This is a genomic window from Robbsia andropogonis (genome assembly GCF_000970345.1).
GTDB lineage: Bacteria > Pseudomonadota > Gammaproteobacteria > Burkholderiales > Burkholderiaceae > Robbsia > Robbsia andropogonis.
Genome location: NZ_LAQU01000017.1, coordinates 1 through 109,973, shown reverse-complemented (window position 1 = coordinate 109,973; position 109,973 = coordinate 1). Strand labels below are relative to the sequence as shown.

The following is a 109,973-nucleotide window of genomic DNA, read 5'->3' as shown; positions in this document are numbered from 1 at the left end:
CCTTGAGCACCCATGGTGGGCGCGCGCGCAGCACGGGTCAACCGGTACGCGTCACCGCGATCGTCTACACCGAACATGCCAAGCGCTTCAACGCGATGCTGGAAAAGGCCGATCCACGCTTTACCGCGCAACTGGTACAGGTAGACGATTTCGGGCCGCAGACGGCGATCATGATGCAGCAGCGCATCGATGCCGGAGAATGGTTGGTCATCGTTGGCGACCGGGTGCCGGCCCGCGAAGGCGGCAGAACCGTGACGGTGCCGTTCCTCGACGGCGGGGCGCCGTTCGCACAAGGCCCATGGGTCCTGGCGCATGCGCTGGCCTGTCCGGTCTATCTGTTTTTCAGTGTCAAGTCGCGTGGGCGATACCATCTGCACTTCGAATCGTTTGCCGAACGCATCGTGTTGCCGCGTACCGCTCGGCAAACCCATATCGCGACCTGGGCCGGGCGTTTCGCGGACCGTCTGGCAAACCACTGCCACGCGGCGCCGTATCAGTGGTTCAATTTCTACGATTTCTGGGCTGGTGCCCGCTCACCTGGAGACAACTCGTCTGATGGCCGTTCATGACACCGCCAGTCGGAGTGTTCTGCTGAGTGCCAGCACGACGCTCGAAGTGCCGTTCCACGATGTCGACGCAATGTGCGTCTGCTGGCATGGACACTATGTGAAGTACCTGGAACTGGCGCGCGCGCTACTGTTGCGTCGCTTCGACTATGACTATCCGCAGATGCAGGCGTCAGGCTATCTCTGGCCCGTCATCGACTTGCATCTGCGCTATGTAAAGCCGGCGGTCTATGGCCAGCGTATCGTTGTTCGCGCGGATCTGCTGGAATATGAAAACCGGCTACGTATTGCCTATGAAATCCGGGATGTCGAAAGCGGTAAGCGGCTGACGAAAGGGCAGACGATTCAGGTTGCCGTGGAAGCGGCAACGCAAGCGCTGCAATTCGTCTCGCCGCCGATCGTTGGTGACAAGCTGGCACGTGCAAGAGGCGCGGCATGAAGACGTTTTTTCAACACGTCACCGCCGCCTCGCGGCCGATAGCGGTATCGGCCGCGGTGTCGATCGTGCTGTTTTCGTGGGGTGCGTCGGTTCATGCGCAGCGCGTGCCGGACACGTCGCGCGCGCCTGGTCTGCCATCGTCCACGCAACCTGCCGGGCAATCGGCGTCCCAACAGCCCGATGCCATGCTGGTTGGTCACATCACGGCGCAACTGGGGCAGTATCCCGTGGTCCAGGCGCGCTACACCCAAACGCAGACGCGCGCGGCGCTGCGCCGTCCGCTGACGAGCGGCGGTGTCCTGCTGTTCGCCCGAGACAGTGGCGTGGTGTGGACGATCGATCGTCCGATGCATGCTGTATATACGATCACGGACCGTGGCGTGCGCCAGGTCGACGATGCCGGCGCCGATGCGTCGCCCGCACAAACGCCGCCCGCCGCCGCGGCGCAGGTATCGCGCATGTTGCGCGCGGTGCTTGGCGGCGACCTGTCCGCGCTATATAGTCAATTCGATGTCAGCGCGCAGGGCACTGCCACGCGTTGGCGCATGCGACTGGTGCCGAACCAGCCGCAGATTGCCCAGGTCCTGCGTCAGGTCGATCTGGAAGGGGGGGACTTCGTGACGTCATTGGACATCGTCCAGGCGAATGGCGATACGTTGCAGTGGTCGTTCGCGGATCAGCACGCGCTTCCCGCCATCCCGGGACGTGAACGTGCCTGGCTGTCCGCAAGATGATGCGGGATCGGAGGCGTCGGGCGGCCTGGCGCATCAGGGTGGTCTGGATCGCGCTTGCGGCCTGCGCCATCGGTTTCGCGGGTTGGCGGTTCTGGGTCGTGACCGATCCTGCGCCATTGCAGACCGATCTGCTCGCCTTGCTGCCTGGAAGCGCGACCGATCCCGCTGTCGATCACGCGATAGATCGTTTGACCGATGCCGTCGGCCAGCGTGTCGTATTTCTGGTCGAAGCCGATGATCCCGCACAGGCCCGCGCGGCGGCGCAAACGTTCGCCGATGTCTTGACGCAAGCAGGTGGGGCGGCGCCGGGGCGTCACTCCGCGACAACGTCGCCGCTTTTCACCAGCGTCATCGCAAAATTGCCCGCGTTCGATCTGTCGCGGGTCGGGGCCACGTATCTGCCGTTCCGGTTTGGTTTGTTGACTGCTGCGGATCGCGCCACGTTGCAACGCCTGGATGGCGCGGTGGCGCCGGTCCGACAGGCGGCAATACGGCAATGGCTTGACGCGCGCCTGTATGCGCCGGAAGCGTCGGCGGGGGGCGGGGCATTGCAGGCATCGCTGGCCGACGATCCGTTCGGATGGTTGACCCACTGGTTATCCGCGCTGCCGCTCGCACAAACGCGCCTGCAGCTCGATCACGGTTTCCTCGTGACGCATCCGGGCACCGCCGCGGCGGGAGCCGATGTCGCGGACACACGCATTGGTGTCCTGTTGTTTGCGACGCTGGCGGGATCCCCTTATGCCACGCAAACGCAGCAGGCGCTGATCGAAGCCGTCGCTTCCGGTGAAGCGGCGCTGCGGCGGCAGCACGTGCCGGGCCTCTCGCTGGCACGATTCGGCGCCGTGTTTTACGCCGAGGCGGCGCGCGCGTCGGCGCAGCGGGAAGTACATCTGATCGGCCTTGCATCGCTGGCCGGTATCGCGTTGTTGATGGTATGGGTGTTCCGGTCGCCGCGCTTGTTGCTCCTGGGGTTTCTATCCACGGCATTAGGCGTGCTGTTCGCCATCGACATCACGCTTGCCATCTTTGGCCAACTCCATCTGTTGACGCTGGTCTTTGGCGCCAGCCTGATCGGTGAAGCGGTGGATTATTCGATTCAGTACTTTGTCGCGTACTTCGAGCAAGGCGCGGCGGCAAGCGGGATACACGATGACAGTGCGGGCGGTTCGGCCCGCGAGAACACCCCGGCACGTCGCGCGGCGCGGGTGGTGCGGCCGGCGTTGACGGTGGCGCTGGCGACAAGCCTGCTTGGCTATGCGGTGTTGGCGGCGGTCCCGTTTCCGGCGCTGCGCCAGATCGCGTGTTTCGCGTTTGCCGGCATTGCCACGGCATTCCTGTGCGTGCTGACGCTGCTTCCCACGCTGATGCCGCGATTGCAGGCGCCGCGCGCCGCATCGCGAACCGCGCTCTTTGCACGCGCGGGACGCGGGCTGACGTGGGCGTATCGCATGCTGCAAGCGGGGCGCGTCTGGCCGGTGGTCGTTATCCTGATGGTGCTTGCCGCCCCCGGTTGGTGCTTGCTTCACAGTGACGACGATATCCATCTGCTGGTGCAGCGCGATCCGCGTCTGCTTGCACAGGAAACCCGGATTCGCAACGCATTGGGGAGCGACGACAGCACGCAGTTCTTCCTCGTGCGGGGTCGCGATGACGAGGCCGTGTTGCAAGGCATGGCGCGTCTCGATGCGCTGTTGCACGAGAAAAAAACACTCCCTTCATGGCAAAGCCTCACCGCGTTCGTGCCGCCAGCAGGCACGCAGCGTGCCGACGCGGCACTACTCGATCGCGTGGTTTTCGACGATCCCGCCGTGTTGCGGCATATCCTGATCGACGCCGGATTACGAGACGATGTGATCGATCGCTGGCTGGCGGCGCATGCCGCGTCCGAGGCACCCGCATCGGACGGTGCATTGGTACGTGCGTCCGAGATGGCGCATGGCGCGCGCCCGGTTCTGCAGGTGCGGGATTGGCTTGCCGCACCGTGGTCGCAACCGTATGCCCATCTATGGTTGGGCGCCTTGGGCGGCAAACCGGGCGAGCCTGCCACGCCGGCCGCCGTGATGCCGTTGCAAGGGGTGAGCGAGGACAATGTCGCGGCACTACGGGAGATCGCCGCGCAAGCTGGTACCGCGGACATCCGCGTCGTCTTCGTGGACAAGGCGCGCAGCGTGTCCGCGCTGTTCGGCGCCTATCGGGTGCGCGGCGCATTTTGGCTGCTCGGCGTATCGGTGTTGATTCTGGGCTTGTTATCATGGCGGTATGGCGTGGGCGGCGCGGGACGGGTGTTGCTGCCCACCGCGCTGTCCGTTGGTGTCGTCCTGGCGGCGTTCGGCTATCTCCATCAACTGCTGACGTTGTTCAATGTGCTGGCGTTGATGCTGGTCTTCGGCGTTGGCGTCAATTACGCTGTCTTCCTGCGCGAGGGATGCATGCGGCTGGCGCGCGACGCCATCGGCGCGACGGCGCGCTGCATGTCGCGAACGTCAGCGGAAGCCGATGTCGCGGCCGACAGTGCGTTGGGCGCGGTGTGGGTGGGCGTGTTGTTGTCCGCGGCCACGACGTTTCTGTCGTTCGGTCTGCTGGCATGCAGCGCGATGCCGGCTTTACGCAGCTTTGGCCTGACGCTGTCGATAGGCATCGGGGTGGCGGTGGTGTTGTCGCCCCTGGGGATGCCATTCGACCCTGCCCGGCGTTCGTTGTTGAGTAAAGCAGCGCGCGGGGTTGCCGGTGCGCGCGACGGTGCACGGAATGTCTAAGCTATGAGCGCTATTTTTTCGCCACCGGTATATTTGCGCGCGCTGGGCCTGACCAATGCGCTGGGCTGCGGGGCGGACGCTGTGGTGGCCTCGGTGCGGGGCAACGTGGCGCCCGGCATGGGGTTGGCGGATACGCTGACCGGCCCCGCCTATGTCGGCAGGGTGCTGAGGTTGCCGTCCTGGGAGGCGGCATTGCACGCGCTCGATGCCGGCTTGCCTGACTGCACCGCGAGGCCGTCTTTCGCGCAATGGCAGGCGGCGTTGTCCCGTTACGACTGCCGGCATAATCGGATGCTGCTAGCCGCGTTGCTGCAGATTCTCCCCGATACGGCCGCCGCGATCGAACGCTTCGGCGCGTCGCGCGTGGGTGTGGTCCTCGGCACCAGCACCTCCGGCATCGAGGCGGCCGAGCGCGCGTTCCAGGCGCAATCGCCGGCGGGCACGCTGCCGGCAAGCTTCGATTACCGGCAGATGGAAATCGGCTCGGCGGGTCCATTGACCGCAAGCGTGCTGGGGGTGCGGGGGCCGTCCTATACGCTGTCGACAGCCTGCACGTCCAGTGGCAAGGCCATTGCCGCGTCGCGTCGCTTGTTGCAACTGGGACTCTGCGATGCAGTGATCACCGGCGGTGTCGACTCGCTATGTGAATTGACGTTGCAGGGTTTTGGCTCGTTGGCCTCCACCAGCCTGACGCGGTCCAATCCGTTGAGCGTCAACCGCAACGGCATCAATATCGGTGAAGGGGCGGCACTGTTCCTGATGTCGCGTGATGCGGGCGGGGTGTGGCTGGCCGGCGTCGGCGAGTCGAGTGACGCGCACCATATCTCGTCGCCGGACCCGGCCGGTGTGGGCGGCGAACTGGCATTGCGCGCGGCGCTCGACGATGCGGGCATCCCCCCCCGGCGCGATTGGCTATGTGAACCTGCACGCCACCGCCACGCCGAAAAACGACGAGATGGAAGCGGCGATGATGGCGCGGGTCTTTCCTGGGGGTGTACTCACCAGCGGCACGAAGCCCTTTACCGGCCATACGCTGGGTGCCGCATCGGCGACCGAACTGGGTTTGCTTTACCTGATGCTGTCGCGCGACGACATGCCGATGCCGCCCCACTGCTGGGATGGTCAGGCCGATCCGGCGCTGCCATTACTGAACGTCGTGCGGCCCGGTCAATTTCTTGCCCGTCCCGATCCGTCGGCACCGCATGGCGGGCGGCGCTTCCTGATGAGCAACTCGTTTGCCTTCGGTGGTAATAACGTCAGCTTGATCGTGGGGGACCGATGACGTCGTTTCCACCGATCATCGATTGCTTGCCGCATCGGGGACCGATGCTGCTTGTCGAGCGGATACTCGCCAGCGATGACGACACGATCCAGGTGGTAGCGCAGGTTGACGCAATGGCCTGGTATGCCAACGCGGACGGCGCGATGCCGGCGTGGATCGGCGTCGAGCTGATGGCGCAGTCGATCGGCGCGCACATCGGGCTGCGTGCGCTGTCAGGCAGGTCCGCGGCGCGGCCCGGTGTCTTGCTGGGTACCCGACGCTATAGCATGGCCGTGCCTTGCTTCGCCGCCGCTAGCCGGCTTGTCATCGAGGCCGAACGGGTGCTCTGGACCGAGGACGGGCAGGGTGCCTATGCCTGTACGATTCGTCCCTTTTCTGAGGGTCCGGCGCGACCGGTCGCGTTGGCGGAAGGGGTGGTCAAGGTATTTCAGCCCACCGATTTTGCGGCATTCAGCAACAGGAGTGAAAGGCAATGAGCCGACGCGTTTTGGTGACCGGCGCGAGTCGCGGTATCGGCCGCGCGATAGCGTATCGATTAGCGGAAGACGGTTTCTCCCTGGGTGTACATAGTCGTGTTGGCACCGCGGGCGGTGAAGCCGTCGCGCAAGGCATCATTGCTCAGGGCGGCAGCGCGCGCGTGGTGCAGTTTGATGTACGCGATCGCGCCGCCAGCCGTACCGCACTGGAAGCGGATGTCGCGGCGCATGGTCCGTATTACGGCATCGTCTGCTGTGCCGGCATCACGCGTGATGCGGCATTTCCCGCGCTGAGCGGCGATGACTGGGACACCGTCATCGAGACCAGCCTCGATGGTTTTTACAACGTCGTGCATCCCTTGACGATGCCGATGGTGCGGGCGCGTGGTGGCGGGCGCATCGTGACCATCGCGTCCGTATCGGGTGTGATGGGCAATCGCGGCCAGGTGAATTACAGTGCCGCAAAGGCGGGGTTGATCGGGGCGACGAAGGCCTTGGCCGTCGAGCTTGCCTCGCGCAACATCACCGTCAATTGTGTCGCCCCTGGTCTTGTCGATACGGGGATGCTGGATGGCATCGCGGTCGAGCATGCGCTGAAACAGGTGCCGATGAATCGTATCGGTGATCCGGCCGAGGTGGCGGCGGTAGTTGGTTTCCTGATGTCCGATTCGGCCTCGTACGTGACGCGCCAGGTGATTGGCGTCAACGGTGGAATGATCTGATGAACGGTTTGCGTACCGCGACCCTGTCGCCCACGGCCAGCAACGGGCGCCGGCGGGTGGTCATCACCGGTTTCGGCGGCGTCACGCCTTTTGGAGACAATTGGGAGGTCATTGCACAAAGGCTGGCCGAGGGACGCAATGCCGTATGCCGCTACGATGCCTGGGACGCGTTCGACGCGTTGCATACACGGCTGGCCTGCCCGCTGCCGGATTTCACCGTGCCGGCCCATTACCCGCGCAAGAAAACACGTGCGATGGGACCGGTGTCGTTGTACGCGGTGCGCGCCAGTGAGTTGGCGCTCGCCGACGCCGGGCTCGGCGATGGCGGCCCGCATGACGTGCCGATCGCCGATGGGCGGATGGGCGTGGCGTACGGTTCGTCGTCGGGGTCGGTCGAGCCAATCCGCGCCTTTGGCACGATGCTGCAGAGCGGGTCGATGCGCGACGTCACATCGAATACCTATGTGCAGATGATGCCGCACACCGCGGCGGTCAATGTCGGCCTGTTCTGGGCGCTGAAGGGGCGCATCATCCCCACGTCGTGTGCGTGTGCATCGGGCTCCCAAGCCATCGGCTACGCGTACGAAGCCATTGCGCATGGGCTGCAGGACATGATGATCGCGGGTGGGGCCGAGGAATTGTCCGGACCCGCGGTGGCGGTATTCGATACGCTGTACGCCACCAGCACGCGTAACGATGCGCCGGCCCTGACGCCACGCCCGTTCGATCGCGACCGCGATGGCCTGGTCGTCGGCGAGGGTGCCGTGTCGCTGGTGCTGGAAGCGTATGAACACGCGGTGGCGCGGGGTGCGCGCATTCATGCGGAGATCGTGGGGTTCGGTTCGAATTCGGATGGTGGCCATATGACGCAGCCGGCCAGCCCGACCATGGCGGTCGCCATGCGTATCGCGTTGCGCGATGCGGGCCTGCCACCGTCGGCGATCGGTTATTTGAATGCGCACGGTACGTCGACCGATCGGGGTGACCAGGCGGAAAGCGAGGCGTCGCATGCCGTATTCGGCGAAAGGATTCCAGTGAGTTCGCTCAAGAGCTATGTCGGCCATACCTTGGGTGCGTGTGGTGCGCTGGAAGCCTGGTGGACGATCGAGATGATGAATCGGGACTGGTTCGTGCCGACTTTGAATCTCGATCACGTCGATCCCGCTTGCGCGCCGTTGGATCACATCATTGGCGCGCCGCGAACGATGCGGATCGACTACGCGATGAGCAATAACTTTGCATTCGGGGGGATCAACACGTCGCTGATTTTCGCGCGGGTCGACGGCGGCGCCCAGGATGGGCGTGCCGTCGTGGGACCGGGCGCCGCGACGACTTCCGGTCGTGACCACGATGCCGCAGGTCCAGGCCCGGAGGGTGTGCGGTGACGTCGAACGCACGGCGTGTCGCCGTTACCGGCATCGGCATTCTGTCCTGTCTTGGGAATACATGCGAGACGGTATCCTCGGCACTCCGAACCGGTTATTGCGGCATCGAGGCGATGCCGCAATGGCATGCGCGTGGCATGGGTTCGCAGATCGCGGCCCGCGTGCGGCTGGACGGCATGACGCCGTTCGCGCGCCGCTACGAACGGTTCATGGGTGATACGGCGCGCTTCGCCTGCCACGCCGCCCGCCTCGCATTGATCGATGCGGGCCTCGATGCGCAAGCGCTGTGTTCGCCGCGTGCCGGTGCCGTCATCGGGTCCGGCAGTGGCGCGCTGCAGGCCTATGACGATGCGATGGCGCTGGTGGGCACGCGCGGCGTCGAGCGCGCGTCGCCGTTCATCGTGCCGCAGGTCATGGGCAATACGGCGTGCGCCAGCGTGGCGCAGGTTTTCGGCATCGAAGGCATCACCTATGCGGTCTCGGCCGCCTGCACGACCTCGGCGATCGCGCTCGGCCAGGCTGCGGAATTGATCGCATGCGGTGCGCAGGACGTCATGCTGGCAGGCGGCAGCGAGGCCTTGCATGACAACACGGCCCTGATGTTCGACGCGATGGGCGTGTTGTCACGAGGATTCAATGCCGCGCCCCACACGGCATCACGCCCCTACGACAGCGCGCGGGACGGGTTCGTGATTGGCGAGGGGGCGGGCGTCTTGGTGCTCGAGTCACTGACCCATGCGCAAGCGCGGGGCGCCAGGGTGCTCGCGTTGCTCGATGGTTATGGTCACAGCACGGACCCCGGCGGTTTCGTGTCGCCCGGCGCGGCGGGTATCGCCCGCGCCATCGGGACGGCGTGGGCGGCCACGGATCACGCGCTGCTCGATTACATCAATACCCACGCGCCGTCGACGCCGCAGGGCGATTTGGCGGAAGCCGAGGCGTTACGCCGGGTCTTCGGTAGCGCTGGCGGGATACCGGCTTTTTCATCGACGAAGGCGTTCAGCGGTCATACGCTGGGAGCCTGCGGTGTACACGAGGCGATCTATACGTTGCTGATGATGCGCGACGGTTTTATCGCCGGCAGCATGGGGCCACGGACGTCCGGCGTGGTCCCGCCGTGCGATCCGGTGTTCGCCGATCTGCCACTGGTCACGCAGACCCGCGCCGCACACATCGCGCGGGCCATGTCGGTATCGTTCGGTTTTGGCGGCAGTTGTGCCGCCCTGTGTTTTACGCGAGAAGAGACTGACGAATGAGTAGCGCGATACAAACCGTGGTGGACAGTAGCGGCGGCGTCGGGCAGGCACCCCGTGCCGGGGTCGATGTCGATGTAGCGATCATCGGCGCCGGCCCCGCGGGTGCCGTGGCGGCCGCGTTGCTGCGGCGCGCCGGGCATGGCGTGCGCGTCATCGAGCGCCAGCATTTCCCGCGATTCTCCATTGGGGAAAGCCTGTTGCCGCAGAGCATGGCGTATCTCGAGGCTGCCGGCATGTTGCGCGCCGTGGTCGAGGCGGGCTTCCAATACAAGAACGGCGCGGCGTTTTTCCGGGGCGACCAGTATGCTGCCTACGATTTCCGGGATAAGCATTCCGAAGGATGGGGCACGACCTATCAGGTAGTGCGCGCCGATTTCGACCATATCCTGGCGCGATGCGCGGCACGGCAGGGGGCCGATGTGCGCTATGGCGAGACGGTCACCGCATTCCATGGTGGCCTGACCCCGATGCTAGAACTAGTCGATGCCAACGGCCGTGCCGATACGGTACGCGCGCGTTTCGTTCTTGATGCAAGCGGTTTTGGTCGCGTGCTACCGCGCCTGCTCGATCTTGAAACGCCCACCCGTATGCCGGAGCGTGCGGCGCTGTTCGGCCATTTTGTCGAAGGGCGGGCGGCACGGGAAAGCGATCGGACGAAGATCGGGGTCCATGTTCACCCTGTGCATCGCGATGTCTGGTTCTGGCGCATTCCGCTGTCCGACGGCCGATCGTCGATTGGCTGCGTCGCGGCCCGCGCGTTTTTGGTGCCCGCCGACGGGGTGCCGTTGGCGGATCGCTCCGAAGCGGAACAGGACGCGTGGCGCGAAAGCCGCTTGCGTGCACTGATCGGCGAGGAACCGATGCTGGCACGACTGTTCGATGGTGCGACGTTACGGATGCCTGTGCGCACCTTGGTGGGCTATTCCGCGAACGTGGCGCGGCTGCATGGTGATGGCTATGCGCTGCTCGGCAATGCGGGGGAGTTCCTGGACCCGGTATTTTCTTCGGGCGTGACGATAGCGCTGCGCTCCGCGTATCAGGCCTCCGTGGTATTGGATCGACAACTGCGTGGGGATACGGTGGACTGGCACGCAGACTACGATGTGCCCTTGCGAAAAGGCATCGATACTTTCAGGGCCTTCGTGGAACGGTGGTACACCGGCGAATTGCAGGACATGATTTTCTACAAGGCGCAGACGCCGGCGATCCGGCGAATGATCAGTGCCGTGCTGGCCGGTTACGCATGGGATGAAAGCAATCCGTACGTGCGTGATCCGGTGCGTCGGTTGAACGCATTGCATCAGATCTGCACGATGTCGGAGTAGGTCAGGCGAGGGGGGCAAACGCCTCACGCAATGTCACACAGCGCCATTGCCGCGCGGCAATCGCCTGCAACACGCGCGGCAGTACGGCGAGCGCGACCGAGGTCCCGTCAGTCGGCAATCGCGCCGCGCCGCGGTCGTGCAGCAACAGGATGTCTCGGGGCGCCACGCCCTCGAGCAGGCGGCGCGTCACGACATCGGCCGAGGTTTCGCGGGTATCAAATCCGCGGCGCGTCCAGCTCGCCAGTCGCAGATCGGCACCTTGCAGGATCGGGTCCAGGAAAAGGTTGCGCAAGCCGGCGGGGGCGCGGAAAAACACCGGTGCCTGGCCGGTCAACGCCTGTAGTGTGCGCTGGCCTTCCCACACTTCGCGGCGAATCAGCGATGGTGGACTGACCGAGAAGGTATGGCGGTGGCGCTGGGAATGATTTTCCACGCCATGCCCTCGCGCAACGATATCGCGGACGATACCGGGATGGCGCAATGCGTGTTCGCCGATGCAGAAAACGTCGCCTTGGCGCCGGCAGCATCGAGGAGGTCGAGAATCCGCGGTGTGTCGTCCGGGTCCGGACCATCGTCGAACGTCAACGCGATCGCATCGCGATTCGCCGGAGTATCAGGGAGTTGGCGCAGATTGGGGCCGAGCAACGTGGTACGGGGTAACAGGCCGGCGGTCGTGACGGTTGCGTGATTCAGCAATGTTCCGGCCAGCCACCAAGGCCAGGTGCCGGGAGCGATGGCCAGACCGAGAAGGGCCGCGGCGTGCCAAGTATAGGTAGCATCCACTACGAAGGCACGCCGGGTGACGGGCCAGAAACGCCGGTCCTGCGGGGTAACGAACGTCTCGGGGAATTCGGGCGAACTGCTCATGGGAGAGGCCGCATGAAAAAAAGGCCTGCATTTGCAGACCTTTTTCAAAATTTTGGTGCCCAGGAGAGGACTCGAACCTCCACACCTTGCGGCACATGGACCTGAACCATGCGCGTCTACCAATTCCGCCACCTGGGCCAAAAACCGCGAACCAGGAAAGTGTTGGTGCCCAGAAGAGGACTCGAACCTCCACACCTTGCGGCACATGGACCTGAACCATGCGCGTCTACCAATTCCGCCATCTGGGCCAACTAAACCTGCCGCGCTTCCAGCTTTACCGCTTTTCGGTGCCTCGTGCCCCGTCTTGCGGAAGGAGGTGATTTACCGAGCCTCGCGCACTGCAACCCGTTGATTTGGTGCCGCGTTCGCTGAGAGAAGCGTATTATATAGATCGAACTTTTGGTGTCAACATTTTCTTTGCGATGACGCGGTATTTCGGCAATAGGCTCTTGCCAGTCGTCGTATCTGCCGTCCGTCCGCGCGGTGCAATCAGGCGGATACCCGAAAGCACGGGGCAATTCGGACCCTGATGGTAGAATGTGCCGATATAGTTCGTGCCGGGGCACGGGGTACGCGCAGCGCGTGCCGCCACCGTGAGCCATAACCGGCACGCCGACAGCCGATTCAGATTAGGTACGACACATCCGCGTGAAAAGCCGACAAGCCCGGGAAAAGATCACCGATAAGCCCGCCGACCAGACGGCTCGGGAGCAGGCCCCAAGACATGGCGCCAGACCAGCCCCCAAGCAAGCCTCGACGCAGTCGCATCAGCCGACGCATCATTCAGCGAGCAAACCGAGCATGAAATCAGGTCCCAAGCCGGGCCGTTCCTTCGGGGACAAGTTCGCCCCGCGTCCCCCCGTGAAATTCGCCTATACGGTGCCGAGCCGCGAGGAAATCCTCGCGGTGCTGCGCGCATCCAGCACGATATTGACGGCCGAAGGCGCGGCCGACGCGATGTCCATCAAGCTCGAGGAGCGTGATGGTTTCTTCAAGCGCCTTAACGCGATGGAGCGTGACGCGCAGGTTCACATCGACGCCAAGGGTCTCGTCCATCCCGCAGCCGCATCCAGCTTCACCGCGGGGCGTGTGCAAGCGCACCGGGATGGGTTCGGCTTCCTCGTGCCCGACGACGGCAGCGACGATTTGTTCCTGTCGCATCAAGAGATGTCGAAAATCATGCATGGCGACCGCGTGTTGGCGCGGGTGACGGGGCAGGACCGTCGCGGTCGCCCGGAAGGGCATGTCGTCGAAATCACCGAGCGTGCGATCAAGCGCGTGATCGGTCGCGTGATCAACGAGAACGGTACCTATGTCGTGGCGCCCGAGGACAAGCGCATCGGTCGGGATGTGATGATCGCCCCGGGCGGCCTGAATGGCGCCAAGGCGGGGCAGATTGTCAGTCTGGAGATCACCGACTATCCGAGCCGCCATTCGCAAGCCAGCGGGAAGATTGTCGAAGTGCTTGGCGAAGTGGATGATCCGGGCATGGAAATCGAGATCGCGGTGCGCAAGTATGGCGTACCCCATCTGTTCTCCGATGCGGCCCTGGCACAGTCGTCCAGGCTGCCGGACGACGTGCAGGGGCATGATCTGCACGACCGTGTGGACTTGCGTGACGTGCCCCTGGTGACGATCGACGGCGAGGACGCGCGCGACTTCGATGATGCGGTCTACTGTGAACCGATCAAGATTGGTCGCGTCAACGGTTTCCGTCTGCTGGTCGCGATCGCCGATGTCTCGCATTACGTGAGACCGGGCGCCGCGCTGGATGCGGATGCGATCGAACGCAGCACGTCGGTGTACTTCCCGCGACGCGTGATTCCGATGCTGCCGGAGAAGTTGTCGAACGGGCTGTGCTCGTTGAATCCGGACGTCGACCGCTGCGTGTTGACCTGCGACATGATCATCACGGCGAAGGGTGAGGTCAAGGCGTACCAGTTCTATCCGGCGGTCATTCACTCCGCGGCGCGTCTCACGTATAACGAAGTGGCGGCGGCGCTGTCCAATACAAAGGGTCCGGAAGCGGCGAAGCGGGCCGCCGTGCTGCCGCAACTGCAGAATCTCTATGCGGTCTACCGTGCCTTGCTGGAAGCGCGGCAGCAGCGTGGCGCGATCGATTTCGAGACGACCGAAACGTACATCGTATGCAATCCGCAGGGCAAGATCGAGCAGATCATCCCGCGCACGCGTAACGATGCGCACAAGTTGATCGAGGAGTGCATGCTGTCGGCGAACGTCTGCGCGGCGGACTTCCTGAAGCGCAACAAGCACCCGGGCCTGTACCGTGTCCACGGTGGCCCGAACGCCGAGAAGCTCGAGAACCTGCGCACGTTCCTGCGCGGGGTCGGTCTGACGTTGAACGGTGGCGATACGCCGCACGCCAGCGATTTCGCTTCGTTGATCCTGCAGATCAAGCAGCGGCCGGACGCGCCGATGCTGCAGACGATGCTGCTGCGCTCGATGCAGCAAGCGGTCTACAGCCCGGAAAACGTCGGCCATTTCGGCCTGGCCTACGAGGCGTACGCGCACTTCACCAGCCCGATTCGCCGGTACCCTGATTTGCTGACGCACCGCGCGATCAAGGCGATCCTGGAGGGCAGGAAGTATGTGCCGGACGCCGGCGATGTCGCCTTGAATACGGCGATGTCGATGAAGGTACGCAAGCAGAAGCCGGGTGCGAAGGCGAGCGAGGCGAACGATGCCGCGAAAAAGCCCAAGGGGGCGAATGTCGCGATTTGGGAATCCTTGGGACTGCACTGTTCGTCGAACGAGCGGCGCGCCGACGAAGCCTCACGCGACGTGGAGGCTTGGCTCAAGTGCTATTTCATGCGCGATAAGCTGGGTGAGGAATTTGGCGGGTCGATCAGCGGCGTGGCACCGTTCGGGGTATTCGTCACACTGGATTCCTTGTTTGTTGAAGGCCTCGTGCACGTGTCCGAACTAGGGAGTGACTATTTCGAATACGACGAGGTTCGCAACGAACTGCGCGGTGAGCGCACCGGTATCCGTTACGGTCTGACGGACCGGGTCCGGGTGCAGGTCGGCCGGGTCGACCTCGATGCACGCAAGATGGATTTCCGTCTGATTCGCGATACGCCGGACGCTGGTGGCCCCGCCGGCAAGATGGGCGGGCGTAACAAGACGGGCAAGGCCGGGAAGGGCGGCAAGGGGGGCGGCAACGGTCATGCCGGTAACGGCGGTGCACGGATCGACAGCGCTGTCGTGGCCACCGGCAACGTTCAGGTTTTGACCAGTCCGGTCACCTCGCCGATCGCGTCGTCACCCGTCGCGACGGCTACACTGCCCACACCTGCCATGCGTTCCCAGCGCGTCGAACAGGTTGAACAAGTCGCACCGATAACGGCGGCGGCGCCTGCACCTGTCGTGGCAGTGGCGCGGCCGGTTGTCGCATCGGCGCCCGACGTCGCACCCGCCAAGAAGGCCTCGGTGAAAAAAACGGCCGCGAAGAAAGCGGCAGTGGTGGAGAAAGCCGTGGCGAAGAAGGCGCCGGCGGAAAAGGTTGCCGCAAAGAAAGCGGCTGTCGTGGAGAAGGCGTCGGCAAAGAAGGTGGCGGCCAAGGCAGTGGACCAGGTGTCCGCAAAGAAGGCGGCGAAGAAGGTCGTCGCCGCCGATAAGGTGCCGGCCAAGAAAGCCGCGAAGACCGGAGAAAAGCGTGCCGCTAAGGGTGCTGTTGAAGCGCCCGTGCCAACGGCAAAGGGTGCGAAAGCACCGGCCGCCGCGAAGAAGGCAACGCGTGGTCGTGCCAGGCAGGGCAGTGCGGACGGGGATCTGTTCGCCGACCTCGACGCGCCAGCCTCCGGCTCGACGTCGGCGCGTGGCGGCGCCGCGCTGGGTGCCGGGGATGGTTTGGCGGTGCATCCGAAGTCGGCGCCAGCCAAGCGTTCACGCGCCAAGCGGACCGTATAAAGCGCGTTGCCCGAGGGCACGCGGTATCACTGACCCACGCCGGCATCCCGTCGGACGTGGGTTCATTTCTTTTTGACAGCAGCAGGTATCGAGCATGGCGAAGTCCAGGGTCCTTTATGGTTTTCACGCGGTCACGGCCCGGTTGCGGCATGATGCGGCCAGTGTCGAAGAGATTTATTACGAATCGTCGCGGCGTGACAGGCGCATGCTCGACTTCCTGAAGAGCGCGAAGGAAACGGGTGTGCGCCTCATCGCCGCGGACGGCGTACGTCTGACGAAGATGACGGGCGGTCGTGATCACCAGGGCGTGGTGGCATTGGCCGCCGAGGCGCCGCTGGCGCAGTCGTTGACGGAACTGCTCGATGTCGTCGAAGGGCCGCCGCTGCTGTTGGTACTCGATGGCGTGACCGATCCGCACAACTTGGGCGCTTGCCTGCGCGTGGCGAATGCGGCCGGCGCGCACGCGGTGGTCGCGCCGCGCGACAAGGCGGTCGGCATCAACGCGACGGTGGCGAAAGTTGCCAGCGGCGCCGCGGAAACCACTCCGTATATCATGGTCACGAATCTCGCCCGTGCACTGCGCGAGTTGAAAGATGCCGGTGTGTGGATCATTGGCACGTCCGACGACGCCGTGCCGAGCGTGTTCCAGACCAAGCTCGAAGGTCCGGTCGCTATCGTCATGGGTGCCGAAGGCGAGGGCATGCGACGCCTGACCCGGGAGACGTGTGACGAGTTGATGCACATTCCGATGCGGGGAAGCGTCGAGAGCCTGAATGTCTCGGTGGCAAGCGGCATCTGCTTGTTCGAGTCGGTGCGGCAACGGATGGTGGCAACGCCAAAGGCCTGAGCGCGCGTGGCATGCGGTGTGGAAACACGCTGGACACAAGGGCAGCGAATGCGCGACGCGGCACGATGCGACGCAAACGAACAATCAGCAGGGGCGACAATAATGGATAAAGCCAAGCAGGATGAGTTGAAGCGCTGGGTGGGTCAGGCTGCCGCGGACTATGTACTGAAATCGGTACCCGAAGGCGCCGTGGTGGGGGTGGGTACCGGCTCGACCGTGAATTGCTTCATTGACGCCCTGGCGCCACACCGTGCGCGTTATCGCGGAGCCGTATCAAGCTCGGTTGTGACCACACAACGGCTGAAGGACCATGGTTTCCTGGTGATCGATGCCAACGACGTCGATTCGCTGCCTATCTACGTCGACGGCGCCGATGAGATCGATGCTGCTGGCAACATGATCAAGGGCGGCGGTGGGGCGCTGACGCGGGAAAAAATCGTGGCGGCCATGTCGCCGACTTTTCTCTGCATCGCCGATGAATCCAAGCGCGTACCGGTACTGGGTGGTTTTCCGTTGCCGGTGGAAGTCGTGCCGATCGCGCGTGAGGCCATCGCGCGCCGTTTCATCGCGATGGGCGGCACGCCCGTGTTGCGTACGCAAGCCGACGGTAGCCCGTTCACGACCGACAATGGTCAGCAGATTCTCGATATCACGGGATTGCGCATTGACGCGCCATTGGCGTTCGAGCGGCAGGTAGTGGAATGGCCCGGGGTGGTGACGGTGGGGGTGTTCGCGCTGCATCGCGCACGTATCGGCATGTTTGCCACGGCGCAGGGCGTGGAAACGGTCGACTATGCCTGATACGGACGGGTGACGGTAAGCACCGGCAGCGTTGCCGGCACTGCCACCGGTTATTCGGCGCTGGGCGGCGGAACGAAACCGGTAGCGGTATCCGCGCCTTCTCCGAAGAAGTATTTTTCGGTCTGCTTCATCAGATACTGACGCGCGCGGGCATCGGCCATGTTCAGGCGGTTCTCGTTAATCAGCATCGTCTGCTGTTTCAGCCATTCCTGCCAGGCCTCTTTCGAGACGCTTTCATAGACTCGCTGACCCAGTGGCCCCGGCACTGGAGGGAAGTCGAAACCTTCCGCGTCCTTGTTCAGTTTCACGCAGTGGACGATTCGCGCCATGATGTTGCTCCTTCTTTGATGGTTCCAGCTATTCTCACAGCTGCTTGATGAGCACCAGCGAGCGGCGCTGCCAGTTGTACAGGCGCCGCCGGTCTTCCGGCAGATCGTCGACCGAAGCCTTGACAAACCCACGTTTCAGGAACCAGTGCTCGGTACGGGTGGTCAATACAAAAATACGGTTCAGGCCGCGTGCCCGTGCCCGTTGCTCGATACGTTTCATCAGTCGCTCGCCGTCACCGGAGCCTTGCGCTTCCGGTGACACGGTTAGGCAAGCCATCTCGCCAATCTTCTCCTGCGGATAGGCATACAATGCGACGCAGCCAAACAAGACGCCATCGTGTTCTATCACGGAGAAGTGATCGATGTCGCGTTCGAGCTGGTGCCGATCGCGACGTACCAACGTGCCATCGTTCTCCAGGGGTTCGATCAACTGGATGATGTTGGCGACATCGTCCGGCGTCGCTTCCCGCAGGCTTTCCAGATTGTCATAAGCGACCATCGTGCCCACGCCGTCGTGTGAGAACAGTTCAAGCAGAATCGAGCCATCCAGCGTGTACGGAATCAAATGCGCGCGCGGCACGCCGCTGCGGCAGGCTTTCACGACATGCTTCAGGCAAAAGCCGACGTCATCGTCCAGTGTGGCGCTGCCGTCGTGATGCGCGTCCCGCAGCCGCTGGGCATCGTCCAGTGACAGTTCATGCACCAGCGTGCCGTCCGGGCTCAGGACGCCCGGTTGCTCGGTGATGAAAATCAGCTTGTCCGCACGCAGTGCGATGGCCGTCGTGGTGGCAACATCTTCCATCGCCAGATTGAACGCTTCGCCCGTGGGTGAGAAGCCCAGTGGCGACAGCAGTACAAGCTTGCGGTTCGCCAATGCCTGGCGAATCGAGTCGGCATCCACCTTGCGGACAATGCCGGTGTGCTGAAAATCCACGCCATCGACGATGCCGACCGGACGCGCCGTCACGAAATTGCCGGAGACGATCCCTAGGCGTGCGTGCGCCATCGGTGTGTTCGGCAAGCCCTGGCTGATGGCGGCCTCGATGTCCAGGCGGACTTCACCCGCTGCTTCCTTCGCGGATTCCAACGCCGGCGGATCGGTGATCCGCATGCCGCCAGCAAATTGCGACTCGAGGTTGCGCAAGCGCATCGAGTCCTCGACTTGCGGCCGGCAGCCATGAACGAGCACGATCTGCATACCCATCGCATGCAGCAGCGCCACGTCCTGGATCAGCGCGTTCAACGCGCCATCGCGGACCAGCTCGCCGCCGAATGCGACGACGAAGGTCTTATTGCGAAACGCATGGATATACGGTGCGACCGCGCGCAGCCAATCGACGAATTGCGCCTGCGTCGCCGCCTCGGCTTCCGCGGAGGGGCGATATGCACCGCCGGACGCGGCGGGAGATGTCGCCGCGATCGACGCGGGTGTTACGGCAACAGGGCGTGCGGGCATGGTGGACACGGTGTCGTGTTCCGGTGTGGGCACTGATTGCGGCGACGTTGGCGCTTGCGCTGCGCGGGGCGTGCTGGGGAGAGGGCGAAGCGGATCGGTCACAGCGGCGGTATCAGTGGCGATGGAATTACGGTAAATGGCGTGGCATCGCTCGCGCGGACGCCGGTGAATGAGCCGATGGGCGTTTGCGGCGCACGGGCAGCGGCGGTGTGGGCCGCATGGCGCGATTATAATGCGCTGCTATGTCGAATGCTGCCAAACCTGATCGCCCGGCGCGCGCCACTGCGCCCACCGCCCCCGAAACCGCATCGGCGCATGCCGTGCGGCCGCCCATGCCTGACGCGCCCGCCGATCGCCCTGCCGACGCCGGGGGTATCGCGCGCCGGGCACGTGGCGCTGCCGACTTACCCGCTGGCGCGCCTGGCCAAGGCGCACGGCGTGATCCAGACCGTCGTGGCGCGCGGACCGATCCTGCAGCGTCCCCGGCCCGGAGCGCCCCGCCCGCCAACCCGGTAGGCGTCATCACTTTTCCCGAGGCGCTGCCGGTCTCTTCGCGCCGGGAAGAGATCGCACGTGCCATTGCCGCGCATCAGGTGGTCATCGTCAGTGGCGAAACCGGCTCCGGCAAAACCACCCAGTTGCCAAAGATCTGCCTGGCGCTCGGCCGAGGTCGCGGCGCCGGGGGCACGGGTCTTATCGGGCATACGCAGCCGCGTCGTATTGCCGCATCGGCAACCGCGCGACGCATCGCGGACGAATTGCAGTCGCCGCCTGGCGAGATCGTCGGCTACAAGGTGCGGTTCAACGACACATTGTCGCCCGGCGCATCGGTCAAATTGATGACGGACGGTATCCTGCTCGCAGAAACGCAGTCGGACCCCATGTTGCGTGCGTACGACACATTGATCATTGATGAGGCGCACGAGCGTAGCCTCAATATCGATTTCTTGCTGGGCTACCTGAAGCAGTTGCTGCCCAAGCGGCCCGACCTGAAAGTGATTGTCACCTCCGCGACAATCGACGCGGCGCGTTTCGCGCGGCACTTTGGTCGTCCGCGGCGTCCCGGCGAGTCCTCGCCACAGCCGATGACGAACGTATCCGCGGAGGGTGCGCCAACGCGATCCGTCAAGTCGGCCCAGGATCGCGACGGCCGGCCCGTCGCGCCCGAGGACGATATTATTCCGGCGCCTGCGATCGAGGTCAGCGGGCGTCTGTATCCCGTCGAAATCCGTTATCGTCCGGTTCAGCCAGACGGTATGGGGCCGGCCGGTGTCGCGGCGAAAGGCGATACAAAGGCGCAACCCGGTGAGGGGCGCCGCACGCCGACGAACGCGCAGCGCGAGGCGGCGGGGGATAGCGCGCGTGGCACCCGCCGCGCCGAGCGTGATTTGATCGATGCCATCGTCGACGCGGTGGACGAACTCGCGCGCGTGGGCTCCGGTGACGTGCTCGTATTCCTGCCCGGTGAACGCGAAATTCGCGAGGCCGCGGAGGCGCTGCGCAAGCATCATCCGCCGCATACGGAGATCCTGCCGCTGTTCGCGCGGCTGTCCGCGGCGGAGCAGGAGCGCGTCTTCAAACCGTCGAACGCGCGACGCATCGTACTGGCGACAAACGTTGCCGAGACCTCCCTTACCGTGCCGGGCATTCGCTATGTCGTCGATACCGGTCTGGCGCGCGTCAAACGCTATTCGTATCGCAACAAGGTCGAGCAACTGCAGGTCGAGCCGGCATCGCAGGCTGCGGCGAACCAGCGCGCCGGCCGTTGCGGACGGGTAGCCGATGGTGTTTGCATCCGTCTCTACGACGAAGCCGATTTTCAGTCACGGCCCCGTTTCACCGATCCTGAAATCCTGCGCTCATCGCTGGCGTCGGTCATCTTGCGGATGAAGTCGCTGCACCTGACCGATATCGAGACCTTTCCGTTTCTGGAGGCGCCTACCGGCCGCGCGATCGCCGACGGCTATCAGCTGTTGGCGGAACTGGGTGCGGTCGACGATGACAACCGCCTGACGAAGCTGGGGCGAGAGTTGGCACGGCTGCCATTGGACCCGCGGGTCGGCCGGATGATCCTGGCGGGACGGGACAGCGGTGCGTTGCGTGAGATGCTGATCATCGCATCGGCACTTTCGGTGCAAGATCCGCGCGACCGGCCGCTCGAAGCGCAAGAAGCGGCGGACCAGGCGCATAGGCAGTTTGCCGACGAGCGCTCGGAATTCCTGGTCTGGCTGAACATCTGGAAATGGTTCACCGAAGCGGTTGAACACAAGAAAACGAACCGGCAACTGATCGATCAATGCCGTGCGCGATTCCTGTCGCATCTTCGCTTACGCGAATGGCGCGATGTGCACACGCAGTTATTGACGGTGGCGCGTGAGCAGGGCTGGCGTCTGGGCGAAGCCGCGGCGACCTACGAGCAGGTGCATCTGGCGCTGTTGGCCGGACTGCTCGGCAATATCGGCATGCGCGCCGAGGACGAGCCCCACTATCTCGGCGCGCGCAGTATCAAGTTTCATCTGTGGCCCGGTTCGACGCTCGGCAAGAAAGCGGGAAAATGGGTCATTGCCGCTGAAATGATCGAGACCACGCGCTTGTATGCGCGGTGTGTCGCCCGGGTGGAACCGGAATGGATCGAGAAGGTCGGGTCCCATTTACTGCGCACGTCGCTCTCCGAGCCGCATTGGGAAAAGAAGGCGGCCCAGGTCGTGGCGTTCGAGCGCGCGACGCTATACGGCTTGCCGATCTATCAGCGCCGACGGGTTGATTTCGGCAAGCGCGACCCGGCCCGGGCGCGCGAGCTGTTCATCCGCGGCGCGCTGGTCGAAGGGGAGTTCGACACGCGGCTGCCGTTTTTCGCGCATAACCGCCGGCTGCTGGCGGACATTGCGCAACTCGAACACAAGTCACGACGACAGGATGTGCTGGTCGACGACGAGCTGATTTTTGCATTCTACGATCAGCAGATTCCGGCCGATGTCTGCACCGCGGTGGATTTCGAGAAATGGTATCGCCACGCGGGGAGTGCCGTGGGCAAAAACGGGTCGGGCGGGAAGACCGACACCGAGGGTCATGCCGGTACTTCCGCAGAGCCGGGCCAGCCGGCGACAAAACGGTTGTATCTGTCGCGTGACGACCTGATGCGGCACGAGGCGGCCGGGATCACCACCGACCTGTTCCCGAAACGGGTGGCCATTGCCGGTCAGGACATGGGGTTGTCGTATCACTTCGAGCCGGGTTCGCCGCGTGACGGTGTCACGCTGACAATCCCCCTCTTTGCGTTGAATCAGGTGGGCGAGCGACGTTGCGAATGGCTGGTGGCGGGGATGCTGAAGGAGAAGGTGCAGGCCTTGCTCAAGTCATTGCCGCAAAAGCTGCGACGCCATTGCGTGCCGTTGCCCGACTATGCGGCCGGGTTCCTGGACCGGCATGCGCCGCGCGTGTATGGCAGTGGCAGCACGATGGTGGCGGAGGGTCTCGTGGACGCGTTGTGCGCCGATATCCGCGCGCTGACACAACAATCGATACGACCATCGGATTTCAAGCTGGAGACGCTCGCGGCGCACTTGTTCATGAATTTCAAGCTCGTGGACGAGCACGGCCGTCAGTTGGCCATGGCGCGTAGCCTGTCCACGCTGCGCGTGGAATACGGCGGTCAGGCGCAACAGCAATTTGCGCAGATCGCATTGGCCAGCACGGTGGCCGAGTCGGCCGACGACGATGGCGACAACATGCGCGATGCCCGCGATGGCGCGGGCAAGCGTGGCTTACTACGGGGTAACTCAGGGAACGTCACGCCGCGGTTGGGCACCGGCACGTCGGCTGCAACCGCCATTGTGGGAAATGGCGCGCGTGTTTCCGCTGACGCCGGTGCCTCAGCGGCTTCCGGCACCGCGCTGTACGATAACCTGACGAACTGGACATTCGGCAAGTTGCCCGAACTGCTGGAAATTCGTCGAGGTGGCAATACCCTGTATGGCTATCCGGCGCTAGTGGATCGCGGGACGCATGTCGAAGTGCAGGTATTTGACTCGCCGGAAGAGGCGGGTACGACCCACCGCATCGGCCTGCGGCGTTTGTTTGCGCTGCAACTGCGAGAGCCGTTGAAGTACCTCGAAAAGAATTTGCCGGGACTGCAGCAGATGGCGATGCAGTACATGTCGCTCGGCACACAGGACGAACTTCGATCGCAATTGCTGGATTGCGCGATTGAACGCGCCTGTTTGGTCGAGCCGCTTCCGGACGACGATGCCGCGTTTGCGGTCCGTCGCGACGAAGGGCGGGCGCGGTTGTCCTTGCTGGCGCAGGAGGTGTCGCGGTTAGTCGCAACGATCCTGACGGAGTACACCGATGTCAGCAAAAAACTGGCGCAGGCGAAAAGTTTCGGTGCGCCGCACGACGACATGTTGCAGCAATTGCGCGCCTTGGTTGGCAAGCGCTTCATCGCCGAGACGCCCTACGCGCAGTTGTCGCATTTCCCACGCTATTTGCAAGGCATTGGCGTGCGCTTGACAAAACTGAAGGCCGATCCTCAGCGCGACGCGCGGGCGAGTCTTGATATGGCGCCATTGCGCACGCAATATCAACGCATGGCGTCGCAATGGCGGGCGGGTTCCGATCCGCGGCTGGAGCAGTTCCGCTGGTTGCTGGAAGAACTGCGCATCTCCTTATTTGCGCAGGAATTGAAGACACCCATGCCGGTGTCCGTTAAACGTCTGCATAAGGTGTGGGATGCGCTCCAACGGTGAGTTTCGACAAAATACGGAAGTCATCGCGTCGCTGGCGCGTGCGATTTCCGGCTTCTTTAATCCACGTGTCTGGTGGTTGACGGTGGCCCCATTCGTCATGTCCGCGGCTATCTGGGGGCTGTTGTTATACGCCGGTTGGGAACGCGCCACCGGCTGGGTGCGCGCTTTTCTCGCGCAGTGGCCGGTACTGGACGGGGTCGAACGGGCGATCGCGTTTATCGGATTAGGTGGGTTGCATTTGGTGTTCGCGCCGTTCCTGGTTGTTGCCGTCGCCATTCCATTGATTGTCGTCACGATTCTGCTCTTGATCGGCGTGACATCGATGCCCGCGGTGATCGCGCATCTAAGCCGGCGCCGCTTCGCCCATCTGGATGCACTGCACGGCGGCAGCCTGCTGGGCAGTATCGGCTACGGAACGTGGTCGACCCTGATCTTTGTCGTCCTGATGATCGTGACGTTGCCGTTGTGGTTCGTCCCCCCATTCATGGCGATCGTGCCCCCGGCGCTGTGGGGCTGGCTCACCTACCGGATGATGAGTTACGACGCACTGGCGTTGCACGCTAGCGCCGACGAGCGTCGCAGTCTGTTGCGGCGTCATCGCACGCCGTTGCTCGCGATCGGTATTGTTTGTGGTTTGCTGGGCGCGGTGCCGGCACTGCTGTTCGCGACGTCGGCGATCACAATCGTATTGTTCCCGGTCATCGCCTTGATTTCCGTATGGCTCTACGTCGTGATCTTCGTATTCTCCGCGCTGTGGTTCGGGCATTACTGCTTGCGCGCGCTGGAAGCGCTGCGTGAGGAAACACCGCCCCCGGTCAGGCAAGTCCGGGATGCGTGAGGTATGCTGGAAAGTCTGGCAGAACGCGCTGTCCTTATCCTTGGGTTTCCGGCATGGCATTCGGCATCATCATCATCGGCGACGAGATTCTTTCCGGCCGTCGCACGGACAAACACCTGTCGCAGGTGATCGGTTTGTTGGCCGCCCGCGGCCTGTCATTGGATTGGGCTGAATACGTTGGCGACGATCCCGCGCGGATCACAGCAACGTTGAGGCGGACGCTCTCGGGCGGCGATGTGGTGTTCAGCACTGGCGGCATTGGCGCGACGCCGGATGACCACACGCGGCAATGCGCCGCCGAGGCGCTTGGCGTGCCGCTCGCGCTGCATGACGCCGCGAAGGCGTTGATCGTGGAGCGGATGCGAGACATGACGGGCCACGCGCAGCCCGATCTGGCGCTGCCGGAGAACCAGCAGCGGCTGAAAATGGGTGAATTTCCCGTGGGTGCCGCGATCATCCCGAATCCGTACAACAAGATTCCTGGTTTCAGCGTTGCTGATCACCACTTCGTGCCGGGCTTTCCAGTCATGGCCTGGCCAATGATCGAATGGGTGCTGGACACGCATTACGCGCATTTGCATCATGTGGACACGCGTGTAGAACGATCGATCCTGGTGTTTGGATTGGCCGAATCGACCATCGCGCCGTTGATGCGCCAGATCGAGACGACGTTTCCGACCGTAAAGGCGTTCAGCTTGCCCAGCGTCGGAGATGCCCAGCGTGGTGCGCTGTATGCGCGACACCATATCGACCTCGGCGTAAAGGGCGATGCGGTATCGGTAGAAGCGGCCTTTGCCGTTCTCCGCGATGGCATCACTACGCTAGGGGGGGAAATGGTCGAGGCCCCCTCGGCCGGCAAAGGCGGCTGACACGCGCCCAGATTCGCGCGGCGACTTGCGGTCGCCGATTTTCGGCACGGCACACGGCACGCCCCGGCGTAGCGTCTGTCGTTCAGCCGTGCCCGTTGCGCGCGCCTTCTTGGGGGCGGACTCGGCGGTAAAAGCCGTCGTCGCGATCACGCTCCGCGCCAGGGCAGGCCACGCCAGCACCAGCCGCCCACTGATTTGCGGTGACCGGCGGTGTCCTTGTCCCCCTCGAACCCTTCCAATACGTCGAACACGTGGGAGAATCCGTGTGCGGCGGCTAATTGCCCTGCTGCCTTGGAGCGTACGGCGCTACGGCAAAGCATTAACACCGGCCGATCAGCACCAAGCGCACCGCATGCCCCGCGAAGCATCTCGATAAACGCGTCGTTGCGCGCGCCGCCCGGCCAGCCGTTCCACTCGATATGCGCATACTGGTCCCGCGGAATGTCCGGTTGGCCGACCCAGGTTAATTCCGCCAGCGTCCGGACGTCCACCAGCAAGGCTTCGGGCGTGAGCTGAAGGAGGCCAAATGCCTCGTCGGGTGTCAATGCGCCGGCGTACGACAAGCCAGCCTCCTTGCCGCGATTTGTACCCCGCGCCAGGATTGCTGCGGCGGTATCGGCCTGGGGAGATGAAGCGGACGCGGGGGCGGCAGGGGACGAGCTGGAAGCGGTCATCGTGTCATGTCCTGGGGCAAGCCGCGTTGCATCGAGTCGTCATCGATCCGTCATGCCGCGCGGTCAGTATGGTTGAGCGTATTCTAGCAACGGCTCCGTGGCGCCGAAAGCAGGCTAAGTGGCTAATGCGCGCCCAAAATTGGTGCAATATCCATTTTGGTGCGCGAATATGCTCTATATAGGTGCGTAACGGGTTTATCATGGGGCGTGCGATGTGCGGAATGTCGATGCACGCGGCGATGGACAAAAAAAACGTAGTGGCCGCGCCGGGATAGCGCGCCCACGCCTCGTTGCGGTGCATCGGGCACGCTTCATGCATTATGGGTTCTATCCGCCCGGCGTGTTGCCGGACGGCACGTGTGCGCCGCACTCGGGCGTGGCACGAATGCGGCAGGCGCGCGGCATCCGTCGGGCAACACAACGCAGAACTGGCAACAACAACCTGCAGTACCTCACGTGCACACACGTGGCGGCGACGTATCGCCGCTGCAATGGTCTATCTGGAGATATGTAATGAGCAAAACCGTGGCCGACGTCATCAAGCTCGTCAAGGACGAGGACGTCAAGTTTGTCGATTTCCGCTTCACCGACACGAAAGGCAAGGAACAGCACGTGTCGGTGCCGGTGTCGGCATTCGACGAAGACAAGTTCGAGAGCGGCCACGCTTTCGACGGTTCCTCGATCGCCGGCTGGAAAGGTATCGAGGCGTCGGACATGTTGTTGATCCCCGACGCATCGACTGCCTTCATCGACCCGTTCTATGAAGAGTCGACACTGGTGTTGTCGTGCGACGTCATCGAGCCGTCGGATGGCAAGGGCTATGAGCGCGATCCGCGCTCGCTGGCAAAGCGCGCGGAAGCCTACCTGAAGAGCTCGGGCCTGGGCGATACGGCGTACTTCGGTCCGGAGCCGGAATTCTTCATTTTCGACTCGGTCCGCTGGAATGTCGATATGCAGGGCTCGTTCGTGTCCATCGGTTCGGAAGAAGCGCCGTGGTCGTCGAAGGCCAAGATCGAAGGCGGCAACACCGGCCATCGTCCAGGCGTCAAGGGCGGGTACTTCCCGGTGGCGCCGGTCGACACGTTCCAGGACATGCGCTCGGAAATGTGCTTGCTGCTGGAAGCCGCTGGCGTGCCGGTCGAAGTGCATCACCATGAAGTGGCGGGTCAAGGTCAAAACGAATTGGGCACGAAGTTCTCGACGCTGGTGCAACGCGCGGACTGGACGATGCTGACGAAGTACATCGTACACAACGTCGCGCACACATACGGCAAGACGGCAACGTTCATGCCGAAGCCGGTCGTCGGCGACAACGGCTCGGGCATGCACGTGCACCAATCGATCTGGAAGGATGGCAAGAACCTGTTCGCAGGCGACGGTTATGCAGGCCTGTCCGAATTCGCGCTGTTCTACATCGGCGGCATCATCAAGCATGCCCGTGCGCTGAATGCCATCACGAACCCGACGACGAATTCGTACAAGCGTCTGGTTCCGGGCTTCGAAGCGCCGGTGAAGCTGGCGTACTCGGCACGTAACCGCTCGGCATCGATCCGTATTCCGCACGTCTCGAATCCGAAGGGTCGCCGTATCGAAACGCGCTTCCCGGACCCGATGGCGAATCCGTACCTGGCATTCTCCGCGCTGATGATGGCCGGTCTGGACGGCGTGCAGAACAAGATCCATCCGGGCGAGGCTGCCGACAAGAACCTGTACGATCTGCCGCCGGAAGAAGATGCGAAGATCCCGACCGTGTGCGCGAGCCTGGACCAGGCACTCGAGGCTCTCGACAAGGACCGCGAGTTCCTGACCCGTGGCGGTGTCTTTACGGACGGCATGATTGACGCGTATATCGGCTTGAAGATGGATGAAGTCACGCGTTTCCGCATGACGACCCATCCGGTCGAATTCGACATGTACTACTCGCTCTGATCGAAGGTCGGGCACGGGGGCGCGGTTTTCTAGGCCTGCCACCGCCCTTCCGTCCGAGATCCGGTACCGCGAGGCGCCGGGGTCCGATGTCAGTTGAATCGGCATCCGACCCACGGGCGCCACGCAACGAAAAAGGGGACGGTGGTGTGCCGTCCCCTTTTTCGTTGCGCGATGGCGCGTGCGTGCCACTGATACCACCCGGAAACCAAGGCTTCGATTCTCCGATGGTACTGAAGACTCTTATGCGAGGACGCAAGTCCCAGACTGAAACGGCGGCGACGTCCGTCGCCCCTGCCAATGCCAGTGGCGTTGCTGCGCCGCAGGCCTTGTGCGATGCTGGATTGTTGCCAGGCCTGGAGGCGTTGCCGTCGGTCGTGCTGGTCCTTGAGCGCAGTAGCTGGCGCATCGTTTTCGCCAATCTCGCTGCGGAAGCATTGCTTGAATTGTCTCGCCGGCAATTGACGCAGATGGCCTGGGGGGATCTGTTCACAAGCGACCTCGGTCCGCTTGAATCGATCACCGCATTGAGTCAGGATTATTTCCAGGCAACGCATCTGGACGCCGTGATCGAGCGGCATGGTCACGAGCCATTGCGCGTGTTGGCCGTGCTGGGCGTATTGGAATCGGTCCCCGATTACTTGCTGGTGGAAGTTTTCGAGAACGAACAGAAGTTGCGCAATGACCGAGAGGAACGCATCGCGGACCTCTCCGCCGCCAACAAGCAGTTGATCCGCAACCTGGCGCACGAGATCAAGAATCCGTTGGGCGGCATACGGGGCGCCGCGCAGTTGCTCGAATTCGAACTGAATGGCAATGCGCGTGAACTGAAGGAATACACGCAGGTCATCATCAAGGAGTCGGATCGGCTGCAGACCTTGGTGGATCGTTTGCTGGAGCCGCATCGACATCCGCATATCGTTCGCGACGTAAATATTCACGAAGTCTTCGAGCGCGTGCGGGCGGTCATTCTCGCCGAATTCCCCCGCGGCTTGACGATCGAACGGGACTTCGACGTGTCGGTGCCGGATCTGCGCGGTGACATGGAACAATTGATCCAGGCCGTATTGAATATCGTACGGAACGCGGCCGAAGCGTTGCGTGTGCAGATTACGGAGGGCACGGCGGTGATTGAATTCCGGACGCGAATCGCGCGGCGGGTGGTCATCGCGAAGCGCCAGTGCAAACTGGCATTGGATTTGCGTATCACCGATAACGGGCCGGGCATTCCTGACGAGATCCGGGATCGCATTTTCTACCCACTCGTATCAGGTCGCGAAGATGGTAGTGGTCTTGGATTGACGCTGGCACAAACCTTTGTTCAGCAGCACGACGGGTTGATCGAGTGCGAAAGCCGGCCCGGCAAGACCGAATTCCAGATCCTGTTGCCATTGAACTACTGAAGATTATGAAACCGATCTGGATAGTAGACGACGATCAATCGATCCGATGGGTTCTCGAGAAAGCCCTCGCGCGGGAGAACTTCGCCACGCGTAGCTTCAGCAATGTGCGCGATGCGATGATCGCGCTGGAGACCGATCGTCCCCAGGTCCTCGTGTCCGATATCCGGATGCCGGGTGGCTCGGGATTGGACCTGTTGCAACGGGTGCGCGAGCGGGTACCGGGTTTGCCGGTCATCATCATGACCGCTTTCTCCGACCTCGATAGCGCCGTGGCGGCGTTTCAAGGCGGTGCGTTCGAGTACCTGGCGAAACCGTTCGATATCGACCGCGCCGTGGAATTGATCCGGCGCGCCGTGGAGGAAAGTCAGCGTGGTGAACATCACGACGACGAACGGCCGACAGAAGCGCCAGAAATGCTGGGCCAGGCCAGCGCGATGCAGGACATGTTCCGGGCAATCGGGCGTCTGTCCAATTCAAGTGCGACGGTTTTGATCACGGGCGAATCCGGGACCGGCAAGGAACTGGTCGCCCGCGCCTTGCATCGCCATAGTCCGCGCGCAAATGGTCCTTTCATCGCCTTGAACACCGCGGCCATTCCCAAGGACCTGCTGGAATCCGAACTCTTCGGCCATGAGCGTGGCGCTTTCACCGGCGCGCAGGCAATGCGGCAGGGGCGCTTCGAGCAAGCGGAAAACGGCACGCTGTTTCTCGACGAAATCGGCGATATGCCGTTCGATTTGCAGACCCGCTTGCTGCGGGTGTTATCCGACGGACAGTTCTACCGGGTTGGCGGACACAACCCGCTTCGGGCGAATGTACGGGTGATCGCGGCAACGCACCAGAACCTGGAGACGCGTGTACGCCAGGGCATGTTCCGGGAGGACTTGTACCATCGACTCAACGTGATTCGCCTGCGGCTGCCGCCCTTGCGGGAGCGGAGCGATGACATCCCGTTGCTGACAAAACATTTCCTGCTGAAAAGCGCCCGTGACCTCGGGGTCGAACCAAAGCGCGTCACCGACGATGCGCTGGGGTATCTGTCGACGTTGCCTTTCCCGGGCAATGTCCGGCAATTGGAAAACCTGTGCAATTGGTTGACGGTGATGGCGCCGGCGCAGACGATCGAGGTCAAGGACCTGCCTGCCGAAATGCGTTCCAGCGGTACGCAGGGTACGGTAAGCGCGAGCCTGGGCGAGGGCGGGAATGCCCTGAGCAGCGGCTCGGGCGCGCCCGTCTTGCCGGCTGAGCCCGGTAGTGATGCGGGCGCGTTCGACAGTCTGTCGCCTAACGTCGGCAGCGGCCTGGCACCGGCTAGCGCGAGCACGGCAAGCGACGGCGGAGTGATGACCGGTGGTGGGGTGGGTGATCGCGCGGAGAGTTGGGAGAGCAGCCTGCGCAGCGAGGTTGCACGGCTGTTGCGCAGCAGCGCACCCGATGTGATGGATCAGATGACACGCCGTTTCGAAGCCGCCGTGATCAAGGAGGCATTGGATTTCACTCGTGGCCGAAAGGTCGAAGCGGCCGAGCGGCTGGGCATCGGTCGTAATACGATTACCCGTAAAATCCAGGAACTGGATCTGGAGGCATAAGGCCTTGCACTTGCCAGAGGGTCTGATGGGTATCAGATGGCGATTGTTGCTATAACGGGCGTGTGGTCGGAAGGCTGTTCCAAGGCACGGGGAGTCTTATCGATTTCACATCCGGTGCATGCCTTGGCCAGCGGCTCGCTCAACAGCACATGATCAATTCGCAAGCCGGCGTTGCGTCGGAATGCAAACATTCGATAATCCCACCAGCTAAATAATTTTCCTTCCTGTTGGAACAGGCGGAAGCTGTCGACCAGGCCCATCCCCAGCAATCGCGCGAATGCGGCCCGTTCTTCGGGTGACACGAGATTCTGCCCTTGCCATTTCGCCGGATCGTGCACATCACGGTCCTCCGGTGCGATATTGAAATCACCGGTCAATGCCAGCCGTGGGTGGCGCACCAGTTCCTGTTCGAGCCATGTCTCGAGCGCCGCGAGCCATTGCAGCTTGTAGGCAAACTTTTCGGTGCCGAGGGCCTGGCCATTCGGAAAATACGCTGAAATCACGCGTACGCCTGACACTGTCACGGCGATCAGCCGTTGTTGATGATCATCGAAACCAGGAATATTCCGGATCAGATCGACTTCATCGATTTCCAGTCCCTCGCGCACAAGGATCGCCACGCCGTTGTACGTCTTTTGACCAATGAAAAAGCTGCGATAGCCAGCCGCGGCAATCTCGGCGACGGGGAATTTATCGTCGGTCAGCTTCAGTTCCTGCAGGCACAAGGCATCAACCGGATTGGCTGCCAGCCAATCTAAAACATGCGTCAGACGGACTTTGAGCGAGTTGACGTTCCAGGTAGCTATTTTCACCGATGTTTCTATCTAAATAATATCGTTGCGGACACCTTACGCCGAGCCTCAAGGCGTCGCGAAAACCCTTGCCGCGACCAGGCAGCCGGAAAGGCCCATGTCACGGGTCGTCCGTGACAGATTTCCGGCATTTTACGCGCTATTGCCCTGTCGTACCGTTTGTGATGCATGACCGATCACGGCAAACACGCGAGACGGCAATAAAACGTCGTGCGGTAAATCGACGGCCAGGCACTACGGCACATGGGCTTGCCCTGGCCCCTCCTTGAAAACGCTATGGAACAGGTTTTGCTTAATAGTTGAAAGGTTACATCGCCCGGAGACGTGGTTTTTGATTGCGTTGTCACCTGTTCGCTGTTCTTCGGGCACATCGCCTGCAACCCGCATGCTATTCGGGGAATTCGATTTTGGTCACAGCAGACGCTCCTTCTTCAGACGCCGCATTACCGCAGAATGATCAAGGCGAAAGTTTCTTTCGTCCTGGTCAAAATTGCTGGCGAGTGGAGCACGCGCGTCGCTTCCGCATGCTGATTGACGGCGAGGAATATTTTACGGCGTTGCGCGAAGCTATCTGCAATGCCCGGCAGACCGTTTTCATTTTGGGGTGGGACCTCGACAGCCGGATGAAGCTGGTGCCGGGTGGCGCACACGATGGTTTTCCGGATCAGCTCGCCGATTTCTTGCACGCCATCGTGGCCGCGCGGCCGCACCTGCGAGTCTACGTGCTGAGCTGGGATTTCGCGATGCTGTACGCGTTCGAGCGTGAATGGTTGCCTGTGTTCAAGATGGGGTGGCGGGCGCATCGCCGCTTCGCCTTCTTGCAAGATGGGCGACATCCGCTGGGCGGCTCGCACCATCAGAAAATCGCGCTGATCGATGACCGCGTCGCGTTCGTAGGTGGCCTGGACCTGACACGATCGCGTTGGGACACACAGGCACATGCGGCGAACGAACCGCGACGCCGCGATCCGAACGGGGACCCGTACGGCCCGTTTCACGATGTGCAGGTCATGTTCGACGGCGCCGCGGCGGCAGCCATTGGCGATCTGGTGCGCGAGCGCTGGCTTCGCGCAAACGGCCGGCGCGTCGCGGTACTGAGCGCCCAGATGCGTAACGCCGCGCACGATCCCTGGCCGGTATCGGTGACGCCTGACGTGGAGGACGTGTCACTGGCGATCTGCCGGACCGAGCCGGAGTACGCCGGGCGCCAGCCCGTGCAGGAAATCCGTCAGATGTATCTTGATGCCATCCATCGCGCGAAGCGATACGTGCTATGCGAAAACCAATATTTCACATCGGGCATCATCGGTGAAGCGTTGCGTGATCGCTTGCAGGAGAAGGACGGTCCGGAAGTGGTCATCGTTTCCCGTCGGGTGGAGGGTGGCTGGCTGCAGGAAGCAACGATGGGCGTGCTGCGTGCCCGTCTGCACCGAGACCTGCGGGCAACTGCCGACGAGCACCGCTACCGGATGTTCTGTCCTCACGTGCCGGGCCTCGGGGAAGGGTGCGTGAATGTGCATAGCAAGGTGATGTTCGTCGATGACGACTTCCTGTTCGTCGGTTCCGCGAATCTGAACAACCGATCGATGGTGCTGGATACCGAATGCAATATCGCGCTCGATGGCGCGACAAGGCATCCCGTTCCAACGCATGCCACCACCACGGCGGGCGGTGAGGCAGTGCGCACCGCCGGTGTCCAAGGCAGTTCACCGTCTCATACGCTGATGGAAGGCTCGGACCATCGCGTGCGCGATGCGATTGCGGCAATGCGTAACCGCTTGCTTGCCGAGCATCTGGGACAGGAGCCGATGCGCGTAGGCGAGGAGATAGCGCGAACCGGCTCCATTCTCCAGGCCATTGATCGTCTCGGAGGAGGGGAGCGCTCATTGGTGCGTCACGATCCCGTGGTCACGCCGGACCTCGACAATTTGGTGCCGGGGGAGGCGATCATCGATCCTGAAACGCCCATTGCGCCCGAGGCACTGGTAGCGCAGTTTGTCCCCGAGGAGAAGCGTCGACGGCTGTCCGGGCGCTATGCGCGTCTTGGTTTGCTCGCATTGCTGCTGGCGATCCTGGCGGTGCTATGGCAATGGACACCATTGCGGCACTACATGAATATCGGGATGTTGACGCAGGTGACGCAGATGCTGGCGCGCATGCCATTCAGTCCGCTGGTGATCCTGGCGGCCTATGTCATCGGGGGGCTTGTGTCCGTGCCCATCACCTTGATGATTGCCGCCACGGGTCTGGTGTTCGGTGCCGTCGAGGGGGGCGCATATGCATTCGTCGGGACCGCGGCGAGTGCGACCGTCACCTATATGCTGGGGCGCCGGTTAGGCCGGGAAACGGTCCGGCGTCTGGCGGGTCCACGCATCAATGGACTTTCCGAGCGATTGGCGGAACGGGGGCTTGTGGCGATGGTGATCTTGCGCATCCTACCTGTTGCGCCATTCACCGTGGTGAATGTGATAGCCGGCGCGTCACAGATCAGCCTGCGAGACTACTTGTTGGGAACCTTGATCGGCATGGGGCCCGGCATCATCGTAACAGTCTCATTTGCCCATCAATTGGTGCAGACATTACGTCACCCGACCGCCGGTTCGTTCGCGGCGCTATTGGCCATTGGCGTTACCCTTGTCGGATTGTCGATTGCGTTGCAGCGATTTTTCCGTAAGCGGGAAGCGAATCGAAACCAGCAGCGGAGGCAACAGGGCAAGGACGTTACGGATGCTGTCGCTGCTCCGCGGCGCGGTCCACTGTCCACGCGCACGGCAAAACCTTCGGCTTCATCCACCTCCTGATCGCCGTCATCGGCATCGTTTTTTTTGGGAAATACATCATCGATCGTGGAGAAAAGCTGTTGGCCGATCTGGATGTCACGCTCGACGCCAACGTCCTGTTGCAGGGCGACGCGCAGGAACGTGCGCACGCGCGCGTGGAACATGCCGTGCCCTGGCCATTGCGCATCGCGTCGTACAACATTCACGGCGCGGTAGGCAGGGACGGTGAACGCCGCCCCGATCGCATCGCCGGCGTGCTCGCGGAGATCGACGCGGACGTCATCGCATTGCAGGAGGTACCGCTCGGTGGGGACCTGATGCCGGATGTGCTGAGCCATCTCGTGCGGATGACGGGTTTCCACCATGCGGAAGGCGTGACGATCGATACTCCGGAACGCCGTTACGGCAATGCGGTGTTGAGCCGCTATCCAATCATCACCAGCCGGACAATCGACCTATCGTTCGGCGCGCGGGAGCCGCGTGGCGCGCTGGATGCCGACATCGATTGCCATGGTCATCGCATTCGCTTCATTGCCACGCACCTGGGGCTTCGCGCGGCGGAGCGACGCGCGCAAGTCCGGGCCTTGCTCAAGACGTTCGATACGCGGGACATGCCCGTGATCCTCACGGGTGACTTGAACGAATGGTTCCTGTGGGGAAGGACATTACGCTGGTTGACGACGCATTTTCAGCGTACGCACGCGCCGCGAACGTTCCCATCACGATTCCCTGTCTTTGCGCTCGACCGGGTCTGGGTGCGTCCGCGAGAGCGCTTGGTGCGTGTTGCCGTGCATCGCACGGCGCTTGCCCGCCAGGCGTCCGATCATTTGCCGCTGGTCGCGCAGATCGATCGGTGACGTGGATTCGGGCAGGTCGTTCAGTTGACGCGCTTGGCCGCGGTTCGTTTCGCGCGCGGCGGCGCGTCCGGCCGCGTGGTCAGCACGAGCTTGCCGTGCACGGTTCCTGCCTGCAACCGTTGATGCGCATCGCCAGCCTGCATGAAGCCATAAGTGTCCTCGACGATAACGCGGACCTGACCGCGCTCGATCAACTGTGCGATATCGCGCAATTGCGCGGCGCTGGGGTGTGCCACGAAGTGACGCGCGCGGACACGGCGCAGCGCGGCCTCGTATTCGCACGGCTCCATGACTGTCGATATCAATGCACCGCCATCGCGTAGCACGTCCCATGCGCGATGCTGTATCTCGGAGCCTATCAGATCGAACACCACATCGACGCCGGCCGGCGAGGTTTGTTGCGGTAGGGCGAAGGAGGTACCCGCCGTACGATGCGCAAGTGCGGCGAGGACGGCGGGTTCGAAGGTTTCGTGTGACATGTCGATGGAGACATCCGCTCCCATTGACCGGGCAAAATCGGCGCCTTCCTCCGTTTGTTCGAGCGCAATCACATAGGCGCCATGGGCACGCGCGAACTGCACTGCAAAGTGACCCACGCCGCCTGCCGCGCCCAGGATCAGGACGCTCTGACCCGCCTGCAGCCGGCCCTGATCAAATAAACCCTGCCATGCGGTCAACGCCGCGACCGGGACGGCAGCGGCTTCCGTCGCCCCGAGTTGCGCGGGCCGGATGCACGCTTCGCCAGGCTTGACGACAACATGCTCGGCATAGGCGCCGCGGTCGATGCCCAACATCCCAAAGACACGGTCACCAACATGCAGCCCGGTGCCCTCGCCGCTGACGCATTCAACGACCCCTGCGAAGTCACGCCCCAATGCATAAGGCAGTTGGCCGGCATCAACGAGGACCGAGCGTCCTTCGCGGATTTTGAAATCCAGGGGGTTGACGCCTGCCGCCTCGACGCGAACCAGTGATTCACCCGCGCGCAGCGACGGCAACGCAATGGTATCGATGCGCAACGTTTCCGGGCCACCGAAGGCGTGGATGCGCACCGAGCGCGTGTTCCCTTCAAGGACGGTTTCGGTGCGAATACTTCCGGCGGTAGGCGTGATAGCGCCACCGTTTTTGCCGGGCCGCGTGACACGTGGCCCGGCATGCATGTCGCCGCTCGCGATACCCGCTCGTTTGGCGGTCTGTTTGATGTTTGTCCGCGGTGTGGACGAGGGAGAGGCCGATCCGGTCGATGATGGCGTCATGATGCGCTCCGCAAGGCTGCGCCGCTGGCACGGCGCCTCAAGCGTCACGTGCAAGACACGTGCCTAATACCGGGTTTTCCGCGCACATTCAGCAAGACTTCCGCCAGTGGCGCGATGCCACGGGTGGATGCTCCGGAAGGCGACGCCGCACAAACGTTTGGACGTTGCGCTCGCAATACCGAAATGCACCCCGGGAATCGTTCGCGGTTGCAATTGTTACGTGCTGTAACGGTAACCTTCCGCGTATGGTCCTCTCCGATTCCGTGGCGCCTCCTTCCGCGACATCGCTGTATCGTGCAACGTCAGAGCGATTTTTGCTTCGAGGAGGCGTTCAGCGCGGGACTGGCGGCCGCGTGGCCGTATCAGTCGACGCGGTGCTTGCCGTCGGCGAGACGGGGCAGTTTCCACGGATTGGCGGCTTGCAGCGCAGCCGGTAACAGCGCATCCGGCAACGACTGATACGACACGGGACGCAGGAAGCGTTCGATGGCCGCGGTGCCGACCGATGTCGAACGGCCGTCGGATGTGGACGGGAAGGGGCCGCCGTGGACCATGGCATCTGATACCTCGACGCCGGTCGGCCAGCCGTTGGCGAGAATACGTCCAACCTTGCGTTCCAATGCGGGCAGCAGGCTGCGCGCGATGTCGTGGTCGCCTTCGTCCATTTGCAGCGTTGCGGTGAGTTGACCTTCCAGGCGTTCCGTCAACGCATGCAGTTCCGCGAGATCCTTGCACTCGACCAGCAGGGATGCCGGGCCGAATACTTCTTCCGCCAATGCTTCGTCACCCAGCAATTCGGCGGCTGTCGTGCGGAACAATTGCGGCTGGGCACGGCAGCCGCTTCCTGCCTGGCCTTGCGCCACGGCGCGTGCGTCCTTGCGCGACTGCAATCGCGAGACGCTATTTTGATACGCGGACTGAATACCTTGCGTCAGCATCACGCCGGCCGGTTTCGCCGCCAGCGCTTCTGCGGCAGCGCTGACAAATGCCTCGAAATCCTGACCTGCCAAAGCCAGCACAACGCCCGGATTCGTGCAGAACTGGCCGGTGCCAAGGACGAGCGAATCAACGAACCCCCGGGCCAGTTTCTGGCCACGCGCAGCCAGCGCGGCGGGCAACAGGTAAACCGGATTGATGCTGCTCATTTCGGCGTACACGGGAATGGGGACCGGGCGTTCCTGCGCGATTTTCATCAGTGCGAGACCTCCGCGGCGTGAGCCGGTGAAGCCCACGGCTGCCACTGCCGGATGCGCCACCAGCGCGGACCCGACTTCAAAGCCGCTGTCGAACAACATCGAGAAGACGCCCTCGGGCAAGCCCGCACCTTTGACGGCTGCCTGAATCGCCTGGCCCACCAGTTCGGAGGTGCCTGGGTGCGCCGGATGTGCCTTGACGATCACCGGGGCACCCGCAGCGAGCGCGGAGGCCGTGTCACCACCGGCGACAGAGAAAGCAAGAGGGAAATTGCTGGCGCCGAAGACGGCAACCGGCCCGATCGGAATACGGCGCAGTCGCAGATCCGGGCGCGGCAACGGCTGACGATCCGGCAGGGCGACGTCGATACGAGCATCGATCCAATCACCCCGGCGCAGCAATTGGGCGAACATTTTCAACTGGCCCACGGTCCGGGCACGCTCGCCTTGCAACCGCACGGTGGGCAGGCCGCTCTCCGCGGTAGCCCGTTCGATCAGTGCGTCGCCGAGCTTTACGATCTCGTCGCCGATGCGCTCTAGAAATGCCGCCCGCACTTCGGGTGACGTCTCGCGGTAGATATCAAGCGCCGCACTTGCCAATGCCGCGGCACGATCGACATCGGCCGCCGTGTTGGAAGCGAATGCCGGTTCCATCGTTTCGCCGGTCGTCGGGTTGAACGCCTTGAAAGATGCGCCGGTGCCACGCTGGGCATTTGCGCCAATCAGTGCTTCGCCTTTGATCGTCATGTCATCTCCTGTTAGTGTTCGAATGGCATTCCGTTGATGAAAAAGCGGACGTCAAGATGTGATGTCAGACAATTACGTCTTCGTTAATCGGATGATAAAAGATTGCCACCGGCTACCAGCAAGGGCCACGGCTACATACCCGTATCGTCCGAGGGATGCATGGACTAGCATCGGACAATGTGGTTCGCCGTACCGGACACGATCGCGGAAGGCCAATGCCCGTCACGTCAGGTCGCAACGTTGCCTTTCATGCCGCCCGCCATTTATCGAACCAATTTGTTAACGTCCCCTATATCCCGCACATGCTCGCATGAAATGGCCGAGAAACCAAGGCTGCTGGCCCAGATTATGGTGGTAAATGACATGGCATGGTAGCGATACCATGGGAATTGACGCCGCTGCCAGCGATAGTTATCCGGCCGTATAGGGGAAACCCTGGGCGTGCGAGGTATATGAAACGAAAGACGCGTCGAGTGGAACGTGGCCCGGTAACGCCGGATACAGCCAGCGAGGCAGCCGTCATGCGTGGGCTTGGCCTGGCATGAGGAATGATGTCGTACAACGTGATCGAGAGTGGGATGTTAGCGTGTCCGAAACACGACGAAACGACTTGCGTACCTTCGCCGTTTCGTGCGCTTCCGTGTCAGGCGCCGTATTGTTGCCGGCGACTTGCAAGCTTGTCGTCGTGTTGCCTTGCGTGTTGTTTGCGCGGTGCCGTACGCGGTGCCGCGCCGGGCTACCGCGGAAATTTTCCCCGCGGCGCGGACGATCCGGCTTAAGCGGCCGCGGTGGGGATACCGCCAGAGACCGTGCTGAAACCGCTATCGACGTGGGTAATTTCGCCAGTCACACCTGCTGCCAGATCAGACAGCAGGAAGGCGGCAACGTTGCCGACTTGTTCGGTTGTCACATTGCGGCGCAACGGTGCATTTTTCTCGACAAATTCGAGAATGCCGCCGAATCCCTTGATGCCGCTGGCAGCCAGCGTCTTGATCGGGCCGGCCGAAATGCCGTTTACACGAATGCCGCGCGGACCCAACGACGATGCCAGATAGCGCACACTGGCTTCCAGCGATGCCTTGGCGAGCCCCATCGTATTGTAGTTCGGTACGACTCGCTCGGCCCCCAGGTAGGTAAGCGTCAACAGTGCGCCATTCTCGCGCAGCATCGGGCTAGCCGCGCGCGCCAACGCACCGAAGCTATAAGCGGAGATGTCGTGCGCGATGCGGAAGTTCTCGCGCGTGAAGCCGTCCAGAAAATCGCCTGCGATCGCCTCACGGGGCGCGAAGCCGATCGAATGCACGATGCCGTCGAATTCTGGCCAGTGTGGCTTCAACGAGGTAAACAGCGCATCGATCTGTTCGTCTTCGGCGACATCGCAGGGGAAGACCAGTTCGCTGTCGAACTCCTTCGCGAACTCCGTGATGCGATCCTTGAAGCGGTCGCCTACATAGGTGAAGGCAAGTTCGGCGCCTTCGCGGTGCGCGGCTTGCGCGATGCCGTAGGCGATCGACCGGTTCGACAGGAGCCCGGTCAGCAGGATGCGTTTGCCGGCGAGAAAGCCCATGAGATCTCCGTATTGCGTAACTGTTGCATGTCAAAAAAAGTACCGATGTTCATCTGCCCGCGTGCGGCAGCGTCTGGCACGGCTGGCGCAATTCTCTCATACTGTGGCCGCACGTCCCTAACGGTGCTTGCGCATCGATTGGCCGATGCAGGCAATCGCGACGATGGCGTATGCGGCGGATGTGTTGACGCGGTGAGAGGGAATGCCGGCGCAAATATTTTTAAGGTGGGATACGGCAATATGGCGTGGAGCAGTGGAACCTTCCTGGAGACCTGGCTGTCAATTGTGTCCCAAGGATGTCGGCGGTTTTCGTGGGGATTGCGCCGATGGACGCGGGGCTTTCCAGTCGTCGTCGCATTCGCGACATGGGCAATAGCGGCCACGAGCCATGCAGCCCCGGCCATCGCGCAATACGGTGAGCCGCGGTACGCGCCCGGCTTCACGCATTTCGCCTATGTGAACGCGGATGCGCCCAAAGGCGGCACGCTGACGTTGTCGAATTCCTCCCGGATCACGCATTTCGATACCTTTAATCCGTTCACGCTGCGAGGTAATATCGCGCCGGGCATCGGCTTGTTGTTCGATACCTTGACCGTGGGCGCGAGCGATGAGGCATCCAGTGCGTACGGTCTGCTGGCGGATGACATCGAGATTGCGCCGGATCGTCGTTCGGTGCGTTTCCATCTGAACCCGGCCGCGCGATTCTCAAACGGTGATCCGGTGCGCGCCACCGACGTCAAGTATTCGTTCGATACCTTGATGAGCAAGGCGGCGGCGCCGAATTACCGGACCATCTGGCAGGCCGTTACCCATGCCACGGTCATTGATCCGCAAACGATCGAATTCACGTTTTCGGAAACCAATCCGGAATTGCCGCTGCTGATTGGCTCCCTTCCGGTATTTTCGCCCAAGTGGGGTGAGCGTCCGGGGGGCGGGCGGATTCCCTTCGATCAATTGGCTTTTCAGCAACCGATTGGCAGCGGCCCCTACGTGATCGACCGCTACAGCGGCGGTACGCTGATCGTATTGAAGCGCAATCCGCGCTACTGGGCCGCCAACCTGCCGGAACGGCGCGGCATGTATAACTTCGATCGCATTGTCTACAAGCTGTATGGCGATAGCACGGCGAGGCTGGAGGCATTCAAGGCCGGTGAGTACGATGTCAGTGTCGAATACCGGGCGCGAAACTGGGTGCGGGACTATGTCGGTCAACGCTTCCGCGATGGCGAGATCAAGAAGACGATCTTCACCCATGGTAATAACGCGGGTATGCAAGGCTTTTTTTTGAATACGCGACGCACGCTCTTTAAAGATCAGCGAGTGCGCAAGGCGCTGGATCTGGCCTTGGATTTTCAATACCTGAACCGGCAGCTGTTCTACAACCAGTACAAGCGCAGCGACAGTTTCTTCACAAACAGTGAATTGGCCGCGCATGGCATGCCCGACGCGGCGGAACGCGCGTTGTTGGAGCCTTTGGCGCGGCGCTATCCAAATGATTTCGACCCGGCCGTTCTCGGCCCCATGGTGCTGCAGCCGGATACGTCACCGCCACATTCATTGCGACAGAACCTGCTGGAAGCGCGCCAATTGCTGGCGGAGGCAGGGTGGACCTACAGCGACGGGGCCCTGCGCAACAAGTCGGGGCAGCCGTTCGAGTTTGAAATCCTCGATGACTCCGGAAGCGCCTTTGGGGCGGTGGTGGCATCTTATACGCGTAATCTTGAAAAACTCGGCATCACCGCGCATTTCCGTTCAACGGATTTTGCGCTGTATCAGGAACGGTTGCAGCGTTTCGATTTCGATGTGACCACGCTCGCCATGCCGGCCGGACAGAGCCCTGGAAGCGAATTGCGTGACGAGTTCGGCAGTGCCGCCGCATCGGTCAACGGTTCGAGTAATATGGCCGGCATCCACTCGCCTGTGGTGGATGCGTTGATTCAAGATGTATTGGCCGCGCGTTCACGACCCGATCTAATCGATGCGACGCGTGCGCTAGATCGCGTATTGATGCATGGCTATTACGTGATCCCGCAGTGGTATGCCGATGGACATCGTGTCGCCTATCGGACCACGCTCGCGTTTCCCTCCACGTTGCCGCTGTATTATGCTGCGGAGGACTGGATTGTCGCCACCTGGTGGCATCGATGAAGCCGGGCTGGTCGGTCACGCGCTTTAGAGGTGGATGTTGATGGTCTGGAACTATATTTTTAGACGGCTGTTGCTGATGATTCCCACGCTGCTGGGTGTCGTTACGATCACGTTCGTCGTGATCCAGTTCGTCCCGGGTGGTCCGGTCGAGCAAATGATGTTCCGGCTGCACGGCATCGGGCATGGTGAAGCCTCCGGTGGCGCGGCGGCGACGGCGGGTGGTGTGAGCGGGTACAACGCCAATCGCGGCATCAATCCGCAGCAGGTCGCGGAGTTAAAGGCCTTGTATGGCTTCGACAAGCCGCCGGTGGCACGTTACGTCACCATGCTCGGACGTTTCGCGCGTTTCGATCTCGGTCAGAGCTACTACTATCATCAAAGCGTCGCATCATTGATCGTGTCGCGCTTGCCGGTGTCGATCAGCATTGGCTTCTGGACTTTTCTGATCAGTTATTTGATCTCGATTCCACTCGGCATAGCAAAAGCGGTACGGGACGGATCGCGTTTCGACACGGTCACCAGCTTGATCGTCCTGATCGGTTATGCGATCCCGGGTTTCGTCCTGGGCGTGCTGTTACTCGTGCTGTTCGGGGGCGGGACGTTCTTGCAATGGTTCCCCTTGCGCGGCTTGTACTCCGACGATTGGGCCCAGCTTAGCCTGGGCGGCAAGATCGTCGATTACGCTTGGCATATCGCGATGCCGATCATTGCATCGGTGGCAGGCAGTTTCGCGGTGTTGACCATTCTGACCAAGAATGCGTTTGTCGAGGAGCTGGGCAAGCAATACGTGCTGACCGCGCGGGCGAAAGGATTGCCGCGGCGTCGCGTGTTGTTCAAGCACGTTTTCCGCAACGCGATGCTGCCATTGGTCACAGGCTTTCCCGCCGCCTTCATCGGTGCCTTCTTCACCGGCAGTTTGTTGATCGAGACCTTGTTCTCCCTCGATGGTCTTGGATTGCTGTCATACAACGCGGTGATACAACGCGATTATCCAGTGGTGCTCGGCACGCTGTATCTGTTTACCTTGATTGGCCTGGCGACAAAACTGATTTCCGACCTTTGTTATATGTGGGTAGACCCGCGAATCCGTTTTGACACGGTGGGGCGCTGATGACCGTAACGGCAGAGAACAACGTGACGGGACGAGGCCCGGAGAAGGATGTCACCAAGCCAGGTGACCCCACGACCGACGGCCCTACCGGCGATGGCGGCAAACCGGCGGGGCCGGGCGTCAATGACGTGGCCGCGCCAGGGCGGCACGGACTATGGCAACGTTTCAAGCGGCAACGGCTTGGCTATTGGAGCCTGATGCTCTTCGTGACGTTGTTCGCGATCAGCCTGTGCGGCAACCTGTTGTCGAACGATCGTCCCTTGGTGGTGCGTTACCAGGGACACTGGTATTTCCCGATGTTCCAAACCTATGCCGAGACCACGTTCGGCGGTGATTTTCCAACGCCTGCCGATTACCTCGACCCCTATATTCGCGACAAGCTTCAAGCCCAAGGCAACCTGGTCGTCTTCGCGCCGAATCATTACACGGCCAATGCGCTGAACTACTTCTCGAAGCAGCCCGATCCCGCGCCACCGTCGCGCGACAACTGGCTGGGGACCGATGATCGGGGGCGCGATGTGTTCGCCCGGCTGTTGTTCGGCTTCCGTGTGTCTGTCATTTTTGGCCTCGTGTTAACGGTGATCGGCGCGATACTGGGTATTGCCGCTGGTGCCATTCAGGGCTATTTCGGCGGTCGCACCGATTTAATCGGTCAGCGCTTGATCGAGATATGGGGATCGATGCCTGAGCTGTACCTGCTGATTATTTTTGCCTCGATCTTCGCGCCGTCGCTAGGGCTGCTGATCGTGTTGTTATCCGCATTCGGCTGGATGGGAATGTCGGACTATGTCCGTGCCGAATTTTTACGTAATCGCGCGCAGGACTATGTCCGCGCGGCGCGCGCCATGGGCTTGTCGCATTTCCAGATCGTCTGGCGCCATCTGCTGCCGAACAGCTTGACGCCCGTCATCACGTTGCTGCCCTTTCAGATCAGCGGCGCAATCCTGTCATTGACCAGTCTCGATTTCCTTGGTCTTGGCGTGCCGTCGACGGTACCGAGCCTGGGCGAGTTGCTGGCCCAGGGTAAAGCGAATCTCGATGCATGGTGGATTTCGGCGTCGACATTCGGCGTCCTGGCGCTGACATTGCTACTGTTGACCTTTATTGGGGATGGTTTGCGTCGCGCGTTGGATACGCGCCGCGCCGACGTCATGCGTGCGGGAGGCCAGGTATGAGCATGCCGCCGGATGCCCGCGCCAATATGTCGAGCTTGGCCCCACGGCCGGACCCGTTGTTGTCGGTCCGCGATCTCCGGGTGGCCTTCGGTGACGGTGCGACCGCCGCCGTCGATGGCATCTCGTTCGATATCATGGAGGGCGAGCGGTTTGCGTTGGTCGGTGAGTCAGGCTCGGGCAAAAGCGTCACGGCCCTGGCGATTCTGCGTTTGTTGCGGGATGCCCGCATCGACGGCGAAATCGATTTTGCCGGTCGTGATTTAGCTGGACTGAGCGAGCGGGCGATGCGCGGTGTGCGGGGCGCCGACGTCGCCATGGTGTTCCAGGAGCCCATGACGGCCCTTAATGCGCTCTTTACGGTAGGCGATCAGATCGGCGAGACGCTACGTCTTCACGAGCACTGCGATGGTCCGGAAGCCATGCGTCGGACGGTGGCTTTGCTGGCGCGTTGCGGCATCGCCGATCCAACGCGAAAAGCAGGGCATTATCCGCATCAATTATCCGGTGGTGAGCGGCAGCGCGCCGTGATCGCGATGGCGCTCGCGTGCCGCCCACGGCTGCTCATCGCGGACGAACCGACCACTGCGCTCGACATGACACTGCGCACGCAGATCATCGACCTGCTGTTGGATCTGCAACGCGAGGCCGCCGGAGCAGCCGTGGAAGACGGCTTGCCGCCCTCGGGCTTGCCGGCATCACGACGGCCCATGGCGGTGTTGCTGATCACGCACGACCTGCCGCTGGTACGCCGCTTTGCACAGCGCGTGGCCGTGATGTCGCAAGGTCATATTGTCGAGCAGGGCCCCGTCGACCGGGTCTTCAACGCGCCCTCGCATGCCTATACCCGTCGCTTGCTCGACAGCGCGCCACGCCGTCTGGTGCAGTCCATACCGGAGGAGGCGGCCACGATTCTGCGCGGTGATGCACTGTCTGTCGCCTTCCTGGAATCCCGGCGCTTGCCGGTCTGGCTTGGCGGCCGGCGCGCGTTGGCGCATCGGGTGGTACGTGATGTGTCATTGACGGTGCGTGAAGGGGAAACGCTAGGGATCGTCGGGGAATCGGGATCGGGGAAATCGACCCTGGCGATGGCCTTGCTCGGTCTGCAACGGCTGTCGAGCGGTCAGGTCTGGTTCGATGGCGCGCCGTTCTCCGGACCGCAATCGCCGCGGGGCGCGGCGGCGCGGGCCGTGCGAGCGCAGTTTCAAGTCGTGTTCCAGGATCCGTACAGCGCGTTGTCCCCGCGTCAAACGGTGGCGCAGATCATTGAAGAGGGATTGGCGCTGCACCTGCCGCAGTGGGATGCGGCGAAGCGCCGGGCACGTGCCATGGAGGCGTTGCGAGAGGTGGGTATGGATGCCTCGGCGCTCCATCGCTATCCGCATGCCTTCTCGGGTGGCCAGCGTCAACGCATCGCGATTGCGCGGGCGCTGGTATTGGCGCCACGGTTGCTGGTGTTGGACGAACCGACCAGTGCACTTGATGTATCCGTGCAACGTCAGGTCCTCGATCTCCTTGCAGCGTTGCAGCGACGACACCGTATTGCTTACCTGTTCATCAGTCACGACCTGGACGTGATTGCCGCGATGTCACATCGTATCGCGGTCATGCGGCAGGGTGAAATCGTTGAGGTCGGAGACGCGGAAGCGCTGCTTCGCACGCCCTCCCATCCCTATGCCCGGCAACTTTTACTGGGGGTGCGAAGCCCCGAAGTGACACGAAAAGAGGCACTTTTCGAATCTGACACACGTTCGTAACATATTATTTTTGCGGCGTTTTTACTTGTGAAAATTTACCCGGTGGTGATTTTTCCTTGCAATTTCTGCCAAACGGTTTGACGTCGGGATTTGATCTGTTAGTATCGGTCAAAGCGCTTCTGTCAGCCCACCGCCCAGGCAAAAATTACCGTCCGATGCAGCTACGCACCGCGAATCATCCACTTCTAAGATTGACCGTAGGCCTCGCGGCTGGCGTGTCGGTCGCCGCTTCCCACGTTGCTTTGGCGGATGACGCCACGACGTTCCCGAATTTGACGCAATCGACGCTGACCCAGTCGAACGTATCGGTGCCTGCCACGACCGGTTACACGAGCGTGGATCGTTCGGGTGTCCGGATGACGGTGCAGTCACCGGTAACGCAGAACACGGTGGCCGCGCCGGCGCTGCAGCAGGCATCGTTGCCGCCGTCGGACCTGAGCACGGTGGCCCCGAAAGCCGCGGCAGGTGTCACACAGGGCGCGATTCGCGGTCCTTCGAGCGCTGATCTGGCCTCGGCTGCAAAGGATGCACCAAAGACCTCCTTCCTCGCGGGCGTGGCGAGCAAGGCGGGCGATGTGGTGGACGGAGCGTTGAACCTGATTGGCGTGCATTATCGCTGGGGTGGGGATTCACCCGATTCGGGCCTGGACTGCAGTGGTTTCGTGCGCTATGTGTTCCAGGATGCGATGGGCTTTACGTTGCCGCGCCGCGCCGAGGAAATGAGCCGCGTGGGCGAGAAAGTGGCAGTGAGCGATTTGAAGCCGGGCGACCTTGTGTTCTTCAACACGATGCGCCGGACGATCTCGCACGTGGGCATCTATATCGGTAACAATCAGTTCGTGCATTCGCCGTCGACGGGTAGTTCTATTCGCGTCGACAATATGGAAGATAAGTATTGGTTCACGCGGTATCGTGGTGCACGTCGGGTCGACCTGCCGGGTGATGGCGAGGGCAATACCGATATCGCTACCCGCTTGCAGCAGGCGAGCCGCGTCGCGTATTGATCCATTACCTGCAGACGGGCGACTGAAGTCCTGGTGTGCTGCTTTGCTCGATCGGATCCGGGTGGGCATTTGCCAGTAGAATTACGCTGCCGTGCCGTGCGAGAAACGCCGCCGTTCCCGAAAGGGACGGCGGCGTTTTGCATGTTGGCCAGCATCCGGTCCTGCCGTGGCCGATCAGCGCGGGCCATTTCGCTGGTCACGGCCCGGTTGCATGATCGACATGCCTGTCGTGACTCACACGTTCCGCGCCGCCGCCAACTTCGCCTTCAACTGGGGCAACATGCGTGCGACGGCCTCCTCTCCGGACAGGATCGCCAGATTGCGCTGCTGGAAGTCGCTGCCGCCCATGGCTGGCAGAACGGGGTGAATCACGACATCGGCGTATTTGTCCAACTCATAGGCCTTGATGGATTGCCCCATGATCGTGAAGGTCTGCATCAACACATCGAATGAACTGGACGTCGCTTGATCGGATGGGCGCGCGGAGATGTCCACGGCAATCACGAAATCCGCCCCCATTTTATGGGCGAAGGCCGCGGGAACCGGGCTGACGAGCCCACCGTCGACATAGTCTCGACCGCCGATGCGTACCGGCTCGAACACGGACGGCACGCTGCATGACGCCCGCACCGCAATGCCGGTATTGCCGCGTTGGAACAGAATGGGTTCGCCGCTGCCGAGATCGGTCGCGACGATGCCCAATGGACGATTCATCTTCTCGATCGGTCGGCCACCGACGGCTTTCTCGACGAACTGCTGCAACGCGACGCCCTTCAGGAAGCCGCGGCCAAAGAATGGCAAGGCCCAATCGCTGAGGGATGCGGCGTCGAGGTCCAGGGCCAGACGGTTCAGTTGCAGTCCGGTCATGCCAGTCGCATAAAGGCTGCCGACAACGGCCCCGGCGCTGGTGCCCGCGATCAGGTCGGCCTTGATCCCCTGTGCCTCGAGGGCCTTGATCACCCCGATGTGGGCAAAGCCCCGTGCTGCACCGCCGCCCAACGCCAGTCCGATTCGCAACGGACGATTGCTGGGAGTGGCGGGGGGCGGTGGAGGCGTGGTGCTGGTCTGATTGCCACGACCACCGCCGATGCCCATTGTGCCGCAAGCGGCGAGGGCGCCGGACAATCCGACGGAGAGCACGGCGGCGCCGGTCCGCAGTGCCTTGCGCCTGCCGGGATGGGCGCATGGGTGATGGGCATTCTCGAGGTTTGTCGCGGGAAGTTTGTCTTTGTCGTGCATGTCTTGCGAGATCAGATGCCGCATTGCGAGGGCGCGCACGAGAAATGTACGCCGCCTATTGTAGCGCCCCTCCCATGCCGACGATCCCGGTCTAACGATCAGTAACAACTGGCCGGGCCGGCTGTCCTTGCGCGGTATAATTTTGTTTTCCTCAAGCCGTTCCAGACCGTTCATGACTGAATCTTCCGCGTCGACTCCGTCGGCCTCCTTCCCCTCGGTTGCGGCCAGCCCGGCAGTGGTCCGGACCCGTTTCGCACCGAGCCCGACCGGTTTCATTCACCTGGGCAATATCCGCTCTGCGTTGTATCCCTGGGCCTTTGCCCGCAGTAAGGGCGGCGTCTTCATCCTGCGCATCGAGGACACCGACGTCGAACGCTCCAGCGACGCGTCGGTCGAGGTGATCCTGGAAGGCATGGCCTGGCTTGATCTCGATATCGATGAGGGTCCGTTCTATCAGATGCAGCGAATGAACCGCTATCGTGAAGTGGTCGCGTCGATGCTTGAGCAGGGCTTGGCCTACCCCTGCTATATGTCCAGTGATGAACTGGATGCGCTCCGCGAGCAGCAGCGCGCCGCCGGGTTGAAGCCGCGGTATGACGGCCGCTGGCGCCCGGAACCGGGGAAGGTGCTACCTCCGCCACCGGAAGGGGTCAAGCCGGTCGTGCGCTTCCGTAATCCGCTGGATGGCGTGGTGGCGTGGGATGACGCCGTGAAGGGGCGCATCGAGATTGCCAACGAGGAGTTGGATGACCTCGTGATTGCACGGCCGGATGGCACGCCGACCTATAATTTCTGTGTCGTCGTCGACGACGCCGACATGGGAATCACGCACGTGATCCGCGGTGATGATCACGTCAACAATACGCCTCGCCAGATCAATATCCTGCAGGCGCTGGGCTACACGCCACCGGTCTATGCGCACTTGCCAACGGTGCTGAACGAGGAGGGCGAGAAGATGTCGAAGCGTGCCGGCGCGATGGCCGTCACGCAGTATCGCGACGAAGGCTATCTGCCCGAAGCCATCGTCAACTACCTCGCGCGACTGGGTTGGGCGCATGGCGACGCCGAGATCTTTTCCCGCGAGCAATTCGTTTCGTGGTTCGACCTCGATCACTTGGGCAAATCGCCGGCCCAGTACGATCCGGAAAAGCTGAAATGGTTGAACGGCCATTACATCAAGACCGGCGACGCGGCGCGGCTGGCTTCGCTGACGACGCCTTTCATGACGGCACTGGGCGTGGACGTGAACGCTGCCGGTGCGCCAGACTGGGTCGGTGTGGTGGCGTTGATGAAGGACCGCGCCGTTACGTTGAAGGACCTCGCGGACAGTGCATTGATGTTCTATCGCGAACTGGAGCCGGCACCGGACGCGTTGGCGCAGCATCTCACCGATGCCGTGAAACCAGCGGTGGCCGCATTGCGTGATGCGCTGGCGACAGTCGAATGGGAGCGCGCTGCGATCGGCGCCGCGTTGAAGCAGGTGTTGTCCGCGCATAGCCTGAAGATGCCGGCCTTGGCAATGCCTGTCCGGTTGCTGGTTGCAGGAACGACACACACGCCATCGATCGACGCCGTGCTTGAACTTTTCGGAAAGGACCGTGTATTATCACGCCTCGCTCACGGCGTTGCGTGAAGTGGCACTGGAGCGAAGCGGTAAATCGCAGTACTAAGGGCGGCAAGCCTGTACGTAGGGCGGCATCGGATATCCCAAACGATGCCGCGGTGCGCGATGTATCGGTCGATGTCGAGAGCAGAAATTGTTCGCGAGATTGATTGACGAAGTGGCTAAACCTACATATAATCTTGTTTCTCTGTCGGGGGTATAGCTCAGCTGGGAGAGCGCTTGCATGGCATGCAAGAGGTCAGCGGTTCGATCCCGCTTACCTCCACCAGAACGAAGGTTTCGTCCCCTTCGTCTAGAGGCCTAGGACATCACCCTTTCACGGTGAGTACAGGGGTTCGAATCCCCTAGGGGACGCCAGAACGTCGGGAAGAGCGCGGGAGCACCGTGTATATTCCAGTAGTGCCAGAGCGCGGTAGTGTGCGCTTGCACTACGATGATGTGAAGTTTGGAGTGGTAGTTCAGTTGGTTAGAATACCGGCCTGTCACGCCGGGGGTCGCGGGTTCGAGTCCCGTCCACTCCGCCAATCAGAAAGCCCGTTCAAGCAAAACTTGTACGGGCTTTTTCTTTCCCTTAAGTATGATGCGCAAAAGGGAAAGGATATGCAGAAATCCCGCATATCCAAGCTATTTGATGCATAGATGCTGAGAAATAGCTTGACGAAGTAAAAGACCTTACCTATAATATGGGTCTTTCGCGGTAAGTGAAGTTGAAAAACATCACGGACGTCAGAGCGGCGGTAAGCGGTTGCCGTGATGATCGCGTGCAATGCGAATGTGTAATAAGCGAAGGTTTCGTCCCCTTCGTCTAGAGGCCTAGGACATCACCCTTTCACGGTGAGTACAGGGGTTCGAATCCCCTAGGGGACGCCAGAACGTTGGGAAGATCGCGGGAGCGCCGTGTATATTCCAGTAGCCAGAGCGCGATAGTGTGCGCTTGCACTACGATGATGTGAAGTTTGGAGTGGTAGTTCAGTTGGTTAGAATACCGGCCTGTCACGCCGGGGGTCGCGGGTTCGAGTCCCGTCCACTCCGCCAGCATGTGTTGTATCGAAACCCCTGCCTGTCAAAAGACACGCAGGGGTTTTCGTTTTGAACGGTCGACATGCGTCGTTTATGGACGCCCGTCCTGCGCATCACATAAGGCTTGTGCAGACCGCCGCGTCAGTCCGAGGGTGGAGTGCCCGATGTGGCATTGCCGTTGAACCGTCGGACCACATAGCGACGATAGATTCCCAAGCCGATCGCCGCCACGCCCAGACTCAGCGTGTTTGCAATCCAGAAACCCTTCGCCCCGGTCCACGCCTCGGGCAGGTAGCCAGCAATATCAAAGCCCATCCAATAGCCGCCACCCAGCCCCACGCCCCATAACGCTATCGCGTAGATGGCCGTCGGAATCACCGTCACCTGATAGCTACGCAGCACGAAAGCGGTGCTCACCTGAAGCGCGTCGAAGACGTGATACGCCGCAACGATCACCAGCAGGCTGGCGGCGGTGGCTGCAACGCGCGTATCCGACGTATAAGCGGAAGCAATCGGACTGCGCAGCAGTAGTACGATACCGGCGTATCCGAGTCCGACGACGCTGGCGAACAGAATGCCGCTGCTCGATATCCGTCGGGCGTCCGAGAGCGCATTTGCGCCAATCCGCTGCGCCACCAACGTGGCGGTGCCGATACCGATCGACATCGGTGTCATATACAGGACGGCGCCCAGGTTGCCGGCGATCTGATGCGCCGCCAATGTGGCGGTACCGAAGCGTGCGATAAACAACGCCATGAAGGTATAGGACGTGACTTCGATCAGATAGGACACGCCCATCGGCACGCCGAGTTTCAGCAACGCCCGTTGGTGCCGCCATTGGGGCCAGGAAAAGCGTGCAATGATGCCGAGTGGCTTGAAAGCATTGCCGCGTGACATGATCCATAGCGCGGCACACGCATCGATCAGGTTGATGGCCGTACTGGCCAGTGCGCAGCCGATGCCGCCCATAGGCGCAATGCCCACTAAGCCGAAGATCAAGGCATAGTTCGCCGGGATCTTGACCGCCAGCGAGATAACCTGCAAGGTCATGACAATGCGCGGCCTGCCGATTGCGGTCGAGAGCGAGTTGAAAATGCGAAACAATAGCGCGCCAGGTAATCCGACAGCGAGAATGCGAAGATAGCGGGTGGCGTTGGCCCGCAGCTCGGCATTGGCGTGCGCCACGTCGAGCAGGGGAGCTGGAAAGGCCAGCAATACGGCGCCGATGATGCTGAGCGCCAACGCCAACCACAGCGCTTGGCGTGTTTGCTCCCCGATCTCCGCAACGCGTCCGGCTCCGTACAGGTTTCCAGCGATCGGCGAGAGGGCGACAAGAATGCCGGTCAAGGCAACATAGATACTGATATAGATCGAAGCGCCCAACCCCAGCGACGCAAGGCTTTCTGCCGAATATCGGCCGACCATGGCAGTATCGATGACGCCAAACGCGATGACGGCCAGTTGCCCGACGAGCACCGGCCAGGCCAGCTGTACAATCCCGCGGATATCGGCGCGGCGGCGGGCGAATGACGGCGTGAGAAGCAGTGATTCAGAAGATGGCGGTAAGGCTGGCACGGACTCGCTCGCGAAACAACAAAAGGGTGTCGGGCCCGCCCCGGCGGGGCCGCGATCCAGCGTGCGGGCCTGCTAGGGCGTGTTCCGGAAGGCAGGCGCCGCGGCGTGGCGCCGTGCGTGCTCCGCGTCGACGACACGCACATACAGCCGGAACCGTTCGTCACGGTCGGCGGCACGGCGGCCTTCCCAGACTTTTTGCCAACGATATGGTTTCAGGTCGGTCGGATCAGAAAAGTCATCGGTGTCCTGCCGCAGCAGTACATCGCAGTCATCGCGACCAAAACCAAAACGCATATCCTGAAAATACCCGAACGATGCGATTTGCGCGTCGCCGAGTCGAACCGGCGCAATACAGTGATAGTCCACCGGCAAGTGCGCGGCAATCTGGGCCGCAACGCCGCGATAGGTCCGGCTGTAATTGATGATAGGCAACCACAGCGTCATCAATAGCACCCACATCAACGTCGTGCCGAAGCTGGATAATACGACGCTGCGCCACAACACTTCCGGCCGCCTTGCCAGTCGCCAGCGCACCAGCGCGAACCAGCAGCCGGTGATCACGATCGCACCCAGTAGCGCGATCCATTTGAACGATGGATGGAAGCCCGGTACCAGGCGGCCCAGATTACGCGCCATAGGCGCCGGGAATCCCGTCAGGCTTGCAATCCATACCAGCCAGACAGCACCGCTCAGGATCGTGAAACTGAGCACCGCAAACCAGTCGATGGCATTGATCGCGCCACGCTTCAACGTCGGCAACGAAAATGCCGCCATCATTGAAAGGCAGGGCAGCAACAGAATGAACATCCGATTCGTCTGATGGCTTTGCAGGATGACCAGCACCAGCAGCGGCAAGATCAGCGACAACGGCGCGATGATATGCGGCGCACGGCGCCAGCCGCGCCAGCTATACCAAGCCCAGGCCGCCAACGGCCACGCTGGCCATGTGAACAGCGGCAGGTTCTTCGCCGCATAGAACAAGACGCTGTTCAGCGGTCCGCTGTAGAAATCGAAATTGCCATGCACCCAGGCGCGCAGGTAGTCCCGTGCCGCCGCCGCATCGACATACCAGGCCAGTGCAGGCCATGAAACAGCGAGCAACCCTGCCAATGGCACGCCGATCAGCAGCATCGTCCGGCTGCGGAAATGCTGGCTCAGGTAAGCAGCGAGACCGCTGCAGATACCAAGGACGACGGGTAGCAAGGGATTGGCTGCCAGCGTCAAGAGCCCCAAGCCGACCCCCCAATAGGCGCCGCCCTGAAACGGTTTGTCGGATGCGCGGACCAGGCCGTACAGGATCATCGCGATCGACAGGAACTGCATCAATTGAGGCGTGGTTTCATGACCCCGTTCGGCAAGCCCGAAACAGGCCAGCAGGATCAGTACCGCGCCATCGGCGATGGTGCGACCGTAATCGGCGGGCAAGGGCTCACCGCCGAACACATATTTGAAAGGCTGGACTTCAGGTCGTCGCCCCATCAAATAGGTGCCGTACCAGACCATGCCGCAACATAGCGAAAAGAGCAGCGCCGTCACCACGCGCGCCGCGCTGCCGGGATCGATCATCGGCAGCAGTCGGATGGCCGAGGCGCCAAGCCAGTAGGCAAGGGGGCCGTCCGCCGGCATCGGCTTGCCGAAGAGGTTCGGAAACAGCCAGTCGTGGAGGTTGCCTTTGGCGAGCGTCCACATCACCCCAAAGCCTGCGGCATCCTCGTTTTTCCACGGGTCGCGGCCAAACAGGCCGAATGCCGCATAGACGACGCAGATCGCAAGCAACACTGCCCGCGGCAAAGGCCGGGTAGCGGAGGCTGTCAGGCGAACGACGGATTTGAAACCGGTGGTCATGGCAAGGCAGGAGACGGCAGCAGACGTGGAGTCGAGGAGGGACAGACAAAAAAGGGCAGCCACGGCTGCCCCTTTTTCGTCGCGAACAATGCCGATGTGTAGGACATTGGCATTGACGGATTCCGCTTACTCGGCCTTCGCGGCGCCTGGGCGGTTGAACTTGGCGAACTTCGCCTTGAACTTCTCGATACGGCCGCCCGTATCCAGAATCTTTTGCGTACCCGTGTAGAAGGGGTGCGTTTCCGATGACGTTTCGACCTTCAGCAACGGGTATTCCTTGCCTTCGATCGTGATCTTTTCGCGCGTCGATACCGTCGAGCGGGTAATGAAGATAAAGCCGTCCGAGGACAGATCTTGCACCGCCACTTCACGGTAATTCGGGTGAATGTCTTTTTTCATGGTGACTTCCTAGGTCTGGCGGTAGCCAGCTCGCCGGGGTCGCAAACCGCCACGATATCGTGCGGGTGCCGGTGTTCGTACCGGCAAGCGGACGCCGCGCTGGGCGAACTGCTGCCGTGAGACCAGCTCGGACCTTGCCGCGAGCCACTTGCCTGGGTATAAAAGCGAAGCTGCAGATTATGCCAGAAATTGCCGACGCCGCGTAGCGTTGTTTCTGGCGCTACGCGTCAGCGACGCATCATGTCGAAGAACTCGGCATTCGATCGCGTTTCCTTGATCTTGCCGAGGATCATCTCCATCGCCGCCACATCGTCCATTTCCGACATCACCTTGCGCAGCGGCCACAACTTCTTGTGCAGCACGTCCGAATCGATCAGCAAGTCCTCGCGACGCGTACCCGAGCGGTTCAGATTGATCGCCGGATAGATGCGCTTTTCGGCCAGACGACGTTCCAGGTGCACTTCCATATTGCCGGTGCCCTTGAATTCTTCGAAGATCACGTCGTCCATCCGGCTGCCGGTTTCGATCAGCGCGGTGCCGATGATGGTCAGTGAACCGCCTTCCTCGATATTCCGTGCCGCGCCGAAGAAGCGCTTCGGACGTTGCAGCGCGTTTGCATCGACACCGCCGGTCAACACCTTGCCGGAAGCCGGCACGACGGTATTGTAGGCGCGGGCGAGGCGGGTGATCGAGTCCAGCAGGATGACCACGTCGCGCTTCATCTCCACCAGACGTTTCGCTTTCTCGATGACCATTTCAGCCACTTGAACGTGCCGCGATGCCGGTTCATCGAACGTCGAGGCGATCACTTCGCCCTTGACCGAGCGCTGCATTTCAGTGACTTCTTCCGGCCGTTCGTCGATCAGCAAGACGAACAGTTGCACGTCCGGATAGTTCGTCGCGATCGAGTGCGCGATGTGCTGGAGCATGACCGTCTTGCCCGACTTTGGCGATGCAACGAGGAGACCCCGCTGACCCCGACCGATCGGCGCGATCATGTCAATGACGCGACATGTCGCATTTTCGGTGCGGCTCGACAGCGCGCCGCGCGCGTTTTGGTCAGTGATTTCGGACTCGAGTTTCAGCGGCCGGTTCGGATGTAGCGGCGTGAGGTTCTCGAACATGATTTTATGTTTCGAGGCCTCAGGCGGCATCATGTTGACCTTGTCCACCTTGACCAATGCAAAGTAGCGTTCGCCATCCTTCGGCACGCGCACTTCGCCTTCGATCGTGTCGCCGGTGTGCAGGTTGAAGCGGCGGATCTGCGACGGACTGATATAGATGTCGTCGGTACTGGCCAGATAAGACGTTTCAGGCGAACGGAGAAAGCCGAAACCGTCCGGCAGCACTTCCAGCGTGCCGTCGCCGTAAATGGTCTCCCCGGTTTTCGCTTTCTTTTTAAGGATCGCGAACATCAGTTCCTGCTTGCGCAGGCGATTCGCGTTTTCGATATCAAGGCCGCCGGCCATCTCGATCAATTCAGAGACGTGCTTGGATTTGAGCTCGGATAGATGCATACAGGGTGACCGCCTACGGAGGGAAGACGACGAATAAAGTGAGAGGTGAGCGGACGCTCGGGAGAATAAACAGCGTGATGTTTTAATTTTGCCGGCGCTGGCGTACAACACCGTCGTGCCACCGCTGCCCGACACACATTACGATGCGCTGATATGGAGGGCTGCGGAAGGATCAAGAATGCGAAAAGAACATGCGCTAAAGCCGTATTCGCGGGGCGATGCCTGGCAGTTGCTGGCTGATCCAGGCACATTCCCTGTGCGGGCTTTGTCGTACGTCATGCGGGTATGAACGTCGCATGAGTACAACGGGCGCTTGCATTCATCACGCTAGTGTAACAGATGTCAGCGCAGGCGCAATAGCGGATGTTGAAAATGCAACACGAGCGCGCCGCCGCCAAACGGAAGTGACCAGCGCGGCGGGAGCGCGCTATTTATAGATGGCTGTCTAGGAAAGCTGTCAATTGGGACTTCGACAGCGCCCCTACTTTTTGCGCCGCAACCGAGCCGTTCTTGAACAGGATCAGCGTTGGGATGCCGCGTACGCCGAACTTCGCCGGGGTCGATTGGTTCTCGTCCACGTTCAGCTTGGCAACCTGGACCTTTTCGCCATATTGTTGCGCGACCTCGTCAAGGATCGGCGCAATCATCTTGCACGGTCCGCACCATTCCGCCCAGAAATCCAGCAAAACCGGCTTGTCCGCTTTGATCACGTCGCCTTCGAACGAGGCGTCGCTGATATGTTTGATGTGTTCGCTCATGGATGAAATAACCTTGTTGCGTTCGCGCTCGTCCCAGGGGCGCAGGCTTGCCCGGTTGCGGCCGTTCAGACCACGGAAGGGCTTCAAAGAGCCACGTCCCCGCCCCGCAGGCCTGCCTTGGTACGAGCGAACTAGGATGTCAAGATACACTAATTCGGCGAGTGTGTCCGGCGTCGGCGTGCCGAGGATTGCCTTGCTTGGCAAGGATATGGCGACGTCTTTGCACATTACAAGAGGGCTCGGGCCTCATCATTAAGGGTTGGTCGGCCCATCCGGCGCGCCGCAGGCTTGCCGGCACGGATGGATTCGCGCTATAATCGCGAGTTCTCCCTTGCCACACCGTCGAGGCGAGCATGTTTTCGTAGGGCTAGGGTGCGGGAGGGTGTACTTCCTGCGGCCGTGCTCTGTCCGCGCCATGCATCGCTTCTGTCGGGTGGCTGTTAACCCAGAAGGAGCGCGTATGTCGCGTCACTACGAAATCGTATTTATCGTACACCCGGATCAGAGTGAGCAGGTGCCCGCGATGATCGAACGGTACAAGTCCACGATTACCGCCCAAGGCGGCAGCATTCACCGCGTGGAAGATTGGGGTCGCCGTCAACTGGCATACCTGATCGAGAAGCTGGCGAAGGCCCACTATGTCTGCATGAACATCGAATGCAGCCAGGAAACGCTGGAAGAGCTGGAACACGCATTCAAGTTCAACGATGCGGTGCTGCGTCACCTGATCGTCAAGACGAAGAAGGCGGAGACCGCCCCGTCGCCGATGATGAAGGAAGTGCAGCGTGAAGAAGCGCGGAAGTCGGCTGCGGCAGCACGCCCTGCTGACGCGGCTCAGGCTCCGGCCTGAGTGCGGCTGTCCGGGAAGTCGAATGTAGGGCGGACCTGGCAATGAACAGGCTGCAGCTGGATGGGACGGTGCTTGAGCGCGGCACGTTGCGCTATACCCCGGCCGGGGTGCCCGTCCTGGACCTGAAGCTGCACTGTGTGTCGGAGGTTGAGGAAGCCGGTTTTAGCCGGCGCGTCGAAGTGGTCGTGCCGGCACGGGTTGCCGGCGGTCTGACCGATGCGCTACAGCGGCTGGCACTCGATCGGAGCATGCGGTTCGCCGGGTTTCTCGCCCCGCTGAAACAACAGTCCCGGACGCTGATTTTTCATATCACCGATTTGCAAGACATCGTTTAGCAAGATATTAGGATAAGGACACCATCATGCCGCGTCCCACCGGAAAGAAGTTCGAAAAGCGTCGCCCGCAACAAAACCCGCTGTTCAAGCGCAAGAAGTTCTGCCGTTTCACCGCGGCGGGCGTCGAGTCCATCGATTACAAGGACATCGACACGCTGAAGGATTTCATCAGCGAAAACGGCAAGATCACGCCGGCCCGTTTGACGGGTACGAAGGCCCGCTACCAGCGTCAGCTGGGTACGGCAATCAAGCGCGCACGGTATTTGTCGCTGCTGCCGTACTCCGACCAGCACCACGGTTAAGCCTTCGCGCATAAGGAGCATTGGAAATGGAAGTTATTTTGCTGGAAAAGACCCAGAACCTGGGCAACCTGGGTGACATCGTGCGTGTGAAGGACGGCTATGCCCGTAACTTCCTGCTGCCGCGCAAGATCGCGCGTCGGGCCACGGCATCGGCCGTGAAGGAATTCGAAGCACGTCGCGCCGAGCTGGAAAAGCTGGCGACCGAGAAGTTGGCTGCCGCACAAGCCGCTGCTGAAAAGCTGACGTCGCTAAAGGTGACCCTGTCGCAAAAGGCGGGTGTTGACGGTCGTCTGTTTGGTTCGGTGACGAATCACGACGTGTCGGCTGAGCTGAACAAGCTGGGCATCGACGTATCCAAGCAACAAGTGCGTCTGCCGGAAGGCATCATGAAGACGATCGGCGAACACCCGGCGCAGGTGCTCCTGCACACGGATGTTGTTGTCGATATCACCGTGACCGTGGTTGGCGAAACGGTCTGACCGACCGCCCGCGTGCTGACCTGTCGAGTTGCAATGCAGTTGCAAAAATCGCTGGGTGCGTGACGCGGCGTCGTGGCGCAGTCTACGAAGGCAAAGGCCGGATCTCCGGCCTTTGCCTTTTTTGTTTGCGGGGGATGTCGCCCTGGGGCGGAGTGCCCCTTTATAATTGGTTCCCATGAACGCTTCGAATAAAGATCCGCAGCTTGAGTCGCTGAAAGTTCCGCCTCATTCCATCGAGGCGGAACAATCGGTGCTGGGTGGCCTATTGCTCGACAACGCCGCATGGGACCGTATCGCGGATTTCGTCGCGGAAGGGGACTTCTACCGCTACGACCACCGAATGATCTTCCAGCATATCGGTCGGCTGATCTCGACGGCCAGACCGGCTGACGTGATCACGGTGTTCGAGTCGCTGACCCTGGCGGGCAAGGCCGATGACGTCGGCGGCTTGACGTATTTGAATTCGCTCGCGCAAAACACGCCGAGCGCGGCAAATATCCGCCGCTATGCCGAGATCGTCCGCGATCGCGGCGTGTTACGCAAACTTGTTACCATTGCTGACGATATCTCCGGTGGCGCCTTCAATCCACAGGGCCGTGAAGTGCGGCAACTGCTGGACGAAGCCGAATCCAAGATCTTCGCAATTGCGGAGGAGGGGGCACGGTCGCAGCAGGGTTTCCTGGAGATCAAGCCGCTGTTGTCGCAGGTCGTGGAGCGTATCGACACGCTGTATCACCAGGACAACAGCAGCGATGTGACCGGGACGCCAACGGGATTCGTCGATCTTGATCGCATGACCTCCGGGATGCATGGCGGCGAATTGATCATCATCGCCGGTCGTCCGTCAATGGGCAAGACGTCGTTGGCAATGAATATCGGCGAATACGTTGCAATCGAATACGGTCTGCCGATCGCGGTGTTTTCGATGGAAATGCCGGGTACCCAACTGGCAATGCGGATGTTGGGCTCGACCGGACGTCTTGATGCGCACCGACTGCGGACGGGCAAGCTGACCGATGATGACTGGCCGAAGCTGACGCACGCCGTGCAGAAGATGGGTGAGGCCCAGATTTTCATCGACGAACAGGGCGGCTTGAATCCGATGGAGTTACGTGCCCGCGCGCGGCGCTTGTCGCGCCAGTGCGGCCAACTCGGTCTGATCGTCATCGATTACCTCCAACTGATGTCCGGTTCGAGTACCGGGGAGAACCGGGCGACTGAAATTTCTGAAATATCGCGATCCCTCAAGAGCCTCGCGAAGGAACTGAATGTGCCGGTGATCGCGCTGTCGCAGTTGAACCGAAGCTTGGAACAACGGCCAAACAAGCGTCCGGTAATGTCCGACCTGCGGGAATCGGGCGCCATCGAGCAGGATGCCGATGTGATCTTGTTTATCTATCGCGATGAGGTCTATAACCCGGATACGCCGGACAAGGGAACGGCCGAGCTGATCATCGGCAAACAGCGTAACGGCCCGATCGGGACGGTGCGATTGACGTTCCTTGGTCAATATACGAAGTTCGATAATTTCGCCGGTGGAAGCGGCTTTTACGCCGCGGAATAAGACACGGTGGCATCTTCAGGCGTCGCCATGCGGCGCGATGCCGCACTACACCCCGAAGCCGCGCCCGAATCCCAGGCGCAACAATGTGCCGACGCGGTTACAATACGACATTTTTGTGACAGTGAAGCCCGGCGTCTGCCGGGTCGTCTCGGGGTACCCCTATGTTTGGTCGGTTCATGCCTACCGAAGGCAAGTTTTTCGAAATCTTCAACGCACATGCGCGCTGCATTGTGGAAGCCAGTCTTCAATTGAAGTTGTTGATTGATCACATCGACGACGTGGAAGTCTATAAGCGCCAGGTGCAGGGGTTCGAAAAGCAGGCGGACAAACTGACGCGTGATACCACGGACCTCCTGCACAAGACCTTCATCACGCCGCTGGACCGTGACGAGATCCACAAACTGATCACGACGATGGACGACATCATCGATTTGATCGAGGACGTGGCAACGGCCGTATCGTTGTACGACGTGACAAGCGTCCCGTCCGATGCCGGCGAACTGGCCGAGATTTGCGTGAAGTGCTGCAAGGAAGTGGAAAACGTCGTTCAACGGCTCCATGATCTGCGCGATCCGGCTGCCATTCTAAAAGGCTGCGAAGTCATTGACCGGCTCGAATCCGATGCCGACAAGATCTTGCGCGCCGCCATTTCGCGTCTGTTCCGCGAGGAGTCGGACGTCAAGAATCTGATCAAGCTAAAGGCCATCTACGAGTTGCTCGAAGAGGTCACCGACAAATGCGAGGATGTGGCGAACATCATCGAAGGCATCGTGCTCGAGAATGCTTAACGGATAGCTGATGGCTTCGATACATATGGCTTTATGGGCGATCGTCGTGTTGGTCGCGGTCGCATTGGTGTTCGACTTCTTGAACGGCTTCCACGATGCGGCAAACTCGATTGCCACCGTGGTGTCCACGGGCGTGCTCAAGCCGCAGCAAGCGGTGGCGTTCGCGGCATTCGCCAATGTCCTCGCGTATTTCATCTTCCACCTGAAAGTCGCGGCAACGGTGGGGCGAGGCACGATCGATCCGGAGATCATCGACCAGTATGTGATTTTCGGCGCGCTACTGGGGGCGATCGGGTGGAACATCATTACGTGGGTGTTCGGTATTCCATCGAGTTCATCCCATGCCTTGATCGGCGGACTGGTCGGCGCGGCGGTGGCGAAGACGGGGGGCTTTGCGGCCTTGAATTACGATGGCCTGATGAAAACCGTCGCCTTTATTTTTATCTCGCCGTTGCTCGGCTTCGTATTGGGGTCGGCGTTCATGGTGGCGGTCTCGTGGCTGTTTTTTCGTACGCCGCCGTCCCGTGTTGATCGCCATTTCCGGCGGTTGCAGTTGCTGTCCGCCGGGTTGTATTCGCTTGGCCATGGCGGCAATGATGCGCAGAAGACCATTGGCGTGATCTGGATGTTGCTCATCGCAAGTGGTTACGTGACCGCGCAGGCAGAGGCACCGCCGGCGTGGGTGATCGCCGCGTGTTATTTCGCGATTGGACTTGGGACCTTGTTCGGTGGATGGCGCGTGGTTCGCACCATGGGCCAGAAAATCACGAAGTTGAAACCTGTTGGCGGCTTCTGTGCCGAGTCGGGGGGGCGGTTACGTTGTTCACCGCATCCTGGCTGGGCATTCCGGTGTCGACCACGCATACGATCACGGGTGCCATCGTCGGGGTGGGCGCGACGCAAAAGCTATCGGCAGTGCGATGGGGCGTGGCGGGACGCATCGTCTGGGCCTGGATACTGACGATTCCGGCGTCGGCAGTGCTCGCGGCTGCAGGTTGGTGGTGCGGTCGCTGGTTGTTCTAAGCCGTATCAGCGCGCTTGTGCGGCGATGCGGGCGATCGGATCGTCGCTCGCCGTGCCTTGCCGATCCGCATGTGCAATCACGGCACCGATAGGATCATCGCCCACACCTTGTGATGATCGTGGTGGCGTATTGATCGGCGCGGCTGGCGCGGTGGACAGATTTGTCGTATTGCCTGCTGGCATACCCGCCTGTGCGTAGGCGTTTTCCGGTGCAACCATCGGCTGCCCATCCTGCGGCGTCAATGGTGCACGCGGGTCCAGCGGCACGGGCGCCGTCGCGCGGCGACCCGCGATACGACGGATGCCGTCGAAGTGGCGCGCCCAATACGGATTGGAAATGTAGTCGATACGTACGGTGCCGCCGGTCGACGGGGCGTTCACGAACCGGTAGTTTCCGACATAGACGCCCACATGAGAGTACGGCCGTCCATCGGTGTTGAAAAACACCAAGTCTCCCGGTGCGATCTCATCGGGCTCGACGCTCGTGCCGGCGTAGCGCATCTGTGACGTAGTGCGAGGCAGTTGTACATCAGCCGCGTTATCGACCACGTAGCGGACTAATCCGCTGCAATCGAAACCAGACGCCGGCGTATTGCCGCCCCAGCGATACGGAATGCCCACAAGCCCCATCGCCTGCATCGAAATCTCTTCTTGCCCAACGCTGTGGTCGACGAACTTCGGCAATCCTGGCGGCGGCGTTTTCGGTCCCCAGCCATTCAGTTTGGTGCGCACGCCGCTCGCATCGGCGGACGTGTTACCTTGGTCACGCGGCGTCGTGCCGCAGGCACCCAAGATCAGCAGGCACGCCAGCGCCGTACTCGATGCGGCAAGCCGAAATGCCGCGCCCCCCGTCGTGCCCGCCGTTGCCATCGCATTTGAGACCGTCTCGCCGAACGACATGCGCGCCGGTACCGCGTTCAGCGACGCAGGCGGTGATACGGTGGGACGAGGCGAATGCGAAACGGAGCGCATACGGAGAAAATCGCGCGCTGAGCGCTGCCAAAATACCACCCTGAACCGGGAAAAATGCGTTCGGGAACGGACGGCAGGTGGGCTATCGGCGCCAGCACGCAAATAGACGAGGTGCTTTTATCTTAACTGCGGCTACGCTGGTCGGCAACCGCTGTTGACTCGATACATCAGGAAAAGACGGTAAATAATTGAAATTCGACGCGTTTCCACGCCTGTCTTACGTTGTCATCATCGCAAAACAACGGCCCGGCGTGCTTGCGCAGCGCCGGGCCGAAGGGGACGGAAGCGGCATGCCGCTTCGCTATCAGAAGCAGGATCGTTGTGCGATGCACCGAACGCGCGATGCGCCGGTGTTTAACAGACGAGATCCCACGCGAACTTACAACATATCGGAGGCATAATCCGCCAGTCGCGAGCGCTCACCGCGCGCCAGCGTCACGTGCCCGCCGTGCGGCCAGCCCTTCAGGCGGTCGACCACATACGTCAGGCCCGAACTGCCTTCGGTCAGGTATGGTGTGTCGATCTGCGCAATATTCCCGAGACAGATGATTTTCGTGCCAGGACCTGCACGTGTCACCAACGTCTTCATTTGCTTGGGTGTCAGATTTTGCGCCTCGTCGATGATCACATATTTGTCGACAAAGGTTCGGCCACGCATGAAGTTCATGCTCTTGACCTTCAGGCGCGAACGAATCAGGTCTTGCGTGGCGGCGCGTCCCCATTCCCCAGCGGAATCGTCACTCTTCTGCAGCACTTCGAGGTTGTCGTCGAATGCCCCCATCCACGGCTGCATTTTCTCTTCCTCGGTGCCCGGCAGGAAGCCGATATCCTCGCCCACCGGGACCGTCGCGCGGGTGACGATGATTTCGTTATAACGCTTCTCGTCAAGTACTTGCGCCAAGCCGGCGGCCAGGGCGAGCAAGGTTTTGCCGGTACCGGCCTGACCCAACAGGCTGACAAAGTCGACGTCCGGATTCATCAGCAGGTTCAGCGCAAAATTCTGCTCACGGTTGCGTGCGGTGACGCCCCACACGTTGTTCTTGTGGTGCCCGTAATCGCGCAATGTCTGCAGCAGGGCGGTGCGACCGTTTATCTCGCGCACGACCGCATGGAATGCCGGTTCGCCGTTGTTCGGTTCCAGATACACAAACTGGTTCACCAGCATCGCGGGCACCGACGGACCGGTCAGGCGATAGAACGTCGTACCCGTTTTCACGTCCTGCCAGCTTTCCATCCCCTTGCCATGCCGGGTCCAGAAATCCTTCTGCAGCGCATGCACGCCGGTGTACAGCAGATCCTTGTCTTCGAGGACCTGATCGTTGTAGTAATCCTCGGCGGCCAATTGCAGCGCGTGGGCCTTGATCCGCATATTGATGTCTTTCGACACCAGGACCACGTCCCGTTCCGGCTGTGCGCGTTCCAGTGCGCGTACCACGCCAAGAATCTGATTGTCGGCCTTGCCTGCTGGCAGGCCCGCCACCGGAGGCACTTCCTGCAACGAGGTCTGGAAGAACAGACGGCCGCGGGCTTCGCGATTTCCCAGGCGGGACAACTGCAGGCCCGTCTGGATGTCGACGTCACCGGCCACCAGGCCGTCGAGGATGCGACTGACCTGACGCGCGTTACGCGCGACTTCCGACATGCCTTTCTTGTTGTTGTCCAGTTCCTCCAACGTCATCATCGGCAGATAGACGTCATGCTCCTCGAAACGGAACAGGGAACTCGGATCGTGCAGCAGCACGTTCGTGTCCAGGACGAACAACTTCGTCCGGACGGCGGCTGCCGCAGCGCGTGCGCCGCCTTTGGCCTGACGCGATTGCGCGCCGGCATGAGCACCGCCCGCCGTGTGATGGCGCAGGTTTTCCGGGATTTTCTGGTGGTCGCGGGCTTGCAAGGGCACATCGTCGCCGGCTTCGATACGCTCGGCACGCGGCGTGGCGGTGGGGGTGCCTGCCGCGGGGCGCGCACCTGCCGTCTGTGTTGCTGGCGCGTCATGGGTGCGTGCGACACCTTTGGCAGGGTGTTTCGCCTCGCTGACAGGTTCCGGATCTCGCAATGCCGCAGGCATTGCGGCCGGGATCGCGGTACCACTTAACTCAGCTGCCGCGGTGGGCAGGTATTCGACTTCATCGACCACCGCCACGTCGGCATCTTCCACGTGCGCGGATTTCTTTTTCGACGCCGGGGACGGGCGCAAACGCGCCTTGTATTGGTCCGCCGGTAGCAGGTCGCCAAGCTTTGAAGGCAAGGAGGGCAAAGGCATCAAGAGCTCCTATCGGACACAAGCGAACGATGCGGCAAGGTTGCCGCATCATGTAGAGCGAAACTAGGGGTGCCGCTGGCTTGCCAAAGGGTTGAGGTTGAGAGAAAACAGAAGCGAAAAAGCCGCCTCGCCTGAAAGTGGCGACGGCGGCTTTCTTCGCGCCGGGCCCGAGGTGCGGCAGCGCGGGCGGCGCGGTAAGCAAAGCAGGCAGTGAGGGCCTCGTCAAGGAGGCATGCGGAACCAGTCCGTGCGAATGCGTGCGTCATTGACCTCACTATATCCCGGCTTAGCGCGATGATTCAAGTGTTTGCGCGGCAAGCAGCACGTCGTCCGCATGCGCGTCCACCTTGAGTCCACGCCAGGCATTTCGGATCGTGCCCTTGGCGTCGATCAGAAAGGTCGATCGTTCGATGCCACGCACGGTCTTGCCGTACATTTTCTTCTCTTTCATGACGCCGTACAGGTTGCATACGGACTCGTCCTTATCGGAAACAAGGCCGAAAGGCAGTTCCAGCTTGCTTTTGAAGCGCTCATGGGACGGCAGGCTGTCGCGCGAGACGCCGACAATGACGGTATTCGCGGCGGCGAACGCCGGGGCATGATCGCGAAACGCCATGCTCTCCTTCGTGCAGCCAGGGGTGCCGTCCTTCGGGTAAAAATACAACACGACATGCTTGCCGCGTAGCGCGCTGAGCGTCAACACGTGCTTTACTGCATCTGTTTCATCCCCTTGCGTCACCGGCGCGGAGAAGTCCGGCGCCGTCTGTCCCACTGCAACCGGCGCGCCAGTCGCGGCTGTGTCCGATGCGGGAGCGTTGGCGAGGGAAGCGATCGACATTGCGCTATTCCTTTTTTTATCGATGCCGGCACAACTCGTCCGGCGGGTGAAACTGGCAAGCGGCTGCTCTCGCGCACAACAAAGCAAAGCGCCTGTCGGTGGACCGCATACGTCGCACGCCCATCAGGCGGCGTCGGGTTGAATCATCAACTCACCGGATCGTCCCGGGATACTTCCCCACGCGAACGGTCGCACCGGCAACGTTGCCGGATCGAGCGTCGCATGGTAATCGGCCATCGAGACAAGCTGATGGCCTTGCGCTTGCCAACCGCGCAATAATGCATTGAACACCGGTGCAAGCTTCTGCCCCTCCAGTTCCGCGTGCAGCGTGAAAACGTGATCACGTTCGGCGAGGACGCGGCCATTGCTGTCCGTGTCGCGGGCCGTGTACGTCAGCAATCGTTCTGCGACATTGTCGACGGTAATGTCGTCGATACCTATCAACTCATCCAGCGTTGGCAACGTGGTGGGCATTTGGATGTGGGACAGCACGCGCGTACCAATCGCGGGCCGATAGGGTCCATCGCCGCGGCCATCGGATGCGTAGGTCATGCCCCATTTATCGATCAAGGCCAGCCCGTGCTCGTTCATTTGCCAGCCGGCCGCGCCATGTGTCGTCGGCGCACGTCCGAAGATCGACACAAAGCGATCATGGGCACGTTGCATCTGCGCGCAGGTCCAGCGCGCGTCGTTGCCGCGGTCGCGCACATTGTCCTGCCAGTAGACGTGATCCCAGCAATGGATTCCCACCTCGAAGCCCGCGTCCCGGACGGCGCGCATCTCGGTCGCCGCACGTACGCCAATATCAGGGCCGGGTAATAGCGTGCCGTACATCAGCGTCTTGACGCCGTAGTGTTCGACCACCGAGGTGCGGGATACTTTTTTGAGAAAACCTGGGCGGAAGACCCGGCGTAGCGCCCAGCCGGTGTGGTCCGGACCGAGGCTGAAGAGGAAGGTGGCGCCGGCTTGCGCGGCCTCCAACATGTCGACGAGCGCCGGCACGCCCTCGCGGGTACCCCGCAGCGTGTCGACGTCGATCTTGAGAACGATGCGTGCCAAATGTATCAGTCCATCAAGGCGCGGGCTTCTACGACTTGCGAGCGATAGGCCTCGAATAACTGGCGCAGCGCATCGTCCATCGCGACTTCAGGCTTCCAGCCCAGCTCATGCATCGTGTTATCGATCTTCGGCACACGGTGCTGGACGTCCTGATAGCCCGTGCCATAGTACGCACCGGACGAGGTTTCCACGACCTGGACCGATTTCGCGCCATCCCGGTATTCCGGGAATTCGGCCGCGAGGGCCAGCATCTTTGTCGCCAGTTCGCGTACGGAGACGTTGTTGGTCGGATTGCCGATGTTATAGATCTTGCCGCTGGCAATGCCGTTCGGGTTATCGATGATTTTCATCAACGCCGCAATGCCGTCGCCGATCCAGGTAAAGGCACGCTTTTGTGCGCCGCCGTCAACCAGATTGATGTTTTCGCCCCGGACGATATGACCGAGGAATTGCGTTACCACCCGCGAACTGCCTTCCTTCGGCGTGTGGATCGAATCCAGGCCGGGTCCCATCCAGTTGAACGGGCGGAACAAGGTGAAATTCAGGCCGTCCTGCATTCCGTAGCCCCAGATCACGCGGTCAAGCAATTGCTTCGAGCACGCATAGATCCAGCGCGGCTTGTTGATCGGACCATACACGAGCGGCGAGCTTTCAGGATCGAATTCCCCATCCTCGCACATGCCGTAGACTTCGGATGTCGATGGGAAGACCAGGTGCTTGCGATACTTGACCGCCGATCGAATGATCGGCATGTTCGCCTCGAAGTCGAGCTCGAACACCCTCAGCGGTTGCTGCACGTAAGTGGCCGGTGTCGCGATGGCCACCAACGGCAGTATCACGTCGCACTTGCGCACGTGATACTCGACCCACTCCTTGTTGATCGTAATATCGCCCTCGAAGAAATGCATACGCTCATGTTTCGCGAGATCGCCCAGGCGATCGCTTTGCATATCCATGCCGTACACGTCCCAGTCCGTCGTTTCCAGAATGCGCTTCGACAGGTGGTGGCCGATAAAGCCGTTGACGCCAAAAATCAGAACCTTTTTCTTCATGAGTCGCGAGAAGGGAGTGAAAGTCGCAACCAGTCGCTGGCCGTGATCGGCACATCGTCCAGTCGCAGTTCGCGGATCGCGAGGGCGCGCCCATCGCCGCATACGCCAACGATTGCATTATCCACCACATGAAAGCCGGGGGGCAAATCCGCATGCAAGGCGGCGTCGCCGGGGAGCATTCGTGCGGCGGCAAGGATAAAGCGCCGACCTGCCGCATCGTCCCAGAACGCGCCGGGATAGGGTGGCGCCACTGCTCGTATCAGGTTATACACCTGCTGCGCGGGTTGCGACCAGTCGATGCGGCCATCTTCCGGCTTGCGACCGCCAAAATACGACCCGGCAGCGAGGTCGTTCGGCAAACGTAAAGCGGTGCCGTCCAGCAAGGCGGGCAGCACGCCCCATAGTGTCTGTTCCGCCGCCACGGTCACTTTTTCGAACACCTGATGCGCGGTGTCATCGGGCAAGATGGGGACCGCGGTCTGCGCAAGAATGGCGCCCGCGTCGGGCTTCGCGGTCATTTCATGCAGCGTGGCACCGGTTTCGGTCTCGCCATACAGCACGGCCCAGTTTACTGGAACGCGGCCACGGTATCGGGGCAACAGCGAGCCGTGCAGGTTATAGGCCCCACGCGGCGCCAGCGCAAGCACGTCGACCGGAAGCATATGCCGGAAGTAGAAGGAAAACAGGAAATCCGGCGCGCCGCCAGGCAGGTTGCGCAACGCTTGCCGCAGGGTCTGGCCATCGGCGACTTGCGCCGCGGTTGGCTGGATCGTCGGGATGCCGTGGTCTGCGGCGACGGCGGCGACGCTTTCGAACCAGATATGTTCTTCCGGATTGTCCTCATGCGTGACGACCAGCGCTACGTCCACGCCGCGCGCCAATAGCACACGCAGACAGCGTGCCCCCACGTTGTGATAAGCGAATACGACCGCGCGTTTTCCGGCCACGGCGCGGGTCGCGCCGTGGCTTGATTCTGGCAATCCGGACGAGAAGTGGGTCACCGCGTTTCTCCGGACGGGGTCTCCACCGTCGCCTCGGTGGTGGGCGTGCCGCCGCCATACGGAGCGGGCACGTCCGCCGCCAGCGGTACCGGCACCGTGGCCTCGTCCGCGAAGCGGGGCGCCTTGCCGATGGTGGCGGACGGGTCCACCGCGGCACCGGCTGGCAGGTTCGCAGGTGCCGCTGGGGCGGCGGAGGGCGCCGCCGGGTCACCGGTCAAGAACGTTTGTACCAGATAACGCGGGCGACCGCGGACCTGCTGGTAGATCCGTCCGATATATTCGCCAAGCAGCCCCAGAGCGAACAGGATGATTCCGATCATGAAGAAATTGATCGCGAACAGCGTGAAAACGCCTTGCACTTCCGCGCCCAGCATGAAGCGTCGGAACATCAGCAAAAAGAACAACGCGGCGGACCCGGCCGACATCAGCACGCCGACAAAGGAAAGCATCTGCAGCGGAACGACCGAGAAGCCGGTAACGAGATCGAAATTCAACCGGATCAACGAATACAGGGAATACTTCGATTCGCCCGCGAAACGCTCTTCGTGCGCCACATCGATTTCGATCGGATTTTGCGCGAACGTGTAGGCGAGGGCTGGAATGAAGGTATTGATCTCACCACACCGATTGATTGTCGAAATGATGCGCTTGCTGTATGCGCGCAGCATGCATCCCTGGTCGGTCATCTTGATGCGCGTGATTCGCTCACGCAGCCGGTTCATCCAATGCGATGCCTCGCGGCGGAACCAGCTGTCCTGACGATCGGAGCGGATCGTACCCACATAGTCGTAGCCCTCACGCATCTTGCTGACAAGCTTGCCGATTTCCTCGGGGGGGTTTTGCAGGTCGGCGTCGAGCGTGATGACGATTTCGCCGCGGGCGTATTCGAATCCGGACAGGATCGCCATGTGCTGGCCGTAGTTGCCGTTCAGCAGGATGACCCGCGTGACATCGTCCCGCACTGCAAACTGGTCGGCCAGCATGGCGGCGGAGCGGTCCCGGCTGCCATCGTTGATGAAGATGATTTCGTAGGTCGCGTCCAACGCGTCCAACGCGGGATAAAGGCGCTCGAACAAGGCGTTGAGGCCAGCTTCCTCGTTGTACACGGGAATGATGACGGAGAGCTCGGGTGACGTCATTGCAAATCGATGGTTCGTGAATTGAAAACGCGCGGCAGGGGTATTGACAACCGCAGGCGGCGCGTCATGGTGCGCATGGTTGCGCCAAGCGCGAGCACGGCGGACTGGTCGCGGACGATTCCGTCCAATACGAGGTCAGGCGGATCATGCCTCCCGCCAGCGATGCCGTGCGATAGCAGGGATGCGCGCGCTGTCAGAATTGCGCATCCACGGCGGCCACGACGCGGTCGACGTCGGCGTCCGTCATTGTCGTGAACAACGGCAGGGACACAGTGCCGGCACCAATCCGCTCGGTATGAGGCAACATGCCTTCACGGAAACCCCGTTGCCGATACAAGGTGAACAAATGGACCGCCGGGTAATGCACGCCGCTACCAATGCCACGCTCTTTCAGCGCGGTCATGAAATCCGCTCGCGCGGGGCGCCCCGGCTGTCCGACGGGTAGTACGATTTGGAACATATGCCAGTTGCTGTTGACGAAATCGGCCGGCGGCAATTCGACGCCGGCGCGACACGCGGCACCTTCGGTGAAACGGTCGAAGTAACGACGTGCCAGCGCCCGGCGGCGCTCCGTGAATCGCGCCAGATGCGGCAGTTGTCCCAAACCGACCCGCGCCGCGACATCGGTCAGGTTGAACTTGCCGCCTAGGACGTCGACATCCATGCCGTCCATGCCGGTGCGAGTCACCCCCTGGAGCCGGTACTTTTCGGCCAAACGGGCTTCCTCCGCGTTGTTCAACACCAACGCGCCGCCCTCGATCGACGTCAGGTTCTTGTTCGGGTGGAAACTGAACGAGACCAGATCGCCGAAGCTGCCGATCTCCTTGCCATTCCACGATGCGCCTAGCGCCTGGGCGGCGTCCTCTATGACTCGTAGGCCATGCCGTTGCGCGATGGCATGGAGCCGCGTCATATCCACCGGCAAGCCCGCCAGATGCACCGGCATCAACGCGCGCGTACGCGGGGTGATGGCGGCTTCGAGCTTGTCCAGGTCGATATTGCGCGTGGCCGGGTCGACATCCACGAATACCGGCGTCGCGCCCACGGCGATGATGACATTGCTGGTGGCTACCCAGGTCAACGCGGTCGTGATCACCTCGTCACCCGGCCCAATGCCTGCAATCCGCAACCCTATCTCGAGCGTGCCCGTGCCACTGTTGAACGTGCGTACCGGGCGACCGCCAAACCGTTCCGATAGTGCTGCCTCGAAACGTTGATTCTGCGGGCCCGTGGTAATCCAGCCGGACCGCAGGACATCGGCGACACCGGCAATGGTCTCCTCGTCGATCTCGGGGCGCGTGAAGGGCAGAAAATCGGCTTTGGCCGCAGGCGTTTGCGTCATAGAAACAGTTGTCCTCGTGCTGCGCGCCGCGGTGGCAGCGATGCGCGGATGCGATCATGCCATCAATCGCCTTGGGTATCCATTAAAGCACGCGATGGCGGTTCGCCAAAGCGCATCGTGGGCAAGGCCCCGTACCGTGGGCGTCGCCCGTGCGGGAAAGTGCCTCGCCCCGATTGTGCCATGCCTGGAGCCGGCTTCCGAAAAATCCGACTTTTCATGGTCTGTCGCGGGATACAACGACTCGTCGCGGGTCGTTGGCGATCACCGTCATCGGCACATTGTCGGCGCGCAGCGCGTCATATTGCGCCGGTGTCATTATCGCGAGCGCGGGGCCGCCATCCCGCCAGTGTTGCGCCCACTGCGCCAGCGCGGTTCGTGCCGCGTCCGATTCGGGTGACGCTCCACGCACGGTGTTGTCTGGCATGTCAATGCCGATCATCGTGCGCCGCAAGGCGAACGCGATGGTCTCGTCGCGGCCGCCGAGTGCATAGAAGGGCCAATCGGCGGCGCCGTCTGGCGTCTGGGCCAGTGTCGAACGCACCCGTGCCGCCAACGGCGTGCCCGCGATCGGTCGTCCTAGCAGTTCGTGCGCATTCACTGCAATAGCCAGCGTCGCATACCAGGCCGCCACGTACACCAGCCATGCGCGGGCGCCCAGGCGCCGCGCCAGCGCGCCGGCGACGGCGAAACCCAGCAAGCCGACGCCGAGCGCGAGCCACAGCCACATCTGGTAGCGCCGGTAGAGCGCATTGGGCGTCGTCACGCTGCCGAAGTTCGACAAATACACAACGCTCAGCGCCAAGGTGATCAACAGCACCGCATAGCCGGCCAGATGTCGCCGAATGCGGCGCGGATCGCGACTCGGCAAATAAGCGCCCACCACCAAGGCTACCGCGGGGGTCAACGGCAAGAGATCCGCCACGCGCTTGGCATCGGACAGACTGAAAAAGACAAAGATCGATATCGACCAGGTCAGCAACAGTACTGCGGGAGAGAAACGATTCGTCTGGCGCGGCAATCTTATCGCGCGCCGCATACCCTGCCAGAGCAAGGACAGCCATGGCAATATGCCAATCAGCAATACGGGTACGACGAAGCTGATCGCGTCCGGCAGCGTGTTGTCGCGCCATCGGAAACGCCGGTCTGCCGCTTCGCCGAAACGGATGTACGAGGCGTCCGGATGGTGCCATTGCGACGCGATGAACCACGGTGCGCACAGCGCGAGAAAGACGAGTAGGCCGCTGAACAGGTGGAGGCGGCGCCAGACGCGGGCGTCGCGCGCGGCGAGCGAATAGATGACGAGGGCCAGCGCGGGTATCGCGATGCCTGTCAACCCCTTGCTGAGCACGGCCAGCGCCATGGCTGCCCAGCAAAGCCACATCCAGCCGCGCTGTCCCCGGAGCGCGCTGACGGCGACGGTCACGCCCTTGCCACCCGTGCTGCTCATGTCGCGCTGCCCGATGGCCGGATGAGGCGCGCGTTGGGCCAGGAGAAACGTGCAGAGCACCACTGTCAGCATTGCGGACAGACCCATGTCCCGGGAGGCATAGTGTCCGAACAGATGCCAATACGGCGTGGCGACCATCGCGGCAGCGGCAAGGATGCCCGCGGGGCGGCCGAACAGACGCACGCCGGTGTACCCAACCAGCAAGATCGCGCCGAAGCCGCATAGCGCGGTCCATAGTCGGGCTTGCCATTCGCCAAGCCCGAATAGTGTGAAGCTGGCGGCGGTGGCCCAGATTTGCAACGGCGCGGTTTCCCCGTAGGGGGCGCCGTTGTAGCGCGGCGTGGTCCAGTCGCCGCTTGCCAGCATTTCCCGGGCAATTTCGGCATAGTGGCCTTCCTCGCTCGGCAGTAGCGAGCGGATGCCGAGCGGGGCGAACCAGGCCGCCGCGCACAGGATCACCAGCAGCAACACCGCGCCACGGGTCAGATTCATCGGCGCGCCGGGGACGGGCCCGCGCAAGGGTCTCACGGGGGAGATCAATCGCGCGTTTCGATCAACAACGCCGCTGCCACGCGACGGCCTTCACCGGCGAGGATGTTGAACGTCCGGCATGCCGCAGTGAGATCCATGGTCTCCACGCCGATGCGCTTGGCCGTCAACGCCGCATACAGGCGGGGATGACCGAAGCGGAGTGCGCGGCCTGTTCCCAGGAGGACCAGCTCCGGGGCCGCGGCGGCGAGCGGCGCGAAATGCGCGGCGTCGAATGCCTCGAAGCGCGCGGGTTCCCACGGCAGCACCGGGCCGTCCGGCATCAGCAGCACGCTGTGCGTGAAACGGGTCTTGTTGATCTCGACATAGTCATCGCCATACCCCGTGACGACATTCCGTACGCCAGCGCCTTCAGCGGATTCCTGCTCCAGTTTCACGCGTTGCTCCCTGTCCGCGATTGGACCAAACTCTGTCATAATTCACCCAATTATAGCGTCGCGCCGCCTCTCCCCACAGGGAACGCCGGCCGGTGTCCGCGCGGCCATCGCGTCTTCATCGGTCGCGCGGGGCGTCCGTGGACATCCTTACCCGGGCACGTACCGCACGTCTTTTATACCTGCCGCTCAACGCGCCGCATCGTTGCTCGGTGCCATCTCTGGTGTCGAAGCCCAGGTCTTTCATCCGCTTTTTGTTCCATTTGCCGCCGTGAAATCCATTCATAAATCGAACAAGCTGGCCAATGTCTGTTATGACATCCGAGGTCCGGTACTTGACGAGGCCCGCCGTCTCGAAGACGAAGGCCAGAAGATCATCAAGCTGAACATCGGCAATCTGGCACCGTTCGGTTTCGACGCGCCGGACGAGATCGTACAGGACATGATCCGTAACCTGCCCGCGTCGTCCGGTTATTCGGACTCGAAGGGCGTGTTCGCCGCGCGCAAGGCGGTCATGCATTACACGCAACAGAAGCATGTCGCGAACGTCGGCCTGGACGATATTTATATCGGTAACGGGGCATCGGAACTGATCGTGATGGCGATGCAGGGCTTGCTTAACGAGGGCGATGAAGTGCTGTTGCCGGCACCGGACTATCCGCTATGGACCGCGGCGGTGAGCCTGTCGGGCGGCACGCCGGTGCATTACATCTGCGACGAAAGGAATGACTGGTTGCCGGACATGGACGATATCCGCGCGAAAATCACGCCGAATACTCGTGCGATCGTGGTCATCAACCCTAACAATCCGACCGGCGCGCTGTATCCCGACGACCTGCTGCGCGAGATCATCGCGGTGGCGCGGGAGCATGACCTTATCCTCTACGCGGACGAGATCTACGACAAGATCCTGTATGACGGTGCGACCCATACGTCGATGGCCGCATTATCCGAGGATGTGCTTACGGTGACGTTCAACGGCTTATCGAAGAGCTATCGTTCATGCGGTTTTCGCGCCGGCTGGATGGTGGTGTCGGGTGACAAGCGGCGTGCCCGCGACTATATCGAGGGATTGAATATCCTGGCGTCGATGCGTCTGTGCGCGAATGTGCCAGGACAATATGCGATTCAGACGGCGCTGGGCGGTTATCAAAGCATCAATGACCTGTTGTTGCCGGGCGGTCGTCTCTATGAACAGCGTAACCTGGCATATGACATGCTGACCGCGATTCCGGGCGTGACCTGCGTCAAGCCGAAGGCGGCGTTATATCTGTTTCCACGCCTCGATCCGGCGATGTATCCGATTGCCGACGATCAGCAGTTCATCCTCGAATTGCTGCGCGAGGAGCGTGTGCTGCTGGTACAGGGCACCGGTTTCAACTGGGCCACGCCGGATCACTTCCGGGTGGTGTTCCTGCCAAACGTCGCGGATCTGAAGGTGTCGATCGAACGGATTGCCCGCTTCCTCGAAAGTTATCGAAAACGTCACGGCGCCTGAACGCCGCATCATTCATCACTTGGACTGACACTGCTGTATGGAATCGATCAAAGCAGGCCTACTGGGCTTTGGAACCGTTGGCGGCGGCACGTATTCGGTGCTTCGCCGGAATCAGGAAGAAATCAAGCGGCGCGCCGGACGGGGCATTGCAGTATCGCGCATCGCGGTGCGAACGCCAGCCAAGGCGCAGGCCGCGCTGGCCGCGATCGTGACGCGGGAAGCCGGTGCTGAAACCGGATCGGGCGCGGGTGACCTGCCGTTGATCGACAGTGATTTCGACGCCCTGGTGCGCGACCCCGGCATCGATATCGTCATCGAGACGATCGGCGGTACCGACCGCGCGCGGGAGTTGGTGCTGACGGCGATCGAAAACGGCAAGCACGTGGTCACGGCGAACAAGGCATTGCTCGCCGTTCATGGCATGGAGATCTTTCAGGCCGCGCACCGCAAGGGGGTGATGGTGGCGTTCGAGGCCGCGGTGGCCGGTGGTATTCCGATCATCAAGGCGCTGCGCGAAGGCCTGACCGCGAATCGCATTACGTGGATTGCCGGCATCATCAACGGCACCACCAATTTCATCTTGTCCGAGATGCGTGAGAAGGGGCTCGATTTCGCGACCGCCCTGGCGGATGCCCAGCGCCTCGGCTACGCTGAGGCGGATCCGACCTTCGACGTGGAAGGCGTGGATGCGGCGCATAAACTGACGTTGATGAGCGCGATCGCCTTCGGGGTGCCGATCCAGTTCGACCGTGCGCATATCGAAGGTATCAGCAAACTGGATGCGATCGACATCAAATACGCGGAGCAGCTCGGTTATCGCATCAAGCTGCTTGGCATCACCCGTCGCGCTGCCAAGGGCATCGAGTTGCGCGTGCATCCGACCCTGGTACCGTCATCGATGCTGATCGCAAACGTCGAAGGCGCGATGAATGCGGTGGCGGTGCAGGGCGATGCGGTGGGTACGACGCTTTACTACGGCAAGGGCGCGGGCGCCGAGCCGACCGCGTCGGCGGTGGTCGCCGACCTGGTCGACGTCACGCGCCTGCATACGGCTGACCCGGAGCACCGTACGCCACACCTGGCATTCCAACCGGATCAGCTGTCCGACCTGCCGGTATTGCCGATCGACCAGATCACCAGCGCGTATTACCTGCGCCTGCGTGTAGCGGATCAGCCGGGCGTGCTGGCGGCCATTGCAACCTTGCTGTCGGACCGCGGCATCTCGGTGGATGCGCTGATCCAGAAGGAATCGCGGGAAGGCGAGGGCGAGACCGACCTGATCGTGCTGACCCATGCAACGGTCGAAGGCAATCTGCGTCTGGCGCTGGCGCAGATCGAGGCGTTGCCGAGCGTCAAGTCGCCTGTGTCGCTGCTGCGCACCGAAAACCTGTAAAAGCGAAATCCGTAAAAGGCCCTCCATGCACTACGTTTCCACCCGAGCCCCCCGCGCCGGACATGCTTTCAGCGCCGCGCCCGAGGCAGCCGGCGCGCTTGCCACGTCGGTCGACGGCAAGCCGGCCGAGGCCGTCGCACGTTTCTCCGATATCCTGCTGGCAGGCTTGGCGCCCGATGGCGGCCTTTTCATGCCGGCGCGCTATCCGCAGGTCAATGCGGCGCTGCTGGAGAAGTGGCGCACGCTGTCATACGCCGATCTGGCGTTCGAAGTGCTGTCGCTGTATTGCGACGATCTGCCGTCCGAGGATCTGCGCGGGCTGCTGCGCCGGACCTACACATCCGAGGTCTATTGCAATCTGCGCGATGGCCAGCGGGCCGCCGACATCACGCCGCTGAAGGTGCTCGGTGAGGAGCCCGTGGCGGGCGGCGCCGGGAAGACGACGCTGGCGTTGCTCGAATTGTCGAACGGACCGACGCTGGCCTTCAAGGACATGGCGATGCAGTTGCTGGGCAGCCTGTTCGAGTATGTTCTGGCCAGGCAGGGCGAGACACTGAATATCCTGGGCGCGACGTCGGGCGATACCGGCAGCGCCGCGGAATACGCGATGCGCGGCAAGCGCGGCGTGCGGGTGTTCATGCTGTCTCCGCACGGCAAGATGAGCCCGTTCCAAAGCGCGCAGATGTATAGCCTGCAAGATCCGAATATCTTCAATCTCGCGGTGGAAGGGGTGTTCGACGATTGCCAGGATATCGTCAAGGCCGTCTCCAACGACCACGCCTTCAAGGCGGCGCATCGCATCGGCACGGTGAACTCGATCAACTGGGCTCGCGTCGTGGCGCAGGTGGTGTATTACTTCAAGGGCTATCTCGCGGCTACCGAAGGCCTGTCCTACATCGAGGGCGCGATGCCCCCGGTGTCGTTCACGGTGCCCTCGGGTAACTTCGGCAACGTCTGCGCTGGTCATATCGCGCGGATGATGGGGCTGCCGATCCGCAAGCTGGTGGTCGCGACGAATGAAAACGACGTGCTTGACGAGTTCTTTCGCACTGGCCAGTACCGCGTGCGGACGGCGGCGCAGACCTTGCAGACCAGCAGCCCGAGCATGGATATCTCGAAAGCGTCGAATTTCGAGCGTTTCGTGTTCGATCTGCTCGATCGCGACGGTGCGGCCCTGAACACGTTGTTTGGCAAGGTCGACCGTGAGGGCGGTTTTAGTCTGGCCGGCACCGCGGCATACGACCGTATTGCCGATTTCGGTTTCGTTTCCGGCCGCAGTGATCACGCGCAGCGTCTTGCCGTCATCCGTGACATCGACACGCGTTACAAGACAACGATCGATACCCATACGGCCGATGGTGTGCATACTGCGCGGCAATACCTGGAAGCCGGTGTGCCGATGATCGTGCTGGAGACCGCGCAGCCGGTGAAGTTTGGCGAGACCATCAAGGAAGCGTTGGGGCGTGAGCCCGAGCGGCCGCATGCGTTCGCGGGTATCGAGGCGCTGCCGCAGCGCAGCACGGTGATCCCGGCGGATGTCGACGCGGTCAAGGCATTCATTACGGCGCATACTGGTGGGGACTGAGCGGCCGGTGGCGGGCCACGCATGCAAGGTGTTGGACGTTGTCTGACACCGGGGCCGCCGCTCGCGACTTTCCTATTTTTGCTCCTGTTTTTCCAAGCCATGTCAGAAGACGTCACGCCTCGCCCGAATGAAATTGGCACGCCCGCAGGTGCGCAGTCGGGGTCTACACGCTCGGTGCGGGCAACACCGCCTGCCGGCCACGCACCGATGCTATCCACCGCCGAAGCGTTGCGGATCTTGCTGGCGGCCGCTGGCACGTCGCCGGGCGATGGTGGGAATGGCGCCTACGGCAAGGCGTCTTACGCCGGGTATTCGGAAGCGGAAACGGTGTCGACCGAAGCCGCGCTGGGGCGGGTGCTCGCGGCGGATATCATCTCGCCCATCGATGTTCCGCCCATGGACGTCAGTGCGATGGACGGCTATGCGGTGCGGCTTGCAGAGCTCGCGGTGCATATCGGGGCTGCCGCTGGTGATCATGCTGATGTCACCCCGTTGGGGCAGCCTTTCCCGGTGTCCCAGCGCATTCCGGCGGGCGCCGCGCCGGGGCCGCTGGCACCGGCGTCGGTCGCGCGAATATTCACCGGCGCGCCGGTGCCGGAGCATGCCGATCTCGTTGTGATCCAGGAAGAGGCGAAGGTCGACGTCAACGGGGTTCGTTTCGTGTTGGATGGCCCCCCCCGCGCCGGGCAGTGGATCAATCGGCGCGGCGCAGACATACGGGCCGGCGCGGTCATCCTGCCTCGCGGAACGCGTTTGACGCCGCAGGCCCTTGGGCTTGCCGCGTCGGTTGGTGTGGGAGCCTTGCCGGTCGTGCCGCGCTTGAAGGTGGCCATCCTGTTCACCGGCGATGAATTGCGCCGTCCGGGCGACGCGCTGGAACCCGGCGCCATCTATAACTCGAATCGCTACACGTTGGGGGGCCTGCTGCAGGCGCTCGGCTGCGACGTCACAGACTTCGGCATCGTCGCGGATCGGCTCGACGCCACCCGTGCGGTGCTGCGTGATGCCGCGTCCTCGCACGATCTCGTGCTGGCAAGTGGCGGGGTATCGGTGGGGGAAGAAGATCATGTCAAGGCGGCGGTGGAAGCGGAAGGTGCCTTGTCGCTCTGGAAGATCGCCATGAAACCGGGCAAGCCACTGGCCTTTGGCAGTCTGCGGACACCCGGCGCCGGCAGCACGTTTTTATCGGACTGCCAGGCAATCCGGTATCGACCTTTGTCACCTTTCTGCTTTTCGTTCGACCGTTCATCCTGCGCTTGCAAGGCGTATCGGATGTCACGCCGAAGGCCCTGCAGGCACGTGCGGACTTCGCCGTGAAGGGCGATCGGCGCAACGAATTCCTGCGCGTGCGCCTGAATGCCGGCGGTGGCCTGGACCTGTACCCGACGCAAAGTTCGGCGGTCCTGACCTCGACGGTCTGGGGCGATGGCCTGGTGGACAATCCACCGGGACGCGACATCGCACCAGGCGATCCGGTGCGCTACCTCCCGTTTTCCGACCTGTTGTTCTAATGCTTGCGAGACGCACGCCATGAAAATCGCCTTACGTTATTTCGCCAGCCTGCGGGAGGCTGTCGGCACCGCCGAAGAGCAGGTTGCCGTCCCTGATGCCGTGACCACGGTGGGGGACGTGCGCACGTGGTTGTGCCAGCGTGGCGGCGTCTGGGCGGATGCGCTCGCGGCGACACGGCCGTTACGCATGGCATGCAATCACGAAATGACGGGCGCGGGGACGCGCCTGTCGCCCGGATGCGAAGTGGCCTTCTTTCCACCGGTCACGGGCGGCTGACGGTCAGGGAGGACGAACGATGAGCGACGCCATCCGCATCGTGGTTCAGGAAGCCGATTTCGACACGGGACAGGAATTGACTGCACTTCGCGTTGCGCACCCCGGAGCCGGCGCCGTGGTGGCCTTCGTCGGCGCGGTCCGCGACATCAGTGGCGGCGCGGCAGTCGACATGCTGGAACTCGAGCACTATCCCGGGATGACGGAACGGGCACTGGCGGACATCGTGGCGCAAGCGGCAAGGCGTTGGCCTTTTCAGGGGGTGACGGTGATCCATCGCTACGGCGGCCCGTTGCGGCCGACCGACCAGATTGTGCTAGTGGCCGTCGCCAGCGCGCATCGCGGTGAAGCGTTCTCGGCCTGTGAGTTCATCATGGACTATCTGAAGACCGAGGCGCCGTTCTGGAAGAAGGAGGGGACAGGCGGGGCGCGGCGGTGGGTCGACGCGCGGGAAACGGATGATCATGCGCGCAGTCGGTGGGGGGGCGGAGGGTAGGCTGATGAGCGCGTCCGGCAATGTGTTTTCCGTCTTGTGGGCACCACGAAGTGCATATTGGCACGCTTGGCATGTGAAAAATCTCATGAGGATGCCTGATGTTCTTGTAAGCCCTTTCGCAAGCCTGCCAGCACGCTTGGAGCCAGACGCAAGGTGTCCATTTGGTCGATAGGCTTGATCAGCGCCACGACGACGAAAGAATTCGTCGCGCGCTCTTGAAATAATTACCAGCCGCCGCATCTAGGAAGCATGAATTTCAAGACGAATGCTGAAATGCCTGGAGGGTCTCCGTGAGAATCGACAAGCTGACAACCAAGTTCCAAGAAGCCGTTGCCGACGCACAAAGTCTCGCGGTGGGTCGCGACAATCAATATATCGATCCGCTGCATTTGCTTGCTGCCTTGCTGGCGCAAACCGACGGTTCGACGCGGTCGTTGCTTTCGCGTGCCGGCGTTCAGTTGCAACCATTGCAAGCGGCTGTCACGCAGGCGATGGATCGCTTGCCGAAGGTGCAGGGCACGGACGGCAACGTCCAGGTGAGCCGCGAACTGACCGGCTTGTTCAATCAGGCCGACCGGGAAGCGCAGAAGCAGGGCGACGCGTACATTTCGACTGAAATGTTTCTGCTTGCGCTGGTGGACGACAAGAGCGATGCGGGCCGGCTGTTGCGTGAGCATGGCCTGAGCCGCAAGACGCTGGATGCCGCCGTGCAAGCGGTGCGGGGCGGTGAACCGGTCAATAGCGCCGACGCCGAGAGCCAGCGCGAAGCGTTGAAAAAATACACGTTGGACCTGACCGAACGGGCACGGTCGGGCAAGCTCGATCCGGTGATCGGGCGCGATGACGAAATCCGTCGTGCCATCCAGATCCTGCAACGCCGGACCAAGAACAATCCCGTCCTGATCGGTGAGCCGGGCGTGGGTAAGACCGCGATCGTGGAAGGGTTGGCGCAACGGATCGTCAATGGGGAAGTACCGGAGTCGTTGAAGAACAAGCGTGTGTTGGTGCTCGACATGGCGTTATTGCTCGCGGGCGCGAAATATCGCGGCGAGTTCGAGGAACGGCTGAAGGCCGTCCTCAGCGACGTGGCCAAGGACGAGGGCCAGACAATCGTTTTTATCGACGAAATCCACACGATGGTGGGCGCCGGCAAGGCCGAGGGCGCGATGGATGCGGGCAATATGCTCAAACCCGCGCTTGCCCGTGGCGAACTGCATTGCATCGGCGCGACCACGCTTGACGAATATCGGAAGTACATCGAAAAGGACGCGGCGCTGGAGCGGCGTTTCCAACGTGTCCAGGTGGATGAGCCCTCGGTGGAGGCTACCATCGCGATCCTGCGTGGTTTGCAGGAGAAGTACGAGCTGCATCATGGCGTGGAAATCACCGATCCGGCGATTGTCGCGGCGGCGGAACTCAGTCATCGCTACATCACCGATCGCTTCCTGCCGGATAAGGCGATCGACTTGATTGACGAGGCGGCATCGCGAATCAAGATGGAAATCGACTCGAAGCCGGAAGAGATGGATCGGCTCGATCGGCGTCTGATCCAGTTGAAGATCGAACGTGAAGCAGTGCGCAAGGAGAAGGACGAGGCATCACAGAAACGGCTCGGCCTGATCGAGGATGAAATCGAACGTTTGCAGCGGGAGTATGCTGATCTCGAAGAGATCTGGACCGCGGAAAAAGCGGCGGTGCTGGGTAGCGCGCAACTGAAGGAAGAAATCGAGCGCGTACGTGCCGATATCGTCAAGCTGCAGCGGGAAGGCCGCCTGGATAAGGTCGCGGAGTTGCAATACGGCAAGTTGCCGCAATTGGAAGCGCGGCTGAAGGACGCGACGCAGGCCGAAGCGAATCAGGGTACCGGCGAGGCGGCACGTCCGCGCCTGTTGCGCACGCAAGTAGGCGCCGAGGAGATCGCCGAAGTGGTGTCGCGGTCCACCGGTATTCCGGTGTCGCGGATGATGCAGGGCGAGCGTGACAAGCTGCTGCATATCGAAGACAAGCTGCACGAGCGCGTGGTTGGCCAGGATGAGGCGATCACCGCCGTGGCGGACGCGATCCGTCGTTCGCGCGCCGGCTTATCGGATCCGAATCGGCCATATGGTTCCTTCCTGTTCCTCGGGCCGACGGGCGTGGGGAAGACGGAACTGTGCAAGGCCCTGGCGGGCTTCCTGTTCGATTCGGAAGAACAATTGATCCGGATCGACATGAGCGAGTTCATGGAAAAGCACAGCGTGGCCCGGCTGATTGGCGCGCCGCCTGGTTATGTCGGCTACGAGGAGGGCGGATACCTGACTGAGGCCGTACGACGCAAGCCGTACAGCGTTATCCTGCTCGACGAAATCGAGAAGGCGCATCCGGACGTCTTCAACGTTCTGCTGCAGGTGCTGGACGATGGCCGGATGACCGATGGACAGGGCCGCACCGTGGACTTCAAGAATACGGTGATCGTGATGACGTCGAATCTCGGGTCGCAGTTGATCCAGTCGATGGTGGATGCACCCCAGGAAGAGGTTCGCTCGGCGGTATGGGACGAAGTGAAACTGCATTTCCGGCCGGAGTTTCTGAACCGGATAGATGAAGTGGTCGTGTTCCACGCTTTGGATCGTTCGAACATCGAGGCCATCGCGAAGATCCAGTTACGCGTGCTCACCGAGCGCCTGGCAAAGATGGATATGCAACTGGATGTCAGCGACGCCGCCCTGGCGGAAATCGCGAAGGTCGGGTACGACCCCTTGTTCGGCGCGCGGCCGTTGAAGCGCGCGATCCAGCAGGAGATCGAGAATCCGGTGGCAAAGCTGATCCTGAGCGGCAAGTTTGGCGCGAAGGACGTCATCCCGGTCGATTTCAATGAAGGGGCGTTTTCCTTCGAGCGGATCGTCCACTAAAGCGTGTCGTCTTATCGTTGTACCGATGCCCCCATGCGCCACGAGCGTGCCGTGCATGGGGGCATTTTGTCGTGCCTGAGCGTGGCCCGTTCGTGCCCGACGTCAATGGTGACGCATCAAGTGACAATGCCTGAGCGCGGGCCGTCGTCAGTTGTGAATCGCTTTCCTGGCATTCGCGGTGACAACATCGCAGCGGTACACCGTCGTTTGTCGATACGTGTGGCCAGGACGGAGTATCACGCCAGCCGCATCGCCCGTATTGATCTGGTTTGCCTGCGCCTGCGTCTCGAAACACAGGGCGGCATGTGGCTGCAGCGTGCGGCCGCGTCCATCGATGACGCCACCGAGGTTGGCCGCGGTATAGAACTGCACCGTGCGTTCCGTCGTCGATACCTGCAGCCGGCGTCCGGAGTGCGGGTCGATGGCTTCTGCAACGTTCCGTATCGGTGTTTCGATCCGGTCCGGCGCCGCGAGCAGGTAGCAATGATCATATCCGTGCATTGCCACCAGGGCCGGATCGCGTGTGGCCAGGCGCGCGCCCACCGCGGCGCCATCGCGCAGATCGAAGACCGATCCCGCTACCGGCACCTGCCGCTGCGGGATACCGTGCACGTCAGGTAGCAGGACCGCGTCGGCGTCGATGCGCACGACGTAATCCAGGATCGTGCCGGCATCCTCGGGGTGGCCGGTGGTATTGAGATTGAAATAACTGTGATTCGTCACATTGAACGGCGTGGGGGCGGACGTTTGCGCGTCGTAGTCGATGCGTACCGACGCGCCGTCGAACGTATAACGGACTGTCAGCGTCAACGCTCCCGGAAAGCCACTGTCGCCGTCAGGAGAGTGCAACGTGAAAGTGACGCCGTCGCCTGCCGGGGAGACCGCATGCTCCCAGACCATCCGATCGAAGCCGTGATAGCCGCCGTGCAGCGTATTGGCACCATCATTGGTATCCAGCGTGTATTCCCGGCCGTCCAATGTGAAACGCGCATCGGCGATGCGGTTGGCGTAGCGGCCGATCGTGCCGCCCATGTGCGTGCTGCTGTCGAGATAGGCTTGCGGCGTGGCGAAGCCCAGGATGATATTGTCGAAGTCACCATTGCGATCGGGCGCATACCACTGCAATAGCGTCGCCCCCAGGTTGCTGACCACCGCGCGGGCACCGTTTCGGGCACGTAATGTGAATTGATGCACCGTCGTGCCACCATTGATCGTGCCCCAGGGGCGGGCTTCGCATGCAATAGTCGTCATGGTGGTTGTGTTCTCCTGAAGTCGTGTTGTCCGTTGCAAACGCGCGCCAGCACGCGCGCGACCATTTTGCTAGTCTATGCGCATTGTCCGCTCCGCCATGCCTCTACCGTGAACCGTAACGACGCATCTCTTTCGTCTGCGACCGATGCAGATGCTGCCGCGCAGTCGGCTTGCCACGTATTCGTCTATGGCACGTTGCGGTATGGCGAGATCAACGATATCGGATTGGCCGCCGCGCGCCATGGTCGTCCGGAACTCCCCGCACCGGTGCTTGTCGCACGAGGACGTGTCAAGGGGAAACTGGTCGACTTTGGCAGTTGGCCCGGACTCTTGCCAGACGGTGCATCCCCTTCGTATGCCGGGGTCGCGCCACCAGCCGGGACACAGGTCGTGGGCGATATCTTCCGCATCGATCGCGCCTTGCTTCCCATTCTGGACGAGATCGAGGGGATTCGTCCGGATGGTCGCGAAGCGTTCTATCGGGATGAGGTCGACGTGGCGGATATCGCGTGGTTGGGTGACACGCCGGCCACGGCAACACGGAGCACGGCGTTTGCAGGGTCCATGCAGGTGCTTCCAGGCGGCGTGCACGCGCCACGTACCGGCGTGATGGTCAAGCGGGAGGGGGCGGCCTGTTTGAGATGCTTCTTCTATCCGGTCGACATTCAGGCCGGTCGTGGCTTGCCCGTCATTCCAGGCGGCGACTGGATCGCATATCGCCTTGCACGCTCGGGCGGCGCCAACGCATGAGGCGATATTGAACCGGCATGCGTACGTGACCTGAAAAATCGCCATGCCGGTGCGCCGGACGCGAGGTTGTCGGCGAGGCTCGACGGAGGAGGCGGCGACGTTTGCCATGGCATTTTGGCGCGGCGCGCGACGTACTAGAATGGACCTGCGGCCTGGTTCGGCATCTGACCGTGCGTCATGTCCATCCGCGCTGGCACATGGTGCAATCGCGCACTATCAACGGCGTTCCTCCGACCGGGAGCTTCAGCCATGTTCAAGCACATCCTTGTACCCACCGACGGTTCCGAACTGTCGCAAAAGGCGGTGGATGCCGCCGTCCAACTGGCTGCCACGACGGGAGGTACGCTGACCGGCTATGCGTGTCTGCCGGAATACCCCGTGTCCCCTTTCACCGAGGTCATTGTCGAGCCGCCAATGGATTTTCATTTGCGCTGTGAACGGGATGCCTGGCGGCATCTGGATAAAGTGTCGTCGCTGGCCGCTTCGCGTGGCGTGCGGTGCAATACCCGCATAAGCACGCATGCGTCCCCCTATCTCGGCATTATCGAGGCGGCGGAAGGCGAGGGTTGCGATGTGATCCTGATGGCGTCTCACGGACGCCATGGCCTGGCGCGCATGCTGGTGGGCAGCGAAACGCAACGTGTGCTGTCCCACACGCGGATTCCCGTCTTGATATACCGGTGAGGGATCCCGTCGCGCCGGACATCGCTTTGCGCCCGAAACCCGTTTTTCGATCCCATTTTCGGCACCCGCCGCGCTGGCCGACGGGTGCCTGTAGGCGTCCGCCAGCCATAGCGCCCGCAACGCGCCGGATAAGGCTTGCCGCCTAGTTGAACTGCTCGGCTTCCGTCGATCCTGCCAGCGCGGTCGTAGACGACTGGCGTTCGATGGTCTGCGTGACGGCATCGAAATAGCCGGTGCCCACTTCGTGCTGGTGCTTGACCGCGGTGAACCCGCGTTCCGCCGCCCCGAACTCCTTTTCCTGCAATGTGACGAAGGCGCGCATTTGCTCGCGGGCATATCCGTGCGCCAGCTCGAACATGCTGTAGTTCAGGCTGTGGAAGCCAGCCAGCGTGATGAACTGGAACGTATAGCCCATTTCGGCCAGCGCATGCTGGAAACGATCGATCGTTTTGTCGTCGAGATTGCGTTTCCAGTTGAACGATGGCGAACAGTTATAGGCCAATGCCTTGCCGGGAAATTGCGCATGGATCGCTTCGGCGAACCGGCGCGCCTCGGCGAGATCCGGCTTGCCGGTTTCACACCAGATCAGGTCGGCATAGGGGGCATAGGCAAGGCCGCGCGAAATAGCCTGCTCGAGCCCCGCATGCGTGCGATAGAAGCCTTCCACGGTCCGCTTGCCGGTCAGGAACGGGTGGTCGGCGGGATCGATGTCGGACGTCAGCAGGTCCGCCGCCTGTGCGTCTGTGCGTGCCATCAGTAGCGTGGGGACGCCGCTGACATCGGCTGCCAGTCGCGCGGCCAGCAGCTTGCCGACGGCTTCGCGCGTCGGTACCAATACCTTTCCGCCAAGATGGCCGCATTTTTTGGCCGATGCCAATTGATCCTCGAAATGCACTGCGGCGGCGCCGGCCTCGATCATGGCCTTCATCAGTTCGAACGCGTTCAGGACGCCTCCGAAGCCCGCTTCAGCGTCGGCGATGATTGGTGCGAAATAATCGATGTAGTTGGGGTCCCCGGGACGGGTACCGTCCGCCCACTGGATCTGGTCCGCGCGGGTGAGGGTATTGTTGATCGCGCGCACGACTTGCGGCACCGAATTGACCGGATACAAGGATTGATCGGGATACATCGCGCCGGCCTGGTTCGCGTCGCCGGCAACCTGCCAGCCCGAAAGATAGATGGCCTGAAGTCCGGCTTTGACCTGCTGCATTGCCTGGTTGCCGGTCAATGCGCCCAATGCGTTCACGAACGGCCGGTCGACACCATGATGGCCCGAACCTGGTGGTAATGGCCCGCGCTGCAGCAGCGACCATAAGCGCCCCGCGCCGCGCTTGGCCAACGTGTATTCGGGCTGCACGGACCCACGCAGACGAATCACCTCCTCGGCATCGTAGCCGCGCTTGATGCCGGCCCAACGGGGCAATACCGCCCAATCGTGCCGCAGCGCCGCGCATGCATCACGGTCATACAGCTTGGCGTGCCGGTTATTCGATGAGGACTCCTGATCGTATGAGTCTTGATGGCGATGGTTGTCGGTCATGCTGTCTCTCCAGGCAAGGTCAATAAAACGGAAACGCTTGGGACGCAGTGTCGAGCGGGCCACGCTCGTCATGCGTCGTCCGTGGAAACAAGTTTAGGCGTGATGACAGCGCGGGAGGCAATACTCAAGTAATCAAATCATGAAAATTTTATATTTATTAATCAATGACATGCAACGTAAATATCGTATTGTGAAATGAGCATCGGATCGTGAAAAATCATGATGGTGCGTTGCGGCACACAGTTTCATGCAGCGCACAAGAATTCCACATTGTGGAATTTTGGAGGTCGATGAATCGGAATGGAAGGCGTGCGTTACCGGTACGCCGCGCGTACCGACAAGGCAATGCAAAAACCCCTCGGCATGCACGGAGCGTGTCGAGGGGTTTCGAGGAACGGCACGATCTCCTTATCAAGAGAAGACCGTCATGTTCGCTGTAGCGATAATAGCCTGGAAGCTTTTTTTTCACCCATCGAGGCGCGTTGGCCAAACGTCTGGTAATCGGCCTGCGCCCGATAGGAGGGGTGATCGGAATTAACCGCGGTCCGACCCACCGTCACGGCGACGGGCATAGCCCTCACTCGCGCTGCGGCCTGCGTAACCACCGCCGTTGCTGCTACGGCCTGCATAGCCACCGCCGCCGCCATTACCGCTGCTACGGCCGGCGTAGCCGCCACCGCCGCCGGTGCCCGTGCCGCGATTGCCGGCATAGCCACCACGTCCGGCGCCGCCACCACTACCGAACGAGCGACCACGCGCACCGCCACGTGGCGCGCCCGATGTCGACGGTGTACGGCGCGGCTCAAAGCCGACGATCACCGAAACCGGCAGCGGCTGGTGCGTGAAGCGTTCGATGCGCTTCACTGCCTGGGCTTCGGCATGATGCGCGAGGCTGATCGCGGTGCCGGTGCGGCCGGCGCGGCCCGTACGGCCGATACGGTGCACGTAGTCTTCCGCGAACTTCGGCAGGTCGTAGTTGAATACGTGGGTGATGCCGGGGACGTCGATACCGCGTGCCGCCACATCGGTGGCTACCAGCACGCGCACGCGCCGCTCGCGCAGGGCGTTCAGCGTGCGGTTACGCGCGCCTTGCGGCAGGTCGCCATGCAATGCCGCCGACGAGAAACCCTCGTCGGACAGGCGACCCGCCAGCATGTCCGCATCGCTCTTCGTCGCCGTGAAGATGATTGCCTGGTCGAGCGATTCATCGTTCAGCAGATGCGACAGCAGGCGATCCTTATGCGCACGGTCATCGACCCACAGGATCGATTGTGCGATGTTCGCCTTTTGCTGTGCACCCTGCGCGATCTGGATCGCCACCGGGTCATTCAGCAGACGCTTGGTCAGCGAGCTGATCTTGGCATCGATCGTTGCCGAGAACAGCAGCGTTTGACGCGTCGGCGGCGTGGCGGCGACGATGGTTTCGATGTCGTCGATGAAGCCCATGTCCAGCATGCGGTCCGCTTCGTCCAGCACCAGCATTTGCAATTGCGACAGGTCGATGCGGCCGCGTTCGATATGGTCGAGCAGACGGCCCGGCGTGGCCACCAGGATTTCCGGTTGCTTGGCCAGCAGCGCGAGCTGTTGGCGATACGGCACGCCGCCCAGGACGCTGACGCAACGCAGCTTGCGCAGACCCTTGCCGAATTGCTCGGCGGCCGTGGACACCTGCATGGCCAGTTCCCGGGTAGGCGTCAGCACCAGCAGGCCGGGGCGTGCCGGTTGGTATTGCGGGCGACGACGCTCCGCTTCCGGACGTGCGGTACCGGCTGCCGGACGGGCAGCGGCGGCCTGCGCCGCGCGGGCCACAGAGAAACGTTGAATGGCGGGCAGCATGAACGCTGCGGTCTTGCCCGAGCCGGTCGGGCTGGAGACCAGCAGATCGCGGCCGGAGATGGCAGCGGGAACCGCTTGTTCCTGCACGGGCGTCGGCTTCGTGAAGCCGGCCGCTACCAATGCCGAGACGATCTCCGGTGCGAGACCGAGCGCGGCAAACGCTTCGCCGCTCGGCGCGGTGTCAGGTGCGACCGCCATTTCGGGCAAGTCGGTCGCCGACAGCATGGCAGCCTGGGGAGCGATCGATGCGTCGCCGTTCTGGGTCGTTGAGCTAAAAGTCATGTATTCGAAGTCCTCGAGTGTGAATGAGGCGTCGGCGCCAATCGGCGTCGCCAAGTCATCGAATGCACGAAGCAATACGAGAAACGGGACGTGGCCAGTGGGACGCCTCCGGAGACCGGGAGCGCCCACCGTCGTTAGAACCTATCGGACAGCAAACAGGGCTGGCACAGCCACCGCACCCTTTCGGGCTCGGCCGTGCGCCGCCTGCTTCATCGTGAACCGTGTCCCGGCGCGCTTTACGTTGCGTGCCGGCGGCAGGGAGCAGGGGGACAGTTTCTAAACTGGATTGGGGCAAAACGCTTGCCGCTGGCGGCGTGCTTCACTTCGTGTCCGGTGCCGTGCAATGTGACGGTCCGGAAAAAGGTCGGTCTTACGACTCGCTAACCGACGGGTTAACTACGAAGCACGAAAGCAATACTGCCAGCGATAGTGGAGTATAACGGTTTTTTGCAGCGTGTGCCATCAGCATTTTCGACAGGATTGGCGGTGATGCTTCGTCGCCCGCCCTCACGCATCGGCGGCCAGTAATTCGTCCACCAGCGTGATGTAGGCCCGCATCGCGGTGGCCGCGGGCGTGCCGCGCAGCGCAGTCCAGGCGTCGAATTTCGCCCGCGCGGCAAAATCGGTCATCCCCGGCTTTTCTCCTTGGGCATCACCGACGCTCGCCTGCTTGTACAGGGCATACAGACGAAGCAGATGCACCGGCCCTGGCTTCGACGACAGCGTATGCACGCGTTGCTGCGAAAGGGCGAACTCGGCTGCGATGTCGGCATCGGGCGTGGCGGGCGGCGGCGGTTGTTCCATTTTTTTGGCATCCGGAAGAAGGCTGCGAGGAAAGAGAGCGACGTACCGGACCTATCCTACGCGTGCCGGCGATGGCCCGGGTCCGAATCGCCCCGAGTAGTACCTCTGCTCCTACGCCAGCGACCGGGAAGGTACAATGCGCGAATGAATCGTACCGCTTCACATCGCCCCGCTGTCATGGGATCGACCGACGTTCCAGTCGATGCCATGGCGCTTCGTCCAGCCTTTCCGGTTGTCGTTCGCGCATCCACGCGCGCGGCATTGCTCGCCATCGATACGTCGACCGACGCCTGCGCCGTCGCGGTATGCCTGCCGTTGCCATCGACAGACCTGTCCGAGCCAGTGGCACCGGTATCCGTCGCCCGGCCGGCGAATGACAACACGGATGTGCCGAACCTTGCGATACGGGACGATATCGTCCCCGGGGCGCGGATCGCCGCCTGCTGGCGGCGCACCGGCGCGGTGTCGAGCGAGGCTTTGCTGCCAATGGTGCAAGCCATACTCGACACTGCGGGCATCACGCTTCAATCGGTTGGCGCCATCGCGGTGGGCGAAGGCCCCGGCTCCTTCACCGGTGTTCGTACCGCAACCGGCGTGGCGCAAGGCCTCGCATTTGCGAACGACATGCCCGTCGTCCCGCTGGACACGCTGATGGTCTGTGCGGAATCGGCGCGCCTGCGGTCGGCCGCGGATGCCCATCCATCACCCGTGCGGCATGGAACGCACGTTTATACGGCTGTCGATGCAAGGATGGGGGAGTGTTACGCTGCTGCGTTTTCATGGCAGCCGATTGATGGCGGTGGTCACGATGACGGCGAATGGCGGGTCGAGGTGCCGGCACACGTCGCGGCGCCGGAGGCACTGCAAGCGCATCCGCCCGGTTTCCTGCTGGCGGGCAATGCCGCGGCGATTTTCGGCGAGGGGTTGCGATTGCGTGGATCAGCTGCATGGTGCGACGAGGGAGCCTGGCCGGAACCGATGGCGCTGGCGGCGTTGGGGTGGCGCCGCTGGCATGCGGGAGGGGCCGTGGCGGCCGCGATGGCGCAGCCACGCTATGTGCGGGACAAGGTCGCCTTGACCACGCAGGAGCGGCTGGCCGTCAAGGAGGCCAGGCTCGCATCGAAGGAGGCAGGGGCATGAGCGCGCAACCGGCACCGGCTCCAGCCGGCATGCCAATCCTTATCCGGGACATGATGTCGGGAGATATCCCTGCAATCATGGCGATCGAGCATCGGGCTTATGAATTTCCGTGGACCGATGTCAATTTTCTGGATTCGTTGAAGTCCGGTTATGTCGGTCGTATTGCTGAACGTGCCGGTGGCGAACTGGCCGGTTACGCGGTGCTGATGCCGGCGGTCGACGATCTGCATGTGTTGAACCTGTGTGTCGCGCCGATGCACCAGGGGCGGGGCATCGGCCAGCAGTTGCTGGCCGATGCGCGCCGGGTGGCGCTATCGCGCGATATTCATGCGGTACTGCTTGAGGTCCGTCCGTCGAATACCCATGCGATCCGTCTGTATGAACGGTTTGGTTTTCATGAAATCGGGCGGCGACGCAACTACTATCCAGCGCGCAACAATACACGCGAGGACGCAATCGTGATGCGTGTCAAAGTCAAACGGGAGCCAGGCCATGACGCCGCCGTCTGACCGGGATCGGCCGGATCCATCGATCGTGGCGAGGGCGCGTGGTCATGCGTCGCATGCCGGCGGCTCGGATATGCTCGATCCGGTCCTGGAAGTGTTCGGCCTGTCCGTAACCTGGCGTTTGCGCACGGCCAGGGAGACGACGGCGTCCGTACCGGACGCGCCGGTGGGTCTTGCGAATCATGCCGCTACCGACGCACCGGATGCCGGGATTGCCGTGGATGACCATGCCGCCGGGGACGTGGTTGCCTTGCCGGTGCCGGGTCGTGACGAAGTGCTTGCGGATCACGTTCGCGTGCCGGATGTCATTGACGCCGTGTCGCATCCGATGGCTTCGGACGGATCGACTCTCGCGACGCTGGGTTTCGAGGACTTGCGCGCGCGCGCGCAGGTTTGCCAGGCCTGTCGCCTTTGCGAGACGCGAAAAAAAGTGGTCTTCGGTGTTGGCGATCCACGGGCCGACTGGCTGTTCGTAGGCGAGGGGCCGGGGGCCAATGAGGATGAGCAAGGTGAACCGTTCGTCGGGCAAGCGGGCAAGTTGCTCGACAACATGCTGCGCGCGCTGGGACTGCAGCGTGACAACAACGTCTTCATTGCAAATGTCGTCAAGTGTCGCCCGCCCGGCAACCGTGACCCGCTGCCAGATGAGATTGCCGCCTGTGAAGGCTACCTGCAGCGCCAGATCGCCCTCATCCAGCCGAAGGTGATCGTGGCGCTCGGACGTTTCGCGGCACAGGCGCTGCTGCGCAGTGACGCGACGATTGGCGCGTTGCGCCGGATCAATGCCGCGGAACATCGGGGTGGACCAGCGGAAAGCGGTAATGCCATCGCCCCGCAACGCGTTCACCACTACGAAGGTGTTCCGGTTGTCGTGACCTACCACCCGGCCTATCTGCTACGTACGCCATCGGACAAGGCCAAGGTATGGGAAGACCTGTGCCGGGCACGTGATGTCTTCCCGCGCTAGGCCGGATGCCGGCATTGGCGATTCAGTAGCCGGATCGCCCGACACCGGGGCGATGGATCTCGGCATCTTCGAAGCCTATGAAGCGGTACGCCGGGCGCGTCGATGGGCGGCCGCCAGCCAAGCGCCGCCCTTGTCCCGTCGGGCGCGGCAGTGGCGTGAAGGACCCTCGCACCGAAGTGCGCGGCGTGACGCCGCGCAAGGTGCCTTGCCGCGGACCACCGATTTCACCGAACAGGCCGTGCGGGACCTGTCCTGGCTGTTGCGCTCGCCCACGCTGCTCGCGCGAAGCGCCTTCGGGGATTTGTTGGCCGATCCGATGTCGCCGCGCTTGTTCGGTCCGGATCCGGCGATGGCGATGGTTCGGCTATTGCAACGCCTTGAACAGGCTCCGGCGCCGCTTGCGGCAACGCAGGCGAGCGGTCGCGAGCGGCGGCTCGGCCGTTACGCCGAACGTCTCTTTGCCGCATGGTTGGCCGAGGTGCCTGCCCTGAAGCGCAAAGCGATAGGCCTGGCCGTGAGGGAGCCGCAGCCAGGGGGGAGAACCCTGGGCGAATGTGATGCGTTGTTCGAGACGCCCACCGGTGCCTTCGAACACTGGGAACTCGCCGTCAAGTTCTATCTTGAAATCGATGGACAACACGTGGTTGGCGCCCCGGTCAGCGGACAGCCGGATTTGCGGGGGTGCGATCGTTACGTCGGCGCCGGATTGGCGGATCGTTTCGATTGGAAGCTGCAGCGCCTGTTGAACCATCAATTGCCACTGAGCGCGCATCCCGCATTGCAGGCGTTGGCGCCAGGGCCGTGGGCGCCGCGAATGTTCGTCAAGGGGCGATTGTTCTATCCATTGACGCGGTGGCAGCGCGTTGATTGCGGCGCGGATGTGCCGGCACTGGCAACCGATCATCCGCGTGGCTGGTGGGCGACGCTCAGCGAGTGGTTGACCTGGAGCTGCCAGGCCGATTGCCGCTGGACCAGTCTTGAGCGAATGGATTGGCTGGCACCGTTGCGACTCGACGATCCCGAAGTAGGGCACGGCACCGACCCGCGCGTCGGCATGCGCGCCAAGGCTGCTTCCGGAAACCCGTCGGCCGATGGCGCGGACCATGGTGATGTCGAGGCGTCACCAGGACGAATCTACGATGCAATCGCCTTTGCCCGAATGCTGCACGCGCATTTCGATAGCGGCCTGCTTTCCGCGTCAATGCCGCGTCAGGTGGCCGCGTTGACGCCGCCCATACCCGGTCAACCCGCTCGCGAGATGTCGCGGGGCTTCATCGTGCCAGACAGTTGGCCGGCGCGTGCGCGCGTATTCAGCCGTTTGCCCACACCGGGCTGAGGGGGCAATCGGGTAGCCAACACCAACGCGGTCTGTACGCGTCGACCCGATGGGACAGTGCCGCGGTCGGTCGGTGCGACGTTACCAGAAAGGGTGGAAGTGATGCACCGGACCGTGTCCGAACGCAATCGCCTCGGCGTGGCTATCCGGTGCATCGGGTCGTAGCGGTTCCGGTGCGGGCCTTGCTGGCGCGGCCGCGGCGGATTCTCCGGTATCGCGCAAGGCCATGCCACCAACCGAGAGACGATCGGCGTGGATGAGCGCGTTGGTAAGATAGGACTTCGCGTCACTGACCGCCGTGGGCAGGTCCAGTCGTTGTGGTCGAAGCACGGCAATCGCCGCTGATAGTGTGCAACCCGTTCCATGCGTCGAGCGAGTTGGCACGCGCGCGGCGCCGAATTTCGCTTTACCACCCGCTTCGACGAGCCAGTCCGGGCTTTGTTCCCCTGCCAGATGCCCCCCCTTCATCAGCACCGCCTGAACGCCTAGCGCGCGTAACGCCTGGCCCTGTGCAACCATCTGCTCGTCATCAACGGCATGCCCCTGGTCAAGAAGCACTGCCGCTTCAGCCAGATTGGGCGTCAACAACGTCACGTGGGGAATCAGCACCTCGCGCAAGGCGATGATGGCGTCCGATGCGAGCAGGCGACGCCCGCTGGACGACACCATCACCGGGTCCAGCACGACGAACCGGGGACGCCAGCGTTGCAATGCCTCCGCGACAGCTAGGACGTTATCGCGGCTTGCCAGCATGCCGATCTTGACGGCATCCAGACGCAGGTCGCGGAACACGGCATCGAGCTGGGCCGCGACGATGTCGACGGGGGGAACGAAGACCGCGTGCACACCCCGCGTGTTCTGCGCGGTCAGAGCGGTGATCACGCTGGCACCGTAAGCACCCAGCGCGGAGAAGGTTTTCAAGTCGGCCTGGATGCCGGCGCCGCCGCTCGAATCGGAACCGGCGATCGTCAGGATGTTCGCAATGCGATGTGCCATCGTATGCTCCGGTAGGGTAACCCGGCGCGTGGATTCAATGCGCGGGGTCGTCGTGCCGTGCCTCGCCAATCAGGGACTGGAGATCGTGTCGACGCTGGTTGCGGCGGTGCAATAGCATGACCAATGCCATGGCGATACTAACGAACAAGCCAAACAAGATGATGACCAATCGCACCGGGGTATTCAACCAGATCAAGACCGCATACAAACACAACATGACGAGAACGGACAGATTCTCGTTGAAGTTTTGCACGGCAATGGAGTGGCCGGCAGACAGCAGCACATAGCCGCGGTGTTGTAGCAGCGCGTTCATGGGCACGACAAAAAAGCCCGCCATCGCACCGACGATCAACAGGAAAACGTAGGCCGCGAAGAGATAAGCCTGCACGCCATGACGCCCGATGGGGACGATCCAATGGTGTGGAAAAATATCCCGCGTGAAGAACGCCATCAGCGTGACGCCTAACCCCATCGCCACGCCGACCGGAAGCACCGCGAGCGAGCGGTGCAGGGGGATGCGGGCCGCCGCGGCCATTGCGCCGACGGCCACGCCCACGGCAAAGATCGCCTGTAGCACCGCGCCTTGCGAGAGCGTCATGCCCAGGGCGACTTCGGCCCATTTCAATACGATGAATTGCAGGGTCGCGCCGGCGCCCCAGAACAACGTGGTCACCGCCAGTGAAATCTGTCCCAGTTTGTCACGCCACAACATGACAAAGCAGTCGGCAAAATCACGGATGAGCTTGATCGGTTCGTGCGCCTGCTCCGGATAACGCGCGCCGGTATCCGGGATGCCGAGGTTGAACGCGGCCGCGAGCGCATAGACGAACGTGATCACCAGAATCGCCGCGTCGGCGTGTGTGCGAATCCCGGGAATATCAAGCTGCGTGATATGGTGCGACAACGCCGGGCTGATTAGGGCGCCCCCGAGGACAGTACCCAGGATGATCGATGAAACGGTCGTTCCCTCTATCCAGCCATTGGCGGCCACCAGTTTTTCGGGCGGCAGCAATTCGGTCAGAATGCCGTACTTTGCCGGCGAATAGGCGGCTGCGCCAAAGCCGACAACCCCGTAGGCGAAGAGCGGGTGGCCCCCAGTCAGCATGATCAGGCAGCCGAAGACCTTGATGAGGTTGGTGGTGAACATTACGCGACCTTTTGGCCGGGAGTCGGCGTATGCGCCAACAAAGGCCGCCAGGACCACGTAAGACAGCACAAAGAATAGTTTCAGTAGCGGCGTCATCCAGGCGGGCGCATGGTCGCTATTCAATACGGCAATGGCGGCAATCAACAGCGCACTGTCCGCAAGCGACGAGAAAAACTGCGCCGCCATGATCGTGTAAAACCCTTTTTTCATCGGATAGCTTGCTGTCCTGTCATGTCTTCGCGGAGGGGTAGGGCCGCGTACTGAAATCCATGGGCACCCGCTGCGACGGCGCGCGGGTCGGGCCCGATACGGTAAGCCGAATGGTAGGCCCCCTGCCGGATGGCGGTTCCGTAAGCAATTCCGAGCGCGAAACGATTGTGCGCCCGGCTTTATAACACGAAAATACGGCAATCAAACCGCACGTCGGGATCGTGCCCGTCGCGCTGGCCCCTTACATTCCTTGCTCATGCTTTCGGCCTATTTTGACACGGCTCGCGGCGGTGGGTTGAGGACGCTTTTTCCGGATGCTGCATTGGCCAAGATCAAGACTACCTATAGCTGTACCGCGTGCGGCAACCAATCACCGAAGTGGAGCGGCCAGTGCCCGGGTTGCGGCGCGTGGAACACGCTGGTCGAAGGCGTGGCTGAAACGCCATCCGCGCACCGTTTCCAGGCGCTGACCAAGTCGTCGCCGGTACGGTCGCTGCATGAAATCGAATCAGCCGATGTGCCACGCTATGCCACGGGAATCGGTGAATTCGACCGCGTGCTGGGTGGCGGGCTGGTCAGCGGCGGCGTGGTGCTGATCGGCGGTGATCCGGGTATCGGCAAGTCCACCCTCTTGCTGCAGGCGCTCGCGTCGCTTGGCGAGGCGCGCAAGGTGCTCTATGTCAGCGGCGAGGAATCCGATGCGCAGATCGCCCTTCGGGCGGAGCGGCTCGGGCTGCTGGAAGACGGCCGCACGGAGAAAGGCGCGGGCGCGTTGCGGTTGTTCGCGGAAATCCAGCTCGAAAAAATCCAGCTGGCGATCGATGCCGAACGACCGGCCGTCGCGGTGATCGACTCGATTCAGACCGTCTATTCGGAGGCATTGACCTCGGCGCCCGGCTCGGTCGCGCAGGTGCGCGAGTGTGCCGCGCAGTTGACGCGGCTGGCAAAACAGACCGGCGTGACCATCATCATGGTCGGCCATGTGACCAAAGAGGGCGCGCTGGCGGGGCCGCGTGTACTCGAACATATCGTTGATACCGTACTATATTTCGAGGGCGATACACACTCGTCGTTCCGGCTGATCCGGGCGATCAAGAACCGCTTTGGCGCCGTCAACGAGCTGGGCGTCTTTGCCATGACGGAGCGGGGGCTGCGGGGTGTCTCGAATCCGTCGGCGTTGTTTCTGTCTCAGCACGAGCATACGGTGCCCGGCTCCTGCGTCCTTGTGACGCAGGAAGGCACGCGACCGTTGCTAGTCGAGATTCAGGCGCTGGTCGACAGTTCGCATGTGCCTAATCCGCGGCGCCTGACGGTAGGGCTGGAGCAGAACCGGCTGGCGATGTTGCTGGCGGTGTTGAATCGGCATGCGGGCATTGCCTGCTTCGATCAGGACGTGTTCCTGAACGCGGTAGGGGGGGTGAAGATCAGCGAGCCGGCAGTCGACCTGGCGGTCCTGCTTGCGATCCATTCGTCCATGCGGAACAAGCCGCTGCCGAAGGGGCTCGTGACATTTGGGGAAGTTGGCCTGGCCGGTGAGATCCGGCCGTCGCCGCGCGGGCAGGATCGACTGAAAGAAGCGGCGAAGCTGGGGTTCACGCAGGCGATCGTGCCAAAGGCCAATGTGCCAAAGCAGCCAATCGAGGGCTTGACGGTCATTGCCGTCGAGCGCATCGAACAGGCGATCGACCGTGCGCGTGAGTTGGAATAACGCCGCATTCCCGCTTATGCGGGGATCAACCGATCTTGCTGACCACGGCCCCCGACATTTCGCGCATCTCGCCGAATGAGACCGCGGGATACGTCTCTTTCAGCGCCTGGATTTCGGATTGATGCGCGGCGAGCAGCGTCATCTGTTCGGCGGCGTCGTAGGCCATGCGACCATTATTGAACTTGATGAATTTCTGCATCGCCGCCGCATCCGTGGACGACACCCAGCGTGACAGACGATAGCGTGACGGCGAGAAGCGGACGTCCACGCGATATTCGCCGGCGAGCCGGTGTGAGACCACTTCGAACTGCAGCGCACCGACGGCACCCAGCAGAATCGGGCCGCCTGCCATGGGGCGGAACACCTGGATCGCGCCTTCCTCGCTGAGATGCCGCAATGCCTCGCCCAGTTGCTTGGCACGCATCGGGTCTTTCGCTTCCACGGTCTGGAAGATTTCTGGCGAGAAAAACGGCAAGCCCGAGAACGTCAGCGCTTCGCCTTCGGTCAACGTATCGCCCAGGCACAGCACGCCGTGATTGGGGATGCCGATAATGTCGCCCGGATAGGCTTCCTCAGTTAGTTCGCGACGCTGCGACAGAAAGCTGACCACGTTGCTGGTCTTGATCTTCTTGCCCGAGCGCGTAATCGTCAACGCCATGCCGCGCTCGAAACGCCCCGAGCAGACGCGGACGAACGCCACGCGGTCCCGGTGCTGCGGGTCCATGTTCGCCTGCACCTTGAATACCATGCCGGTGAAACGCGGCTCCACCGGCTCCACCGGCCGTTGCACGGCGGCGCGGACCTTGGGCGGGGGGGCCAGTTCGACCAGCGCATCGAGGATCTCGCGAATACCAAAGTTGTTGATCGCGGAGCCGAACAGCACCGGCGATTGCCTGCCGGCGAGGAAGGCTTCGCGCGAGAGTTCCGGCGAGGCGCCGGTGATCAGCTCGATCTCGTCCTTCGCACGCGTCCAGGTGTCGCCGAACTGCTCGACGGCGCGCGGATCCTCGAGTCCTTGAAGCGTGACCGTGTCGTCGTTGCGGGTGTCCTGCCCTGCACGGAAGAGGCGAATCTGTTCCCGGCGAAGGTCGTAGACGCCGCGGAAATCCTTCCCCGTACCCACGGGCCAGGAAAACGGGATGGCGGCCACGCCCAGGTGATGTTCGACTTCGCTCAGCAGGTCGAGTGGCGCACGGACGTCGCGGTCGAGCTTGTTGACGAATGTGATGATCGGCGTGTTCTGGCGGCGACAGACCTCCAGCAGCTTCAACGTCTGTGCTTCCACGCCGTTCGCGCCGTCGATCACCATCACCGCCGCATCCACCGCGGTCAATACACGGTAGGTATCTTCGGAGAAGTCCTGGTGGCCCGGTGTGTCGAGCAGGTTGATGACGGCGTCGCCGTACTCGAACTGCATCACCGAGCTGGCGACCGAGATGCCGCGTTGTTTTTCGATTTCCATCCAGTCCGAGGTCGCGTAACGCGCGCTCTTGCGGCCTTTTACGGCACCTGCGATATGGATGGCGCCCGAGAACAGCAACAGTTTCTCGGTCAGTGTGGTCTTCCCTGCGTCAGGGTGGGAAATCACCGCGAACGTGCGGCGGCGATTCACTTCGTTCGATACGTCGGACATGATGACGGGGTGGGCTGAGTCAAATACTGCGTCAAATAAAGGGCGGTATGCAGGCTGAAATGACCTGCAAACAGAGTCAGGATGCGGCCGTGATGGTGGCGTCCAGCATTTCCAATGCTTCGAGGGCCGCCATCCAGTCGGTTTCCACCGCGCCGATTCGTGCGGCCAATTCGCCCTGGCGGCGCAGCGTGTCCGTCAGGGCCGCCTTGTGCTGCGCCTCATAGCTGCCGGGATCGGCTATAAACGCGTCACACCCGGCTTTTTCCGTATTCAGTTTCTCGAGTTCGCGTTCCAGCGTCTCGATCCGCTTCTGCAGAGGCTTGCGCTGGGCGGCGACATGCTGGCGTGCCTGTGCGTCGAGCTTGCGCTGCTCCTTGCGCGCCGCCGGGTCGACCACCGGACCGGGCGTGGCTGCCGCACGGGTAACGATCGCCGAGGATGCCGCCGGCTCACCGGGTGCCGGAGGAGCGGACGTTGGTGCCGCCGGTCTGGTGACGCCGCGCATCTTCTCATCGGCGCGCGACTCCTGGCGGTTGCCTTCGGCGCTCGTCTTGGCCGGCTTCGGCGCGGCCCCGCCTTGCGCGCGCGCTTTGGTCGCATCCAGCAACCAGCGTTTGTAATCATCGAGGTCGCCGTCGAACGGCGCGACCTTGCCGTCGCCCACGAGCAGGAACGCGTCGGTGGTCGCACGCAACAGATGGCGATCGTGGGACACCAGGATCAGCGTGCCGTCGAATTGGGCCAGCGCGGTGGTTAGTGCGTGGCGCGTTTCCAGGTCGAGGTGGTTTGTCGGTTCATCCAGCAATAACAGGTTCGGCTTGGTCCAGATGATCAGCGCCAGCGCGAGACGGGCTTTTTCCCCGCCTGAGAACGGCCGCACGGGCGATGTCGCCATGTCGCCATGGAAATTGAAGCTGCCCAGGAAGTTGCGCAGTTCCTGCTCCCGTGCGCCGCCGGCGATACGCGTGAGGTGCATCAGCGGACTGTCGTCTTCTCGCAGCGTTTCCAACTGGTGCTGTGCGAAGTAGCCGATGACGAGACCCTTGCCACGACGTACTTCGCCCTGCAGCGGAGCGAGTTCGCCGAACAAGGTCTTGATCAGCGTCGACTTACCCTGACCGTTGGCCCCCAGCAGGCCGATCCGTTGTTCGTTCTGGATCGAGAGATTGACATCGCCCAGGATGCGGATGACTTCGCCATCGGTTGGGGTGACCGGCGTGGCGTGGACGTCGCCGTGATCGTCCTCCGCGACGCGGGGGCCATAACCACAATCGACGTCCTCGACCACGAGCATCGGGTTTGGCGCGCGGTCCGGCTCGCGGAACGAGAAAGTGAACGGGGACGACGCATAGACCGGCGCGATCATCTCGATGCGCTCCAAGGCCTTGACGCGGCTTTGCGCTTGACGCGCCTTGGTTGCCTTTGCCTTGAATCGATCGATGAAGTGCTGCAGATGGGCAACGGTTTTCTGCTGTTTCGCATAAGCGCTTTGTTGCAGCAGGATATGCTGCGCGCGTTGTGTTTCAAACTGCGTATAGTTACCACCGTAGCGCTTGATCTGCCGATTTTCCAGATGCAGCGTCACATTCGTGACCGCGTCCAGGAATTCGCGATCGTGCGAGATCACGACGATCGTCCCAGAATAGCGCCGCAGCCAGTCTTCCAGCCAGACGATCGCGTCCAGGTCCAAGTGATTGGTGGGCTCATCCAGCAGCAACAGGTCGGAGCGGCACATCAGTGCCTGTGCCAAATTCAGACGCATCCGCCAGCCGCCCGAGAAACTGGTCACGGGACGATGCATTTCGGCTTGCGAGAAGCCCAGACCCGCCAGCAGCGTTTCGGCGCGCGAGGCGGCCGTATAGCCGTCGGCGTCCGCGTATGCGCCGTGGGCCAGCGCTTCCGCCTCGCCGTCTCCCGAGGCGGACGCTGCGGCAATGCGTGCTTCGATCTCACGCAATTCCGCATCGCCATCGAGCGTATATTCCACGGCCGTCCGCGCAACGGCGGGGGTTTCCTGGGAGACGTGGGCGACCTGCCAGGTGGGCGGGAACGACGCATCGCCGCCATCGGGATGCAGGCGTCCGAGCAGTACGGAGAACAGCGTGGACTTGCCCGCGCCGTTGGCGCCGATCAACCCGGCCTTTTCCCCGGGGTTCAGCGTGAACGTCGCGTTGTCGAAAAGCGGCTTGGTGCCGCGGGCAAGAGTGAACTGTTGGAAGCGAATCACGGGCGGTGTGGGTAATTCAGGCGCACGGCGCCCGAGGCAAAGACCGCTATTCTACTCCGCGCGGCGCGAGTGCAAGGGCAGCAGAAGTGACCGGAGTGCAATACACTGGCGGGCAGGGGGCGAGCGCCGGGGAAAAACGCGGCGCCGCCGTATGACTGTAATGACGATGACACCGTGACACACGATATCTACGACTTCACCGCAAACTCGCTGGACGGCACCGCCGTGGACCTGTCGCGCTACGCCGGCAAGGTGTTGCTGATCGTCAACACGGCCAGCCACTGCGGGTTTACACCGCAGTACGCGGGGCTGCAGCAATTACATACGCGGTACGCGGATCGCGGTTTCGAGGTCCTGGCGTTTCCTTGCAACCAGTTCGGGCGGCAGGAACCGGGGGACAGCCAGCAGATCGGCGATTTCTGCACGCAAAACTTTGGTCTCACGTTCCCGGTGTTCGAGAAAATCGAGGTCAATGGCACCGGTGCCCATCCGTTGTTTCGCTGGCTGACGGGAAGCCGTCCCGGTGTGCTGGGAACGGAAGGCATCAAGTGGAATTTTACAAAATTCCTCGTCGACCGCAGGGGGCACGTGGTCGAGCGCTATGCGCCGATCACCAAACCGGACGCCATCGCGCATGACATCGAGAAATTGCTCGGCACCGCGCCGGATAACTCGATGCCAGATGTCGTTGGCTGAATCTGCGCTTACAAGATCGGTGAAAACAGGCAGGCGACGCGCATTGCCGCGCGCTGCCACGCGGGAAAATTGGCAAACTCATTGTCGCTGACTTCGTTGGCATGGGAGAAATCCTCGACGAGCATGGCTTCCACATCGGCTGCGAACCCGCGATCGACCGTCAGAACGGTACATTCGAAGTTCAGCCGAAATGACCGGTTGTCGAGATTCGGGCTGCCGATGGCGGCGGCCACGTCGTCGATCAGCACCACCTTCTGATGCAGGAAGCCGGGCTGGTAGCGAAACATCCGCACACCGGCGCGCACGGCTTCCGAGACATAGACGTTGGATGCGGAAAAGACCACCAGATGGTCGCGTCGCGACGGGATCAGGATACGGACATCCACCCCGCGCATCACTGCCAGCTTCAACGCCGAGAACACCGCTTCGTCCGGCACGAAATAGGGACTGGTCAGCCAGATCCGCGACTGCGCGGCATTGATCGCCGTCACGAAGAACAACGAACATGTCTCGAATTCGTCGGCGGGTCCACTGGCGATGGACTGGCAGCACATATTCGCGCTGTCGTTCTGTTCGCACCGGACCAGATCCGGCACGCGGCGGGTGGCCCAGAACCAATCCTCGACAAAGCTGAACTGGATACTCGATACCACCGGGCCGACGAGGTCGATATGGGTGTCGCGCCACGGCGAGAGCGGGAAGGTCTCCCCCAGGTATTCGTCACCGACGTTGTGGCCCCCGACGAACGCACGCCGGCCGTCGATGACGACGATCTTCCGATGATTGCGAAAATTGAGCTGGAAGCGATTGACGAAGCGTCGGGTCGCGAACTTGTGCGTCTGTACGCCGGCGGTGCGCAACGACGTGACGTATTCGCGCGACAGCTTGTGCGAGCCGATGCCGTCATACAGCAGGAAAACCGCGACGCCACGCTTTGCGGCCAATGTCAGCGCCCGATGCAGGCGCCGTCCGAGCGTGTCATCCCGGATGACGAAGAACTGCACCAGGACATAGCGTTCCGCGCCATCGATCGCGGCGAGAATGGTATTGAAGGTCTGCGTGCCGTTGACCAGCAACGACACTTTGTTTCCAGGCAGCAGGGGCATGCCGCTGAGTCGGTCGAATGCCCGTTTCGCCCCGGGCCCGAGCGCGGCTTTGGCGCGTGCCGAGGCGTCGGGGTCCGCGGGCGTATGTGGATGGGCCGCAAGGCTGCGCAGTTGCCGGTTGCCGCTTCGTCGCGCATCGACATAACCGCGAAAATAGCTTTGGCCAAGGAATAAATACGGCAGCAACGTCAGATAAGGCATCGTCACGAGTGCGACGGCCCAGGCGATCGCCCCCTGCGATGTCCGCGTGTTGACCACGGCGTGCACAGCTGCCATCGCGCCGGCGATATGCACCAGCAGGACCAGCGTACCGATATCAAGGGCGACCGAATCGAACGGCGCCAGCATTCCCAGCATGCGCATGGTTTCTGCCGTTCGCGTCAGTCGGGCAGGTCGGCGGCGTGAATCAGGAATACCGCGTCGTCCTCGGCACTGGTAGGTAGCCATACCAGATCCAGACCACCGAATGCCGCTTCGGCATGGTGCCGTTCGTTGCCGATCTCGACGACCAACAGGCCGTCGTCGTTCAGATGCTCGCGCGCCTCTTCGATGATACGGCGCACAAGGTCCATGCCGTCCTCGCCGCCGTGCAGGGCCATTTGGGGTTCATGCCGGTATTCCGGCGGCAATGCGGCCATCGATTCGGCATTGACATAGGGCGGATTCGTCACGATGAGGTCGTACTTGCGCCCCGGTGGCAGCGCGGCGTACAGGTCCCCTTCATGGAGCGTGATGCGTGCGTCCAGCCCGTAGTCGGCGACGTTTTGCGCGGCCACCTGCAAGGCATCGGCACTCAGGTCCACCGCGTCGATCTCGGCGTCCGGAAACGCGTCGGCGGCGATGATCGAGAGGCAGCCCGAGCCGGTACACAACTCGAGGACGTGATGGACGTTGTCCGGCCGGCTGACCCATGGCGCCAGGTGCTCGACCAGCAATTCGCCGATGAGCGAGCGCGGTACGATCACACGTTCATCGATCGTGAAGCGATAGCCATGCATCCAGGCCTCGCCGGTCAGGTAGGCGGCCGGCACACGATCGGTCGCGCGGCGTTCGATCAGCGTTATCAGATGCGCGATCTCGTCATCGGTCAGGCGTGCATCCAGGAACGGTTCGAGGGTGTCCAGCGGGAGGCTGAGCGAATGGAGCAGCAGATAGGCGGCTTCGTCGTATGCGTTCGCGTTGCCATGACCGAAGGCGACATGGGCCTGGCCAAAACGGGTAACCGCGAAACGCAGCACGTCGCGCAACGTCGAGAAAGGATAAGGCGTGGCCATGATGGATCCCTTTTGAGAGCGGAGGTACGGCGCCAGAGCGGCGCCGCACCGTTCAGGTGCGCGGCCGTGCCGTCGCGCGGCTAGGCGATCAACGTCTCCAGCACGCGCCGGTAGATGTTTTTCAACGGATCGATCGCCGACAATGCTATATGTTCGTCTATTTTGTGAATACTGGCGTTGACCGGGCCAAATTCGACTACTTGCTTACATAACGTCGCGATGAATCGCCCGTCCGACGTACCACCGGTGGTCGACAACGCGGTAGTGATGCCGGTCTCGTCGAGGATGGCCCGGCGCAATGCTTCGGACAAGCTGCCTTTCGGCGTCAGGAACGGCATGCCGCTCAGGTTCCAGTCGAGCACGTAGTCCGTATCGGCCAGGCCGGATTCGGCGAGGATAGCCGCGACGCGCGCTTTCAGCGTCTCCGGCGTGTTCTCGGTCGAGAAGCGGAAATTGAAATCGATGACGGCGTCGCCGGGGATCACATTGGATGCTCCGGTCCCGGCGTGAATGTTCGATACCTGCCAACTGGTGGGCGGAAAATAGTCGTTGCCGTGGTCCCAGGTGGTGGCCGCCAACATGGCCAGCGCCGGGGCGACCATATGCACCGGGTTGCGCGCCAGATGCGGATAGGCGATATGCCCCTGTATGCCCTTGACCGTCAGACGACCACCCAGGCTGCCGCGTCGGCCATTCTTGATCGTGTCGCCCAGTGAATCGACCGATGTCGGTTCGCCAACGACGCAATAGTCAAGCCGCTCCCCGCGCGCGCGCAATGCCTCGACGACCTTGACGGTGCCATCCTTCGATGGTCCTTCCTCGTCGCTGGTGATCAGCAAGGCGATGCTGCCCGTATGCGCCGGCTGGCTCGCGACGAATTCCTCGATTGCGACGATAAAGCCCGCGATCGACGTTTTCATGTCGGCGGCGCCGCGGCCGTACAGGTTGCCGTCACGATGCGTTGGCGTGAACGGCGGCGAGGTCCAGGCCGTGAGGGGACCGGTGGGCACCACATCGGTGTGGCCCGCGAAAACGAGCAACTTGCCCTGCGTGCCGGCCGTGCCCCGGCGCACCGCCCAGAGGTTGATCACGTCACCGAACACGAGCGACTCGCATTCGAAGCCGATGGCCCGCAGACGCGCCGCGAGCACTGCCTGGCAGTCCTCGTCGGCAGGGGTGATCGACTGGCGGCGAATCAGGTCTTCCGTCAGGACCAGCGTGGCGGACGGCAGGGAAGCGGACATCGTGAATTCCTTAAAAGGCGTCGGTGTACATCGGATCCGAGAACCCGACCGTCTTCACATGGCCGTCGTCCCCCACGACCACCGGGCGTTTGATCAGCGACGGATGTTCCGTCATCAGCGCCACGGCGCCGGCCGGTGTCTCGGCAATCGCGCGCTGTACATCGTCGAGCCCGCGCCATGTAGTGCCGCGCCGGTTCAGCAGCGTATCCAGTGGCACGTCCCCCAACCACGCCTGCAGCGTTTCCGGTGCAATGCCTTCCTTCTTGTAATCGTGGAAAACGTAAGACCGGCCGTGCGACGTAAGCCAATCGCGCGCCTTCTTGACGGTCGAGCAATTCGGGATGCCGTAGACACGCAGCGCCATCAGTCGCCTCGCAGCAGTTCGTTGATCGCCGTCTTGGCGCGGGTCTTCTCGTCGACCTTCTTGACGATGATCGCCGCGTACAACTGGCAGTTGCCTTCCTTCGACGGCAGGCTGCCGGGCACGACGACCGACCCTGCCGGGACGCGGCCATACAGGACTTCGCCGGTTTCACGATCGAAGATCTTCGTGCTTTGGCCGATATAGACGCCCATCGAGATCACGGCGTTCTTCTCGATGATCACCCCTTCGACAATCTCCGAGCGTGCGCCGATGAAGCAATTGTCCTCGATGATGACCGGGTTGGCTTGCAACGGTTCCAGCACGCCACCGATGCCGACGCCACCGGACAGGTGGACATGCTTGCCGATCTGCGCGCACGAGCCGACCGTCGCCCATGTGTCGACCATCGTGCCTTCATCGATGTAAGCGCCGATATTCGTGTATGACGGCATCAGGACCACGTTCTTCGCGATGTAGGCGCCGCGGCGCGCGATGGCGGGCGGCACGACGCGGAAACCACCCGCTTCGAAATCGGCTGGTGTGTAGTGCGCGAACTTGCTTGGCACCTTGTCGTAGAACTGGGTGTAACCTCCCGCGGGCATCGGCGCGTTATCGGCGAGGCGGAACGACAACAGCACGGCCTTCTTCAGCCATTGATTGACGACCCAGCCGCCCGGTGCCGATGCATCCGGCTGCGCGACGCGCGCGCTGCCGTCGTCCAGACTGGCCAGCGCGCTAGCCACGGCGTCGCGAATGTCCGCGGGTGCGTGCTTGGGCGACAGGGAGGCGCGGTCTTCCCAGGCGGCATTGATGATGTTTTGCAGATCTTGGCTCATGGCGTGGTTTGTTGTGAAATAGGTTAGGGATGGCGGGCGGCGGGCCGTCGTCGGCACGCCGCCCGCGAATTCATCGGGTCGGTGCGGCGGGAGCGGTGCATGATGCGCAGAACGCCACGATGCGGCGTGCGCCCTCGATACATTCTTCGACGCCGGCAACCAGCGCGAGGCGCACATAGCCCGCGCCCGGATTGACGCCCTGCGATTCCCGCGCGAGAAAGCTCCCGGGCAGCACGGTCACATGTTGGCGCGCATACAGCTCGCGTGCGAATTCGATGTCGCTCAAACCCGTGCGGGCCACGTTTGCCCACAGATAGAACGACGCGTCCGGCAATGCCACGTCGAGGACCTCGGCCAGCATCGGCGTGACGATGTCGAATTTGCGACGATATGCGGCGCGGTTTTCCTCGACGTGCGACTCGTCGCTCCAGGCGGCAATGCTGACCTGCTGTACCGTCGGTGACAAGGCGCTGCCGTGATAGGTGCGATACAGCAGGTAGGCGCGCATCAACGTCGCGTCGCCGGCGACGAAACCGGACCGCAGCCCCGGTACGTTCGAGCGTTTGGACAAACTCGTGAACGCTAGGAGCCGATCGTCGCCTCGACCCAGCAGCCGGGCGGCCTCCAACGCGCCGAGCGGTGGGGTATCGCCGAAATAGATCTCGGAATAGCACTCGTCGGAGGCGATGACGAAGCCATGCTTGTCCGACAGCGCGAAGAGCGCTTTCCAGCCTTCCAGGTCCAGCGTCGCACCGGTGGGGTTGCCCGGCGAGCAGACATAGACAAGCTGCGTCTTGGCCCAGACGGTGTCT

The 109,973-nt window shown here is 62.1% G+C and carries 79 protein-coding genes, 7 tRNA genes and 8 pseudogenes; 54 read left to right on the top strand and 40 right to left on the bottom strand.

The features are described 5' to 3' along the window. From WM40_RS16400 to WM40_RS16355, 10 genes and pseudogenes are all read left to right on the top strand, one after another. Window positions 1-569, top strand: a pseudogene (locus WM40_RS16400) (glycosyltransferase family 2 protein); the annotation flags it as partial. Continuing rightward, window positions 556-1,005 carry an acyl-CoA thioesterase gene (locus WM40_RS16395; protein ID WP_046153385.1) on the top strand — a complete coding sequence of 150 codons (450 nt, stop codon included), beginning with the start codon at window positions 556-558 and terminating at the stop codon, window positions 1,003-1,005. The pseudogene WM40_RS16400 and the gene WM40_RS16395, both read left to right, overlap by 14 nt. Then, window positions 1,002-1,739: a LolA family protein gene (locus tag WM40_RS16390; protein WP_052738364.1), complete on the top strand. Its 738-nt coding sequence runs from the start codon at window positions 1,002-1,004 to the stop codon at window positions 1,737-1,739. Before WM40_RS16395 ends, WM40_RS16390 begins: the two co-directional genes overlap by 4 nt. Next, window positions 1,736-4,498 carry an MMPL family transporter gene (locus WM40_RS16385; protein WP_046153384.1) on the top strand — a complete coding sequence of 921 codons (2,763 nt, stop codon included), beginning with the start codon at window positions 1,736-1,738 and terminating at the stop codon, window positions 4,496-4,498. Before WM40_RS16390 ends, WM40_RS16385 begins: the two co-directional genes overlap by 4 nt. 3 nt (window positions 4,499-4,501) lie before the next feature. Next, window positions 4,502-5,780, top strand: a pseudogene (locus WM40_RS16380) (beta-ketoacyl-[acyl-carrier-protein] synthase family protein). Then, complete coding sequence (locus WM40_RS16375; protein WP_046153383.1) at window positions 5,777-6,256, top strand: ApeP family dehydratase; 480 nt, start codon at window positions 5,777-5,779, stop codon at window positions 6,254-6,256. The pseudogene WM40_RS16380 and the gene WM40_RS16375 overlap by 4 nt, the downstream one beginning before the upstream one ends. Continuing rightward, window positions 6,253-6,978, top strand: a complete 726-nt coding sequence (locus tag WM40_RS16370; protein WP_024901289.1) for a 3-ketoacyl-ACP reductase FabG2 — start codon at window positions 6,253-6,255, stop codon at window positions 6,976-6,978. Before WM40_RS16375 ends, WM40_RS16370 begins: the two co-directional genes overlap by 4 nt. Further along, window positions 6,978-8,258 (top strand): annotated as a pseudogene (locus WM40_RS16365) (beta-ketoacyl-ACP synthase); the annotation flags it as partial. The gene WM40_RS16370 and the pseudogene WM40_RS16365, both read left to right, overlap by 1 nt. A gap of 101 nt (window positions 8,259-8,359) precedes the next feature. Then, a complete protein-coding gene (locus tag WM40_RS16360; protein ID WP_046153382.1) occupies window positions 8,360-9,619 on the top strand; it encodes a beta-ketoacyl-[acyl-carrier-protein] synthase family protein in 1,260 nt (419 codons plus the stop codon). Then, entirely contained in the window at window positions 9,616-10,944 is a 1,329-nt protein-coding gene (locus WM40_RS16355; protein ID WP_082102856.1) for an NAD(P)/FAD-dependent oxidoreductase, read from the top strand. The genes WM40_RS16360 and WM40_RS16355 overlap by 4 nt, the downstream gene beginning before the upstream one ends. Before the next feature lies 1 nt (window position 10,945). Here WM40_RS16355 and WM40_RS16350 read toward each other — a convergent pair. The 3 genes and pseudogenes from WM40_RS16350 to WM40_RS16340 form a co-directional block, all read right to left on the bottom strand. After that, window positions 10,946-11,811 (bottom strand): annotated as a pseudogene (locus WM40_RS16350) (polysaccharide deacetylase family protein). A 53-nt stretch (window positions 11,812-11,864) separates the two neighbouring features. Beyond that, a tRNA-Leu gene (locus WM40_RS16345) sits at window positions 11,865-11,949 on the bottom strand. Window positions 11,950-11,974: 25 nt separating this feature from the next. Continuing rightward, window positions 11,975-12,059 (bottom strand) — tRNA-Leu (locus WM40_RS16340). A 553-nt stretch (window positions 12,060-12,612) separates the two neighbouring features. On the opposite strand from WM40_RS16340, the gene rnr reads away from it, so the two are divergent. The 3 genes from rnr to rpiA all read left to right on the top strand — a co-directional run bounded on the left by rnr (window position 12,613) and on the right by rpiA (window position 17,389). After that, window positions 12,613-15,741, top strand: a complete 3,129-nt coding sequence (rnr, locus tag WM40_RS16335) for a ribonuclease R (protein ID WP_082102854.1) — start codon at window positions 12,613-12,615, stop codon at window positions 15,739-15,741. Between the two features lie 94 nt (window positions 15,742-15,835). Continuing rightward, window positions 15,836-16,588, top strand: a complete 753-nt coding sequence (gene rlmB, locus WM40_RS16330; protein WP_024901283.1) for a 23S rRNA (guanosine(2251)-2'-O)-methyltransferase RlmB — start codon at window positions 15,836-15,838, stop codon at window positions 16,586-16,588. 102 nt (window positions 16,589-16,690) lie between these two features. Further along, a complete protein-coding gene (rpiA, locus tag WM40_RS16325) occupies window positions 16,691-17,389 on the top strand; it encodes a ribose-5-phosphate isomerase RpiA (protein WP_024901282.1) in 699 nt (232 codons plus the stop codon). A gap of 50 nt (window positions 17,390-17,439) precedes the next feature. Here rpiA and WM40_RS16320 read toward each other — a convergent pair whose 3' ends face one another. After that, entirely contained in the window at window positions 17,440-17,718 is a 279-nt protein-coding gene (locus WM40_RS16320; RefSeq protein WP_024901281.1) for an oxidative damage protection protein, read from the bottom strand. A gap of 34 nt (window positions 17,719-17,752) precedes the next feature. Continuing rightward, window positions 17,753-19,174, bottom strand: a complete 1,422-nt coding sequence (gene argA / locus WM40_RS16315) for an amino-acid N-acetyltransferase (protein WP_046153381.1) — start codon at window positions 19,172-19,174, stop codon at window positions 17,753-17,755. A gap of 242 nt (window positions 19,175-19,416) precedes the next feature. Between argA and hrpA the strand changes: the two genes are divergently transcribed. From hrpA to WM40_RS16300, 3 genes are read left to right on the top strand one after another with little or no spacing between them, the layout of a single operon-like run. Further along, window positions 19,417-23,919, top strand: coding sequence for an ATP-dependent RNA helicase HrpA (gene hrpA / locus WM40_RS16310; protein WP_046153380.1), 4,503 nt, complete (start codon window positions 19,417-19,419; stop codon window positions 23,917-23,919). Beyond that, complete coding sequence (locus WM40_RS16305; RefSeq protein ID WP_024901278.1) at window positions 23,903-24,757, top strand: EI24 domain-containing protein; 855 nt, start codon at window positions 23,903-23,905, stop codon at window positions 24,755-24,757. The genes hrpA and WM40_RS16305 overlap by 17 nt, the downstream gene beginning before the upstream one ends. 53 nt (window positions 24,758-24,810) lie before the next feature. Further along, the gene (locus tag WM40_RS16300) at window positions 24,811-25,626 is read left to right on the top strand and encodes a competence/damage-inducible protein A (RefSeq protein ID WP_024901277.1); all 816 of its coding nucleotides are present in this window, start codon (window positions 24,811-24,813) and stop codon (window positions 25,624-25,626) included. Between the two features lie 146 nt (window positions 25,627-25,772). Here WM40_RS16300 and WM40_RS16295 read toward each other — a convergent pair whose 3' ends face one another. Next, the gene (locus tag WM40_RS16295; protein WP_024901276.1) at window positions 25,773-26,300 is read right to left on the bottom strand and encodes a rhodanese-like domain-containing protein; all 528 of its coding nucleotides are present in this window, start codon (window positions 26,298-26,300) and stop codon (window positions 25,773-25,775) included. A gap of 513 nt (window positions 26,301-26,813) precedes the next feature. On the opposite strand from WM40_RS16295, the gene glnA reads away from it, so the two are divergent. The 3 genes from glnA (at window position 26,814) to ntrC (ending at window position 31,218) form a co-directional block, all read left to right on the top strand. Beyond that, window positions 26,814-28,229, top strand: coding sequence for a type I glutamate--ammonia ligase (gene glnA / locus WM40_RS16285; RefSeq protein WP_024901274.1), 1,416 nt, complete (start codon window positions 26,814-26,816; stop codon window positions 28,227-28,229). Between the two features lie 224 nt (window positions 28,230-28,453). Then, a complete protein-coding gene (gene glnL, locus WM40_RS16280) occupies window positions 28,454-29,629 on the top strand; it encodes a nitrogen regulation protein NR(II) (RefSeq protein WP_024901273.1) in 1,176 nt (391 codons plus the stop codon). Window positions 29,630-29,634: 5 nt separating this feature from the next. Next, window positions 29,635-31,218: a nitrogen regulation protein NR(I) gene (gene ntrC / locus WM40_RS16275; protein WP_046153378.1), complete on the top strand. Its 1,584-nt coding sequence runs from the start codon at window positions 29,635-29,637 to the stop codon at window positions 31,216-31,218. Window positions 31,219-31,250: 32 nt separating this feature from the next. Here the strand turns inward: ntrC and xth are convergent, their stop codons facing one another. Then, window positions 31,251-32,030: an exodeoxyribonuclease III gene (gene xth / locus WM40_RS16270; protein WP_046153377.1), complete on the bottom strand. Its 780-nt coding sequence runs from the start codon at window positions 32,028-32,030 to the stop codon at window positions 31,251-31,253. Window positions 32,031-32,554: 524 nt separating this feature from the next. Here xth and WM40_RS16265 point away from each other — a divergent pair. Then, window positions 32,555-34,831 carry a VTT domain-containing protein gene (locus WM40_RS16265; protein ID WP_082102852.1) on the top strand — a complete coding sequence of 759 codons (2,277 nt, stop codon included), beginning with the start codon at window positions 32,555-32,557 and terminating at the stop codon, window positions 34,829-34,831. Window positions 34,832-34,926: 95 nt separating this feature from the next. Then, window positions 34,927-35,667 carry an endonuclease/exonuclease/phosphatase family protein gene (locus tag WM40_RS16260; protein WP_081764694.1) on the top strand — a complete coding sequence of 247 codons (741 nt, stop codon included), beginning with the start codon at window positions 34,927-34,929 and terminating at the stop codon, window positions 35,665-35,667. Window positions 35,668-35,687: 20 nt separating this feature from the next. Here the strand turns inward: WM40_RS16260 and WM40_RS16255 are convergent, their stop codons facing one another. From WM40_RS16255 to fabI, 3 genes are all read right to left on the bottom strand, one after another. Continuing rightward, window positions 35,688-36,923, bottom strand: coding sequence for an NADP-dependent oxidoreductase (locus WM40_RS16255; protein ID WP_236693554.1), 1,236 nt, complete (start codon window positions 36,921-36,923; stop codon window positions 35,688-35,690). A 362-nt stretch (window positions 36,924-37,285) separates the two neighbouring features. After that, window positions 37,286-38,863: an aldehyde dehydrogenase (NADP(+)) gene (locus tag WM40_RS16250; RefSeq protein WP_046153376.1), complete on the bottom strand. Its 1,578-nt coding sequence runs from the start codon at window positions 38,861-38,863 to the stop codon at window positions 37,286-37,288. Between the two features lie 775 nt (window positions 38,864-39,638). Next, the gene (gene fabI / locus WM40_RS16240; RefSeq protein ID WP_046153374.1) at window positions 39,639-40,430 is read right to left on the bottom strand and encodes an enoyl-ACP reductase FabI; all 792 of its coding nucleotides are present in this window, start codon (window positions 40,428-40,430) and stop codon (window positions 39,639-39,641) included. Between the two features lie 27 nt (window positions 40,431-40,457). On the opposite strand from fabI, the gene WM40_RS16235 reads away from it, so the two are divergent. From WM40_RS16235 to WM40_RS16215, 5 genes are all read left to right on the top strand, one after another. Beyond that, entirely contained in the window at window positions 40,458-42,578 is a 2,121-nt protein-coding gene (locus WM40_RS16235) for an extracellular solute-binding protein (RefSeq protein ID WP_236693553.1), read from the top strand. Window positions 42,579-42,618: 40 nt separating this feature from the next. Then, window positions 42,619-43,689: a microcin C ABC transporter permease YejB gene (locus WM40_RS16230; protein WP_024901264.1), complete on the top strand. Its 1,071-nt coding sequence runs from the start codon at window positions 42,619-42,621 to the stop codon at window positions 43,687-43,689. Further along, window positions 43,689-44,864, top strand: a complete 1,176-nt coding sequence (locus tag WM40_RS16225) for an ABC transporter permease (protein ID WP_082102850.1) — start codon at window positions 43,689-43,691, stop codon at window positions 44,862-44,864. The genes WM40_RS16230 and WM40_RS16225 overlap by 1 nt, the downstream gene beginning before the upstream one ends. Beyond that, window positions 44,861-46,618 (top strand): ABC transporter ATP-binding protein, encoded by a 1,758-nt coding sequence (locus WM40_RS16220; protein ID WP_024901262.1) that lies wholly within the window; start codon window positions 44,861-44,863, stop codon window positions 46,616-46,618. The genes WM40_RS16225 and WM40_RS16220 overlap by 4 nt, the downstream gene beginning before the upstream one ends. A gap of 191 nt (window positions 46,619-46,809) precedes the next feature. Further along, window positions 46,810-47,622, top strand: a complete 813-nt coding sequence (locus WM40_RS16215; RefSeq protein ID WP_413783811.1) for a C40 family peptidase — start codon at window positions 46,810-46,812, stop codon at window positions 47,620-47,622. A 234-nt stretch (window positions 47,623-47,856) separates the two neighbouring features. Here the strand turns inward: WM40_RS16215 and WM40_RS16210 are convergent, their stop codons facing one another. Next, complete coding sequence (locus WM40_RS16210) at window positions 47,857-48,861, bottom strand: patatin-like phospholipase family protein (RefSeq protein WP_236693552.1); 1,005 nt, start codon at window positions 48,859-48,861, stop codon at window positions 47,857-47,859. Between the two features lie 172 nt (window positions 48,862-49,033). On the opposite strand from WM40_RS16210, the gene gltX reads away from it, so the two are divergent. The 6 genes from gltX (at window position 49,034) to WM40_RS16180 (ending at window position 51,520) form a co-directional block, all read left to right on the top strand. Next, window positions 49,034-50,494: a glutamate--tRNA ligase gene (gene gltX, locus WM40_RS16205; protein ID WP_082102848.1), complete on the top strand. Its 1,461-nt coding sequence runs from the start codon at window positions 49,034-49,036 to the stop codon at window positions 50,492-50,494. A 183-nt stretch (window positions 50,495-50,677) separates the two neighbouring features. Then, window positions 50,678-50,753, top strand: a tRNA-Ala gene (locus WM40_RS16200). A 13-nt stretch (window positions 50,754-50,766) separates the two neighbouring features. Further along, window positions 50,767-50,842, top strand: a tRNA-Glu gene (locus WM40_RS16195). Window positions 50,843-50,932: 90 nt separating this feature from the next. Beyond that, a tRNA-Asp gene (locus WM40_RS16190) sits at window positions 50,933-51,009 on the top strand. A gap of 270 nt (window positions 51,010-51,279) precedes the next feature. After that, window positions 51,280-51,355 (top strand) — tRNA-Glu (locus WM40_RS16185). An 88-nt stretch (window positions 51,356-51,443) separates the two neighbouring features. Further along, window positions 51,444-51,520 (top strand) — tRNA-Asp (locus WM40_RS16180). A gap of 126 nt (window positions 51,521-51,646) precedes the next feature. Here the strand turns inward: WM40_RS16180 and WM40_RS16175 are convergent. The 5 genes from WM40_RS16175 to trxA form a co-directional block, all read right to left on the bottom strand. After that, window positions 51,647-53,050 (bottom strand): MATE family efflux transporter, encoded by a 1,404-nt coding sequence (locus WM40_RS16175; protein ID WP_046153396.1) that lies wholly within the window; start codon window positions 53,048-53,050, stop codon window positions 51,647-51,649. 102 nt (window positions 53,051-53,152) lie between these two features. Continuing rightward, window positions 53,153-54,925, bottom strand: coding sequence for an ArnT family glycosyltransferase (locus WM40_RS16170; RefSeq protein ID WP_046153373.1), 1,773 nt, complete (start codon window positions 54,923-54,925; stop codon window positions 53,153-53,155). 126 nt (window positions 54,926-55,051) lie between these two features. Next, window positions 55,052-55,324, bottom strand: a complete 273-nt coding sequence (locus tag WM40_RS16165; RefSeq protein WP_024901256.1) for a type B 50S ribosomal protein L31 — start codon at window positions 55,322-55,324, stop codon at window positions 55,052-55,054. Window positions 55,325-55,551: 227 nt separating this feature from the next. Continuing rightward, complete coding sequence (gene rho / locus WM40_RS16160; RefSeq protein ID WP_024901255.1) at window positions 55,552-56,841, bottom strand: transcription termination factor Rho; 1,290 nt, start codon at window positions 56,839-56,841, stop codon at window positions 55,552-55,554. Window positions 56,842-57,272: 431 nt separating this feature from the next. Further along, window positions 57,273-57,599, bottom strand: a complete 327-nt coding sequence (gene trxA / locus WM40_RS16150; protein WP_024901254.1) for a thioredoxin TrxA — start codon at window positions 57,597-57,599, stop codon at window positions 57,273-57,275. Between the two features lie 460 nt (window positions 57,600-58,059). Between trxA and rpsF the strand changes: the two genes are divergently transcribed. The 7 genes and pseudogenes from rpsF (at window position 58,060) to WM40_RS16115 (ending at window position 62,940) form a co-directional block, all read left to right on the top strand. Next, entirely contained in the window at window positions 58,060-58,449 is a 390-nt protein-coding gene (gene rpsF, locus WM40_RS16145; RefSeq protein ID WP_024901253.1) for a 30S ribosomal protein S6, read from the top strand. Between the two features lie 41 nt (window positions 58,450-58,490). Next, entirely contained in the window at window positions 58,491-58,784 is a 294-nt protein-coding gene (priB, locus tag WM40_RS16140) for a primosomal replication protein N (RefSeq protein ID WP_024901252.1), read from the top strand. Between the two features lie 26 nt (window positions 58,785-58,810). Then, entirely contained in the window at window positions 58,811-59,086 is a 276-nt protein-coding gene (gene rpsR / locus WM40_RS16135; RefSeq protein WP_024901251.1) for a 30S ribosomal protein S18, read from the top strand. Window positions 59,087-59,112: 26 nt separating this feature from the next. Further along, window positions 59,113-59,565 carry a 50S ribosomal protein L9 gene (rplI, locus tag WM40_RS16130; RefSeq protein ID WP_046153371.1) on the top strand — a complete coding sequence of 151 codons (453 nt, stop codon included), beginning with the start codon at window positions 59,113-59,115 and terminating at the stop codon, window positions 59,563-59,565. A gap of 175 nt (window positions 59,566-59,740) precedes the next feature. Beyond that, window positions 59,741-61,129, top strand: a complete 1,389-nt coding sequence (locus tag WM40_RS16125; protein WP_024901249.1) for a replicative DNA helicase — start codon at window positions 59,741-59,743, stop codon at window positions 61,127-61,129. A gap of 161 nt (window positions 61,130-61,290) precedes the next feature. Then, window positions 61,291-61,917 (top strand): DUF47 domain-containing protein, encoded by a 627-nt coding sequence (locus WM40_RS16120; RefSeq protein ID WP_024901248.1) that lies wholly within the window; start codon window positions 61,291-61,293, stop codon window positions 61,915-61,917. A gap of 10 nt (window positions 61,918-61,927) precedes the next feature. Next, window positions 61,928-62,940 (top strand): annotated as a pseudogene (locus tag WM40_RS16115) (inorganic phosphate transporter). 284 nt (window positions 62,941-63,224) lie between these two features. On the opposite strand, the pseudogene WM40_RS31505 reads toward WM40_RS16115, so the two are convergent. The 10 genes and pseudogenes from WM40_RS31505 to WM40_RS16065 form a co-directional block, all read right to left on the bottom strand. Continuing rightward, window positions 63,225-63,735, bottom strand: a pseudogene (locus WM40_RS31505) (C40 family peptidase); the annotation flags it as partial. A 556-nt stretch (window positions 63,736-64,291) separates the two neighbouring features. Further along, window positions 64,292-66,175: a PhoH family protein gene (locus tag WM40_RS16105; RefSeq protein WP_024901245.1), complete on the bottom strand. Its 1,884-nt coding sequence runs from the start codon at window positions 66,173-66,175 to the stop codon at window positions 64,292-64,294. 286 nt (window positions 66,176-66,461) lie between these two features. Further along, window positions 66,462-67,013: a peroxiredoxin gene (locus WM40_RS16100; RefSeq protein WP_024901244.1), complete on the bottom strand. Its 552-nt coding sequence runs from the start codon at window positions 67,011-67,013 to the stop codon at window positions 66,462-66,464. A 123-nt stretch (window positions 67,014-67,136) separates the two neighbouring features. Further along, window positions 67,137-68,072, bottom strand: a complete 936-nt coding sequence (locus tag WM40_RS16095; RefSeq protein ID WP_046153370.1) for a polysaccharide deacetylase family protein — start codon at window positions 68,070-68,072, stop codon at window positions 67,137-67,139. 5 nt (window positions 68,073-68,077) lie between these two features. After that, window positions 68,078-69,124, bottom strand: a complete 1,047-nt coding sequence (locus WM40_RS16090; RefSeq protein ID WP_024901242.1) for a bifunctional UDP-4-keto-pentose/UDP-xylose synthase — start codon at window positions 69,122-69,124, stop codon at window positions 68,078-68,080. Beyond that, window positions 69,121-70,071: a formyltransferase gene (locus WM40_RS16085; protein ID WP_046153369.1), complete on the bottom strand. Its 951-nt coding sequence runs from the start codon at window positions 70,069-70,071 to the stop codon at window positions 69,121-69,123. The genes WM40_RS16090 and WM40_RS16085 overlap by 4 nt, the downstream gene beginning before the upstream one ends. Window positions 70,072-70,121: 50 nt before the next feature. After that, complete coding sequence (locus tag WM40_RS16080) at window positions 70,122-71,264, bottom strand: glycosyltransferase (protein WP_024901240.1); 1,143 nt, start codon at window positions 71,262-71,264, stop codon at window positions 70,122-70,124. Between the two features lie 193 nt (window positions 71,265-71,457). Next, window positions 71,458-72,606 carry a DegT/DnrJ/EryC1/StrS family aminotransferase gene (locus WM40_RS16075; protein ID WP_036006445.1) on the bottom strand — a complete coding sequence of 383 codons (1,149 nt, stop codon included), beginning with the start codon at window positions 72,604-72,606 and terminating at the stop codon, window positions 71,458-71,460. Between the two features lie 214 nt (window positions 72,607-72,820). Then, window positions 72,821-74,545 carry a glycosyltransferase family 39 protein gene (locus tag WM40_RS16070; RefSeq protein WP_046153393.1) on the bottom strand — a complete coding sequence of 575 codons (1,725 nt, stop codon included), beginning with the start codon at window positions 74,543-74,545 and terminating at the stop codon, window positions 72,821-72,823. A gap of 44 nt (window positions 74,546-74,589) precedes the next feature. Continuing rightward, entirely contained in the window at window positions 74,590-74,979 is a 390-nt protein-coding gene (locus WM40_RS16065) for an Mth938-like domain-containing protein (protein ID WP_024901238.1), read from the bottom strand. A 268-nt stretch (window positions 74,980-75,247) separates the two neighbouring features. Here WM40_RS16065 and WM40_RS16060 point away from each other — a divergent pair, with 268 nt between their 5' ends. The 7 genes and pseudogenes from WM40_RS16060 (at window position 75,248) to clpB (ending at window position 84,624) form a co-directional block, all read left to right on the top strand. Further along, a complete protein-coding gene (locus WM40_RS16060) occupies window positions 75,248-76,474 on the top strand; it encodes a pyridoxal phosphate-dependent aminotransferase (protein ID WP_024901237.1) in 1,227 nt (408 codons plus the stop codon). A gap of 37 nt (window positions 76,475-76,511) precedes the next feature. Next, entirely contained in the window at window positions 76,512-77,867 is a 1,356-nt protein-coding gene (locus WM40_RS16055; RefSeq protein ID WP_046153368.1) for a homoserine dehydrogenase, read from the top strand. A 25-nt stretch (window positions 77,868-77,892) separates the two neighbouring features. After that, the gene (thrC, locus tag WM40_RS16050) at window positions 77,893-79,452 is read left to right on the top strand and encodes a threonine synthase (RefSeq protein WP_024901235.1); all 1,560 of its coding nucleotides are present in this window, start codon (window positions 77,893-77,895) and stop codon (window positions 79,450-79,452) included. A gap of 207 nt (window positions 79,453-79,659) precedes the next feature. After that, window positions 79,660-80,963: pseudogene (locus WM40_RS16045) on the top strand (molybdopterin molybdotransferase MoeA). A 19-nt stretch (window positions 80,964-80,982) separates the two neighbouring features. Beyond that, complete coding sequence (gene moaD, locus WM40_RS16040) at window positions 80,983-81,240, top strand: molybdopterin converting factor subunit 1 (RefSeq protein WP_024901233.1); 258 nt, start codon at window positions 80,983-80,985, stop codon at window positions 81,238-81,240. 19 nt (window positions 81,241-81,259) lie between these two features. Then, entirely contained in the window at window positions 81,260-81,733 is a 474-nt protein-coding gene (moaE, locus tag WM40_RS16035) for a molybdopterin synthase catalytic subunit MoaE (protein ID WP_301290898.1), read from the top strand. Window positions 81,734-82,023: 290 nt separating this feature from the next. After that, entirely contained in the window at window positions 82,024-84,624 is a 2,601-nt protein-coding gene (clpB, locus tag WM40_RS16030; protein WP_046153367.1) for an ATP-dependent chaperone ClpB, read from the top strand. A 147-nt stretch (window positions 84,625-84,771) separates the two neighbouring features. Here the strand turns inward: clpB and WM40_RS16025 are convergent, their stop codons facing one another. Continuing rightward, window positions 84,772-85,875 carry an aldose epimerase family protein gene (locus WM40_RS16025; protein ID WP_046153366.1) on the bottom strand — a complete coding sequence of 368 codons (1,104 nt, stop codon included), beginning with the start codon at window positions 85,873-85,875 and terminating at the stop codon, window positions 84,772-84,774. Between the two features lie 108 nt (window positions 85,876-85,983). Here WM40_RS16025 and WM40_RS16020 point away from each other — a divergent pair, with 108 nt between their 5' ends. Both WM40_RS16020 and WM40_RS16015 read left to right on the top strand, forming a co-directional pair. Continuing rightward, window positions 85,984-86,625, top strand: coding sequence for a gamma-glutamylcyclotransferase family protein (locus WM40_RS16020; protein ID WP_052738360.1), 642 nt, complete (start codon window positions 85,984-85,986; stop codon window positions 86,623-86,625). Window positions 86,626-86,874: 249 nt separating this feature from the next. Beyond that, window positions 86,875-87,309: a universal stress protein gene (locus WM40_RS16015; protein ID WP_024901228.1), complete on the top strand. Its 435-nt coding sequence runs from the start codon at window positions 86,875-86,877 to the stop codon at window positions 87,307-87,309. A 142-nt stretch (window positions 87,310-87,451) separates the two neighbouring features. Here the strand turns inward: WM40_RS16015 and aceA are convergent, their stop codons facing one another. The 3 genes from aceA to WM40_RS16000 form a co-directional block, all read right to left on the bottom strand. Further along, the gene (aceA, locus tag WM40_RS16010; protein WP_082102846.1) at window positions 87,452-88,849 is read right to left on the bottom strand and encodes an isocitrate lyase; all 1,398 of its coding nucleotides are present in this window, start codon (window positions 88,847-88,849) and stop codon (window positions 87,452-87,454) included. Window positions 88,850-89,383: 534 nt separating this feature from the next. Further along, window positions 89,384-90,967: a DEAD/DEAH box helicase gene (locus WM40_RS16005; RefSeq protein WP_046153390.1), complete on the bottom strand. Its 1,584-nt coding sequence runs from the start codon at window positions 90,965-90,967 to the stop codon at window positions 89,384-89,386. Window positions 90,968-91,474: 507 nt separating this feature from the next. Continuing rightward, entirely contained in the window at window positions 91,475-91,771 is a 297-nt protein-coding gene (locus WM40_RS16000; RefSeq protein WP_024903119.1) for an acyl-CoA-binding protein, read from the bottom strand. Window positions 91,772-91,915: 144 nt separating this feature from the next. Between WM40_RS16000 and tsaB the strand changes: the two genes are divergently transcribed. From tsaB to WM40_RS15980, 4 genes and pseudogenes are all read left to right on the top strand, one after another. Continuing rightward, a complete protein-coding gene (gene tsaB / locus WM40_RS15995) occupies window positions 91,916-92,911 on the top strand; it encodes a tRNA (adenosine(37)-N6)-threonylcarbamoyltransferase complex dimerization subunit type 1 TsaB (RefSeq protein ID WP_024903118.1) in 996 nt (331 codons plus the stop codon). Further along, the gene (rimI, locus tag WM40_RS15990; RefSeq protein ID WP_024903117.1) at window positions 92,908-93,420 is read left to right on the top strand and encodes a ribosomal protein S18-alanine N-acetyltransferase; all 513 of its coding nucleotides are present in this window, start codon (window positions 92,908-92,910) and stop codon (window positions 93,418-93,420) included. Before tsaB ends, rimI begins: the two co-directional genes overlap by 4 nt. 346 nt (window positions 93,421-93,766) lie before the next feature. Next, window positions 93,767-94,384 (top strand): annotated as a pseudogene (locus WM40_RS32530) (uracil-DNA glycosylase); the annotation flags it as partial. Further along, a complete protein-coding gene (locus tag WM40_RS15980; protein WP_082102844.1) occupies window positions 94,368-95,720 on the top strand; it encodes a DUF1853 family protein in 1,353 nt (450 codons plus the stop codon). The pseudogene WM40_RS32530 and the gene WM40_RS15980, both read left to right, overlap by 17 nt. An 81-nt stretch (window positions 95,721-95,801) precedes the next feature. Here WM40_RS15980 and thiD read toward each other — a convergent pair whose 3' ends face one another. Both thiD and lplT read right to left on the bottom strand, forming a co-directional pair. After that, a complete protein-coding gene (gene thiD / locus WM40_RS15975; protein ID WP_157685824.1) occupies window positions 95,802-96,716 on the bottom strand; it encodes a bifunctional hydroxymethylpyrimidine kinase/phosphomethylpyrimidine kinase in 915 nt (304 codons plus the stop codon). Window positions 96,717-96,750: 34 nt separating this feature from the next. Further along, window positions 96,751-98,073, bottom strand: coding sequence for a lysophospholipid transporter LplT (gene lplT, locus WM40_RS15970; protein WP_024903113.1), 1,323 nt, complete (start codon window positions 98,071-98,073; stop codon window positions 96,751-96,753). Between the two features lie 322 nt (window positions 98,074-98,395). Between lplT and radA the strand changes: the two genes are divergently transcribed. Continuing rightward, entirely contained in the window at window positions 98,396-99,781 is a 1,386-nt protein-coding gene (gene radA, locus WM40_RS15965) for a DNA repair protein RadA (protein ID WP_046153387.1), read from the top strand. 25 nt (window positions 99,782-99,806) lie between these two features. Here radA and WM40_RS15960 read toward each other — a convergent pair whose 3' ends face one another. Further along, on the bottom strand, window positions 99,807-101,414 hold the full coding sequence (locus WM40_RS15960; RefSeq protein WP_046153364.1) for a peptide chain release factor 3: 1,608 nt from the start codon (window positions 101,412-101,414) through the stop codon (window positions 99,807-99,809). Window positions 101,415-101,490: 76 nt separating this feature from the next. Next, entirely contained in the window at window positions 101,491-103,641 is a 2,151-nt protein-coding gene (locus tag WM40_RS15955; RefSeq protein WP_046153363.1) for an ATP-binding cassette domain-containing protein, read from the bottom strand. Window positions 103,642-103,815: 174 nt separating this feature from the next. Between WM40_RS15955 and WM40_RS15950 the strand changes: the two genes are divergently transcribed. Further along, window positions 103,816-104,337: a glutathione peroxidase gene (locus tag WM40_RS15950; RefSeq protein WP_024903109.1), complete on the top strand. Its 522-nt coding sequence runs from the start codon at window positions 103,816-103,818 to the stop codon at window positions 104,335-104,337. Between the two features lie 8 nt (window positions 104,338-104,345). Here the strand turns inward: WM40_RS15950 and cls are convergent, their stop codons facing one another. From cls to WM40_RS15920, 6 genes are all read right to left on the bottom strand, one after another. Continuing rightward, a complete protein-coding gene (cls, locus tag WM40_RS15945; protein ID WP_236693551.1) occupies window positions 104,346-105,806 on the bottom strand; it encodes a cardiolipin synthase in 1,461 nt (486 codons plus the stop codon). Between the two features lie 17 nt (window positions 105,807-105,823). Continuing rightward, on the bottom strand, window positions 105,824-106,717 hold the full coding sequence (gene prmB / locus WM40_RS15940) for a 50S ribosomal protein L3 N(5)-glutamine methyltransferase (protein ID WP_046153362.1): 894 nt from the start codon (window positions 106,715-106,717) through the stop codon (window positions 105,824-105,826). An 80-nt stretch (window positions 106,718-106,797) separates the two neighbouring features. Further along, window positions 106,798-107,961 (bottom strand): succinyl-diaminopimelate desuccinylase, encoded by a 1,164-nt coding sequence (gene dapE / locus WM40_RS15935; protein WP_024903106.1) that lies wholly within the window; start codon window positions 107,959-107,961, stop codon window positions 106,798-106,800. 10 nt (window positions 107,962-107,971) lie between these two features. Continuing rightward, window positions 107,972-108,325 (bottom strand): arsenate reductase, encoded by a 354-nt coding sequence (locus tag WM40_RS15930; protein WP_036009283.1) that lies wholly within the window; start codon window positions 108,323-108,325, stop codon window positions 107,972-107,974. Next, window positions 108,325-109,161, bottom strand: a complete 837-nt coding sequence (gene dapD, locus WM40_RS15925; RefSeq protein ID WP_024903104.1) for a 2,3,4,5-tetrahydropyridine-2,6-dicarboxylate N-succinyltransferase — start codon at window positions 109,159-109,161, stop codon at window positions 108,325-108,327. The genes WM40_RS15930 and dapD overlap by 1 nt, the downstream gene beginning before the upstream one ends. A 70-nt stretch (window positions 109,162-109,231) precedes the next feature. Next, window positions 109,232-109,973 (bottom strand): aminotransferase class I/II-fold pyridoxal phosphate-dependent enzyme (locus WM40_RS15920; protein ID WP_046153361.1); only part of this gene is annotated, 742 nt, incomplete at its 5' end.

What these genes read in the sequence shown, in the direction of transcription:
- rpiA (WP_024901282.1), top strand. Translation starts at nt 16,691, where the DNA reads ATGGATAAAGCCAAGCAGGATGAGTTGAAGCGCTGGGTGGGTCAGGCT.
- ntrC (WP_046153378.1), top strand. Translation starts at nt 29,635, where the DNA reads ATGAAACCGATCTGGATAGTAGACGACGATCAATCGATCCGATGGGTT.
- WM40_RS16305 (WP_024901278.1), top strand. Translation starts at nt 23,903, where the DNA reads ATGCGCTCCAACGGTGAGTTTCGACAAAATACGGAAGTCATCGCGTCG.
- rplI (WP_046153371.1), top strand. Translation starts at nt 59,113, where the DNA reads ATGGAAGTTATTTTGCTGGAAAAGACCCAGAACCTGGGCAACCTGGGT.
- WM40_RS16370 (WP_024901289.1), top strand. Translation starts at nt 6,253, where the DNA reads ATGAGCCGACGCGTTTTGGTGACCGGCGCGAGTCGCGGTATCGGCCGC.
- rpsR (WP_024901251.1), top strand. Translation starts at nt 58,811, where the DNA reads ATGCCGCGTCCCACCGGAAAGAAGTTCGAAAAGCGTCGCCCGCAACAA.
- WM40_RS16025 (WP_046153366.1), bottom strand. Translation starts at nt 85,875, where the DNA reads ATGACGACTATTGCATGCGAAGCCCGCCCCTGGGGCACGATCAATGGT.
- thiD (WP_157685824.1), bottom strand. Translation starts at nt 96,716, where the DNA reads ATGGCACATCGCATTGCGAACATCCTGACGATCGCCGGTTCCGATTCG.
- WM40_RS16165 (WP_024901256.1), bottom strand. Translation starts at nt 55,324, where the DNA reads ATGAAAAAAGACATTCACCCGAATTACCGTGAAGTGGCGGTGCAAGAT.
- rho (WP_024901255.1), bottom strand. Translation starts at nt 56,841, where the DNA reads ATGCATCTATCCGAGCTCAAATCCAAGCACGTCTCTGAATTGATCGAG.
- fabI (WP_046153374.1), bottom strand. Translation starts at nt 40,430, where the DNA reads ATGGGCTTTCTCGCCGGCAAACGCATCCTGCTGACCGGGCTCCTGTCG.
- lplT (WP_024903113.1), bottom strand. Translation starts at nt 98,073, where the DNA reads ATGAAAAAAGGGTTTTACACGATCATGGCGGCGCAGTTTTTCTCGTCG.
- WM40_RS16125 (WP_024901249.1), top strand. Translation starts at nt 59,741, where the DNA reads ATGAACGCTTCGAATAAAGATCCGCAGCTTGAGTCGCTGAAAGTTCCG.
- WM40_RS15980 (WP_082102844.1), top strand. Translation starts at nt 94,368, where the DNA reads ATGTCTTCCCGCGCTAGGCCGGATGCCGGCATTGGCGATTCAGTAGCC.
- WM40_RS16395 (WP_046153385.1), top strand. Translation starts at nt 556, where the DNA reads ATGGCCGTTCATGACACCGCCAGTCGGAGTGTTCTGCTGAGTGCCAGC.
- WM40_RS16235 (WP_236693553.1), top strand. Translation starts at nt 40,458, where the DNA reads ATGTCAAAAAAAGTACCGATGTTCATCTGCCCGCGTGCGGCAGCGTCT.
- moaE (WP_301290898.1), top strand. Translation starts at nt 81,260, where the DNA reads ATGAGCGACGCCATCCGCATCGTGGTTCAGGAAGCCGATTTCGACACG.
- thrC (WP_024901235.1), top strand. Translation starts at nt 77,893, where the DNA reads ATGCACTACGTTTCCACCCGAGCCCCCCGCGCCGGACATGCTTTCAGC.
- WM40_RS16000 (WP_024903119.1), bottom strand. Translation starts at nt 91,771, where the DNA reads ATGGAACAACCGCCGCCGCCCGCCACGCCCGATGCCGACATCGCAGCC.
- WM40_RS16075 (WP_036006445.1), bottom strand. Translation starts at nt 72,606, where the DNA reads ATGACGCAAACGCCTGCGGCCAAAGCCGATTTTCTGCCCTTCACGCGC.
- glnL (WP_024901273.1), top strand. Translation starts at nt 28,454, where the DNA reads ATGGTACTGAAGACTCTTATGCGAGGACGCAAGTCCCAGACTGAAACG.
- trxA (WP_024901254.1), bottom strand. Translation starts at nt 57,599, where the DNA reads ATGAGCGAACACATCAAACATATCAGCGACGCCTCGTTCGAAGGCGAC.
- prmB (WP_046153362.1), bottom strand. Translation starts at nt 106,717, where the DNA reads ATGGCCACGCCTTATCCTTTCTCGACGTTGCGCGACGTGCTGCGTTTC.
- WM40_RS16120 (WP_024901248.1), top strand. Translation starts at nt 61,291, where the DNA reads ATGTTTGGTCGGTTCATGCCTACCGAAGGCAAGTTTTTCGAAATCTTC.
- WM40_RS16230 (WP_024901264.1), top strand. Translation starts at nt 42,619, where the DNA reads ATGGTCTGGAACTATATTTTTAGACGGCTGTTGCTGATGATTCCCACG.
- dapD (WP_024903104.1), bottom strand. Translation starts at nt 109,161, where the DNA reads ATGAGCCAAGATCTGCAAAACATCATCAATGCCGCCTGGGAAGACCGC.
- argA (WP_046153381.1), bottom strand. Translation starts at nt 19,174, where the DNA reads ATGCCCGCACGCCCTGTTGCCGTAACACCCGCGTCGATCGCGGCGACA.
- dapE (WP_024903106.1), bottom strand. Translation starts at nt 107,961, where the DNA reads ATGTCCGCTTCCCTGCCGTCCGCCACGCTGGTCCTGACGGAAGACCTG.
- WM40_RS16375 (WP_046153383.1), top strand. Translation starts at nt 5,777, where the DNA reads ATGACGTCGTTTCCACCGATCATCGATTGCTTGCCGCATCGGGGACCG.
- WM40_RS16170 (WP_046153373.1), bottom strand. Translation starts at nt 54,925, where the DNA reads ATGACCACCGGTTTCAAATCCGTCGTTCGCCTGACAGCCTCCGCTACC.
- WM40_RS16265 (WP_082102852.1), top strand. Translation starts at nt 32,555, where the DNA reads ATGCTGATTGACGGCGAGGAATATTTTACGGCGTTGCGCGAAGCTATC.
- WM40_RS15960 (WP_046153364.1), bottom strand. Translation starts at nt 101,414, where the DNA reads ATGTCCGACGTATCGAACGAAGTGAATCGCCGCCGCACGTTCGCGGTG.
- WM40_RS16105 (WP_024901245.1), bottom strand. Translation starts at nt 66,175, where the DNA reads ATGCCTTTGCCCTCCTTGCCTTCAAAGCTTGGCGACCTGCTACCGGCG.
- WM40_RS15930 (WP_036009283.1), bottom strand. Translation starts at nt 108,325, where the DNA reads ATGGCGCTGCGTGTCTACGGCATCCCGAATTGCTCGACCGTCAAGAAG.
- WM40_RS16080 (WP_024901240.1), bottom strand. Translation starts at nt 71,264, where the DNA reads ATGACGTCACCCGAGCTCTCCGTCATCATTCCCGTGTACAACGAGGAA.
- WM40_RS16385 (WP_046153384.1), top strand. Translation starts at nt 1,736, where the DNA reads ATGATGCGGGATCGGAGGCGTCGGGCGGCCTGGCGCATCAGGGTGGTC.
- WM40_RS16300 (WP_024901277.1), top strand. Translation starts at nt 24,811, where the DNA reads ATGGCATTCGGCATCATCATCATCGGCGACGAGATTCTTTCCGGCCGT.
- tsaB (WP_024903118.1), top strand. Translation starts at nt 91,916, where the DNA reads ATGAATCGTACCGCTTCACATCGCCCCGCTGTCATGGGATCGACCGAC.
- WM40_RS16100 (WP_024901244.1), bottom strand. Translation starts at nt 67,013, where the DNA reads ATGTCGATCGCTTCCCTCGCCAACGCTCCCGCATCGGACACAGCCGCG.
- gltX (WP_082102848.1), top strand. Translation starts at nt 49,034, where the DNA reads ATGACTGAATCTTCCGCGTCGACTCCGTCGGCCTCCTTCCCCTCGGTT.
- moaD (WP_024901233.1), top strand. Translation starts at nt 80,983, where the DNA reads ATGAAAATCGCCTTACGTTATTTCGCCAGCCTGCGGGAGGCTGTCGGC.
- glnA (WP_024901274.1), top strand. Translation starts at nt 26,814, where the DNA reads ATGAGCAAAACCGTGGCCGACGTCATCAAGCTCGTCAAGGACGAGGAC.
- WM40_RS16255 (WP_236693554.1), bottom strand. Translation starts at nt 36,923, where the DNA reads ATGACGCCATCATCGACCGGATCGGCCTCTCCCTCGTCCACACCGCGG.
- WM40_RS16355 (WP_082102856.1), top strand. Translation starts at nt 9,616, where the DNA reads ATGAGTAGCGCGATACAAACCGTGGTGGACAGTAGCGGCGGCGTCGGG.
- rimI (WP_024903117.1), top strand. Translation starts at nt 92,908, where the DNA reads ATGAGCGCGCAACCGGCACCGGCTCCAGCCGGCATGCCAATCCTTATC.
- aceA (WP_082102846.1), bottom strand. Translation starts at nt 88,849, where the DNA reads ATGACCGACAACCATCGCCATCAAGACTCATACGATCAGGAGTCCTCA.
- WM40_RS16070 (WP_046153393.1), bottom strand. Translation starts at nt 74,545, where the DNA reads ATGAATCTGACCCGTGGCGCGGTGTTGCTGCTGGTGATCCTGTGCGCG.
- WM40_RS16015 (WP_024901228.1), top strand. Translation starts at nt 86,875, where the DNA reads ATGTTCAAGCACATCCTTGTACCCACCGACGGTTCCGAACTGTCGCAA.
- WM40_RS16220 (WP_024901262.1), top strand. Translation starts at nt 44,861, where the DNA reads ATGAGCATGCCGCCGGATGCCCGCGCCAATATGTCGAGCTTGGCCCCA.
- WM40_RS16225 (WP_082102850.1), top strand. Translation starts at nt 43,689, where the DNA reads ATGACCGTAACGGCAGAGAACAACGTGACGGGACGAGGCCCGGAGAAG.
- WM40_RS16090 (WP_024901242.1), bottom strand. Translation starts at nt 69,124, where the DNA reads ATGAAGAAAAAGGTTCTGATTTTTGGCGTCAACGGCTTTATCGGCCAC.
- rpsF (WP_024901253.1), top strand. Translation starts at nt 58,060, where the DNA reads ATGTCGCGTCACTACGAAATCGTATTTATCGTACACCCGGATCAGAGT.
- cls (WP_236693551.1), bottom strand. Translation starts at nt 105,806, where the DNA reads ATGCGCATGCTGGGAATGCTGGCGCCGTTCGATTCGGTCGCCCTTGAT.
- hrpA (WP_046153380.1), top strand. Translation starts at nt 19,417, where the DNA reads ATGTCGAATGCTGCCAAACCTGATCGCCCGGCGCGCGCCACTGCGCCC.
- priB (WP_024901252.1), top strand. Translation starts at nt 58,491, where the DNA reads ATGAACAGGCTGCAGCTGGATGGGACGGTGCTTGAGCGCGGCACGTTG.
- WM40_RS16390 (WP_052738364.1), top strand. Translation starts at nt 1,002, where the DNA reads ATGAAGACGTTTTTTCAACACGTCACCGCCGCCTCGCGGCCGATAGCG.
- WM40_RS16295 (WP_024901276.1), bottom strand. Translation starts at nt 26,300, where the DNA reads ATGACCGCTTCCAGCTCGTCCCCTGCCGCCCCCGCGTCCGCTTCATCT.
- WM40_RS16210 (WP_236693552.1), bottom strand. Translation starts at nt 48,861, where the DNA reads ATGCACGACAAAGACAAACTTCCCGCGACAAACCTCGAGAATGCCCAT.
- WM40_RS16320 (WP_024901281.1), bottom strand. Translation starts at nt 17,718, where the DNA reads ATGGCGCGAATCGTCCACTGCGTGAAACTGAACAAGGACGCGGAAGGT.
- rlmB (WP_024901283.1), top strand. Translation starts at nt 15,836, where the DNA reads ATGGCGAAGTCCAGGGTCCTTTATGGTTTTCACGCGGTCACGGCCCGG.
- rnr (WP_082102854.1), top strand. Translation starts at nt 12,613, where the DNA reads ATGAAATCAGGTCCCAAGCCGGGCCGTTCCTTCGGGGACAAGTTCGCC.
- WM40_RS16005 (WP_046153390.1), bottom strand. Translation starts at nt 90,967, where the DNA reads ATGACTTTTAGCTCAACGACCCAGAACGGCGACGCATCGATCGCTCCC.
- WM40_RS16250 (WP_046153376.1), bottom strand. Translation starts at nt 38,863, where the DNA reads ATGACGATCAAAGGCGAAGCACTGATTGGCGCAAATGCCCAGCGTGGC.
- WM40_RS16055 (WP_046153368.1), top strand. Translation starts at nt 76,512, where the DNA reads ATGGAATCGATCAAAGCAGGCCTACTGGGCTTTGGAACCGTTGGCGGC.